Annotated in this window: 111 protein-coding genes and 1 tRNA gene (1 of these 112 running past the window's edge); 67 read left to right on the forward strand and 45 right to left on the reverse strand. The window is 66.3% G+C overall.

From position 1 onward, the window contains the following. Positions 1-359, forward strand: partial view of a hypothetical protein gene (locus tag ACERIM_RS11715; protein WP_373632733.1) — the 3' portion only. 202 nt of this gene lie to the left of the window's left edge; only the last 359 of its 561 coding nucleotides appear in the window; the start codon falls outside the window, past its left edge; its stop codon occupies positions 357-359. Positions 360-399: 40 nt separating this feature from the next. Here the strand turns inward: ACERIM_RS11715 and ACERIM_RS11720 are convergent, their stop codons facing one another. The 3 genes from ACERIM_RS11720 to ACERIM_RS11730 all read right to left on the reverse strand — a co-directional run bounded on the left by ACERIM_RS11720 (position 400) and on the right by ACERIM_RS11730 (position 3,511). Next, positions 400-852, reverse strand: coding sequence for a response regulator (locus ACERIM_RS11720; RefSeq protein ID WP_006650850.1), 453 nt, complete (start codon positions 850-852; stop codon positions 400-402). Between the two features lie 69 nt (positions 853-921). After that, on the reverse strand, positions 922-1,890 hold the full coding sequence (locus ACERIM_RS11725) for a malate dehydrogenase (protein ID WP_373632735.1): 969 nt from the start codon (positions 1,888-1,890) through the stop codon (positions 922-924). 64 nt (positions 1,891-1,954) lie between these two features. After that, complete coding sequence (locus ACERIM_RS11730) at positions 1,955-3,511, reverse strand: DUF790 family protein (RefSeq protein ID WP_373632737.1); 1,557 nt, start codon at positions 3,509-3,511, stop codon at positions 1,955-1,957. A 114-nt stretch (positions 3,512-3,625) separates the two neighbouring features. Between ACERIM_RS11730 and ACERIM_RS11735 the strand changes: the two genes are divergently transcribed. After that, positions 3,626-4,207: a hypothetical protein gene (locus ACERIM_RS11735; RefSeq protein WP_373632738.1), complete on the forward strand. Its 582-nt coding sequence runs from the start codon at positions 3,626-3,628 to the stop codon at positions 4,205-4,207. A 135-nt stretch (positions 4,208-4,342) separates the two neighbouring features. Here ACERIM_RS11735 and ACERIM_RS11740 read toward each other — a convergent pair whose 3' ends face one another. Then, on the reverse strand, positions 4,343-5,809 hold the full coding sequence (locus tag ACERIM_RS11740) for a DEAD/DEAH box helicase family protein (protein WP_373632740.1): 1,467 nt from the start codon (positions 5,807-5,809) through the stop codon (positions 4,343-4,345). Between the two features lie 212 nt (positions 5,810-6,021). Between ACERIM_RS11740 and grpE the strand changes: the two genes are divergently transcribed. From grpE to ACERIM_RS11785, 9 genes are all read left to right on the forward strand, one after another. Beyond that, entirely contained in the window at positions 6,022-7,104 is a 1,083-nt protein-coding gene (gene grpE / locus ACERIM_RS11745) for a nucleotide exchange factor GrpE (protein ID WP_373632741.1), read from the forward strand. Positions 7,105-7,331: 227 nt separating this feature from the next. Continuing rightward, positions 7,332-9,269 (forward strand): molecular chaperone DnaK, encoded by a 1,938-nt coding sequence (gene dnaK / locus ACERIM_RS11750; RefSeq protein WP_373632742.1) that lies wholly within the window; start codon positions 7,332-7,334, stop codon positions 9,267-9,269. A 77-nt stretch (positions 9,270-9,346) separates the two neighbouring features. After that, on the forward strand, positions 9,347-9,595 hold the full coding sequence (locus ACERIM_RS11755) for a hypothetical protein (protein ID WP_172704599.1): 249 nt from the start codon (positions 9,347-9,349) through the stop codon (positions 9,593-9,595). After that, on the forward strand, positions 9,592-10,773 hold the full coding sequence (dnaJ, locus tag ACERIM_RS11760; protein ID WP_373632744.1) for a molecular chaperone DnaJ: 1,182 nt from the start codon (positions 9,592-9,594) through the stop codon (positions 10,771-10,773). The genes ACERIM_RS11755 and dnaJ overlap by 4 nt, the downstream gene beginning before the upstream one ends. Positions 10,774-10,996: 223 nt before the next feature. After that, positions 10,997-11,401, forward strand: a complete 405-nt coding sequence (locus tag ACERIM_RS11765) for a carboxymuconolactone decarboxylase family protein (RefSeq protein ID WP_373632746.1) — start codon at positions 10,997-10,999, stop codon at positions 11,399-11,401. A 130-nt stretch (positions 11,402-11,531) separates the two neighbouring features. Then, positions 11,532-12,122, forward strand: coding sequence for a DJ-1/PfpI family protein (locus ACERIM_RS11770; protein WP_373632747.1), 591 nt, complete (start codon positions 11,532-11,534; stop codon positions 12,120-12,122). A gap of 184 nt (positions 12,123-12,306) precedes the next feature. Beyond that, entirely contained in the window at positions 12,307-13,062 is a 756-nt protein-coding gene (locus ACERIM_RS11775) for a hypothetical protein (protein ID WP_373632749.1), read from the forward strand. A 116-nt stretch (positions 13,063-13,178) separates the two neighbouring features. Beyond that, positions 13,179-14,240, forward strand: coding sequence for an ATP-binding cassette domain-containing protein (locus ACERIM_RS11780; RefSeq protein WP_373632751.1), 1,062 nt, complete (start codon positions 13,179-13,181; stop codon positions 14,238-14,240). Next, a complete protein-coding gene (locus ACERIM_RS11785) occupies positions 14,237-15,127 on the forward strand; it encodes an ABC transporter permease (RefSeq protein ID WP_373632753.1) in 891 nt (296 codons plus the stop codon). The genes ACERIM_RS11780 and ACERIM_RS11785 overlap by 4 nt, the downstream gene beginning before the upstream one ends. Positions 15,128-15,284: 157 nt before the next feature. Here the strand turns inward: ACERIM_RS11785 and ACERIM_RS11790 are convergent, their stop codons facing one another. Together ACERIM_RS11790 and ACERIM_RS11795 are read right to left on the reverse strand one after the other, a co-directional pair. Beyond that, complete coding sequence (locus ACERIM_RS11790; protein WP_373632755.1) at positions 15,285-16,853, reverse strand: FAD-dependent oxidoreductase; 1,569 nt, start codon at positions 16,851-16,853, stop codon at positions 15,285-15,287. A 56-nt stretch (positions 16,854-16,909) separates the two neighbouring features. Further along, complete coding sequence (locus ACERIM_RS11795; protein ID WP_006650833.1) at positions 16,910-18,118, reverse strand: MFS transporter; 1,209 nt, start codon at positions 18,116-18,118, stop codon at positions 16,910-16,912. Positions 18,119-18,309: 191 nt separating this feature from the next. On the opposite strand from ACERIM_RS11795, the gene ACERIM_RS11800 reads away from it, so the two are divergent. Then, the gene (locus ACERIM_RS11800) at positions 18,310-18,591 is read left to right on the forward strand and encodes a ubiquitin-like small modifier protein 1 (RefSeq protein ID WP_373632756.1); all 282 of its coding nucleotides are present in this window, start codon (positions 18,310-18,312) and stop codon (positions 18,589-18,591) included. Positions 18,592-18,619: 28 nt separating this feature from the next. Here the strand turns inward: ACERIM_RS11800 and ACERIM_RS11805 are convergent, their stop codons facing one another. Next, positions 18,620-20,290, reverse strand: a complete 1,671-nt coding sequence (locus ACERIM_RS11805; protein WP_373632758.1) for an aldehyde ferredoxin oxidoreductase family protein — start codon at positions 20,288-20,290, stop codon at positions 18,620-18,622. Positions 20,291-20,400: 110 nt separating this feature from the next. On the opposite strand from ACERIM_RS11805, the gene ACERIM_RS11810 reads away from it, so the two are divergent. The 4 genes from ACERIM_RS11810 to ACERIM_RS11825 all read left to right on the forward strand — a co-directional run bounded on the left by ACERIM_RS11810 (position 20,401) and on the right by ACERIM_RS11825 (position 23,646). Then, a complete protein-coding gene (locus ACERIM_RS11810; protein WP_373632759.1) occupies positions 20,401-21,054 on the forward strand; it encodes an HAD family hydrolase in 654 nt (217 codons plus the stop codon). A 78-nt stretch (positions 21,055-21,132) separates the two neighbouring features. Further along, positions 21,133-22,059: a hypothetical protein gene (locus tag ACERIM_RS11815; protein ID WP_373632760.1), complete on the forward strand. Its 927-nt coding sequence runs from the start codon at positions 21,133-21,135 to the stop codon at positions 22,057-22,059. 104 nt (positions 22,060-22,163) lie between these two features. Continuing rightward, positions 22,164-22,604: a hypothetical protein gene (locus ACERIM_RS11820; RefSeq protein WP_006650828.1), complete on the forward strand. Its 441-nt coding sequence runs from the start codon at positions 22,164-22,166 to the stop codon at positions 22,602-22,604. Between the two features lie 79 nt (positions 22,605-22,683). Further along, a complete protein-coding gene (locus tag ACERIM_RS11825; protein ID WP_373632762.1) occupies positions 22,684-23,646 on the forward strand; it encodes a M48 family metalloprotease in 963 nt (320 codons plus the stop codon). 3 nt (positions 23,647-23,649) lie between these two features. Here ACERIM_RS11825 and ACERIM_RS11830 read toward each other — a convergent pair whose 3' ends face one another. After that, the gene (locus ACERIM_RS11830; protein ID WP_373632763.1) at positions 23,650-24,369 is read right to left on the reverse strand and encodes a DICT sensory domain-containing protein; all 720 of its coding nucleotides are present in this window, start codon (positions 24,367-24,369) and stop codon (positions 23,650-23,652) included. Positions 24,370-24,605: 236 nt separating this feature from the next. Here ACERIM_RS11830 and tnpA point away from each other — a divergent pair, with 236 nt between their 5' ends. The 3 genes from tnpA to ACERIM_RS11845 all read left to right on the forward strand — a co-directional run bounded on the left by tnpA (position 24,606) and on the right by ACERIM_RS11845 (position 26,983). Next, positions 24,606-24,998, forward strand: a complete 393-nt coding sequence (gene tnpA, locus ACERIM_RS11835; protein ID WP_373632765.1) for an IS200/IS605 family transposase — start codon at positions 24,606-24,608, stop codon at positions 24,996-24,998. 1 nt (position 24,999) lies between these two features. After that, a complete protein-coding gene (locus ACERIM_RS11840; RefSeq protein WP_373632766.1) occupies positions 25,000-26,256 on the forward strand; it encodes an RNA-guided endonuclease TnpB family protein in 1,257 nt (418 codons plus the stop codon). A gap of 142 nt (positions 26,257-26,398) precedes the next feature. Beyond that, a complete protein-coding gene (locus ACERIM_RS11845) occupies positions 26,399-26,983 on the forward strand; it encodes a GNAT family N-acetyltransferase (RefSeq protein ID WP_373632767.1) in 585 nt (194 codons plus the stop codon). 20 nt (positions 26,984-27,003) lie between these two features. Here the strand turns inward: ACERIM_RS11845 and ACERIM_RS11850 are convergent, their stop codons facing one another. Further along, complete coding sequence (locus ACERIM_RS11850; RefSeq protein ID WP_006650822.1) at positions 27,004-27,267, reverse strand: hypothetical protein; 264 nt, start codon at positions 27,265-27,267, stop codon at positions 27,004-27,006. A gap of 56 nt (positions 27,268-27,323) precedes the next feature. Here ACERIM_RS11850 and ACERIM_RS11855 point away from each other — a divergent pair, with 56 nt between their 5' ends. The 3 genes from ACERIM_RS11855 (at position 27,324) to mce (ending at position 30,072) form a co-directional block, all read left to right on the forward strand. After that, a complete protein-coding gene (locus tag ACERIM_RS11855) occupies positions 27,324-27,677 on the forward strand; it encodes a hypothetical protein (RefSeq protein WP_373632770.1) in 354 nt (117 codons plus the stop codon). 168 nt (positions 27,678-27,845) lie between these two features. Continuing rightward, a complete protein-coding gene (locus tag ACERIM_RS11860) occupies positions 27,846-29,528 on the forward strand; it encodes a methylmalonyl-CoA mutase (RefSeq protein ID WP_136396921.1) in 1,683 nt (560 codons plus the stop codon). A 160-nt stretch (positions 29,529-29,688) separates the two neighbouring features. Beyond that, positions 29,689-30,072, forward strand: a complete 384-nt coding sequence (gene mce, locus ACERIM_RS11865) for a methylmalonyl-CoA epimerase (RefSeq protein ID WP_006650819.1) — start codon at positions 29,689-29,691, stop codon at positions 30,070-30,072. Positions 30,073-30,145: 73 nt separating this feature from the next. Here mce and ACERIM_RS11870 read toward each other — a convergent pair whose 3' ends face one another. Both ACERIM_RS11870 and ACERIM_RS11875 read right to left on the reverse strand, forming a co-directional pair. After that, positions 30,146-31,081, reverse strand: a complete 936-nt coding sequence (locus ACERIM_RS11870; protein WP_373632772.1) for a hypothetical protein — start codon at positions 31,079-31,081, stop codon at positions 30,146-30,148. A gap of 198 nt (positions 31,082-31,279) precedes the next feature. Then, on the reverse strand, positions 31,280-31,918 hold the full coding sequence (locus ACERIM_RS11875; RefSeq protein WP_373632773.1) for an FAD-binding oxidoreductase: 639 nt from the start codon (positions 31,916-31,918) through the stop codon (positions 31,280-31,282). Between the two features lie 267 nt (positions 31,919-32,185). Here ACERIM_RS11875 and ACERIM_RS11880 point away from each other — a divergent pair, with 267 nt between their 5' ends. Then, positions 32,186-33,940 carry a 2-oxoacid:acceptor oxidoreductase subunit alpha gene (locus ACERIM_RS11880; RefSeq protein WP_006650816.1) on the forward strand — a complete coding sequence of 585 codons (1,755 nt, stop codon included), beginning with the start codon at positions 32,186-32,188 and terminating at the stop codon, positions 33,938-33,940. Then, complete coding sequence (locus tag ACERIM_RS11885) at positions 33,940-34,806, forward strand: 2-oxoacid:ferredoxin oxidoreductase subunit beta (RefSeq protein WP_006650815.1); 867 nt, start codon at positions 33,940-33,942, stop codon at positions 34,804-34,806. The genes ACERIM_RS11880 and ACERIM_RS11885 overlap by 1 nt, the downstream gene beginning before the upstream one ends. A gap of 137 nt (positions 34,807-34,943) precedes the next feature. On the opposite strand, the gene ACERIM_RS11890 is transcribed toward ACERIM_RS11885, so the two are convergent. Continuing rightward, positions 34,944-35,606: a DUF6517 family protein gene (locus tag ACERIM_RS11890; protein ID WP_373632775.1), complete on the reverse strand. Its 663-nt coding sequence runs from the start codon at positions 35,604-35,606 to the stop codon at positions 34,944-34,946. A gap of 145 nt (positions 35,607-35,751) precedes the next feature. On the opposite strand from ACERIM_RS11890, the gene ACERIM_RS11895 reads away from it, so the two are divergent. After that, positions 35,752-36,873: a pyridoxal phosphate-dependent aminotransferase gene (locus tag ACERIM_RS11895; protein WP_373632777.1), complete on the forward strand. Its 1,122-nt coding sequence runs from the start codon at positions 35,752-35,754 to the stop codon at positions 36,871-36,873. Positions 36,874-37,037: 164 nt separating this feature from the next. Then, the gene (locus ACERIM_RS11900; protein WP_373632778.1) at positions 37,038-38,003 is read left to right on the forward strand and encodes an NADPH:quinone reductase; all 966 of its coding nucleotides are present in this window, start codon (positions 37,038-37,040) and stop codon (positions 38,001-38,003) included. 39 nt (positions 38,004-38,042) lie between these two features. Here ACERIM_RS11900 and ACERIM_RS11905 read toward each other — a convergent pair whose 3' ends face one another. The 3 genes from ACERIM_RS11905 to ACERIM_RS11915 all read right to left on the reverse strand — a co-directional run bounded on the left by ACERIM_RS11905 (position 38,043) and on the right by ACERIM_RS11915 (position 41,475). Then, entirely contained in the window at positions 38,043-38,432 is a 390-nt protein-coding gene (locus ACERIM_RS11905) for a hypothetical protein (RefSeq protein ID WP_373632780.1), read from the reverse strand. Positions 38,433-38,559: 127 nt separating this feature from the next. Beyond that, positions 38,560-39,567 carry a TIGR04024 family LLM class F420-dependent oxidoreductase gene (locus ACERIM_RS11910; RefSeq protein WP_373632782.1) on the reverse strand — a complete coding sequence of 336 codons (1,008 nt, stop codon included), beginning with the start codon at positions 39,565-39,567 and terminating at the stop codon, positions 38,560-38,562. A gap of 180 nt (positions 39,568-39,747) precedes the next feature. Next, the gene (locus ACERIM_RS11915) at positions 39,748-41,475 is read right to left on the reverse strand and encodes an alkaline phosphatase (RefSeq protein WP_373632783.1); all 1,728 of its coding nucleotides are present in this window, start codon (positions 41,473-41,475) and stop codon (positions 39,748-39,750) included. A gap of 171 nt (positions 41,476-41,646) precedes the next feature. On the opposite strand from ACERIM_RS11915, the gene ACERIM_RS11920 reads away from it, so the two are divergent. The 3 genes from ACERIM_RS11920 to ACERIM_RS11930 all read left to right on the forward strand — a co-directional run bounded on the left by ACERIM_RS11920 (position 41,647) and on the right by ACERIM_RS11930 (position 45,697). After that, positions 41,647-43,068: an FAD-binding oxidoreductase gene (locus tag ACERIM_RS11920; RefSeq protein ID WP_373632785.1), complete on the forward strand. Its 1,422-nt coding sequence runs from the start codon at positions 41,647-41,649 to the stop codon at positions 43,066-43,068. Positions 43,069-43,195: 127 nt separating this feature from the next. After that, on the forward strand, positions 43,196-44,026 hold the full coding sequence (locus tag ACERIM_RS11925) for a hypothetical protein (protein WP_373632786.1): 831 nt from the start codon (positions 43,196-43,198) through the stop codon (positions 44,024-44,026). A gap of 123 nt (positions 44,027-44,149) precedes the next feature. Then, positions 44,150-45,697 (forward strand): TrkH family potassium uptake protein, encoded by a 1,548-nt coding sequence (locus ACERIM_RS11930; RefSeq protein ID WP_373632787.1) that lies wholly within the window; start codon positions 44,150-44,152, stop codon positions 45,695-45,697. Between the two features lie 14 nt (positions 45,698-45,711). On the opposite strand, the gene ACERIM_RS11935 is transcribed toward ACERIM_RS11930, so the two are convergent. After that, complete coding sequence (locus tag ACERIM_RS11935) at positions 45,712-47,496, reverse strand: histidine kinase N-terminal 7TM domain-containing protein (RefSeq protein ID WP_373632789.1); 1,785 nt, start codon at positions 47,494-47,496, stop codon at positions 45,712-45,714. A 98-nt stretch (positions 47,497-47,594) separates the two neighbouring features. After that, on the reverse strand, positions 47,595-49,283 hold the full coding sequence (locus ACERIM_RS11940; RefSeq protein ID WP_373632791.1) for a thiamine pyrophosphate-binding protein: 1,689 nt from the start codon (positions 49,281-49,283) through the stop codon (positions 47,595-47,597). A gap of 95 nt (positions 49,284-49,378) precedes the next feature. On the opposite strand from ACERIM_RS11940, the gene ACERIM_RS11945 reads away from it, so the two are divergent. Further along, positions 49,379-50,239: a UbiA family prenyltransferase gene (locus ACERIM_RS11945; RefSeq protein ID WP_373632793.1), complete on the forward strand. Its 861-nt coding sequence runs from the start codon at positions 49,379-49,381 to the stop codon at positions 50,237-50,239. 11 nt (positions 50,240-50,250) lie between these two features. Here the strand turns inward: ACERIM_RS11945 and ACERIM_RS11950 are convergent, their stop codons facing one another. From ACERIM_RS11950 to ACERIM_RS11975, 6 genes are all read right to left on the reverse strand, one after another. Further along, entirely contained in the window at positions 50,251-50,454 is a 204-nt protein-coding gene (locus ACERIM_RS11950; RefSeq protein WP_006650800.1) for a hypothetical protein, read from the reverse strand. A 158-nt stretch (positions 50,455-50,612) separates the two neighbouring features. Then, positions 50,613-50,840 carry an amphi-Trp domain-containing protein gene (locus ACERIM_RS11955; RefSeq protein WP_373632864.1) on the reverse strand — a complete coding sequence of 76 codons (228 nt, stop codon included), beginning with the start codon at positions 50,838-50,840 and terminating at the stop codon, positions 50,613-50,615. A 511-nt stretch (positions 50,841-51,351) separates the two neighbouring features. Further along, positions 51,352-51,573 (reverse strand): hypothetical protein, encoded by a 222-nt coding sequence (locus ACERIM_RS11960; protein WP_373632794.1) that lies wholly within the window; start codon positions 51,571-51,573, stop codon positions 51,352-51,354. 66 nt (positions 51,574-51,639) lie between these two features. Further along, positions 51,640-52,524 carry a hypothetical protein gene (locus tag ACERIM_RS11965; RefSeq protein ID WP_373632796.1) on the reverse strand — a complete coding sequence of 295 codons (885 nt, stop codon included), beginning with the start codon at positions 52,522-52,524 and terminating at the stop codon, positions 51,640-51,642. 849 nt (positions 52,525-53,373) lie between these two features. Continuing rightward, a complete protein-coding gene (locus tag ACERIM_RS11970; RefSeq protein WP_373632797.1) occupies positions 53,374-54,555 on the reverse strand; it encodes a redox-regulated ATPase YchF in 1,182 nt (393 codons plus the stop codon). A 202-nt stretch (positions 54,556-54,757) separates the two neighbouring features. Then, complete coding sequence (locus tag ACERIM_RS11975; RefSeq protein ID WP_006650794.1) at positions 54,758-55,486, reverse strand: GNAT family N-acetyltransferase; 729 nt, start codon at positions 55,484-55,486, stop codon at positions 54,758-54,760. A gap of 178 nt (positions 55,487-55,664) precedes the next feature. Between ACERIM_RS11975 and ACERIM_RS11980 the strand changes: the two genes are divergently transcribed. After that, the gene (locus ACERIM_RS11980; protein ID WP_006650793.1) at positions 55,665-56,114 is read left to right on the forward strand and encodes a hypothetical protein; all 450 of its coding nucleotides are present in this window, start codon (positions 55,665-55,667) and stop codon (positions 56,112-56,114) included. Between the two features lie 28 nt (positions 56,115-56,142). Here ACERIM_RS11980 and ACERIM_RS11985 read toward each other — a convergent pair whose 3' ends face one another. From ACERIM_RS11985 to ACERIM_RS11995, 3 genes are all read right to left on the reverse strand, one after another. Next, positions 56,143-56,700, reverse strand: a complete 558-nt coding sequence (locus tag ACERIM_RS11985) for a hypothetical protein (RefSeq protein WP_373632800.1) — start codon at positions 56,698-56,700, stop codon at positions 56,143-56,145. 398 nt (positions 56,701-57,098) lie between these two features. After that, complete coding sequence (locus tag ACERIM_RS11990) at positions 57,099-57,806, reverse strand: helix-turn-helix domain-containing protein (RefSeq protein ID WP_006650791.1); 708 nt, start codon at positions 57,804-57,806, stop codon at positions 57,099-57,101. Positions 57,807-58,174: 368 nt separating this feature from the next. Continuing rightward, complete coding sequence (locus ACERIM_RS11995) at positions 58,175-59,098, reverse strand: A/G-specific adenine glycosylase (RefSeq protein WP_049966751.1); 924 nt, start codon at positions 59,096-59,098, stop codon at positions 58,175-58,177. A 113-nt stretch (positions 59,099-59,211) separates the two neighbouring features. Between ACERIM_RS11995 and ACERIM_RS12000 the strand changes: the two genes are divergently transcribed. After that, positions 59,212-59,535, forward strand: a complete 324-nt coding sequence (locus tag ACERIM_RS12000) for a hypothetical protein (RefSeq protein WP_373632802.1) — start codon at positions 59,212-59,214, stop codon at positions 59,533-59,535. Positions 59,536-59,743: 208 nt separating this feature from the next. Beyond that, on the forward strand, positions 59,744-59,872 hold the full coding sequence (locus tag ACERIM_RS12005; RefSeq protein ID WP_006180650.1) for a hypothetical protein: 129 nt from the start codon (positions 59,744-59,746) through the stop codon (positions 59,870-59,872). Positions 59,873-59,950: 78 nt separating this feature from the next. Here ACERIM_RS12005 and ACERIM_RS12010 read toward each other — a convergent pair whose 3' ends face one another. The 3 genes from ACERIM_RS12010 to ACERIM_RS12020 all read right to left on the reverse strand — a co-directional run bounded on the left by ACERIM_RS12010 (position 59,951) and on the right by ACERIM_RS12020 (position 62,812). Continuing rightward, the gene (locus ACERIM_RS12010) at positions 59,951-60,337 is read right to left on the reverse strand and encodes a MaoC family dehydratase N-terminal domain-containing protein (protein WP_006650787.1); all 387 of its coding nucleotides are present in this window, start codon (positions 60,335-60,337) and stop codon (positions 59,951-59,953) included. 179 nt (positions 60,338-60,516) lie between these two features. Next, a complete protein-coding gene (locus ACERIM_RS12015) occupies positions 60,517-60,807 on the reverse strand; it encodes an amphi-Trp domain-containing protein (protein ID WP_006650786.1) in 291 nt (96 codons plus the stop codon). Positions 60,808-60,904: 97 nt separating this feature from the next. Continuing rightward, complete coding sequence (locus ACERIM_RS12020) at positions 60,905-62,812, reverse strand: DHH family phosphoesterase (protein WP_373632805.1); 1,908 nt, start codon at positions 62,810-62,812, stop codon at positions 60,905-60,907. A 403-nt stretch (positions 62,813-63,215) separates the two neighbouring features. Between ACERIM_RS12020 and ACERIM_RS12025 the strand changes: the two genes are divergently transcribed. The 3 genes from ACERIM_RS12025 (at position 63,216) to ACERIM_RS12035 (ending at position 68,478) form a co-directional block, all read left to right on the forward strand. After that, positions 63,216-67,388 carry a hypothetical protein gene (locus ACERIM_RS12025; RefSeq protein WP_373632807.1) on the forward strand — a complete coding sequence of 1,391 codons (4,173 nt, stop codon included), beginning with the start codon at positions 63,216-63,218 and terminating at the stop codon, positions 67,386-67,388. A 72-nt stretch (positions 67,389-67,460) separates the two neighbouring features. Further along, complete coding sequence (locus ACERIM_RS12030; protein WP_373632809.1) at positions 67,461-67,955, forward strand: Mov34/MPN/PAD-1 family protein; 495 nt, start codon at positions 67,461-67,463, stop codon at positions 67,953-67,955. Positions 67,956-68,049: 94 nt separating this feature from the next. Further along, positions 68,050-68,478 carry an adenylyltransferase/cytidyltransferase family protein gene (locus ACERIM_RS12035; protein ID WP_006650782.1) on the forward strand — a complete coding sequence of 143 codons (429 nt, stop codon included), beginning with the start codon at positions 68,050-68,052 and terminating at the stop codon, positions 68,476-68,478. Between the two features lie 18 nt (positions 68,479-68,496). On the opposite strand, the gene ACERIM_RS12040 is transcribed toward ACERIM_RS12035, so the two are convergent. The 3 genes from ACERIM_RS12040 to ACERIM_RS12050 form a co-directional block, all read right to left on the reverse strand. Then, the gene (locus ACERIM_RS12040; protein ID WP_373632810.1) at positions 68,497-68,652 is read right to left on the reverse strand and encodes a hypothetical protein; all 156 of its coding nucleotides are present in this window, start codon (positions 68,650-68,652) and stop codon (positions 68,497-68,499) included. A 125-nt stretch (positions 68,653-68,777) separates the two neighbouring features. Beyond that, complete coding sequence (gene ilvD, locus ACERIM_RS12045; RefSeq protein WP_373632812.1) at positions 68,778-70,505, reverse strand: dihydroxy-acid dehydratase; 1,728 nt, start codon at positions 70,503-70,505, stop codon at positions 68,778-68,780. A 218-nt stretch (positions 70,506-70,723) separates the two neighbouring features. Beyond that, complete coding sequence (locus tag ACERIM_RS12050) at positions 70,724-70,873, reverse strand: hypothetical protein (protein ID WP_373632813.1); 150 nt, start codon at positions 70,871-70,873, stop codon at positions 70,724-70,726. A gap of 147 nt (positions 70,874-71,020) precedes the next feature. Between ACERIM_RS12050 and ACERIM_RS12055 the strand changes: the two genes are divergently transcribed. From ACERIM_RS12055 to ACERIM_RS12110, 12 genes are all read left to right on the forward strand, one after another. Continuing rightward, positions 71,021-72,007, forward strand: coding sequence for a beta-ribofuranosylaminobenzene 5'-phosphate synthase family protein (locus ACERIM_RS12055; RefSeq protein ID WP_006650779.1), 987 nt, complete (start codon positions 71,021-71,023; stop codon positions 72,005-72,007). Positions 72,008-72,245: 238 nt separating this feature from the next. Then, positions 72,246-73,082, forward strand: coding sequence for an RAD55 family ATPase (locus ACERIM_RS12060; RefSeq protein ID WP_373632815.1), 837 nt, complete (start codon positions 72,246-72,248; stop codon positions 73,080-73,082). 67 nt (positions 73,083-73,149) lie between these two features. Further along, positions 73,150-73,398 carry a hypothetical protein gene (locus tag ACERIM_RS12065; protein WP_006650777.1) on the forward strand — a complete coding sequence of 83 codons (249 nt, stop codon included), beginning with the start codon at positions 73,150-73,152 and terminating at the stop codon, positions 73,396-73,398. Then, positions 73,391-73,891, forward strand: coding sequence for a hypothetical protein (locus ACERIM_RS12070; protein WP_373632817.1), 501 nt, complete (start codon positions 73,391-73,393; stop codon positions 73,889-73,891). Before ACERIM_RS12065 ends, ACERIM_RS12070 begins: the two co-directional genes overlap by 8 nt. 48 nt (positions 73,892-73,939) lie before the next feature. Further along, the gene (locus ACERIM_RS12075; protein WP_006180664.1) at positions 73,940-74,269 is read left to right on the forward strand and encodes a transcription factor S; all 330 of its coding nucleotides are present in this window, start codon (positions 73,940-73,942) and stop codon (positions 74,267-74,269) included. 96 nt (positions 74,270-74,365) lie between these two features. Then, positions 74,366-75,097 (forward strand): GNAT family N-acetyltransferase, encoded by a 732-nt coding sequence (locus ACERIM_RS12080; RefSeq protein WP_006650775.1) that lies wholly within the window; start codon positions 74,366-74,368, stop codon positions 75,095-75,097. Between the two features lie 81 nt (positions 75,098-75,178). Next, entirely contained in the window at positions 75,179-76,486 is a 1,308-nt protein-coding gene (locus ACERIM_RS12085) for a DNA polymerase IV (RefSeq protein WP_373632819.1), read from the forward strand. Positions 76,487-76,630: 144 nt separating this feature from the next. After that, the gene (locus ACERIM_RS12090) at positions 76,631-77,947 is read left to right on the forward strand and encodes a J domain-containing protein (protein WP_373632820.1); all 1,317 of its coding nucleotides are present in this window, start codon (positions 76,631-76,633) and stop codon (positions 77,945-77,947) included. Positions 77,948-78,037: 90 nt separating this feature from the next. Next, positions 78,038-78,559: a multiprotein-bridging factor 1 family protein gene (locus tag ACERIM_RS12095; RefSeq protein ID WP_049905944.1), complete on the forward strand. Its 522-nt coding sequence runs from the start codon at positions 78,038-78,040 to the stop codon at positions 78,557-78,559. 77 nt (positions 78,560-78,636) lie between these two features. After that, complete coding sequence (locus tag ACERIM_RS12100) at positions 78,637-79,506, forward strand: alanyl-tRNA editing protein (protein ID WP_373632822.1); 870 nt, start codon at positions 78,637-78,639, stop codon at positions 79,504-79,506. A gap of 96 nt (positions 79,507-79,602) precedes the next feature. Further along, a complete protein-coding gene (locus ACERIM_RS12105; protein WP_373632823.1) occupies positions 79,603-80,841 on the forward strand; it encodes a mandelate racemase/muconate lactonizing enzyme family protein in 1,239 nt (412 codons plus the stop codon). A gap of 46 nt (positions 80,842-80,887) precedes the next feature. Next, positions 80,888-82,063: a S1C family serine protease gene (locus ACERIM_RS12110; protein ID WP_373632825.1), complete on the forward strand. Its 1,176-nt coding sequence runs from the start codon at positions 80,888-80,890 to the stop codon at positions 82,061-82,063. 89 nt (positions 82,064-82,152) lie between these two features. Here the strand turns inward: ACERIM_RS12110 and ACERIM_RS12115 are convergent, their stop codons facing one another. After that, positions 82,153-82,347, reverse strand: coding sequence for a hypothetical protein (locus ACERIM_RS12115; RefSeq protein ID WP_006650767.1), 195 nt, complete (start codon positions 82,345-82,347; stop codon positions 82,153-82,155). A 156-nt stretch (positions 82,348-82,503) separates the two neighbouring features. Between ACERIM_RS12115 and ACERIM_RS12120 the strand changes: the two genes are divergently transcribed. The 3 genes from ACERIM_RS12120 to ACERIM_RS12130 all read left to right on the forward strand — a co-directional run bounded on the left by ACERIM_RS12120 (position 82,504) and on the right by ACERIM_RS12130 (position 84,340). Then, complete coding sequence (locus ACERIM_RS12120) at positions 82,504-82,683, forward strand: protein translocase SEC61 complex subunit gamma (RefSeq protein WP_006180673.1); 180 nt, start codon at positions 82,504-82,506, stop codon at positions 82,681-82,683. Beyond that, the gene (locus ACERIM_RS12125; protein WP_006180674.1) at positions 82,683-83,120 is read left to right on the forward strand and encodes a transcription elongation factor Spt5; all 438 of its coding nucleotides are present in this window, start codon (positions 82,683-82,685) and stop codon (positions 83,118-83,120) included. The genes ACERIM_RS12120 and ACERIM_RS12125 overlap by 1 nt, the downstream gene beginning before the upstream one ends. Before the next feature lie 419 nt (positions 83,121-83,539). Continuing rightward, positions 83,540-84,340, forward strand: coding sequence for an alpha/beta hydrolase (locus ACERIM_RS12130; RefSeq protein ID WP_006650765.1), 801 nt, complete (start codon positions 83,540-83,542; stop codon positions 84,338-84,340). A gap of 67 nt (positions 84,341-84,407) precedes the next feature. Here the strand turns inward: ACERIM_RS12130 and ACERIM_RS12135 are convergent, their stop codons facing one another. Next, on the reverse strand, positions 84,408-84,695 hold the full coding sequence (locus ACERIM_RS12135) for a hypothetical protein (RefSeq protein WP_006180676.1): 288 nt from the start codon (positions 84,693-84,695) through the stop codon (positions 84,408-84,410). Between the two features lie 137 nt (positions 84,696-84,832). On the opposite strand from ACERIM_RS12135, the gene ACERIM_RS12140 reads away from it, so the two are divergent. Then, a complete protein-coding gene (locus ACERIM_RS12140; protein ID WP_373632827.1) occupies positions 84,833-85,585 on the forward strand; it encodes a PHP domain-containing protein in 753 nt (250 codons plus the stop codon). Between the two features lie 158 nt (positions 85,586-85,743). Further along, positions 85,744-86,967 carry a mandelate racemase/muconate lactonizing enzyme family protein gene (locus tag ACERIM_RS12145; RefSeq protein WP_373632828.1) on the forward strand — a complete coding sequence of 408 codons (1,224 nt, stop codon included), beginning with the start codon at positions 85,744-85,746 and terminating at the stop codon, positions 86,965-86,967. Between the two features lie 267 nt (positions 86,968-87,234). On the opposite strand, the gene ACERIM_RS12150 is transcribed toward ACERIM_RS12145, so the two are convergent. From ACERIM_RS12150 to ACERIM_RS12165, 4 genes are all read right to left on the reverse strand, one after another. Beyond that, positions 87,235-89,169: a PAS domain-containing protein gene (locus tag ACERIM_RS12150; protein WP_373632829.1), complete on the reverse strand. Its 1,935-nt coding sequence runs from the start codon at positions 89,167-89,169 to the stop codon at positions 87,235-87,237. 206 nt (positions 89,170-89,375) lie between these two features. Next, a complete protein-coding gene (locus ACERIM_RS12155; protein WP_373632830.1) occupies positions 89,376-89,840 on the reverse strand; it encodes a Mut7-C RNAse domain-containing protein in 465 nt (154 codons plus the stop codon). 17 nt (positions 89,841-89,857) lie between these two features. Beyond that, a complete protein-coding gene (polX, locus tag ACERIM_RS12160; RefSeq protein ID WP_373632831.1) occupies positions 89,858-91,609 on the reverse strand; it encodes a DNA polymerase/3'-5' exonuclease PolX in 1,752 nt (583 codons plus the stop codon). Then, entirely contained in the window at positions 91,606-92,046 is a 441-nt protein-coding gene (locus ACERIM_RS12165) for a DUF5788 family protein (RefSeq protein ID WP_373632834.1), read from the reverse strand. Before ACERIM_RS12165 ends, polX begins: the two co-directional genes overlap by 4 nt. A 145-nt stretch (positions 92,047-92,191) precedes the next feature. Here ACERIM_RS12165 and ACERIM_RS12170 point away from each other — a divergent pair, with 145 nt between their 5' ends. The 3 genes from ACERIM_RS12170 to ACERIM_RS12180 all read left to right on the forward strand — a co-directional run bounded on the left by ACERIM_RS12170 (position 92,192) and on the right by ACERIM_RS12180 (position 95,221). Continuing rightward, positions 92,192-93,127, forward strand: a complete 936-nt coding sequence (locus ACERIM_RS12170; RefSeq protein WP_373632836.1) for a rhomboid family intramembrane serine protease — start codon at positions 92,192-92,194, stop codon at positions 93,125-93,127. 60 nt (positions 93,128-93,187) lie between these two features. Continuing rightward, positions 93,188-93,979 carry an endonuclease V gene (locus tag ACERIM_RS12175; protein WP_373632837.1) on the forward strand — a complete coding sequence of 264 codons (792 nt, stop codon included), beginning with the start codon at positions 93,188-93,190 and terminating at the stop codon, positions 93,977-93,979. Positions 93,980-94,264: 285 nt separating this feature from the next. Continuing rightward, complete coding sequence (locus ACERIM_RS12180) at positions 94,265-95,221, forward strand: SDR family oxidoreductase (protein ID WP_373632838.1); 957 nt, start codon at positions 94,265-94,267, stop codon at positions 95,219-95,221. A 28-nt stretch (positions 95,222-95,249) separates the two neighbouring features. On the opposite strand, the gene ACERIM_RS12185 is transcribed toward ACERIM_RS12180, so the two are convergent. Beyond that, complete coding sequence (locus ACERIM_RS12185) at positions 95,250-95,780, reverse strand: hypothetical protein (RefSeq protein ID WP_373632840.1); 531 nt, start codon at positions 95,778-95,780, stop codon at positions 95,250-95,252. Positions 95,781-95,889: 109 nt separating this feature from the next. Here ACERIM_RS12185 and ACERIM_RS12190 point away from each other — a divergent pair, with 109 nt between their 5' ends. The 3 genes from ACERIM_RS12190 (at position 95,890) to ACERIM_RS12200 (ending at position 98,382) form a co-directional block, all read left to right on the forward strand. Next, the gene (locus ACERIM_RS12190; RefSeq protein WP_373632841.1) at positions 95,890-96,240 is read left to right on the forward strand and encodes an ArsR family transcriptional regulator; all 351 of its coding nucleotides are present in this window, start codon (positions 95,890-95,892) and stop codon (positions 96,238-96,240) included. Between the two features lie 45 nt (positions 96,241-96,285). Further along, positions 96,286-96,663, forward strand: coding sequence for a DUF192 domain-containing protein (locus ACERIM_RS12195; protein ID WP_006650753.1), 378 nt, complete (start codon positions 96,286-96,288; stop codon positions 96,661-96,663). Between the two features lie 117 nt (positions 96,664-96,780). Continuing rightward, entirely contained in the window at positions 96,781-98,382 is a 1,602-nt protein-coding gene (locus ACERIM_RS12200) for a (R)-citramalate synthase (RefSeq protein ID WP_373632844.1), read from the forward strand. A 99-nt stretch (positions 98,383-98,481) separates the two neighbouring features. On the opposite strand, the gene ACERIM_RS12205 is transcribed toward ACERIM_RS12200, so the two are convergent. The 5 genes from ACERIM_RS12205 to ACERIM_RS12225 form a co-directional block, all read right to left on the reverse strand. Next, positions 98,482-98,682 (reverse strand): hypothetical protein, encoded by a 201-nt coding sequence (locus tag ACERIM_RS12205; protein WP_373632845.1) that lies wholly within the window; start codon positions 98,680-98,682, stop codon positions 98,482-98,484. Between the two features lie 83 nt (positions 98,683-98,765). Beyond that, positions 98,766-100,424: a 4Fe-4S ferredoxin N-terminal domain-containing protein gene (locus tag ACERIM_RS12210; protein ID WP_049905936.1), complete on the reverse strand. Its 1,659-nt coding sequence runs from the start codon at positions 100,422-100,424 to the stop codon at positions 98,766-98,768. A gap of 473 nt (positions 100,425-100,897) precedes the next feature. Beyond that, positions 100,898-100,982 (reverse strand) — tRNA-Ser (locus ACERIM_RS12215). A 99-nt stretch (positions 100,983-101,081) separates the two neighbouring features. After that, complete coding sequence (ppc, locus tag ACERIM_RS12220; RefSeq protein ID WP_373632846.1) at positions 101,082-103,772, reverse strand: phosphoenolpyruvate carboxylase; 2,691 nt, start codon at positions 103,770-103,772, stop codon at positions 101,082-101,084. Positions 103,773-104,156: 384 nt separating this feature from the next. After that, the gene (locus ACERIM_RS12225) at positions 104,157-105,086 is read right to left on the reverse strand and encodes an NAD-dependent epimerase/dehydratase family protein (protein WP_006650747.1); all 930 of its coding nucleotides are present in this window, start codon (positions 105,084-105,086) and stop codon (positions 104,157-104,159) included. A 262-nt stretch (positions 105,087-105,348) separates the two neighbouring features. On the opposite strand from ACERIM_RS12225, the gene ACERIM_RS12230 reads away from it, so the two are divergent. The 4 genes from ACERIM_RS12230 (at position 105,349) to ACERIM_RS12245 (ending at position 108,316) form a co-directional block, all read left to right on the forward strand. Beyond that, positions 105,349-106,671 carry an MFS transporter gene (locus ACERIM_RS12230; RefSeq protein WP_373632848.1) on the forward strand — a complete coding sequence of 441 codons (1,323 nt, stop codon included), beginning with the start codon at positions 105,349-105,351 and terminating at the stop codon, positions 106,669-106,671. A gap of 80 nt (positions 106,672-106,751) precedes the next feature. Further along, complete coding sequence (locus ACERIM_RS12235; protein ID WP_006650744.1) at positions 106,752-107,207, forward strand: MaoC family dehydratase; 456 nt, start codon at positions 106,752-106,754, stop codon at positions 107,205-107,207. Between the two features lie 2 nt (positions 107,208-107,209). Further along, positions 107,210-107,734: a carboxymuconolactone decarboxylase family protein gene (locus ACERIM_RS12240; RefSeq protein ID WP_006650743.1), complete on the forward strand. Its 525-nt coding sequence runs from the start codon at positions 107,210-107,212 to the stop codon at positions 107,732-107,734. An 81-nt stretch (positions 107,735-107,815) separates the two neighbouring features. Then, entirely contained in the window at positions 107,816-108,316 is a 501-nt protein-coding gene (locus ACERIM_RS12245; RefSeq protein WP_006650742.1) for a molybdopterin-dependent oxidoreductase, read from the forward strand. A 24-nt stretch (positions 108,317-108,340) separates the two neighbouring features. Here the strand turns inward: ACERIM_RS12245 and ACERIM_RS12250 are convergent, their stop codons facing one another. After that, positions 108,341-109,597, reverse strand: a complete 1,257-nt coding sequence (locus ACERIM_RS12250; protein ID WP_373632850.1) for a cytochrome D1 domain-containing protein — start codon at positions 109,595-109,597, stop codon at positions 108,341-108,343. Between the two features lie 234 nt (positions 109,598-109,831). Between ACERIM_RS12250 and ACERIM_RS12255 the strand changes: the two genes are divergently transcribed. The 4 genes from ACERIM_RS12255 (at position 109,832) to ACERIM_RS12270 (ending at position 112,400) form a co-directional block, all read left to right on the forward strand. Further along, positions 109,832-110,326 carry a universal stress protein gene (locus ACERIM_RS12255; RefSeq protein WP_006650740.1) on the forward strand — a complete coding sequence of 165 codons (495 nt, stop codon included), beginning with the start codon at positions 109,832-109,834 and terminating at the stop codon, positions 110,324-110,326. A gap of 118 nt (positions 110,327-110,444) precedes the next feature. Beyond that, on the forward strand, positions 110,445-110,846 hold the full coding sequence (locus ACERIM_RS12260) for a universal stress protein (RefSeq protein ID WP_373632852.1): 402 nt from the start codon (positions 110,445-110,447) through the stop codon (positions 110,844-110,846). A gap of 59 nt (positions 110,847-110,905) precedes the next feature. After that, positions 110,906-111,820 carry a universal stress protein gene (locus tag ACERIM_RS12265; RefSeq protein ID WP_373632853.1) on the forward strand — a complete coding sequence of 305 codons (915 nt, stop codon included), beginning with the start codon at positions 110,906-110,908 and terminating at the stop codon, positions 111,818-111,820. Positions 111,821-111,971: 151 nt separating this feature from the next. Further along, complete coding sequence (locus ACERIM_RS12270; RefSeq protein ID WP_373632855.1) at positions 111,972-112,400, forward strand: universal stress protein; 429 nt, start codon at positions 111,972-111,974, stop codon at positions 112,398-112,400. Positions 112,401-112,461: the final 61 nt, after the last annotated feature.

Genomic DNA, 112,461 nt, shown 5'->3' on the forward strand with positions numbered 1-112,461 from the left:
CGCTCGAGATCGAGGCCATCGGCATGACCTGTCTCCGCACCCGCCAAGAACACTGGAAGCCCACGACCGACTTCGTCCAGCGGTTCGGCCGCGCGGCGACCGACTGCGTGATCGACTTAGAGCCCGCGGAGGCCCGCCGGTTCGCCGCGGGGGAGGATCAGGAGATCCCGCGGTGGGACGGCGACTGGGGCTATCTGATCGCCGCCCACGACGTCGGGGTCGGGCCGACGGGCCAACCGGGGGGAGACGGTGAACCCGTCGACCGGGGCGAACGCGAGCCGATCGGCGTCGGCCTCTACGTCCACGGCGAACTCCGCTCGATGGTGCCGAAGGGGCGTCAACGCGACCTCGAGTCGTAGCGTCGATCGGCCCCCGACGCTGCCCGCCGGGTGACTACCGTTACGAGGGGATCGGGGGCAGCGCCGCCTCCTCGATCCAGAACGCCTCGACCGCACGGCCGATGTCGGCGAACTCGTCGGGATCGGTCGGTTTCGTCAGGTAGGCGTTCGCACACAGTTCGTAGCTCCGGACGATGTCCTCGTTCGCTTTTGAGCTCGTCAGGACCAACACCGGCAGCGACGCGAGTTCCGGGTCGTCCTTGATCGTCTCGAGGACCTCGAACCCGCCGGTCCTCGGCAGGTTCAGATCGAGCAACATCAGGTCCACTTCGGGGCCGTCCTCGCTCGCCGCCCGTTCGTGAAGGAACTCGAGGGCGTCGTCGCCGTCGGCCTCCGTGTGTAAGCTGACATCGAACGACGCTGACTCGAACGCCTCCTCGATCAACCGCACGTCGCCGGGGTTGTCTTCGACGAGGAGGAGGGAAATCGATTCCGGGGAAGACTGATGGGACACGTGACTGTCTCGGAATAGTGCGGTCCGGTGGTTAAGGGTGTCCACTACAGACGTTGGTATCGGCCCGGATCACGCCAGCGAGCGCCGAACGGCGGCGGCAGCACGCTCGAGTCCGTCCCGCTCGTTCGGGGCCAGGTCCCACTCGATGATCTCGCCGACGCCGCCGGCGTCGAGCCGGACGGGGACGCTCACGCTGACGCCTTCGAGCCCGTACTCGCCGGAAAGCGGGGTCGAGAGACAGACCGGTTCGTCGGTTCCGCCGTCGGCCAGTCGAGCGACGATCGTGGCGACGCCGCGGCTCGTGACCCACCGCGACGAGTCCTCTGGCCCCCGCCGCTCGATGACGTCGTAGGGAACGTCGCGGACGTACTCGAGGACGGCCTCGCGCTCGGTCGCCGAGAGATCGATCGGCTCGCCGTCGACGGTCGCCCGCGAGAACGCGGGGACCATGTGTTCGCCGTGTTCGCCGAGGACCGGACAGGAGACGGCGGCGGGCGAGGTGTCGAACCGGCGGGCAAGTTCGTCCGCGATGCGGGCCGTCTCCGACAGGAAGTAGCCGAGGAACCGCTCGCGGGGCCAGCCGCTCGCCTCCCACAGGCGGTGGGTGACCCGATCGGTCGGGTTGGCCGCCACGACCGTCGGCGTCGGGTCGGCCTCGCCGAACCACTCGCCGATGTCGGCGGCGATCTCGAGGTTTCGCTCGAGGTTCGACAGTCGACCGCCCCGTTCGAAGCTGTCGGGGTCGCGCGCGGCGCTCGCGGTGACGACGATCGCGTCGGCCGCGTCGATCGGATCGGGACCCGGGGACGCGCTCGGATCGATCGCGGTGACGGTGCCGGGCGGGTCGTCGCCGAACGACGGGCGCCCCGCCGCGGTAGCGACGTGACACTGCGCGTGGCGCAGATCGATCGCATGGCCGGTCGTGACCGCCGTCTGGGGATCCGCGAGCGTGACGGTCGTCTCCGGACGCTGTACCGCCAGCGTGTACGCGACGGTGCTGCCGATCGTCCCACCACCGCCGACGACGAGGACGTTCATGGCCGGGCTATCGGCGCGGGCACTTGTAACTTGGCCGGGACGTTGTCATCCGGCGGGAGCGCCGTCAGCGCTCGACGAGCGTCCCGCCGGCCAACCCTTCCCACTCGACGCGATACCCCAGCCGCGAGAGGACGGCGCTCGCGTCGGCGATCCCGTACTCCTCGAGGACCGCCTCGGCATCTTCGAGGGCCATCCCCGCCTCGATCGCGTCGGCGAGCGACTCGAGGACGGCGGGCCGAACGAGCGTCCGGCCGACGCGCTCGTGGTCGGGCACGGCGACGTCCGCGAGGGCGTCCTCGCTGACGCCGTAGCGCTCGGCCAGCCGCTCGAGCGCGATCGCGTCCTCGTCGGGTCGAAGCTCGTCGGGCAGTCGGGACGCGCTCTCGGCCACCAACTGGCGCTCGTACTCCCGGAGGACGTCGGCGACGTCTTTGACCCGGACCGTTCCCGAGTAGGGGATCGCCCGGTGGTCGCGGGCCGCGATCTCCTCGCCGACGCCCAGCGACTCGTCGACGGCCACGAGCATGTCCACGTCCTCGAGGTCGGCCAGTTGCGAGAGTTTCTTCTCGACGTACTCGGGGGTCCAAAACCCCATGATCTCGAAGTAGAGCCGGAAGTCGCCGTAGGCGTAGTCGAACGCGAAGTCCGGAATCATCACCCGCGTCCCCGTCGCGAGCGGCTCGGGCTCGCGGACGAGGTCCCAGTCGAGATCCAGAGTGGTAAACCGGGCGGCGAAGTCGGCCTCGACGCCGCTGTCGAACGAGACGTCCGCGACCGGTTCGGCGTCGGGCACCCGAACGGGATCATCGTGGGAGAGCGAGAGCGTCCGCTCGGTCCCGCGGTCGTCGATCGTCGCCTCGAGCGACCACCGCTCGGCCGACGCAACGGTCCGCAGCAGCCGGGCAAAGCGGGTACCGTACCGCCGCGTCGCCCGGAAGAGCCGGGTCGGGCCGGTCACGACGACCTCCCGTTCGGCGATCCCGTCCGCGAGGTCCGTCTCCGCAACCCCGCCGCTCGGCGTCGGTTCCTCCTCGAGTCGCCGGATCTCGTACAGCAGCCGCAGCCGCTTGATCGCCGAGATCAGCGCCTTCGGATCGCTCGAGCGGACCCGGACTTCGGTCGCGTCGAACAGCGCCGTCTGAGCCAGCGAGAGGTTGTACTGGGCGAGCAGTCCGTCGGGGCCCCAACGCGGCTCGACCGCGGTCAGGACCTGTCGTTCCTCGAGGTCGGCGTAGAGGGCGGTCTCGAGGTCGTCCGCCGAGACGTCGAGCGACTCGCCCGCCCGGATCAGCGCCATCGCCCGCTCGTCCTCGGTGACGACGCCGATCGCTTCGGCGGCCTCGAAGGCCGCCCGGCGGGCCTTCTCGGGGTCGATCGCCGCGTCGGTCTCGAACGTCACCTCGCGCTCGAGCAGCGCCGAGAGGCCGCGGACGAGCTTGAAATCGTCGGCCTCGTTCTCCAGGGTAGTCAGCGCGTCCTCGAGTTCGCCACGGGGTTCGCCGACGTGGCCCTGATAGGTGCCGAGGACTCTGGCCGCGAGCGGGCGTTGGTCGCGGCCGGCGAACTGCGGGTGGTAGCCGCCGCCGGCCCGCGAGACGCGCAGCAGGTCCTTCGTCAGCATTCGTCCGATGTCGGCACGGCACCGGCAAAAGTGACCCGGACGAAGACCCGACGATAGCCCTCGCCGACGGGGCTCAGGCACTGATATTACGGCGGTTCGGTTCCACCCTCCGGTATGGACGATTCGTCGCTCCGGATCGCGTACGAGACCCACGACGGGGTTCGGGAACTGGTCGACTGCCTGGTACACGCCCTCGAGTCGCTCAGCATCGACTTCGATCGGTGGGACGAACAGTACGTCAAAGGTCCCGGCATGTACGTCGCCGTCGTCATCGGGCCGTCGGTCGCGGACTTCGCGTACCCGATGGGCGACAACACGTGGCCGACGGACCGCTGTCACGACGTTTGTCTCGATCTCGACGCCTTCTACGAGACGGCCCGAGAGGTCGCGAGGACCCGCGACGGGGCCGTCGTCGTCAGCGTCGACGGCGTCGTCCAGGAACAGCTGGTCCGGTTTACCGACCTCGGGCCCGACGAACTCGAGAGCGGGAAGGCGGATCCGGACGATCCCGGCTACGAGGACTGGATGGGGTCGCGCCACATGAGCGCACTGGATACCTCCCGGCGGCCGAACGTGGTGTCGACGTTGACGCTGAGCGAGGAGACCGGCCGCGTGACACGCTTCGAGGACGGCTCGTTCGTGACGACCGAGCGGGGGGACCTCGGTGGAGAGTGGAACGTGGACGATACCCACTGAAGCGACGCGGCAAGACCACACGGGCCGGATCGCGGGACTGTGCCGCCTCGAGCGTGGGCCGACGTGGACTCCAACGGTCGGTCGGAGTCGCTCGACTCGGTCGGTGACGACCCGCTGCGGGGCCCCTTCGGCGCGTCACTCCCGCCGTCGGGCGGCGATCCGTTGCTCGCCAGTATCGGCCGTGATGACCTCGTAGAGGACCGCCCGTCCGCCGTCGGCCTTCGGTCGGAGGATCCGCCCGAGTCGCTGGACGAACTCCCGCTCGCTGCCGCTGCCCGAGAGGACGACCGCGACGTTCGCGTCGGGGACGTCGACGCCCTCGTCGAGGACGTTCGAGGTCGCGATCCGGGTATAGCTCCCATCGCGGAACCGCTCTAGGATCTCGCGACGTTCCGCGGCCCCGGTCCGGTGGGTGATCGTCGGAATCAGGAACCGCTCGCTGACGTCGTACGCGAGGTCGTTGTGGGCGGTAAAAACGATGACCCGATCGTCCCGGTGGTCGTCGAGGATCCCCGACAGCGCCTCCAGTTTCGCCTCGCTGCCGAACATGATCTCCCGTGCGCGCTGGCGCGCGAGCAGCGCCTCGCGGGCCTCTGGGTCCGACCCCGACCGCTTGACCAGTTCCTGGTAGTCCGAGCCGCTTCGCATCTCGATGTTCGATCTCGCGAGGTAGCCGGTGAACGTCTCCTGGTTTCGTTCGTATTCCTCGCGCTCCTCGGGGGTCAGCGATACCTCGAGGCGCTTGAGATCGTAGGCCGCGAGGTGGTCGCCGGCGAGGTCGTCCACGTCGACTTGGTGGACGAGCGGCCCGATGAGGGCTTCGACGACCTCGTGGGCACCGTCGGGGCGCTCGAAGGTCGCGGTCAGACCCACCCGCGCGGGGGCGGCGAGCAAGCGTGCGATCTCGCGGTACCCCTCGCCGCCGAGGTGGTGGGCCTCGTCGAAGACGGCGAACCCGAACCGGTCACCCACCGAATCAGCCTTCAGATACGCCGAATCGTACGTCGAGACGGTGATCGGCTCGAGTCGTTGCTCGCCGCCGCCGAAGCGCCCGATCGGCGTGTCGAACTCCCGCTCGAGTTCCCGTTCCCACTGCTCGAGGAGGTCGATCGTCGGGACGACGATCAACGTCGGGACCGAGAGCCGCTCGATCGCTTTCAGGGCGATGACGGTCTTGCCGCTGCCGGTCGGCAGTTCGAGGACGCCGGCAGGCGCTCGAGCGGGCGACTCCGGCCCGGGCGCGTCGGCCCACCGGTCGGTCTCGAGCCACGCCTCGTGCGCCCGTTCCTGATACGGCCGAAGTTCGTAAGCCGATGTGAGGCCGGCGACGGACTCGAGATCGAGGACGCGGTCCTCGACCGCGGCGTCGGCCCGCCACAGCGCCGCCCGCAGGTCGGCGTAGCGGTAGGCAGGGACGCGCCAGCAGCCGGTTCGGGAATCGGCCTCGAGTTCGGGGACCGACTCCCGGAGCGACGACGGCGAGAGCGGTGCCGTCTCGAGGCCGTCGATCCGAACCGTCCCGTCCTCGTACCGACATTCGATCGCGGTCGGCTCGTCGTTCGGGCTCCGCGTCACGCGTCCCAGTGGGGGGTAGATACACATATACGGTCGGGTACTCGGGACGGCAAATCCGGAGGTGGGGCGGTCCGGGCGACTATAGTAGCCACTGAAACGATTTACACACTGAGCGCGACGCAGTCGTGCGATCAGGTGTGCAATGACTTTCAGTGGCTACTATAGATGGGCACAGCGATGCCGGCGGCTCCGACACGGGTACCTCAACCCTTTTATTACCGCTGTTCGTTGACAGCCATATGAGCGAAGACGAGGGCACGGAGACGTCCGCCCCGGGTGTCCCGTCCGAGGAGGAATCCGACGACGGCGAGACGGCCGCGGCGGACCCCGACGTCTCGACGGATGGGGAATCAGAGCCGGCTCCCGACGTCGAGGAGTCGGACGCGGAACCCGCGGGAACCGACGACGAGAGCGAGGCGACGACCGACGCCGACGGGGACGCTGCCGAGAGCGAGTCGGCCCCCGCGGCGGACGAGACTGACGCACCCGAAACCAGCGAGGACATCCAGCGGCTCCTCGATCGGGTCACCGAGTACGACGACGAACTCGCTCGGCAGGTCAACTCGATCGTCGAGGAGGCCCGCGACCTGAACGGGACCGTCAGCCACCAACGCGAGGAACTCGAGGACCTCGAGCAACGCGTCGAATCACAGGCCGAAACTATCGGTGAACTGCAGGACGAACTCGAGGCCCGCGACGACCGACTCGAGGAATACGAGGAGGAAGTCGAGGACTTGAAAAGCCGGCTCAAGCGCAAGCAGGCGGACTTCCAGAACTACAAGAAACGCGCCAAGAAGCGCCAACAGCAGATCAAAGACCGCGCGACGGAGGACCTCGTCGAGCGGCTCATCACCGTCCGGGACAACCTCAAACGCGCCCTCGAGGAGGACAGCGACGACGTCGAGAGTCTGCAGGAGGGCGTCGAGATGACGCTCAAGGAGTTCGACCGCATCCTCGAGGACGAGAACGTCGCCGAGATCGATCCCGAACCCGGCACCGAGACCGATCCCCAGCGCCACGAGGTCATGATGCAGGTCGACAGCGACCAGCCCGAGGGGACCGTCGCCGACGTCTACACGCCCGGCTACGAGATGGGCGACAAGGTCATCCAGAACGCACAGGTCACGGTCTCGAACGGGGAGTTCGCCGACGACGAGGACTCGAGCGCCGATGCGGACGGCGACGTCGACGGCTCGAGCGCCGACGACGGCGAGTCCGGGACCGACGAGGAGTCGGCCGAATCCGACGACGGGGCGGCCGACGACGGCGAAGAGGACGCAGAGGCGATCGAACTCGGCGGCGAAGTCGCCGACGACGAGTAGCCGTTCTCTCAGAGTATCGCCGCTCTGTCCGTCACGACGACGCAACTGACCGGTTCACAGTCGACCGCCGGTCCGACACGGCGGGCCGATCGACCGATCTCCCCGCCCGTTTTTACTGAGATCCAACTGCCGCGAGCGAGCCGCTACTTCCTCGTATCGGGCTTTTATTCGGGTTTCGAGCCCGGCTAGTAACCTTTAAAACAAAGTGCGCACAATACCCCTCCACGATGGCGAGCAACAAAATTCTCGGAATCGACCTCGGCACGACGAACAGCGCGTTTGCGGTGATGGAAGGCGGCGATCCGGAGATCATCGTCAACTCCGAAGGCGAACGGACCACTCCCTCCGTCGTCGCCTTCTCCGACGACGAGCGACTCGTCGGGAAACCGGCCAAGAACCAGGCCGTCCAGAACCCCGAAAAGACGATCCAGTCGATCAAGCGCCACATCGGCGAGGAAGACTACACCGTCGAGATCGACGACGAGGAGTATACGCCCGAGGAGATCTCGGCGATGATCCTCCAGAAGATCAAACGCGACGCCGAGGACTATCTCGGCGACGAAGTCGAGAAAGCCGTCATCACGGTCCCCGCGTACTTCTCCGACCGACAGCGCCAGGCGACCAAAGACGCCGGCGAGATCGCCGGCTTCGAGGTCGAGCGCATCATCAACGAGCCGACGGCCGCCTCCATGGCCTACGGCCTCGAGGACGACCAGGACCAGACCGTCCTCGTCTACGACCTCGGCGGCGGGACCTTCGACGTCTCCATTCTCGATCTCGGCGGCGGCGTCTACGAGGTCGTCGCGACCAACGGCGACAACGACCTCGGGGGCGACGACTGGGACGAGGCCATCATCGACTGGCTCGCCGAGGAGTTCGAGGCGGAACACGGGATCGACCTCCGCGAGGACCGTCAGGCCCTCCAGCGGCTCAAAGACGCCGCCGAGGAGGCCAAGATCGAACTCTCCTCGCGCAAGGAGACCGAGATCAACCTGCCCTTCATTACGGCGACCGACGACGGCCCGATCCACCTCGAGGAGTCGCTGACCCGCGCGAAGTTCGAGTCGCTGACCAGCGACCTCATCGAACGGACCGTCGAACCGACCGAGCAGGCCCTCGAAGACGCCGGCTACGAGAAAGACGAGATCGACGAGGTGCTGCTCGTCGGCGGCTCGACCCGGATGCCCCAGGTCGGGGAGAAGGTCGAGGAGCTGACCGGCAAGGAGCCCCAGAAGAACGTCAACCCCGACGAGGCTGTCTCGCTGGGCGCGGCGATCCAGGGCGGCGTGCTGGGCGGCGAGGTCGACGACATCGTCCTGCTGGACGTCACCCCGCTCTCGCTGGGGATCGAGGTCAAGGGCGGCCTCTTCGAACGCCTCATCGAGAAGAACACGACGATCCCGACCGAGGAGTCGAAGATCTTCACCACCGCGGCGGACAACCAGACGACGGTTCAGGTCCGGGTCTTCCAGGGCGAGCGCGAACTGGCCGAGGAGAACGAGATGCTCGGCGAGTTCCACCTGACCGGCATCCCGCCGGCCCCCGCCGGAACGCCCCAGATCGAGGTCACGTTCTCCATCGACGAGAACGGCATCGTCAACGTCTCCGCGGAGGACAAGGGCAGCGGCACCACTGAAGAGATCACCATCGAGGGCGGCGCCGGCCTCTCCGACTCGGAGATCGAGAAGATGCAGCGCGAGGCCGAGAAACACGCCGAGGAAGACCAGCAAAAGCGCCAGCGGATCGAGGCCCGGAACAACGCCGAGGCGACGATCCAGCGCGCCGAAACGCTGCTCGAGGAGAACGACGAGCAGGTCGACGACGACCTGCGCGCCGACATCGAGGCCGAGATCGAGAACCTCGAGGCGACGATCGACGACGACGAGGCCGACGCCGAGGATATCGAGGCTGCGACCGAGAGCCTGAGCGAGGAACTCCAAGAGATCGGCAAGCAGGTCTACCAGCAGGAAGCCGGTGCGGGCGCTGCCGGCGGTGCCGCTGGCGGTGCGGCCGGCGGCGCTGCGGGCGCCGGCGGTGCCGGAATGGGCGGCATGGGCGGCGGTCCGAACCCCGGTCCCGACGCGGGCGCTGCCGGCGACGAGGGCGAGGAGTTCGTCGACGCCGACTTCGAGGACGTCGACTTCGAGGACGACGACGAGGAGTAACGCCCGACGGCTCGCCGCTCGGCCCCGCTTCGAGATCTAGCAGTGAGTTTCGCGTGTGAAATGAAGGTAGTACTACGGTGAGCATCCGCGAGCGTAGCGAGCGGTTCCCCGCCGAAGCGGACGAAGTCCGCGGAGGCGGCCTTTTTTCATCGAAGTTTTTGCGCCGAGTGGTTCCGAGCGGTGCGCGGTTCGGAGCGAACGGAGTGAGCGAGAACCGCGACGATGCGAACGGCGAAGCCGTGAGCATAGCGAGGAACCCGAGGCGGAAAAAGTTCGGAACGGTCGTTTCAAGTGGCTCAGACGAGTATCGGTTGCACAACGAATGAGCGAGGACTTCTACGACGTACTCGGCGTGAGCCCCGACGCCTCTACCGAGGAGATCAAGCAGGCGTATCGGACGAAAGCCACCGAGTACCACCCCGACGTCAGCGACGACCCCGACGCCGAGGAGAAGTTCAAGAAGATCCAGAAGGCAAAGCAGGTCCTGACCGACGAGCAAAAGCGCGAGGCCTACGACCAGATGGGCCACGACCGCTACGAGCAGGCCGAGAAACACGGCTTCGACGCCAGCGAATCCGGCGGCGCGGGCGGCATGGGCGGCGGCCCGTTCGGCGGCATGGGCGGTGGCGGCATGGGTGGCATGGGCGGCGGTGGCGGCGGCCTCGGCGACCTCTTCGAGCAGGTCTTCGGCGGCGGTGGCGGCGGCCGCGGTCGTCGGCGGCCCCGCAAGGGCCGCGATCTGCGAACCGAACTCGAGATCGACCTCGAAGAGGCCTACGAGGGCGCGGAAAAGCAGTTCTCGCTCGAGCGGCCCGAGGAGTGTGACGTCTGTGAGGGCGAGGGCCACCCGCCGGAGGCCGACGCCGAGACCTGTTCGGAGTGTCAGGGCCGCGGGCAGGTGACCCAGGTTCAGCAGACGCCGCTCGGCCGGGTCCAGCAGACGACGGCCTGTCCCCGCTGTGAGGGCGAGGGGACGATCTACTCCGAGACCTGCGGCGAGTGTCGCGGCGAGGGCTACGTCCGCACCGAGGCGACGCTGACCGTCGAGGTCCCGGCCGGTATTCAGGAGGGCCAGACGCTGCGGATGGAAGGCGAGGGCGCGCCCAGTCCCGAGGGCGGCCCTCGCGGCGACCTGCTGATCGACGTCTCGATCCGCGACCACGAGGAGTTCGAACGCGAGGGCGACGACCTGCGCTACCGGCTGCCGGTCTCGTTCCCGCAGGCCACCTTCGGCGACACCGTCGAGGTCCCCTCCCTCGAGGGCGGTGCCGAGTTCGAGATCCCGCAGGGAACCCAGAGCGGCGAGACCTTCCGCCTCGAGGGCAAGGGGATGCCCCGACTGCGCGGTCGCGGGCAGGGCGACCTCTACGTCAAAGTGCAGGTCGTCACCCCCGAGAGTTTAAACGAGGACCAGCGCGAGGCCCTCGAGGAGTTCGCCGAGGCCGGCGGCGACGAGATCGAAGTGAAGGAAGGCTTTTTCGAGAAGATCAAGCGGGCGTTCTAGACGGCCGACGACCGGGGTCTATGAACCTGGGCCCGCCGTCGAACGCGAACCGACCGCGACCGGTCTTGTCGTTATCCTGATTCGTGTTAACTCTCCGCACTGTGGTATCGGATACTTGTCTGACAGGTTCATTACCCCGTGAGGCGTAGCGTAACCGGGTTCCACTGGTAGCGGTGAGCGAGGCTGCGTCAGGCTATCGGTGCGACGCCCACAGGTGTTGAGCATGGTATCAACTGAAACGCGAGCGGAGGTCGAAGAGTACCTCGGGCAGGTCCCGAGGTGGATCGACGCGCTGCCGGAGTCGGCCGCGGACCACAGCTGGGAGGTCGTGCGGGATCTCCTGTTGGGAGAGACCGTCCTCGAGCAGCGGGAGAAGGCGCTGGTCGCCCTCGGCGCGGCGTCGGCGATCCAGTGTCCGTACTGCGTTCACTTCCACAGGGAGGAGGCGAAACTCGAGGCGGTGACGGACGACGAACTGAGCGAAGCGATCGCGATCGCGGCCAACGTGCGAAACTTCTCGACGGTACTCCACGGGGCGGAGATCGATCACGAGGAGTTCGTGACCGAGACCGGTGCGATCGTCGACCACGTCAAGGACCAGCGGGCCGCGGCACCGAGCGACGACTGAATGACCGGTTTTCCGGTCTCCATATTTTCCGATCCGATCGACTCGGGCGAACCGTCTCCGATTGGTGAGTGTCACGGTAGCGTCCAACACAATCTATGGCGATTATGGTCGAACGAACACGTGGATACCCATGTCACAACAGATCCTGCTCCTCGCGGGCGACTTCGTCGAGGACTACGAGGTAATGGTCCCGTTTCAGGCGCTCCAGATGATCGGCCACGAGGTCCACGCTGTCTGTCCGGAGAAAGAAAGCGGCGATACCTGTCCGACTGCCGTCCACGACTTCGAGGGCGATCAGACATACACCGAGAAACCGGGCCACCAGTTCGAACTGACCCACGACTTCGACGCGGTCGAGCCGTCCGAGTACGACGCGCTTGTCGTGCCGGGCGGCCGCGCGCCCGAGTACCTCCGGACCTACGACGAGATCCTCGAGATCACGCGGCACTTCTTCGCGGAAGACAAACCCGTCGCGGCGCTGTGTCACGGCCTCCAGATCCTCGCCGCGGCGGACGTCCTCGAGGGTCGGACCTGTACCGGGTATCCGGCGCTCGAGGCCGACGTCCGCGGCGCGGGCGCGGAGTGGACCGGCGAGGTGACCCGCGACGGGAACCTCGTGACGGGACAGGCCTGGCCCGACCACCCCGAGTGGCTCGCCGAGTTCCTCGAGGTCCTCGGGACCGACGTGGATCACGCCGAGCCGGCGGCGGCCGACGACTGATACGGATTATTGTCGCTGTTTACCGGTGTATCCGCAGGACGGTCGCGGGTACACCGGTACTGACTGACAGTAAACCGTATGAGGCGGGCGACGCGGACCGAACCCCGCCGTATAGCGGGAGTCGAAGGCGAGACGGACGACGCGAGTCGGCGTGCTTTTTCCCCCGCGGTCCCCAGTCTCGAGTATGAACGTTGGGACGGTCGACGACCTGCTCACCCGCGAGCTGCGGGACGACCGGATCGCCCTCGTTGACGCGACGGGGCGGGAGTACGACTACCACTGGCTGTGTACGACCGCGTGGAAGGCCGGCAACTTCCTGCGCCACTCGGGGGTTCGCGAGGGCGTCACCGTGGGCGTCGTCGGTGACGGTCCCCTCGCACTGCTGGCCTGCCTCGGGACGACGTTGCTCGAGGGGACCACCCGCTTCGATCCTCCGACGGATCTCGCGGACGAGGATGACTTCCGCACGCTCGTCGCGCCCGTCGACCGTCTCGAGTCCTACGACCTCCCACAGGGCGCCCAGCGGGTCGGGTACGGTGACAAGCCCGACGCCCCGGATGTCCATCACTTCGACGCGGGGCTGTGGAGCGAGAACCCGTCGTTCCCGCCGCTGGCGATCGACCCCGACACCGCGATCCTGACCGACGGCGAGCGGACGGTCACACACGGGCAGGTCCTCGAGGCTGCACACGGCGTTCTCGAGGGGACGGACCTCGGGGCCGACGACCGCGTCGTGGTCCGGGGACCGCTGTCCGACCCCCGGACCGTCGTCGCGGGCGTGATCGCGCCGCTGCTCGCGAAGGCCGTGATCGTGCTGCCGGGCGACGTGAACGACGGTGAGGAACTGGGGGACTACGCCGTCTCGAGCGAGTCCGACGCGCCGGTTCCGGAGCCGGGTCGGATCGATATCGAGTCCGTATCCGTCTCTCGGAGCCACTGAAACGGTTTCGACGCCGATCGCGACGCCAGCGTTCGATCGGGCATGCACCCGTTTCCTGTAGAACGGATGACTATTCGACGTCGGGAGTATATTACGCCGCCTCGAGTAATAAGGGTATGTCGCCATCGGAACCGGAGCAATCGGTCGAACGACCCCACGACGACGCCAGATCTCGGGAAGGGGGAACGACCGCTGTTACTGGGGACGCTGCTGCCATCGCTGTCGATGGGCTCGAACTCGTCTACGCCGACGGGACGGCCGCCGTCCGCGGGATCGATATGGCCGTCCCCGAAGGGGAGTTCTTCGGCTTCCTCGGGCCGAACGGGGCGGGGAAAACGACGACGATCAAAGTGTTCGCGACGCTGTTGTCCCCGACCGGCGGAGCGGTTCGAGTCAACGGTTTCGACGTGCGTTCGGAATCCCGTGAGATCCGGGAGTCGATCGGGTACATGGCCCAAGAGACGAGTATCGATCCGGAACTCACCGCCGAGGAGAACATCCGGTTCGCCTGTGAGGCGTACGGAGTGCCGCGGGGGGAACGGTCCGAACGAGTCTCCGAATTACTCGATCTCGTCGACCTCGCCGGCGTCGCGGACAAGCGGGCCGAGGAGTTCTCGGGCGGCATGAAGAAGCGACTGGACGCCGCGACCGCGCTGGTCCACCGCCCGCCGCTGGTCTTTCTGGACGAACCGACGACGGGGCTGGATCCGAAGGCTCGCAACCGTCTGTGGGACTACTTCCGGCGCATCAACGACCTCGGAACGACCATCTTCCTGACCACACAGTACCTCGAAGAGGCGGACCAACTCTGTGACCGTCTGGCGGTCATTCTCGACGGGGAGATCGTGGCGGACGGGAGCCCTGCGGCCCTGAAACGCGAGGTCGGCGGCGAGGTCCTCGACGTGGAACTGGAGGGCGATTCGACGGGTCGGCAACGGGCCGCGACGATCGCACGCGAGTTCGATGCGTTCGCCGACGCGTCCGTCGCCGAAACGGACGACGGCATCAGCGTCACCGCGGAGACGGTGCGACAGCACGGGACCGATCTGCTCGTCGCGCTCCGGGACGCGGAGTTGACGGTGACCGGATTCAATATCCGTGCCCCGACGCTCGACGACGTGTTCCTGGCGATCACGGGTGAGGAACTCGAGACCGACGACACGGAGGCCGTACCATGAGTACGCCGAGGGCCGACGAGGACACGCCGGCATCCTCGGCGCGGCCGGACGCACGCGCCGGGAACACGTTCGTCGGAGACGTCTGGGTGAATTTCAAGCGGTGGAACCGCAAGGCCGTCCGGAACCCGTTCGTCCTGGTCGTCTCGCTCGTCCAGCCGATCATCTTCCTCGTGTTGTTCACGGAAGTGTTCGGGAACGTCGCCGGCAGCGCTGTCAATCGAGGGATTCCGGGGATCAGTTACGAGACGTATCTGGTCCCGGCGATCGCGATTCAGGTCGCCCTCGCGGCGGCCATCACCTCGGGCGTGGGACTGGTCAACGACATCGAGAACGGGATGTTCGAGAAGGTTCTCGTCACGCCGATGAACCGCACGGCCGTCTTCGTCGGCAAGACCGCCGCGGAAGTGTTTCGAATCGCCGTGCAGATCGCGATCATTCTCGGGCTCGGCATTCTCCTCGGCGCGGAGATCGTCACCGGCGTCGTCGGTGCCCTCGGTATCATCGCCGTCGGCGTTCTCTTCTCGCTCTGGTTCGTCGCGTTCTCGAACGCTCTGGCGATTCTCACGCGAGATCAGGAATCGACGATCATCGGCGCGAACCTGTTGCAGTTCCCGCTGTTGTTCCTCTCGAGTGCGTTCCTTCCGCTCACGGCACTCCCCGACTGGATTCGGACGTTCGCCCGTTTCAACCCCGTTACGTACGGCGTCGATGCCGCCCGTTCGCTCATGATCGACCGGGACGTGATGACGGTCATCGACGTCTCGTGGTTCGGCGGGACGCTCGACGGCGTCGTTCCCGGCGTGGCCGTGCTGCTCGGCCTCGATCTCGTGTTGGGTGGGATCGCAGTCTATCTCCTGTCCCGCGCCTCGAGTTCCGACGTGAAATAACGCCCTCGTATACCGTTCCAGGGGCGTCTTCGACGAGCGTTTGGGAGATAGTGACCGCCTCGATCGGGCGTGCCGTCGCCCGTCGTCCGGTGTTGTACCCGCGCAGGATGCAATGCGACTCGCCGGACGGCAGTGGAAACTGGTGGGCCCGCGACCGTCACAGCCGCCGGTACAGCAACCCCTCCAGGGCCGGTCCCGAGAGGACCTCGCCCTCGTGGGAGAACCGCGAGCCGTGGCAGGGGCAGTCCCAGGTCCGCTCGGCGTCGTTCCACCGGACGAGACAGCCCATGTGCGGACAGGTCGCCGAGACGGCGTGGGTCGTCCCCTCGTCGTCGCGGTAGAGTCCCACGGGCTGGCTCGCGCGCCGGACGACACGGGCGTCGCCCCGCGGCAGGTTATCAGCGGCGTCGGCCCCGAGCGCGGCCAGCAGGGACTCGATCCGGTCGCCGACGAAGCTCCCACCGACCGTCGCGTTCTCCTCGAGGAAGCGCTTGGCCGATGCCTTCGGGGTGAACCGCTGGGGATCGAAGACGTCGGCCCACGGGCTCGAGCCCTCGACGATCAAGTCGGCGAGGATCGTTCCCGCGGCGGTGCCAGTCGTCATCCCCCAGCCGTCGAACCCGGTCCCGACGTAGACGCCCTCCGAGAGCGGATCGATCCGGCCGATGAAGGGGACGGAGTCGACCGGGGAGTAGTCCATCGTCGACCAGCGGTACTCGACCGACTCGACATCGAAGCAATCGCGGGCGAAGGCCTCGCAGCGACGATACCGCTCGGAGGTCGGCACGCTGCTGACGCTCGGCTTGTGACTCTGGCCGCCCACGAGCAGGAGATTGCCGTCCTCGTCGCCCGCCCGCTCGTTGTCGGCCGCGACCGAGTACGTCCGCATCGTCGCCGCCGGCGAGGCCGTGTTGTAGTACATCCCTTCCGGCGGCGTCCCGTCGATCCGGACGGCCAGCAGGTACGCGCGGTGGGGGTGCATCCGCGCGAAGTAGCCGGCCCGATCGAGAACCGGGAAGTGGGTCGCGACGACCACGTCGTCGGCGACGACGGTCCCGTGGTCGGTCTCGACGCGACACGGCGACCCGGGGTCGACCTCGAGCGCGCGGGTCTCCTCGAAGACGTGGCCGCCGTCGTCGTGGATCGCCTTGGCGATTGCGAGCAGGTACTTCCGGGGATGGAAGGCAGCCTGCTCGTCGAAGCGGACCGCACCGGGTACCTCGAACGGCAGCGGGGTCTCCTCGACGTACGACGCCGGCAGGCCGAGTCGCTTTGCGGCCTCGACCTCGTCCCGGACCTGCTCGACGTCGTCGGGCGAGGCGGCGTACGTGTAGGCCGGCGTCCGGCGGAAGTCACAGTCGATGTCCAACGCCGCGACGCGCCGTTCGACGGTTTCGATCGCAGCCTCGTTCACTGCGGCGTACTGGCGCGCTTTCTCCCTCCCGAACTGTGAGACGAGCCGATCGTAGCACAGTCCGTGCTGGGAGGTGAGTTTCGCCGTCGTGTGTCCGGTCGTCCCCTCGACGATCCGGTCGGCCTCGAGGACGGCGACCGAGCGGCCGGCGTCTTGCAGTTCGATCGCGGCGCTCAGACCGGTGATTCCGCCGCCGATGACGGCCGCGTCGACGGTGAGACCGTCCTCGAGCGTGCCGTACTCGGTCGTGGGGGTCGTGGCGAGCCACAGCGACTCGGGACGCCGGGACTCGGCTGGGATGGAATTCGACATCGATTCGGGTCCGGCTATCCACACCCAGACAAAAGGACCGGGGGGTGGATGCGGGGTCAGGACGACGTGTCGCGGAGTCGGCTCGACCCCAGTCCGACGGCGGCGATACCGGCGATCGCTGCGGCAGCGGCGAAGACGCCGTCGACGCCCGCGAAGGGAACGAGCGTCCCGAACAGGACCGGTGAGAGGAACTGTCCGGTGTAGCCGACGGAGGCGATGTAGGAACTGAACTGTCCCTGTCGGTCCGGCGGGACGAGGGCTTCGACCCAAGCGAACGTCGACGGGAAGACCAGGCCGATCCCGAGGCCGAACAGGACCACCGGCAGGGCCGCGCCCACGGCGGTCTCGACGACCGTCGCGGTCGCGAGCCCGCCGGCCCAGAGGACAAAGGCCGCGAGGACGAGCGTCGACCGATCGGCGTAGCCCAGCAGTCGGTCGTAGGCGATCGCCGAGACGCCGCCCGCAGCGCCGTTGGCGGCCAGATAGAGGCTGATCCGGAGCGACGAGGTTACGCCGATACCGGAGAGCAACTGGGGGTAGTAGACGACGATCACGTACAGCAGGGCGTTCGCCCCGAAGTACAGCAGGTAGACTAGCGGAAGCGCTGGCCGGTCACGAAAGACCGCGAGGACGCCGCCGCCCCCGCGTTCCGCCCCGTCGGCCCGGCCGCTCTCGTTCGCCGCGGTATCGGTCCCGTCGCTCGAGGCCGTCATCTCGGGGACCGTCGCCGCGGCCAGCAGGCCGAGGGGTACGGCGACGAGATAAATGCCGAACGGGGCGTTCCACGCGAGGCTCCCGGCCACGCCGCCGACGAGGGGCCAGACCGCCGCGCCGGCGCTGTTCGCGCTGCTGCGATAGCCCAGCGCGCGCTCCATCGCCTGCCCCTCGTAGAGATCGTAGATGAGGACGGTCACCGACGTATACACCGCGGCGGTCCCGAGCCCGAGGACGACGCGGGAAGCCAGCAGCGGGAGGAACGCGTCGACGAACAGTCCCGCGCCGCCGCCGAGGCCGTAGACGAACAGGCCGCCAACGAGGGGCCGACGCGGTCCGATCCGGTCGACGAGCGCTCCCACGAGCGGGCTCGCGAGGACGATCACGCCGCCGTGGGTGGTGATGATCAGGCCGGCCGCGGATCCCGACACCCCGAGTTCGTCGCGTATCTGGGGGACGATCGGGCCGAGGATCGCCCCGGCCATGACCGTCAGCGTCGCCGCGGCCACCACGACCCAGAGCGTCCGCCGGCGCTGTGTCGACGTTACCACTGGTCGGCTCTCCGAAGTGAACATCCAACAGGATTGTGATCGCGGTCGACGCTGCCGACGGGATGGCGTCGGCCGAGCGTGACTGGCTTCGGCCACGCGCAGTCCCGACCGACCCCGTAGCGTCACGACCGCGTGTTCGTCGCGGCACTCGCCCCGTCGATTTCAAGGCCTCTCCCGTCGAACGGTTGGTCGTGCAACTCGAGTGCGTCTTCTTCGGCCCCTTTCGCGACGCGGTCGGCGAGAAGACCGTTCGCTACGAGACGGAGGCCGAGACCGTCGGCGACCTCTTGACCGACCTCGAGACCGCGTTTCCGGGCCTCGAGGGGGAACTCGTCGCCGACGACGGGGCGGGGTTGGCCGGGGACACGGTCGTCACGAAGGACCAACGCAACGTCGTCCATCTCGAGGGGCTCGAGACCGAACTCGATCCCGACGCGGTGATCCGGCTGGTGCCGTCGGTGTACGGCGGTTGACGGGGACCGAGAGACGTCGTCGAACGCCTCAGTCGGCCGACGGCGCGGGCGGCGACTCGATCGCGCGGGTCGGGATCGTCCCGTCGTCGTTCCAGCCCCGCGCTGCGTAGTACTCGCCGATCGCTTCGTCGAGATCGGGGATCTCGTAGGGGAGGTCGTCGTCCGCCCGGTCGAATCCCCGCCGGTTGTTGAAGTGACGTTCGAGTTCCACCGCCCGGGATCCGACCTCGAGCAGCGTCTCGTACTCGGCGTCGAACAGCGTCTCGAGCCGGTCGGGGGTGGCGTAGTCGCGCCCGAAGACGCAGACGATGCCGGTGTCGAGGAAGGCGGCGAGGTCTTCCCGTTCGACGAGGCGTTCGGCCTTGCCGAGCGTCCCCTGCGGGTCGAGTTCGCCGCTGTACTCCAGTGAGAGCATGCTGGCGTAGAGGTGGTCGGCACCGCGGTTCGCGACGGCGTAAGAGAGTCCCTGGCCGTGAAGGACGCGGCCGTCGTGGGCGGCGAACTCCATGCCCTTCACGGTGTAGTTTTCGACCCCCAGCTCGTCGTGGGCGCGATCGACCCCCTCCGCCAGGAGGTCGCCGATCCCCTCGCGGCGGGCGATCTTTTCGGTGATCTCGTGGGCGAGGTCCGCATCGCCGAACGCGTCCTCGCTCTCGAGGTAGGCCGCGACCGTGACGCCCGCGGAGATGGTGTCCATCCCCAGCGTGTCACAGAGTTCGTTCGACTGCATGACGTCGACGACGTCGTCGACCCCCTGCATCGAGCCGAAGGCGTAGATCGTCTCGAACTCCGGCCCTTCGGTCTCGAGGCCGGTCTCCTCGTCGCGGGTCGGGAGCTTGCAGGCGTAGGCACAGGCCGAGCAGGCTCCCTTTTTGTACTTCTTTTCCTCGACGGCGTCGCCGCCGATGGCGGCGGCCCCTTCGAACTCGTAGTCCCGGAAGTACCGCGTCGGCAGCGAGAAGTTGTCGTTGATGAACTCGGTGCCGCCCGCGGTGCCCTGACTGCGCATCCGGTCGTCTGCCGTCGCGGCCTCGCGGTGGATCTCCGACTCCGGCGGGTCCGGGATCTCGACCGGTGGCTCGGCGTCGCCCTCGAAGGTGACGCACTTGACGTTTTTCGCGCCCAGCACCGCGCCGAGGCCGCCGCGGCCGAAGGCCCGCGAGTCGAAGGTCATTACCGAGGCGAATCGCACCAGATTCTCCCCTGCCGGCCCGATCGCGATGCAGTGTTCCGGACCCAGATCGTGCTGCTCGGTCATGTACTCGGACGTTTCGGGTACCGTGGCCCCCTCGAGGTCGGGCACCGGCTCGAACTCGACACCAGAATCAGTGACGTGGACCGCGAGCAACTCGTCGCTCTGGCCGACGATCTCGAGGGTACTGATCCCGGTTCCAACGAAGTTCCGCGAGAGATAGCCGCCGGCGTTGGCCGAGACGAGGCCGTCGGTCAGCGGCGAGAGCCCGGTCATGTTCATCCGCCCGGTAAAGGACATCCGCGACTGCTGGAGCGGACCGGTCGAGACGTAGACCCGGTTTTCCGGGCCGAACGGGTCGGCGTCGAAGGGAATCCGTTCGTGGGCAAGCGCCGTCGCGGCCGCCCGCCCGCCGATCGCGTCCGCGAGCAACTCGTCGATATCCGTCCTGCGTGCGGTCCGCTCGTCCACGTCGACGGTGAGCAGCGGGCCTTCTGCGTGGATCATGATACCTCATAGCAGGGGAACCCCCTTAGCTTTGGGTCGTCGTGACACGACGGCGTGCCCGGTTCCGATCGGACAGGTTTAGGACCCTCGAGCGGACACCGTCGAGACGAATGCAGTACGATACGGTCCTGTTCGACTTCGACGGCGTCGTGGTCGAGACGCCCTCGAGCCAGCGACTGGCCGACGCCCTCGAACGAGTCTACGAGCGGCTTGGGCGGTCGGGCCCGGCGGCGGAGACGGTCCGCGAGTTGATGGCCGGCGACTTCGATGCGGTCGCGACGCGGTGTCGGGACCTCGGCATCGAGGCCGACGCGTTCTGTGAGCGAGCGGCCCGCGAACTGGTCCGGACCCAGTGTGAGTCCGTCGAACAAGGCCTGCGCTCGGCCTACGACGACGTCGCCGCCGTCCGATCGCTCGAGGTCCCGCTCGGGATCGTCAGCGACAACCATCCGACCGTCGTCTCGACGCTGCTCGACCGGTTCGGGTTCCGATCGCCGTTCGAGACGGTTCGGGGCTGTCCGCTGACGCCGGCCGGACTGGCCCGGCGCAAGCCCGATCCGACGAACATCGAGGCCGCGCTCGCCGATCTCGAGGCCGAGTCGGCGCTGTACGTCGGCGATAGGGCCGTCGACGTGCGGGCGGCCGACAACGCCGGGATCGATTCGGCGCTGCTCTCGCGGTCCGGCACGGACTCGACGGACGTGGCCGTCGATCCGACCTATCGTCTCTCGTCGCTCGCGGCCGTGCCCTCGATCGTCGACTGAGTCCCGGCGATCGCCCGTCGTGACGCCGGTGGCAGATTCGTGGCCGCGCTTTTTCAGCCCCGTCCGCGTAGCCAGCGTATGGAACCCGACGACACCTGGACGAGCCTCCGGCGACACTGCGAGGCCCTCGAGCCGGGTGCGGAGCTGCTGACGCCGGTCTCCGAGCGGCCCTTCGGGATCGAGCGCACCGACGACGACCGGCTCGTCGTTCGGTTCGGCGACAGCGGCGAGACACGGCCGCTCTGGCGCGAGCAGTTCGTCGTCTTCCTCGAGCAACTCGACGAGGGGGCGGTCCCGATCGAGGGGCTTCAGCCGGGCGTCGAGCCCTACGCCAGCGTCCTGACGCTGGCCCCGGCGTACACGGCCGACAACGACGCGGTTCGGTACGATTCCCACGCCACCGGCGGCGAGAGTCCGTTTCTCGTCTCGGCGGCGGCCGCGCGGGACCCGCCCGAACGCGTCCACGACGACGCCCGCTTGCTCGCCGCCGTCCTCGAGCGGATCGACGCCGACGAGCCCGCCGCCCTCGACACCGAGGCGCTGACCGACCTCTACGTGCTGGCCTCCGATACCCAGCACGGGGCCGATCGCCTGCGGCGCTCGGCACGGGACCCGCTGCTCGAGCGACTCGGACCGGACCAGCGGCTGCACGGCCGCTACGGCACCGTCCGTCGGACGACGCGGGAGCGCCAGCGCCCGAAAGACGAAGCGTCGATCTTCGAGGCCCTCGACGATCACGGCATCCCCCGCGAGTGGGTCACCGGCATCGATCGGGACAAACTCGACGTCGTACTGGCCGTGACCGACCTCGAGGAAGACGACGTCTACGACGTCGACGAGGACGTCTACGTCCAGAAGGTCGGCGTCGACGAGGACGAGAAGTACACCCGTCTGCAGGGGCTGGCAGATCGGATCGACGACCTCGCGGACGCCGAGGGCGAGGAGTTGCGCGCGGAACTCGACGCGATCGAGGATCGGCTCGAGGAGGCGCTGTCGGCGGGGTAGTGTCGGCGGTGACGGCGTCCCGGCGCTCGCCGGGGCGATCGGGAGTTCCGGACGACCGCGGTCCGTCCGGAACCGTTATTTTATATCGGAAACTCGTTCGGTGCATGCAACTCTCGAGGCGAACGGTCCTCGCGTTCGGCGGCGCCCTCAGTGCGGGAGCGCTATCGGGCTGTACCGGGTTCTTCTCGGAGCCGTCGCCACTCTCACTGACGCTTCTCAACTTCGATTCGACGCGACACGAGGTTACCGTCGAGGCGACGAGACGGGACGCGGAGACGTATCAGGAGGCGGTCGCGCTCCGAGAACAGTACGAACTCCCGCCGCCGACCGGGGACGACGTCTCGTCCGAACTGTCGGTCGACGACGTCCTCGAGAGCGACGGGTACGTCGTGACCGTCGCGCTGGACCGATCACCGGTGAGGGCGACGTATCAGTTCTATCCGGCGCTCGCCGACGACCCCGAACGGGACGACCGACTCTTCATCGAGGTTCGGCCCGTCCCCGACGGAGCGGGACAGTACTTCGAGTTTCAGCAGAACCACTGACCGTCGGCGAGCGACAACGATCGGGTTGGGCCGTCCGATACCCGTTTCAATCGGCCGTCCCTACACGCGACCGACAACGATGTCCGTCGCTCGAGCGGGAAACGGGACCCGGCTCCTGATGGCACTTGTCGGCCTCGCCGTCCTGGTGTGGTACCTCGTGTTGGCCGCGGTCAGCTACTGGGTGCTGTCGGTCCTTCGGGTGACCGCACCGGGTCCACTCGGCACGCTCGCGTTGATCGTCACTGTCGCCGTCGTCGGCGGCGTACTGAGCTACCGCTTTGGCACGTCGCAACTGCTCTCGAGCCTCGAGGCGGTCGAACTCCCCCGGTCACACGCGCCCGTCCTCTTCCGCCGGCTCGATCGCCTCGAGTCGCGGATGGACGTCGACTCGCCGACGGTCCTGCTTGCACGATTGCCGATGCCCAACGCATTCGCGCTGGGCACGGCGCGCAACGGGACGATCGTCCTCGATCGGTCGCTGTTCCGACTGCTCTCGCCCGACGAACTCGAGGCGCTGGTGGCCCACGAACTCGCCCACCTCGAGCGCTACGACGCGTTCGTCCAGACGCTGGCCTACAGCGGCTTCCGGACGCTCGCCGGGCTCGGCTTTCTCGTGTTGGCCCCGGTCCTGTTGCCGATCGCGGGGATCGCTCGGGCGGTCGCGTGGCTCCGTGGGCGGCCGGGATCGTGGCAGCGAACGGCGTTCGGTCGGCTGCTGGTGGTACTCGAGTCGGGCGCGGTGTTCGCGTTCCTCGCCGTGACGCTGCTGGTCCGGGCCCACTCGCGTCGCCGGGAGTACGCCGCCGACGATCGGGCCGCCGCGGTGACCGGCAAGCCGGTCTCGCTGGCTCGCGCACTCCGCCGAATCCAGCGGGCCGCGGAGCCCCCGCGCGGGCTGCTCGCACCGCTGTACGTCACTCCCGACGACGAGGACGCACTGAGTCGGCTGCTGTCGACCCATCCCTCGACGGACGACCGGATCGAACGGCTGCTCGAGCGCGCTCGAGACCCCGACGAGACCGTCAGCGCGACGGCGAGGTAACGCTCACAGGTGGTCCATACGGGCGATCACGTCGTCGACGATAGGGGGTCGTTCCGTCCAGAAGCCGTAGAACCGATTCGGGCCGCGCTCCTGGGCGAGCAAGACGAGCTTCTCCTCGTCGTCGCCGGCACCGTCATAGGCGACCCACCAGTGGCGGCGGGCCTCCGCGTCGGTGCTGGCGTGGGTCGTCAGGTCGACGTCCGGTCGCGGTCGACGGTCGGGCTCGCCGTAGACGTGAACGTCGACGTCCGACGTCGCCAGATCGCGGTACACCTCCGGCTGGTGGTCGATCTTCGACAGTTGCTGGAACCCCGCGTGGAGTTCGCCCTCGCCCCCGTTCCAGGCCCGGAACTCGACGGTCCGGGAGGCCATGATCATCCGCTGCTTGTCGTAGGACTCGAAGTAGTTGTCCCGGAGTCCCGTGACCACGGCCGGCGGGTCGGCCCGCAACCCGACCGCCATCGACTCCTCCCAGGCCCGGGCGTACCGACGGACCGCCGCGAGCGGACTCGATTCGATCCGGCGATCGTCCGCGAGCAGGTCGACTACGTCCGCTGGGCGATCCGGCGCATCGACGAACTCGAGGTCGACGTCGTGGGGTTCGAAAAACGCCTCGAGCGCGTCGTCGTTGCTTCGGTCGGACACGTTGCAGAACCGGACGGTCTTGCGGTCGGTCTCGATGCGCTCGATACAGTCGGAGAGGGAAACGGTGGAGACGTTCACTACGCATGAGTAGTCAGCTCGGCTATTCGTCGACCGGGCTACGTTGTTAGGGGTACCGCCCCCGTAATCCTGTGGACTCGTCGGTCGGCTATCTTGATTCAGCGAGAGAATCCCGCCGTTCACGGCGGGCGTGAATCGCGTAAGCCCGGTGCGACAGTCCACGCGGTTCTGCCCGTCCGAATACCCAACGGCACAAGAGTTATTGGAATTGGGTATCTTATATTTGGTGAGGCCAAATGGAGTCTCACCTGCAATCCGGGTCGCACACGGTCTACGCGCTCCAATATCACTTTGTGACCGTCACGCAGTACCGCGCCGACATCCTCACCGAGGAGCGACTGGAGCGCGTGGCTGAAGTTGCACACGAGATTGCAGAGGACTTCGAGGCCGACATCAAGAACGTGGACGGCGGTACTGACCACGTTCATATCCTGTTCACGACCAAACCAACCACAGACCTCACGAAGTTCATCAACTCGCTCAAGGGCGTCACATCCCGCCGGATTCGGCAGGAGTACCCCGAGGTGAAACAGACGCTTGAAGATGCGTTCTGGCAACCGGGATATTTCCTCGCCACGACCGGCCAAGTGAGCATCGACGCGCTGATGGACTACGTGGAAAACCAGTAGTATGACCGCGACAACCACGAAAACGCTGGAGGCCACGCTCGCCCAGCCGACAGCCCACAAAGAGCGCAAACTGTGCGACCTGCTCGACACCTACCGGGCAGGACTCCACGAGGCATTCGAGGCCGGGTGCGAGACGATGACCGCCACTAGCGATGTAGTGACGCCCTACAACCTGCCGTATCAGGCGAAGGCGGCCCTGTGTAACTACGTTCCGCAACTGCACGGAACCTACGATGCACAGGAGTTGGACGACGATCACCCAGTTCGACTCACCAACCAAGCAGCCGAGTTCGACCACTCACTGGAACGGGACTACGAGTTCACGTGGTGGGTGCCACAGCCCGGTCGCGGGACGAATTTCTGGATACCACTCCGTATCAACCCCGTTCAAGAAGAACTGTGGCACGACCTCGTGGACGGTGAAGCGTCGGCAGGCCAACTCCGCCTGCAACGTCACCGCACGTCGTGGACGCTTCACGTCACCGTCGAGTTCCCGGTCGAAGAACCGAACTACGAACCGACAGACGACGATGTAACACCAGTCGGCTTCGACATTGGCGAAGCACACCTGCTCGCGGGCTGTGCCTGCGAGCAGGGCACTCCGACCGACCCACTACTTATCAACGGTGGCCGCGCTCGGCACCTCCGCAAAGAGATGCACACGACGCTCAAGCGCCTCCAAGAGCGTGACGCCGCCGAGTGGCGGATTGACGAACGGTTCGACCACTACCAGAACGCACTCACAGACATCATCGAAAAAGCGTCTCGGCAGGCAATCGAGTACGCCTGCCGATTCGAGAAGCCTGTGGTCGTTCTAGAAGACCTCTCGTACATCCGCGAAGACCTCGACTACGGCGAATGGATGAACCGACGCCTCCACGCATGGGCGTTCGCTCGCTTGCAGGAGCGCATCGAGGACAAAGTACGAGAGGCTGGCATCCCGGTCGAATACATCCGCCCGGAGTACACGAGCCAGACGTGCCACGAGTGCGGCCACATCGGGTATCGGGACGGCGATGAGTTCCGGTGTCAGAACGACGAGTGTTGGGTGTCGGAGTACCACGCAGACATCAACGCGGCGGTCAACATCGCTGACCGCCACAACCCGTGGGGTGAGAGCCTGCCGCTGAAACCGGCGGGCGATGACATCTCACGGGATGGGAGCGCCTGTGACAGCGCCGCGACCCTCACCGAGCAGAGCCAACCACGGCAGATGACGCTCGGCGAGGTCGGGTCGGAACCCACTGCCGGTAGTTAGCCGGTATTCCTATGCAGGGAAGCCGCGCCGTTTACGGCGCGGAGGATGTCACCGTCCGTCCGGCCCGTTCACCCCCGAGTTCCACCGGGGCGATCCTACCAACCCACAAACGCTTTTGGCCGCACGTCGCCTACGTCGAGGCATGTACGTGCGGGACGCGAAAAACAGGGAAGAGGTCTGGCTGCTCGACCACATCGAGTCGATGGGGCTCGACGAAACGGCGTTCCGCTCGCGCGACTACGTCGTCGCGATCGACGAGGCATCCGGCGAGAAGGCCGGCTTCGGCCGCATCCGCGTTCACAAGCCCGACGACGGCGACGATATCTGTGAACTGACCAGCATCGGCGTCCTCGAGGGCTGGCGCGGGCAGGGCGTCGGTGCCCACGTCGTCGAGCGACTCGTGGAGTACGCCGGCGACGAGGGGTTCGACACCGTCTACGCCCTGACCGGCGAGGGTGCCTACCTCGCCCAGTTCGGCTTCCAGCGGGTCGACGAGTCGGCGCTGCCGTCGGTCCTCCGGGAGCGACTCGAGGCCAAGCGCGAGGGATCGGATCCGGACGCGAAGCCGCTGGCGATCGACGGTGCCGAGTTCCGGGTCCCCGATCGGCTTCGCGAGGCGTTCAAACATGCCCCCGAGGGCCGGGCCGAGGCCGACGACGACGAGTCGCCCGAGGACTTCGGCATCGATCCCGAGTCGGCGACGTACAAGTACGACACGGGGCGCTGAGTCGGATGGCGACGCTTCCGTCAGCGACTCGAGCCCGGTCGGCCGGCGCGCTCGTGAAACCCGTGGCGGAACGCGACCCAGCAAATTCCACAGAGAAAGACGATCGGCGGCGCAACGGCGAAGGCCCACAGCGGGTCCAGCCCCCACACCAGCAAGAGCAGGAGGTTCCCGAGCCCGATCGCCAGAAACGGCGCGACGTAGCGGGCCGCGCGGCGACGGTCGTCACCGCCGCGGGCCGGCGTCGACGCCTCAGCGGACTCCTCGAGCGACGCGTCGCCGGACATACGCGTGCCGTCGACGCCGCGAAAGATAAGTGGCCGTGGCGACACGAGTGACTCTCATGGAGACGAACCGATCCGACGAGACGGGCGACCGGACCGACGCGGGAGAGACGGCGGATCACGGTGACCCGGCCGATGACGACGACGGCGTCCGCGTCTGGCTCGTCGAGCGAACCTACGGCGACGACGAACTCAACATCGTCATCCTCGTGTACGCGACCGAAGACGGCCGGCGGTATCACCGGCGCGAGCGGGCGCTGACGAGCTTCGGCGGCCCCGCTCGCGAGACGAAGGCGAGTCTGGTCGTGCCGCCGAACTCGCTTGGTACCGTCGACGACGCGGCGACCCAGGAGCGCTACGCCGAGGAGGCTGCGCGGATGGCCGCCCGACACGACCCCGAGGACAGCGTGTGATACGGTCTCCTGTCCGTCAGTACCGGTGGGACCGCGGGATGGTCGCGGTCCCATCGGGACGTCGGGACAGGAAACCCTCTGAGCCGTCGGCGACGCGACCGCGTCGCCGGCCGCAGATCTCGCCGTGTTCATCAACCTTCAAGCCCCGGCCGGTCCTCGGTAATCATAATGTTCGATCCCGACGAACTCGAGGAGATCCGTGCCAGCAAGGAGGAGTGGCACGAGGCGGAAGTCGAACCCGTCATCGAGCGCTTCGGCGAGCGCAAGGAAACGTTTACGACCGACACGGGGGGGCAAGAGGTCGATCGGCTCTACACGCCCGACGACGTGGGCGATCTCGACTACGAGGACGATCTCGGCAATCCGGGCGAGCCGCCGTACACGCGCGGCGTCTACTCGACCGGCTACCGCGGCCGGCTCTGGACGATGCGCCAGTACGCCGGGTTCTCGACGCCGGAAGACACCAACGAGCGCTATCACTACCTGCTCGACGAGGGTCAGACGGGGCTGTCGATGGCCTTCGACCTGCCAACCCAGATGGGCTATGACTCCGACGCCGACATGGCCGCCGGCGAGGTCGGCAAGGCCGGGGTCGCGATCGACTCGCTCGAGGACATGGAGACCGTCTTCGACGGCATCCCGCTGGACGAGGTCTCGACCTCGATGACGATCAACGCGCCCGCGTCGGTGCTGTTGGCGATGTACATCGCGGTCGGCGACCAGCAGGGGGTCGATCGCTCGGAGCTGCGGGGGACGATCCAGAACGACCTCCTCAAAGAATACATCGCACGCAACACCTACATCTATCCGCCCGAGCCCTCGATGCGGATCATCACGGACATCTTCGAGTTCTGTGCCGAGGAGACGCCGAAGTTCAACACCATCTCGATCTCGGGGTATCACATCCGCGAGGCGGGTTCGACGGCCGCGCAGGAACTTGCCTTTACGCTCGGTAACGGCATCGAGTACGTCGAGACGGCGATCGAGGCCGGCCTCGACGTCGACGAGTTCGCTCCGCAGCTTTCCTTCTTCTTCAACGGCCACAACAACATCTTCGAGGAGGTCGCGAAGTTCCGCGCGGCCCGTCGGATGTGGCACGACATCATCGACGAGCGATTCGACCCCGACGACCCCAAGTCCAAACAGCTCAAGTTCCACACCCAGACGGCCGGCTCGATGCTGACCGCCCAGCAGATCGAGAACAACGTCGTCCGCGTCGCCTATCAGGCGCTGGCGGCCGTCCTCGGCGGCACCCAGAGCCTGCACACGAACGGGAAAGACGAGGCGCTTGCGCTGCCGACCGAGGAGTCCGTCCGAACCGCGTTGCGGACCCAGCAGATCCTCGCTCACGAGTCGGGCGCGGCCGACACCATCGACCCCCTGGCGGGGAGTTACTACGTCGAGTCGCTGACCGACGAGGTCGAGGAAGAGGCATACGAGATCTTAGACGAGGTCGACGAACGCGGCGGCATGCTCGAGGCCGTCGAGCAGCAGTGGGTCCAGCGCCAGATTCAGGACACCGCCTTCGATCGCCAGAAGGAGATCGAGGAGAAAGAGCGCGTCATCGTCGGCGTCAACGAGTTCGAGAGCGAGGACGGGGAGCCCGAGATGGACGTCCAGGAGATCACCGAGGAGGACCAACAGCGCCAGATCGACAGCCTCGAGCAGACCCGCGAACGCCGGGACGACGAGGCCGTCGACGCGGCGCTCGAGGCGCTGCGGGACGCGGCCCAAAGCGACCGGAACGTGATGCCCTACATCATCGACGCCGTCAAGGCCTACGCGACGGTCGGCGAGATCTGTAACGTCATGCGCGACGAGTTCGGCGAGTACCAGCCCGGCGCGGTCTGACGGCGCTCGAATCGTCGACTGCGACCGAACGAACCTTCGTCCCGATATCCCGTTTTCCGTGGTCGATGTCCGACTGGGGGCCAGTCTCCCGGTCCATGCGGGCTCGAAACGCCACGAAAAATCACAACAGTAACACGGCCATCGACCGGAGTACAGGCCGATGCACTTCGATCACGCCGGCATCGCAACCGACGACGCACAGGGACTCGCAACGTTGTACGGCGATCTCTTCGGTCTCGAGGTCGCCCACGAGGAGGTGTTCGACGGCATGCGCGTCGTCTTCCTCGACTGTGGCGACGGCTATGTCGAACTGCTCGAGCCGATCGAGGAGGGGACGATCGCGCGCTATCTCGAGGACAACGGGGCGGGAATCCACCACCTCGCGCTCGCGACAGACGACATCGAGGGGGCTCTCGAGACGGTCCGGGACCACGACGTGACGCTGATCGACGAGGAACCCCGTCCGGGCGCGTGGGGCCATTCGGTGGCGTTTCTCCACCCCAAGGACACCGGCGGGATCCTGATCGAACTCGTCGAACACTGAGACGGACTCGTCTCCGGCGCGACCGTCGCGCGCGGTTGCACCGGACGAACAGCCCGTCTGCCCGACCGCCGGGCTACCCGGCGGCGAACTCGTTCGTGGTGATCACCCGCCGTTCGTCGACGGTCGCGTGGACGACCGCGACCCGGCCGGGATACCGACCCTCGAGATCGATTCCGGCCTCGTAGTCGGCGGTCCCGAGGCAGTCGACGCAGGTCTCGGCCTCCTGTTCGCCGACGGCGACGGTGACCACGAGCAGGTCGCGACCGTCGTCGTAGGTTACGTCGGATAGCTCGAGGGTGTGACACGGCGTCGGGATGCGGATCGACCCCTCGACCAGCACACGCTCGTTTTCGAACTCGACGGTCGCGTCGTCGCCATCGGTCCGGCCCGCACACTCCCGGCCATCGACCGCGAGCGATGCGTCCGCTACGTCGGGCACCGGGCAGGGGATCGACGACGACGTCGACTCCGTCTCCGTGCCGGATTCGGAGAGCGTGACGGTCGTCCGAGAGCGAACGCAATCGAACGGCCGGCGACTGATCCCGTCGGTGACCGTCGACTCGCCCGTGCCGCCGTCGCGGCTCGACGTGACCGTGATCGTATACGATCGTGGCTCGACGAACACGAGCGTCCGTTCCTCGCCGGCCCCGAGATCGAGATTGCGCTCGAGCAGCGGCTCGTCCCGTTCGTCCTCCCCGTCGCCGTCGGTCGAGTCACTGCCGTCAGCGTCGTCGGCCGAAACGACCACGGCGACCGTCCGTTCGGTCTCGCCGTCGTTGCGGAGGGTGAACTCGTGTGGCGGATGGACCTCGAGGAACGGTACCTCGTCGGGGTCCCCGACCACGATCGCGTCGGGCCCGGCGGACTCGCTGCCTCGACGATCGGTATCGTCGCTCGAGCCGTCGACGTCGGGCCGCTCCGACTGGAGCCGCTCGAACCGCGAGTCGGCACAGCCGGCCAGGCCACACGCCGCTCCGGTCGTGAGCGCGAGGAGGTCACGACGTCGCATACGCGCTCCCACACCGATCGGGCATAAACACCTTTGTCACGGCTTCGTACCTGTGCTACCGACGGACTTTCAGTTCCGAAGAGAGGCAACTGTTGTGGCCGGACTGACCCCACTCGAGGGGATCGGCGTCACGCTATCAACGGCGTCGCGGGAGTGACGGCGTCGCCACCTCGAGTCGGTGGCCGGTGAACCGGCCGATTACCCGAAGTTCTCGATCAGCGCGTCGTCGGGATCGCCGCCCGCGCCCTCGATCGCGTCCGCGACAGCGGTGACGAAGTCGTCGAAGCCGAATGCGTAGATCTGACCGTCCTCGTGGTGTGTCGCGATCGCATCGGCCAGTTCCTCGGCCGCGCCGTCATCGATAAAGACCACGGTCGCACCCGCGTCGGACAGCGCCTCGAGCCGGTTGGTGTGGGCGGGTTCGTCGGCCTGATAGATCACGGTGGCGTCGTGACCGGCCTCGTGAGCGGCCTCGGCGACCGCGACTCCCGCACCGACCCCCGGACCCCCGGCGGCGGCGACGACGTCACCGTCGTCGTCGTAGGTGATCCGGCCGAACGGGCCTTCGACGTGGACGGTCTCGCCGCCCTCGAGGCCCGCGAGCCACGGCGAGAGGTCGCCCTCGGGGTCGATCCCGACGGTGAGTTCGAACGTCTCGCCGACCGTCGGCGAGGAGAGCGTGTAGTGGCGAGCGATCTCCTCGTCCTCAGGGGCGGCCCGCAAGAGGACGAACTGCCCGGGGAGGGCGTCGAACCCCGCGGGCGTCTCGAGTTCGAGCGCGACGGTGTCGGGACCGACCTCGCCGACCGATGCGACCGTGACTGGCGTCCCATCCATGTCGAACCCGTTCGTCGGCGGATTGAAAAGGCGTTCCGTTCGCCGCGACCCTCGCGAGCGGCCGTTTCGATGGGGGGACGATACCGTGTGATTACCACACACATTCACTCGCTTCCGTGTTTCTTTCTCTCGTAAACTCTCGCCCCACAATTCCTAACGATTAATAACCAACTGTCCTTCCATCCCGAACATATCCACCACTGATGCGGTGGTCCGCTTGGGGTTTCAGAAGCCTTTTCATTTATGGGGGGCAAGGGGCCTCATAACATGGCTGAGGATCTCAACTGGGCGATCGGAGGCGAGGCCGGTGACGGTATCGACTCCACCGGAAAAATCTTCGCTCAGGCACTGTCCCGGGCCGGAAGACACGTATTCACCTCCAAAGACTTCGCGTCGCGAATCCGTGGCGGCTACACAGCCTACAAGATTCGGACGTCCGTCGAGCAGGTCCAAAGCGTCGTGGACCGCCTCGACATTCTCGTCGCCCTGACACAGCGGACCATCGACGAGAACTTGGACGAACTCCACGAGGGCAGCGCCATCATCTACGACGGCGAGCGCTCGTGGGACGCGGAGATCCCCGACGAGATGACCGCGGTCGACGTCCCGCTGAAATCGCTGGCCGAGGAGGCCGGCGGCGCGATCATGCGCAACATCGTCGCGCTGGGCGCGGCGTGTAAGATCACCGGCTTCGACGTCGAGTATCTGGACGAGGCCCTCGAGAAGCGCTTCGGCGGCAAGGGCTCGAAGATCGTCGAGAACAACAAGGAAGCCGCTCGCGCGGGCCAGGAGTACGTCGAGGAGAACTACGACCTGAGCCACCTCGGCTACAACGTCGAGACCACCGACAACGACTACGTCCTGCTCAACGGCAACGAAGCCATCGGCATGGGCGCGCTCGCGGCCGGCTGCCGGTTCTACGCCGGTTATCCGATCACGCCCGCGACCTCGATCATGGAGTACCTGACCGGGCGTATCGAGGACTACGGCGGCCACGTCGTGCAGGCCGAAGACGAGCTGTCGGCGATCAACATGGCACTCGGCGGCGCACGGGCGGGCGCTCGAGCGATGACCGCCACGTCGGGAGCCGGGATCGACCTCATGACCGAGACGTTCGGTCTCGTCGCGACCAGCGAAACGCCGCTGGTCATCGCCGACGTCCAGCGATCCGGTCCCTCGACCGGGATGCCGACGAAACAGGAGCAGGGCGACCTCAACATGGCGCTGTACGGCGGCCACGGCGAGGTTCCGCGGTTCGTCGTCGCACCCACGTCGATCACCGAGTGTTTCTGGAAGACCGTCGAGGCGTTCAACCTCGCCGAGAAGTATCAGACGCCGGTCTTCCTGGTCTCCGATCTGGCGATGTCGGTCACCGAGCAGACGTTCCCGCCGGAGGCCTTCGACATGAGCGAGGTCGAGATCGACCGCGGCAAGCTCGTCGACGAGGACGAGGTCGACGAGTGGCTCGACGCGCAGGGCCACTTCCGCGCCCACGCCGTCACCGAGGACGGCGTCAGCCCGCGGGCCATCCCCGGGACGACCGACGCCGCCCACATGTCCACCGGCCTCGAACACGACGAACTCGGCCGCCGGACCGAGGAAGAGGACGAGCGCGTCCAGCAGGTCGACAAGCGCAACCGCAAGGTCGAGACCGCGAGGGAGAACGAGGACTGGGACTACCGCGAGTTCGGCGATCCGGACGCGGACAACCTCGTCATCTCGTGGGGATCGAACGAGGGCGCGCTCGTCGAGGCGCTCGAGTACCTCGAGGAGGACGGGATCGACGTCCACGTGATCTCAGTGCCCTATATCTTCCCGCGACCCGACCTGACCGAGGAGATCGAGGCCGCCGACGAGACGATCGTCGTCGAGTGTAACGCGAACGGACAGTTCGCGGACGTGATCGAACACGACGTGTTGACCCGCGTCAAGCGGATCAACAAGTACACCGGCGTGCGATTCAAGGCCGACGAACTCGCAGACGATATCACCGAGAAACTCACCGAGGAGGTACCCGCATAATGAGCTCCGACGTTCGATTCACCGACTTCAAATCCGACAAGCAGCCAACGTGGTGTCCCGGCTGCGGCGACTTCGGGACGATGAACGGCATGATGAAAGCGCTGGCCAACACCGGCAACGACCCCGACAACACGTTCGTCGTCGCCGGGATCGGCTGTTCCGGCAAGATCGGGACCTACATGCACAGCTACGCCCTTCACGGGGTCCACGGCCGTGCGCTCCCGGTCGGCACCGGCGTCAAGATGGCCCGACCCGACGTCGAGGTCATGGTCGCCGGCGGCGACGGGGACGGCTACTCGATCGGTGCCGGTCACTTCGTCCACGCCGTCCGCCGGAACGTCGACATGACCTACGTGGTCATGGACAACCGCATCTACGGCCTGACCAAGGGCCAGGCGTCGCCAACCTCGCGGTCGGACTTCGAGACCTCGACGACCCCCGAAGGGCCCAAGCAGCCCCCGGTCAACCCGCTGGCGCTGGCGCTGGCCTCCGGTGCGAGCTTCATCGCTCAGTCCTTTAGCTCGGACGCGATGCGCCACGCCGAGATCGTCGAGAAGGCCATCGAACACGACGGCTTCGGCTTCGTCAACGTCTTCAGCCCCTGTGTCACGTTCAACGACGTCGACACCTACGACTACTTCCGCGACAGCCTCGTCGACCTGCAGGAAGACGAGGACCACGACCCCCACGACTACGAGGCCGCCAAGGAGGTCATCCTCGACAGCGAGAAGGAGTATCAGGGCGTCATGTACCAGGACGAGAACTCGGTCCCGTACCACGAGAAACACGGCGTCACCGAGGACATGTCCGAGATCCCCGACGGCGCGCCCGAGGACGCGATGGATCTCGTCCGCGAGTTCTACTAAGACCGCCGTCGATTCCGGCTGATTCGCGCTTTTTCCGTCGTCGGTTCCGGTACTGCCTTCGCCGTTCGGTTACCGACCGCTCGAGAGGCGAGGTTCCAATCGCAAACTAACCGCCGGAGCGACCCGGTCGCCGGTCGTTAGGCCGGGTGTTCGACGGACTCGAGCAGGACCTCGGCGTTGGCCGATTCCTCGGTGAGCAGTTTCGGATAGGTGCCAAGGAGGACGAGCAGATCGCCCTCGTGATCGAAGGAGGTGAGTTTGATCTCGACGTCGATCGGCTCGCCGCCGAGTTCGGACTCGCCGAGGAACCGGTCGACCTCGCGGCCGTCCCCGAGGATATCGAGGCCGAACGTCTCCTGGTGCTGGATGTTACTGATATCGCCCTGGCCGCCCTCGAACTCGCCGAGGAACCGGTCGAGTAACTCCTCGTTGGACAGATCGTCGATCGGGTTGAGCGATCGGCCTGCGACCTCCATCCCCGGGATGGAGACGGCGGCGACGGCGGCCCCATCGCGCTCTTCACCCTGATACTCCACGGCCTTCGAGTAGATCGCCGTCGCGATCGAGGCCTCGACCTGGCGCTCGACGCCGCCGGGAAGTTCGACCGAGCGGTCGATCGTTTGCTGACCGACGTCGTCTTCCGCGTAGCCCGTCTCCTCGAGCGCGTCGTCGGTCGGTCGAACGGCGTCGGAACTGAACTCGAGCGGTTCGTTCCCGAGAACGACGTCGATACAGCCGGCGGTGAGCGCGATCGTCCCGGTCGCGCCGGCGGCGAGCAGCGATCGTCGAGAGAGAGTCATACAGGTGGGTTCGTTACGAGCGGCATATTCCTTGTGGCTTCTTCAGTTTCGCAGACAAGACTGTCAGGCCTCGTTGAACGGCGATAGCGGATGATAGCCGACTCACACATCAAGAGTTATCGGGGTCGATACCCCCCGTATAGCTATGACTGATTTCGCAGACCGAGTCGAGCAGGTGTCGATCAGCGGTATCCGGGAGGTCTTCGAGGCCGCGGGCGAGGACGCGATCAACCTCGGCCTCGGCCAGCCGGACTTCCCGACCCCGGCCCACGCCCGCCGCGGGGCCATCGAGGCCATCGAGTCGGGACAGGCGGACGCCTACACCTCGAACAAGGGGACGCCCCAGCTCCGGGAGGCCATTTCCGCGAAGTACGATCGGGACTACGGCCTCGCGGTCGATCCCGCCGACATCATCGCGACCTCCGGCGGGAGCGAGGCCCTGCATCTCGCGATCGAGGCCCACGTGGACCCCGGCGAGGAGGTCATCTTCCCCGATCCGGGCTTCGTCTCCTACGATGCGCTGACTCATATCGCCGACGGGACGCCGAAGCCGGTCGGGCTGCGGGAGGATCTCACCCTCGATCCCGCGACCGTCGAGGACGCCATCACCGAAGAGACCGCGGCGTTCATCGTCAACAGCCCCGCGAACCCGACCGGGGCCGTCCAGAGCGAGGCCGACATGCGCGAGTTCGCCCGTATCGCCGACGAACACGACGTCCTCTGTATTTCGGACGAAGTCTACGAACACATCGTCTTCGAGGGCGAGCATCGTTCGCCGCTCGAGTTCGCCGAGACGGACAACGTCGTCGTCGTCAGCGCCTGCTCGAAGACCTACTCGATGACCGGCTGGCGGCTCGGCTGGGTCGTCGGCTCCAATCGCCGCATCGAGCGCATGCTGCGGGTCCACCAGTACGGGCAGGCCTGTGCCTCCGCGCCCGCCCAGTACGCCGCCGAGGCCGCTCTGACCGGCCCCCAGGACCAGGTCACGGAGATGGTCGAGACCTTCGAGCAGCGCCGGGACCTCGTCCTCGACGGGCTCACCGACGCGGGCCTCGAGGTGCCCACTCCAGAGGGTGCCTTCTACGCGATGCCGAAGGTCCCCGAGGGCTGGTGCGACGAAGTACTCGAGCGCGGCGTCGTCGTCGTCCCCGGTGACGCCTTCGGCGCGAACGGCGAGGGCTACGCGCGACTGTCCTACGCGACGGGGACGGAGGAACTGAAGGAGGCACTCGAGATCATCGACGACGCAACCCAGGCCGTTCGATAGTCCGTCGCAGTCCTCCGAACGGCGGTCGCCGGTGAACGGGTTGTCCTCGATGTCCAGTGTTCGTGGAACGACTCGCTCGACTGTCCCGCCGCTCGAGTCGGCCCGCCGTCTCCCCTGCCGTCACGTGTAGCGTTTTAGGGTCACGGTCCGTGTTCCCGAACGAGATGAGAGCTGTACGCCTCCAAGAACACGGCGACGCGGACGTACTGCAGGTCGAGGAGATCGAGCGGCCCGAACCGGCCGCCGACGAGTTGCTCGTCGAGGTCGCCGCGGCGGGGATCAACCCCGTCGATACCTACTTCCGGGACGGCTCGTACGAACCGGTCGACGTGCCGTTTACGCCCGGCGTCGACGTGGCTGGGACCGTCGCGGTGACCGGCGAGGCCGTCGAGGGCTTCGCGGAAGGGGATCGTGTCTACGGCACCGGCATCGGTAACGGCGGCTCGCAGGGTTCCTACGCCGAGTACGCGACGATCCCGACGGATCGCGTGGTCCGCCTCCCGGATAACGCGGACCTCACCGAAGCGGGCGGGGCCGGCGTCGCCGCCGTCACTGCCTGGCGCGCGCTGATCGACCACGCCGACCTCGAGCCCGCGGAGTACTGTCTGGTCCACGGCGGCTCCGGCGGCGTCGGCCACGCGGCCGTCCAGATCGCGGCCGCGGTAAGCGCGCGGGTGATCACGACCGCGTCCGAGGAGTACCACGACGCGCTGGCCGACTACGGGGCCGAGACGGTGCTTGACTACGGCCGGGACGATCTGGCCGACGCCGTCCGCGAGGCGGCCGAAGGCGGGGTCGACGCCGTCCTCGACCACCGCCTCGACGACTACCTGCAGTTCGACGCCGACGTCGCGGCCACGGGCGCTCGCGTCGTCGGCATCGGTGAGAACAGCCCCGATCCGGGCTTTACGAACGACGGCGCGGCCCGGTCGAAAGACGTCTCCTACCAGTTCATGAGTATGTTCAACACGCCGGACCTGCGTGTTCCGCTGCGCGGGGCTGCCCATCTCATGGACGCCGGCGATCTCTCGATCGACGTGGCTCGGCGCTACGACCTCGAGGAGGCCGCCGAGGCCCAGCGTGCGGTCATGGAAGATAGCTTCCTCGGCAAACTCGTGATCGAGCCGTAACGGACCGCAGTTCTCGGTGAAAACAGCGCAGTCGGCCGGTCAGGCGGACACCTGAACCGCGTCCGCCCGCTCGAGCAGGGTTCGTCCGTGGTCGGTAAGCGTGATCGTCTCGGTCTCGGTGTCGTAGTCCACGACCTCGGCGGTCGTCAGCTTCGGGACGTGGGTGTGATGCAGCGAGATTCGGACGGCGCGGCGCTCCCGCGAGGAAACGTCGCCGTGGTCCGAGATCGCGTTCGGCTCCACGCCGGCCTCCTGAGCGGTGATCTCGACCGCCAGTTCCGTGAGCGTGGCGTCGCCACCCGTCTCCGCGAGATACTGCAGCGCCGCGCGGCGTCGCCCGTCGGCAAGCAGATCCATCGCCGTATCGACGGCGTCGGCATCTTCACCGAACGCGGTGAGGCGCTCGGGCGACCGCAGTAGTGGGATCATATCCCCGGTAGGGTCCGGGACGTATATATGCAACTTGTGAGTCCGATCGAAACACCACACTGCGTGTCACGTCGTAGGAGGGCCCGCTCGAGACGGCTGCGATCGCGATGGAGGACCGATCCGGCGATTAGACGAGGTCGGCGACCGCTTCCATCGTCGTCCGCTTGTCGTCCTCGCTCATCCCGTCGACGAACCCGATACGGACGGCGTCGACGCCCTCGATGGCGGCGTACTCCGCGAGCCACTCGCGGACCTCGTCGGGGGTGCCCGCGAACGCGAGTTCGTCGAGGACCTCGTCGGGCAGGGCAGCGGCCATCGCGTCGGTGTCGCGGTCGTCCCAGGCGGCTCGGACCGCCTCGACGACGTCGGGGTACCCTTGCTCGGCGACCGAGTTACCGTAGTAGGGACCGTACGCGCCGAGCATGAACGCGATCGTGCCACGGGCTTTTTCGCGGGCGGCCTCGCGGTCCTCGCTGGCGATCCCGCGGACGATCGGCGCGACCCGCAGGTCCGAGAGGGCCTTGCCGCCGAGTTCCGCGCCGCGCTCTAAGTCCTCGAGGCGGTCGCGCAGGCCGTCTTTCGTGAACATCTGGGGGGCCCAGCCGTCGCCGAAGCGGCCGGCCATCTCGGTGGCCTTGGGACCGAGGGTGCCGACGTCGATCGGCGGCGGGTTCTCGCTCGGGCCGCGCTCGTAGCCCAGCCCGGCGATCTCGAAGATGTCGCCCTCGTAGGCGGGGTTGCCCTCCTCGTAGACGTTGCGCATGATCTCGATCACTTCCCGGGTGCGCCGGAGCGGCCGGTCGAACTCCTGGCCGTGCCAGCGCTCGGTGATCGCGGGCGAACTCGGGCCGATCCCGAACCGGAAGCGGCCGTCGGCGGCCGCCTGCATCGTCAGCGCGGTCTGGGCGAGCATCGACGGCGTCCGGCCGTACGGCGAGATGACGTCGTTGGAGATGCCCAGTTCCTCGGTCCGGTCGGCCGCCAGCGTCAGCGGCGGCACGATGTTCCAGCCGGTCGTCTCGCCGACCGTGATCCGGTCGAAACCCAGTTCCTCGGCCTGGACGGCACGCTCGGCGACGCCCTGCGGGCGGTCGTAGTCCCCGAGCCGGACCAGCAAGTCGAGTTCGGCGTTCATCGGGCTCCCCTCCGCGTCGGCCGTCGAGTCGTGGTTCGGTCTGCCATCACCGCACACCGCGTCACGGACTCACATAAATCTGTAGCGTTTCCGTCCAGTCACGTGCGCGACCGATCACCGGCGATGGGAGGGTCGTCACATCTCCGGCGAACCGCTCGCGGCGATCCACCCACTGTGTGCCTACAGTTCCGTGAGGGACGGGTCGCCGTCCGGAGTGCGATATCGGGCGAGGGTCGACCGCTCGGCATCCCGCGGGTCCGCATCTTTGTCGACGCCGTACACGGTGTACGTACAGTGATCGCGGGTGAACTCGACGACGGCGTAGCCGTGCTGATGCCAGTCGACGTACTCGAGGTGGTCGTTTTGATCCTTGGTCAACTCCGCGAGCGCGTCGTCGTCCCAGTCACTCGGGAAATCGACGACGTCGGCGGCGTTGACGCTCGTAACGGCGGGAGTCATCAGCTCGACACCGATTCGGTCGTACGTCTCGAACGGCTCGATTTCGCCGTAGCCGGCTTTCACGTGGCCGGCAAGCGACGCGTGGAGGTCGCCGGTCAGGACGACGAAGTTGCGTGGATCGACGTCCGCGACGTGTTGCATGAGTTCCCAGCGTTCGTGCTGGAAGCCGTCCCACGAGTCGTGGAGCAGTTCGATCTGCGACCAGTTGTCGCCGATGGTCAGGGGCATCGTCAGCACCTCGTTGGCCCAGACCGACCAGACGGCATCGGACTCGCTGACCCACTCCGTGAAATACTGTTTCTGTTCGTGGCCGAGCATCGTCCGCCCCTGTGCTTCCTCATCCGTACAGGTGATCCGTGCGTCGCCACAGGGTGGCCCGTCGCGATAGAGGCGTTCGTCGGTGACGGTCAGATCGACGAGGTCGCCGAACTGGAGATCCCGCCACAATCGGAGCTGGTCCTGCAGTGCCGACTCGTTCGGATCGAACTCGACGCGGGCGGGAACGTACTCGACCCACGCCTGAATGCCGTCGGCCGTGATCTCCATCGCCCGCTCGGGCTGCTCGCCGCCGTCCGTATCCGGCAACACCGGCGCGTTCGCTTCCTCGTCCCAGTATCGATTGTTCCCGATCTCGTGGTCGTCCCAGCCGTGAATAACGGTGTGTTGCTCGAGGCCCTCCTGGAGGAATTCGTTCCCCTTGTAGGTTCGATACAGCGTCCGGAAGTCGGCCAAGGACTCCGCCAGACCGGCGCCGCTGGGGAGGTCGATGTCGCGCCCGTCCTTGATATCCGTCGTCGGCGAGGTGTAGGCACCGTCGGCGGACTCGTAAATGAAGTCGCCGAGGTGGACGACGAAGTCGACGTCTTCGGCCGCGAGATGGCGGTAGGCTCCGTAGTACCCGTTCTGGTAGTCCTGACACGTAAGGACCGCGAACGACAGCGAATCGGGGCTCGCGCCGGCCGCCGGCAGCGTCCGACAGCGACCGGTCCGTGTCGCGACGCCGTCGTAGACGAACCGGTAGTAGTAGCGCCGATCCGACTCGAGAACGCCGTCGAGATCGACTTTGACCGTGTAATCGTGTGTACTCGAGAGTCGATCGGCGGGGACCGTTCCCTCGTAGACCGGCTCCTCGAAACTGTCGTCGGTCGCGACCTGGACACCGATCGGCTCCTCGGAGACGACCGCACTGGGGGCGATCCGCGTCCAGAGAATAGCGCCGCTCGAGGTCGGCCCGCCGCTGGCCACCGACTGCGGAAACGTCGCGTCGGGATCGGCTGTCTCGTCGACGGCGAAGACGCTCGGATCCGTCGCCGACGCCGCGGCGACGGGCTGGACGATATCACGCTGGGCGAGAACCGCTGCGAGGCCGCCAGCGACCGAGGTGGTGCCGATGCTCTCGAGAAAGCCGCGCCGATTCGTCCGGTTCCGTGTGCCATTTTGCTCTGGCATACGATTGTGCTGGCAGAATCCAGTAAAAGGCGATTATAATTTATATATGTTAGATACTGTTATTATATCGTCGGATACGAGGGATATATACCCGAGTCACGAGGTCGTCTCGAGCGATCCGCGTACGACCCAGTGGGAAACGTTGATACTGTCAGTGTCTAACATGCATGCATGGCACACGATTGTTCGTTCCTCGAGGACCTCGACCTCGGGGACGACCAGCTGTCGTTCGCGGACGGCCGACGCGAATCACACGCGACGGACTGGGGGACCGAGGAGTCGGGCGGGGTCATGCCCGACGCGGTCGTCTGGCCCGAGCGGACCGCGGACGTCTCGGCAGTGCTGTCGGCGGCGACCGACCGCGGCGTGCCCGTCACACCCTACGCGGCCGGGACGGGCCTCGAGGGCGCGGCCGTCCCGGCCCACGGCGGTATTAGCCTCGATCTAACCCGGATGGACGCGGTGGTCGACTACCGGCCCGACGACTTCCAGATCGACATCGGGCCGGGAATCATCGGCTCCAACGTCGACGAACACGTCGCCGGCGACGGCCTCTTCTTCCCGCCGCTGCCTTCCTCGGGCGAGATCTCGACGATCGGCGGGATGATCGCGACCGACGCCAGCGGCATGGGGACGGTCCGCTATGGCGAGATCGCCGACTGGGTCCTCGGGCTCGAGGCCGTGTTGGCCGACGGCACCGTCGTCCGGACGGGTTCACGGGCGATCAAGACCTCGAGCGGCTACAACCTGACCGACTTGCTGGTCGGCAGCGAGGGAACGCTGGCGGTGGTCACCGAGGCCACCCTCGAGTTGGCCGGCCGGCCCGAACAGATCCGGGGTGGACGAGCGATCTTCGAGACGCTGGACGACGCCGCCGAGGCGGTCTTTGACGCGGTCCGGACCGAGGTCGACGTCGCCAAGATCGAACTCGTCGACGGGCTGAGCGCCCGGATGGCCAACGACTACCTCGACACCGGCCTCCCCGACGCGCCGATGGTCTTCCTCGAATTTCACGCCAACCACGGGATCGAGGCGGAGATCGACCTCTGCCGAACGATCTTCGAGGACCACAATGTCGCCCGCTTCGAGATGAGCGACGACGACGACGAGATGGCCGCCCTCTGGGAGGCCCGGCGGGAACTGGCCTTCGCCGTCAGGAGCTACGATCCGGACCTCGAGCCGCTCCACCCGGGTGACGTGACGGTGCCGATCAGCGCCTACCCCGAGGTGGTTCACGAGACGAAGCGACTCGCCGACGAGTACGACCTGCTGGTCCCCTGTTTCGGCCACGCGGGCGACGGCAACCTCCACTACAGCGTCCTCGCCGATCCGAGCGATCCCGCCCAACTCGAGCGCGGTGAGGAACTCTACCGAGCGATCGTCGAACTCGCCATCGACCTCGGCGGGACGGCCACGGGCGAACACGGCATCGGCGAGGGCAAGCAGGCGTACCTCGAGCCGGAACACGGCGCGGGCGCGGTCGAGGCCATGCGATCTGTCAAGCAAGCGTTTGACCCAACGGATACGCTCAACCCGGGCAAAGTCTTCCCCGAGACGGCCGACGGCGAGCGGGTTCGGGAACCGGACCGCTGACAGCGGTCGGGACCGGCGTCAGTGGCAGGCCCATCCCTCGGCCGGAAGGACGATATGATCTCACTCGCATCGTTCCCTAGAGCGTTCCATGCCAACCCGCCGTCGTGTTCTCGCGTGTGCCTGTACCGTGGCCGGAACAGCCGCTGTATCGGGAGTCGGCGCGGCTACCGGCAGCGACGGTGATCTGACCCTCGAGATCGTTCGTCACGCCTCCGCCGAGCCCGCCGAGGACGCGCTCGACGCGGTCCGCGAGGGTGTCGACCTGTTCGCGGAGACCTGGTCCGGAGCGACGCCGGGCACCGCCGAGGTAACCCTCGAGACGGATGCGGTCGCCGACTTCGAGATCGCGCCCGCACACGGCGAGACGTTAGACGCCATGGAGACCGACGACGCCCTGCGAGGCGGTCGAACGGCGGCAACGGTGACGCTGGTCGTCGTCGCCGACGGCGCGACGACTGCCGGGGCGATGCGGGGGTACGCGGGCCGTGGCGACGGTCGCTCCCGCGAACCCGGTGCGTACGGCTACGTCAATGCCGAACTCGCTGCGTGTTTCGGCGCGGGAATCGGGACCCCTCGAGACCTGCTGCGGAACTTCGCAGCCCACGAGTGTGGCCACGCGGTCGTCGGCTGGACCGACTTTCCGCACTACCCCGTCGAGGCGACGGAAGCCGAACCCTCGCCGTCGCGACGGGCCCACAGCTGCGGCGCACAAGACCATCCCGACGCGCGGGGCTGGTTCGTTCGCCACGGCATCACCCCGATGGCGACGGGCTACTCGGCAGTGGAGAGCCGGAACACGCCGCGCGATCACCCGTTCGCGACCGAACGGGGGCCGATCGACGAGTACGCCGAGCCGGTTACCGAGTCGCCGTTCTACCTCACCATGGACTACGTTCCCGTCTTCTCCGAAACCGCTCGCGCCGCGATGGCCCACCACTACGAGCGGGTCTTCGGCTGAGTCTCGGCGACCCGCCCGACCGTGCCGTCGTGGAGTGCAGCCCAGTCTTTATTGCGCTGCTACAATTCTTCCGTAGTAGTTACTGTTCGCCGGCCGACGGTGGGTTCGGTCACGCTCCCAGCTATGATTGGCAGGATTCACGTCGATGTCCGCTCGAGTTGCAGCCTCCTGGGTACCGTGTTGAAGTCCCTCTCGCTGACGCTTTTGGTGCCGACGGCGGTCGCGCTGTTCTACCGGGAGAGCCCGCTCCCGTTTCTGGTCGCGCTGGTCGTCGCGGTCGCCGTCGGGATGGGCCTCGAGCGCCTCGAGCCCGAGCCGGACCTCGAACACCGTGAGGCGTTCCTGCTGGTGGCGCTGACGTGGCTGGTCCTCCCGTTGGTCGGGACGATCCCGTATCTCGTCGCCGGAACGGGGACGATCGCGCAGCCGATCAACGCCCTCTTCGAGTCGATGTCCGGGTTCACGACGACCGGGGCGACGGTGATGGGCGATATCTCCGTCGAAACGCACTCGCATTCGATCATGCTCTGGCGACAGCTCACCCAGTGGCTCGGCGGGATGGGGATCATTGTCCTCATGGTCGCGATCCTCTCGGAACTCTCCGTCGGTGGCACGCAACTCATCCGGGAGGAAGCGCCCGGCATTCAGGTCGAGAAGCTGACCCCGCGGATCAGACAGACGGCGCGGGCGCTCTGGCTGATTTACGTCTGGTTTACGCTCGCGGCCGTGGTCGTCTACTACGGGCTCCACCTCGCGGGACTGGCCCCGAACATGACCTTCTACAACGCCGTCTCGCATGCACTCACGACGCTGCCGACCGGCGGCTTCTCGCCGGAAGGACGCAGCGTCGAAGCCTTCGAACCGATCGTCCAGTGGGCGGTCATGCCGTTCATGATCGTTGCCGGGACGAACTTCGCGCTCTATTGGCACGTCTGGCGCGGCAAGCCCGATCGGCTGACCGGGAACGCCGAGTTCCGGTCCTATCTCCTGTCGATGGGCGTTGTCGGTATCCTCCTCTCGGCCCCGCTCTTTCTCGGGGTCGGCCTCGCGACGGTCCCCGACGGCGTCGCCGCGATCCCGGGCAGCCTCGAGCGATCGCTGCGCCACGGGCTCTTTCAGACGCTGGCGATCGTGACGACGACCGGCTACGCCAGCATGGACTTCAACACCTGGAGCGAGTCGACGCAGGTCATCCTGCTGTTCGCGATGTTTCTGGGCGGTTCGGCGGGGTCGGCGGCCGGCTCGATCAAGATCATCCGCTGGTACGTCGTCGGGAAGTCCATCGAACGCGAACTGTTCACGACCGTCCACCCGCAGGCGGTTCGGCCGGTCCGAATGGGCGACACGGGCGACGTCATCGACGAGGAGGCGATCCACGGTATCTTCGTCTTCATCGTCCTCTTTCTGACGCTGTTTGCGGTCTCGACGGTCCTGCTCTTTCTCGACGCCTACCGAACGCCCGGCCTCGAGCTGACGGCACTTGAGGCGATCAGCGCGACGATCGCGACGCTCGGCAACGTCGGGCCGGGCGTCGGCGTCGTCGGCCCGATGAACAGCTACGAGCCGTTTTCCGGAGCCGCGAAGCTGTACATGACCTTCCTGATGTGGATCGGCCGGCTCGAGATCCTCTCCGTGCTGGTGATCCTGACGCCGGCCTATTGGCGTTCCTGACTATGCGGGAGTCGTTACTCGGCCGCTCCGACCCCGGATGACGTCCCGTCGGACCGGTCGTCAGTCGCCGTTTCGTGTCGCTCGACGCCGGTGATCTCGAACCGTGCGCCCCCGTCCCCGTCAGTCGCGATCACCGACCACCCGTGTCCCTCGCAGATGTCCGCCACGATCGAGAGCCCGAGTCCCGTCCCGCGCTCGCTCGTCGTATAGCCGGAGTCGAAAATCTCCTCGGGATCGCCCTCGAAGCCCGTCCCCGAGTCGGCGACGAAGAACCCACCCTCGAGCGTCCCGACGGTGACGGTCAGGTCGCGGCCGTCGGTTTCGGCCCCCGATCGCCCCCCGTGGTCGATCGCGTTTCGGAACAGGTTCTCGAGTAACTGCCGGAGCTGGGTTCGATCCGCGACGATCGTTCGCTCGTCGACGACCGACAGCGTCGCCCCCGCGGTATCGACCGTCGACCACGCCTCGTGTGCGACGGCCGCGAGTGCGACCGGCTCGGGATCCAGCCCGCGTTGACCCTGCCGAGCGAGCGTCAGCACGTCGTCGATCAGCTGTTCCATCCGCTCGTGGGATTCGGCGACGGTCCGCACGTACGCCGGGTCGTACTCCTCCTCGAGCAGTTCGAGATACCCCTTCGAGACCGTCAACGGGTTCCGCAAGTCGTGGCTGACCACGCTCGCGAACTCGTCGAGTCTTCGGTTCTTGCGTTCGAGTTCGCGTTCGCGATGGACCCGCTCGGTCACGTCGTGGACGACGATCGTCCAGCCGGCCGAGTACCCGCGCCCGTCGTCGATCGACGAAATCGAGAGATCGTAATAGGTCCGTCCGCCGTCGAGCGAGAACTGCATCGTGTCGGCGTTTCCCGCCGTTGTCGCGGCGTCCACCCGGTCTCGGTCGCGGGGCCCGTCGATCACCGCGTCAACATCGATCGGAATTACGTCGTCGATCGATTCCCCGACGAGAGCGTCTCGCTCGTCCGCGAATATCTCCCGCGCGACCGGATTGCTGTCGACGATACGGCGATCGGCGTCGGCGACCAGCACGCCGTCCTCGAGGTTCGTCACGACCTCGCTGCGGGCGATGGGGGCGATCTCGAGGAGCCGGTATCGATAGAGGCCGAAGGTAATCGCGAGGCCGGTGACGGTAAAGCCGATCGGCGTCGTGCCGACGATCTCGAGCGACGCCGCCGAGAGGACGGCCGCCCCCCAGGGAACCGTGATCGCGACGAAGACGGCGACTCCCTGCCACCGGTAGAGTCGCTCGGTCCGCGCGATCAGCCGGAAGACGAGGACCGACGTGATCGCCAGACAGAGCGTCGCGTACCCCAGGTGAACGAACAGCCCGAGCCCCGGTTCCGAGGTCGCGACCGTCGCGGACGATGCCCACCAACTCCCGATCGAGATCGGTTCCTCGACCGGCGGCCCCCACAGCACGAACGTGCGGTCGTTGATCGCCAACGCGCCGATCATGGCGAGTGGCTCGATCGACAACAGCCCCAGTCGAGACCGGGTGAGCCAGCGGTCCTCGCCCGTATACTGGAGCGCGAAGACGACGAATAGTGTCGGAATAACGGCAGCACATATCCACTGGAGGTCGGCCCACCACAGTTTCGTGGCTATCGTCGCCGATTCGATCTCGAGGACGTGTGCGCCGAGCCAGACGGCGACGGTCGCCATGAGCGCGGCGAGCGCGCTCGAGCCGGCTTCGGGTCGGGTCCGCCACGCCGCGGCCGCGGTTCCGACGGCGACGACGAGCGAGAGCAACAACACGGCACTGTACGGAGAGACGGCCCAACCCATCGGTGAATAGGTAGCAATTAGTAACGAGACGCAAGTGTCTACCGGCCGGCCATCCGAGAGCCGGCGCTCCGCCCTCGAGGCGGTCGCGGATCGACGTCTCAGTCCTGTACCAGTACGTCCAGTACGTCCGGCCCCTCGCGGTTCAACGCCGCCTCGAGCGCGCCCTCGATTCCGTCGGGCGTCTCGACGAGTTCGGCTCGCGCGCCGTGGCTCTCGGCGTTTTTGACGAGGTCGACGTTCGGCTCGAAGTCCATGCCGACGAAGTCGTAGTCGTCTTCCTCGCCGCCCATGATCGCCAGCGTGTTGTCCTTGAGGATGCGGTAGTTGCGGTTGTCCGAGATGACGACGGTCAGGTCGAGATCGTAGCGGGCAGCGCTGTAGATCGAGTGGGGGTAGTACTGGTAGGAGCCGTCGCCGATGAACCCGACCACGTCCCGGGGATCGTCGTGCTGTTCCTCGGCGACCGCGGCACCGACCGCGGCGGGCAGCCCGTAGCCGAGCCCGCCGCCCTTGTTCGAGATGTACTGCTCGGGGCCGAGGTCCCACCGGGTCAGCATGGCGTACTTCGAGGTGACGCCCTCGTCGACGATCGCGGCGTCGCCTGCAACCCGCTCCATCGCATCGACCAGCTGGGCCTTCGAGGCACGCGGATCGTCCCCGTCGGCCTCGCCGTAGCCGGCCATCTGGGACTCGACCATCTCCTTGACCTCGGCGACTCCCTCGAGGCGGTCGGCGACGACGTCCTCGGAGAGCTTCGTTTGGACGCGCTCGGCGATGCCCTGCATGACGAGCCCCGGATCGCCGATCACGGCCGCGTCGGCGGGCTGGTTCTTCCCGACCTGCCAGCTGTCGTCGGAGAGGTGGATGCAGGTCGTGTCGGGATCGACCAGCGCCTCCTCGTGGCGGGTCAGCGTCGTGTTGGTCGAACAGCCCGCGAAGAGTATCGTATCGGTATCCATCAGCATCGCGGCCAGCTCCTCGTTGGTCGGCAGGTAGGAGACCCACTGCTCGTGGTCGGTCGGGAAGTCCACCTCGCAGGCGAGGATCTCCCCGTGGACGCGGGCCCCCGTCGCCTCCGCGAGGTCGACCGCCGCGGCGACGGCGTCGGCCCCCGACCGGGCGACGTGGTCGCCGACGACGATCACCGGATCGTCGGCCTCGGCTAACAGTTCCGCCGCGCGCTCGAGTTGGCCGGGGTCGCCGCCGCCGGCGTTGGGAATCGGGCCCAGCCGTTCCGGCTCGGCGTCGGTTTCGGCCAGCATCACGTCCAGCGGGAGGCCGAGAAAGACCGGGCCGGTCGGCGGGGTCATCGCGACGCGGAACGCGCGCCGCAGCATCGTCGGCAGCGCCTCGACGTCCAGCACTTCGTCCGACCACTTGCAGAACTCGCGTGCCATGTCGGCCAACCGGCCCGAGAGGATCGGCTCCTCGTGGCGGAAGTCGGTACTGTGGTTGCCCGCGGTCACGACCAGCGGCGCGCCGGTGATCTTGGCCGCGTAGAGGTTGCCGAGCCCGTGGGCAAGCCCCGGCGCGATGTGGAGGTTCGCGACGCCGACCGGCGTGATCGAGTCGTCGTGGTGGGCGTGATACCGGCGGCGCTGTGCGTAGCCGCCGGCCATCCCCACCGCGATGTCCTCGTGGAGGCCGAGCCGATACTCGAGGTCGCTGTCGCCGATCGCGTCCATGATCGGGAGTTCGGTCGTCCCCGGATTGCCGAAGACGTAGTCGACGCCGTAGGTCTCGAGAGCGTCAGTGAAGAGATCCGCACCAGTATACTCGTCCGTCATGCTCGCTCGTGGTACGGCACACCACATCAAATTGTGTGTTTCGGAACCGCGGTGCCCGCCCGAGGTATTATCCGTCAGTTCGTTGTCGTCCGGGTATGGCTCTCGCGAGAGACGGGACGGGTTCGGGCGCGGTCGCTCGAGCGTACTGGTCGCAGGTCCATCCCGTCTTCATGACGCCGCCGATCGCCGCGTCGCTGTTCGGCGCGATCCTCGCGGGGAGCGTCGACCCGGTTCTCGCAGCGGTCCACGTCGTCGCGATGTTCGCGGCGGTCTACACGGCCCACGTCAAAGACGGCTACGTCGACTTCCACGTCCGCGGGGAGGACGACGACCACCCGCTGACCGAACGGGGCTGTCGGATCGGCCTCGCGGCGTCGACGGCGGTGTTCGCGGGCTGTTGTCTCCTGCTCGCGGCGCTGGTCGACGTCCTCGTGCTGGCGGTCGTGGTTCCGACGTGGCTGATCGCCTACCACCACGCACCCCAACTCGACACGAACCCCGTGACGGCGACGACCGGCTATCCACTCGGCATCGCCCTCTCGATCCTCGGCGGGTTCTACGTCCAGGCCGGGACGATCACCGCCGTCTCGCTCGGCTTCGCCGTCGTCTTCCTGATCCTGTTGTCGGGCGTCAAGGTGATCGACGACGCACAGGACTACGCGTACGACCGCTCGATCCGGAAGCGAACGGTCGCGGTCGCCGTCGGTCCCGACCGCGCCTATGCCGTCGCCTACGGACTGATGACCACGGCGCTGATCGCCGTCACCGCGTTCGCCGTCCTGCGGATCTTCCCGCTGACCGCGCTGCTGGCGGTCCTGGCCTTCGCTGCGGTCGCCGCTGTCGCGCGCCGGGCCGATCCGGAACTCGCGACCATGCTGCTCGTTCGGGGCTCGTACGTCTTCTTGGCGGTCCTCGTCGCCGCCGTCCGGTTCGATCCGCTTGGCCGACTGGTCTGAGACCGAGCGCCCTACAGCGACTCCCGGAAGCCACAGCGAGGACAGTACATGCAGCCGTCCCTGACCAGCGTATAGCTCTCGTCACAGCGACTGCACTGACAGCCCAGCGAGCGGCCGACCTCGCGGGCCAGCCCAGCGACCGTGGTCCGAAGCAGGCGCTGCTGGCGTTCGGCCGCCTCGAGTCGCTCCTCGAGGGTGGCCAACCGTGCCGCCATCGCTCGGTCGCGTCGGGACTCGGAAACGCCCGTGTGCCGTGGGGTCATGTGGGGAGTATGTCGCCGTCGGAGAAAAGCACGCCCCTACCCGACAACGATCGCGATAGTCCGTGCCGTCGTCGATATCGCGCGGCCGAAAAACCGGGTCCGTCGGCGCGCTACTCCGCGTCGGCCGCTTCGGTACCCTCCGTGGTCTTCGGCGGCTTCCAGTCGAGTTTGACGGTGACCGTCTCGCGCTGGCCCCGCAGGATCGAGGACCGCTCGTGGACGCCGACCTCGTAGGCGATCGACTCCGGGGGCGTGAGATCGACCGTTTTGTTCCCCGTTCGGACCATCGCCTGGCCGCTCCCCTCGATCTCGTCGGCGGCAAGGGCCTTGTCCACTATATAATTATTAAACACACATAGAGTTATAAAATGTCTACCTAGTGCTTGGCTTACCAGTGTTACGACACAGCAAAGCTAGTTCTGTGAAAGACAGAACGACTTCCATGTTAGCATTACACAGAATTGTAAATTGTTGTTATCTCTTCAATAAAGTCATGCGTCAATTTCACCAAGACAGGGATTTTCGACCGAAACAAGTCGACTACGGCTACAATGAGATTCAACTTGATGCTCGTGTCGTTGCTGCCGGGTGAGCAAACCGAGATCCCTTATTGATTATCCACCGTGCTATGCGCCGTCTCTAGCAATCGTACCGAAACCCGTAATCACAGATGGATATAATATTAGAGAGTTGATGTTTCGGAACGGTGGAGAAATACAATGACTAGATTATGCGATACCATCTGAAATAATAATCTATGAATATGAATTTCCACAGAAATAGCCAATAACTATTACTTCTGGACTTGGTGGCGCTATTAGTAATGGCCTGCGGCCATATTCACCTACACTAATTATCTTTAGAATTCAATCCCAGGAATAGTGCATGTGCGGCAAGAAAACAGCCAACACAGAAAAGAAATGCTGCGAAGACAGCATCTACGTTTCCACCACCTACAATAATTGTATTTGGAGATGCTTGTTTAATTAATGTTGATAATGTAGATTGGATCACTACCGCCATCAGTAGTATTCCAATAGTAAACAGGAGCGACTCTTTCAGGTACTTCATAATATGTAGTACATATTTGGAGTGGATGTAAATATATATTAGTGATTTATAATTTGCACACTTTAATTAGATTTCTTGATCTCGATCAGTACTATTTGGCAATTCCCACTTATCGACACCAGACGGAACCGATACTGAAATACCGGTGCCTGGAATAGTAATACTCAGATTATCCAAAACCGGGAGTTTACCAACATTCATAGAACTCCACGTGTGGGTGTAGAGACCAGAAACTATGCCTTTGGATGAAGTATTCTGTTTACGGATTACCATCTGGATAACACCTTGGCCAACCGGATAGAAGTCAAGATTAGGATCACGCACATCATCCGTAAATTCAGCAATCAACGAATTTCCGGGAGCATCCTCATGTGGATTTCCTGGTTCACTCTTTATAGAAAGTTTCCCATCTACTTCTGAACCCCCATCATGGTCCTCAACGTTACCAGTTCCTCTCGCACTATCGTCAACATACCCAAAAATATCGTCCTCGAATGCGAGGACGGGAACATCAACCGGAGCTGGACCAGAAGCACCGTTACTGTACCCTTCAACCGTCCAACCTAATCCAATAGCGTATTCATTCTTGCTCTTATCCCATTCATTAGTGTAGAATGTCACACTACTAGAGCCTTTATCATAGAAGTCCTGCGTAGATACGCCTTCTGTATTAGCTGAAATTGACTCGGTTACTTTTGTATAATTCACATTATTTTCATCAAGTAGCTTTAGGGCTTTGTCAACTTTACAATCATCAATCAGCTGATTGAATTCGTGAGAGACGCCTGCCTCTTTAACTGAACTACCGTTATCAGCAGTGACTGAACTGGGTGCTAAAGTCAGCATTCCTAGCCCAGCAGTCGTTTTCAAGACATTACGTCGGCCGTATTTTTTGAAGCTGTTCCTTTTAGCTTCATCGCCTAATACGTCATTACAGTCCTTATCTTGCATGTTGGAACACTACATTAGAATAACATTTGTGCTTGTACTTGAACCCTCTGTTATTATTGATATTAATTTATAAATATTAAATTATTAATTTCTTCAGCCAGCGCTCAGCGCTAACCTGACTGACGTTCCATGTTTCGTGGAATCATTCGATTAGCATCGTGTAGGTCTGAAAGAGTTTTTCAACGACGTTGCGGTCAGTGTAGTTGAGATCGCCGCCGAGATTAGTTCGAGCAAAGGCAGTCAGGTAGCCCATACCATCAACGAGAAACACCGCGTCTGCGATGCGGTGTTTCTTTTCAACTCCTCTAAGAACCGTTCAGCGGATCGCAGCCCTTATGTTTCGAAAGTCGTGTTCCATGCACGACTTTCGAATCAACATCAATCGCAGTGTAGAGCCACGTTTTCTCTTCGTTCCCGAGTTGAATCTGTTTCTCATCGACTGCAACACGGTCTGATTCTTCTGTGAAGTCTTGCTCGTGATAATCAGCGTAGGTTTGGTACCAGTGCTGAATCGTGGTTCGGCGTCGAACGCTGCCGAACCACTTACAGGAATCTCGATGCTCTGCTAACGAGGCCGCTCAAGCATGAACAGTGTACGCCAGACTGATCAGACAGGCTAGTGTGCGCGTCCGAACACTATCCAAAAATTCCACAGCAGAAGAACCCGTTACATCGACGTGGAGTTCTTCGAACAGCATGCTCCCACTTTCCTTGCAGAACCTCGCTCAGTTCACCCTCAATCTACCAGTGTCAAATTCCAGTATATATATCGAATTATGAAGACAAAATAAAATAATATTGGTGGAAGTGATCCTCATCGGTATTTGAATCAGTTCTCAGTTTGCGGGTTTAAGAATTTGTACTCACGATCTTGATCACGTCGCCCTCCTCAAGTTCGTACTCCTCGCTGATCTCGCGGTTCGATTTCGCGTTCACGGCATGGAGGTAGCCGTCGCCGATGTCGGAGTGGACGCTGTAGGCGAGGTCGACCGGGGTCGAGCCCTCGGGCAGGAGGAAGGCGTCGGGGAGGACGTTGCCGCTGCCGTCGGACCACTTCGAGGCGTCCTCGACCGGGTAGGCGGTGAGGTGATCGAGCAGGTCGTAGACGGCGTGATCGAGCGCCGCCTGCACGCCGGTGCCGCCCCACTCGGTCATGGTGTCTGCCAGTCCCTCGAGGGCCTCGCGCTGGGCGTCGTTGACGTCGTCGCCGACCTCGAGCGTCTCGTCGCCGGGATCGTAGTCGACCAGCCCGTTCTCGGCGGCCCGGCGCAAGGCGAGTTCGCCCTCCGCCGTGGTCGGGATCACGGGCTTGTCCAGGTCCAGCAGGCGCTCGACGTTCTCCTCGGGTGCGACGTCGATCTTGTTGGCCGCGACGACGATCGGTTTCGTTCGCTCGCGGACCAGTCGTGCGAGTTCCTCGCGGTGGTCGTCGTCCCACTGGATCGGGTCGTCGGGATAGTCCAGTTCCCGCAGGACCGTCGCGATCTGCTTGGGAGAGGCACCGAAGCCCGAGAGCATGTCCGCCAGCGCGTCGTCGATGTCGAAGTCCGGGGAGCGCGATTTGCGCTCGACGGACTCCCAGTTGCGGTCGACGATGCCGGCCAGCCAGAGATCCATCTCCTCCTCGATGAAGTCGATGTCCTCGAGCGGGTCGTGGTCGCCGATATCGACCGGTTCGCCCTTCTCGTTGGTGCCGCCGGAGGCGTCGACGACGTTGACGATTACGTCCGCGTTCGTCAGTTCGTCGAGGAACTGATTGCCCAGTCCCTTCCCCTCGTGAGCGCCGGGGACCAGCCCCGCGACGTCCAGCAGTTCGATCGGCACGTAGCGCTTGCCGTCCTCGCAGTTCTCGGCGTTACAACGGTCCTCGCGCTCGAGGCAGGGACACTCGGTCCGGACGTAGCTCACCCCGCGGTTGGCGTCGATCGTCGTGAACGGATAGTTGGCGACGTCGACCTCCGCCATCGTCGCCGCGGTGTAGAACGTGGACTTGCCGGCGTTCGGTTTCCCGGCAAGCGCGATCGAAAGCATGCCTCCCGATAGCGCCGTCCGGAGGAATTGTCTTTCGATTCGACCGACCTCGGCGGTCGCTCGCGTCGGTCGGGCCGGCGGAAGCGGCGGATACGTCGCGTACGGCGGTCGATTCCCCTCGTCCCCCGTACTCGAACCGCGTGGGGGCACGTCGTGCGTTCTACCCCGTTCCGGGGGCGGTCAGATAAATCGGGCTGTCAACTCAGAGTTCGACAGCCATCATCACCTCGTCGACGTAGTGGCCGTTGAGTTTGTAGTGGTCCTCGCGGACGGCTTCCGTCTCCCAGCCGTGACCCTCGAGGAAGGCGATCGCCCCCTCGTTGGTCGAGGGAACGCTCTGGTAGAGCTTCTCGTAGCCGTTCGAACCGGCCCACTCGAGCCCTCGGGAGAGGAGATGCGAGCCAATGCCGTGGCCACGGTACTCCTCCAAGACGCCGACGGTGAGTTCGGCGGTGTGGCTCAACTTGTCGATTTCGGGCGCATAGAGGTGGACCCAGCCGACGACGTCGTCCTCGACGGTGGCGACGAAGAACATCCGCGACTCGAGTTCGTTGTGGCGGAGCAGGGCCTCCTCGTGATCGATCTCGTCGGCGACGCTCTCGGCCTCGATGTAGGTTCGTTCCTCGGCAACTTGCCGGATCGCGCCGACGATCCCCGTCAGGTCCTCCTGGCGGGCGGGTCGGATGTGGAACTCGAGGTCCGCCGAGACGTACTCCTCCTCGGCACCGGCGTCGATCGTCACCCGGAGTTTGCCGTCGCCTTTCTCGAGTCGCCCGTCGCGTTTGAGGATCGCGACGTGGTGTCGGAACCCGCTCGGATCGATCCCCAACCGTTCCCGTGTGTCGTCGGGATCGACCGCACCGTGTCGCTCGACGTACTCGTAGATCCGTTTGCGGTCCTCGTGACCGAACTCGAGTGTCTCAGTGGCCATGGCACTCGCTACCACGAACCAATACTTAATCCTTGCCTGGCGGATACGACCGGTCCCCGGCGTGACCTTAAGCCGGCAACTGGTACAGCCGGCCCCCCTTGCACCGGGAGTCCATCGGTCCGATCGCGTGAGACGATCGCCGCCCGGTTCCCGGCGGCAGACGTGTCGCGCGTTCCCCATGATCGGATCGGACGTGGTGGTTGCTGGATCGGCCCTCGCGATCGCGGTAGCGGTCGGACTGGTCGCCCACGAATGGTCACACGCCGCGGTTCTGCGGCTCGCACGCGTCGAGTACGCCGTCTCCTACTTTCCCGGTCGTGCCGACGGCCTCGTCGCACTGGTCACGACACGGCCGTGGGCCGCCGTCCACCCCCGACCGACCGGTACCGAACCGCCCTGGGCACTCCGCCTCGCGGCGCTCGCGCCCGCCTTGCTCGCCGTGCCCGTCTTCGGACTGGGACTGTCCGGCCACCTGACCACGGAGACGCCGGTCGTCGCCGCGGCGGCGATCGGGTGGCTCGCCTGTGCCCTGCCCAGTCCGCAGGACTTCTCGGTCGCCTTTCACGCCGGCCGACTCCTCGAGCGGTCCCGAGAGCGGACCGGAACGGCCCACTCCCGCGCCGACTGACGGTCGTCGCCGGGTCGTTCCCGTCGCTCTACGAGTCGGTCCACGCGTGTACGGACGTTACGGCTGCGAACGAACCCAAAACGAGTCCCGCGGCGACGAGCCCGTCGATCGGAGCGAGCCCGGCCGCCACCGCGCCGAGGAACACAGTACCGAGCCCGACGGTCGCCCCGTACCGACGGGGCCACGGGTCGCTCGAGTCCGTTTCGGTCGGTCCCTCGAGATACGGCTCGAGCTGACCGGTCCGCAGCGTCGAGTCGACCCGGCCGCGATCCTTGTCGTACTCGATGATCCCGTGATTGTCGAGTTTCGGCAGGTGGGATTGGTACAGCGAGATGTAGACGCGCTGGCGTTCATCGGATCGGAGTTCCTCGACGGTCGTCTCCTGTTCCCAGGCGGCGACCTGTTCGGCGAGCTCGCGTAGTCGGACCGGTCCCTCGGCGTCCCGCAGGTATCGCAGGACGTCCCGCCGGCGCTTCGTCTGGAGGAGGTGATGGACGTCGTCCAGTGACAGTTCGGCGGGGATCGCCCCTCCGTCCGCGTCTCGGGCGGCATCACCGGGGTCGTCGGTCCGGCCGCGATCGATCACGTTCGTGTGATTGTATACCAGGCGGACGGATAAACATACTGACCTCGACGGTGTGTCTCGGTGATTGACGGCAAAAGCGAACGCTCGGGTCGTGAACGACCCGGAGCGGCCGACAGCAACGCGGTCATACAGCCACGAATGACCGCGAATCGTGATTGAGTACGGGTGATCCACCGGCGCTCACAGCGACGGTCGGTCGTCGGGCGGTCGGCGTCTCGCCGACATAACCCTCATTGGGCCATCGGGCAATAAATCTATCTATTGGAACAAGAACGTCATTGTCTGCCGATAGAAAGAGGACGTATTGGGTATTACTTGGCGAGATATGTTCCACCCAGGAACCTACGAGCGCAGAGGTGCGGGAAAACTGCTAGCGTGTCGACCGAGGCCCGGCGGACTCAGGGGTCGATCGCCATCGGTGCGGTCCGCTCGGAGAGTTCGGCACTGACCAGAGCCGCGTGGCTTCGGCGGAGTCGTTCGGACAACGCCTGATGGGAGACGTCGAGTTCGGCCGCCAACTCCTTGAGCGTCACCCCCCTCGGCACGTCGAAATACCCCAGTTCGTGGGCCTTGCAGATCGTCTCGTACTGGGTTTCGGTCAGGGGTGTCTGTGCGCTCGCGAGGTCGTCGACGCCGCTGATCCGGGTGACGGTCGCCCGGTATTCGTATTGCTCGAGCAGGTCGTGACACGCCGACACCGACTCCCGATCGTGAAAGAGCAGTTTCACCAGCCACCGACCGTTCCGTCCCCGAGCGGTCAGGATCGCGCCGTCGTTGTCGGTCACGATCTCGGTAAACAGTTTCGCCGCGTCCCCGAACTCGGTCCTGAACAGCCAGCGATCGCCCGGGCCGACGTCCGTCCCGGCGCCGTCGGACGCGCCGGTCGGCGACTCCCCGCCGTCGCCGAGACTGGCGATTACGTCGACCGACGGATCGGCCTCGAGCGCCCGGGCGACGGCGTCCCGATCCGGACCGCCGGCCCAGATCAGCGGCGGCGAGTCACCGATCATCCCCCCGACCTGAAACTCGAACGTCGATACCCGATCGAAGGTCCGGTCAAAGCCGAGTCGCGCTGCCGGAATCTCGAGTTCGACGACTGTGGTCATCACCGAACCCCACCACGAAGACGTATAGACGGATTTCGCTACCGGTAGCCTTTCCCGCCACCCAAATCGGATGACTGTCATGTCGAATCCAATTTCAGCCGGGACGATATGCGGGGTGTGACCGTTCTATGAGAGACTACCGCCCATTAGTGTACTAATTTTAACACTATCGTCGGGGTGCGACTCTCTACGAAGAGACGAAACGACATCGGTGCGTTCTCAATTCCTGTAATTTCCGGTCAAGTACAAGTCCCTCCGTGTCTTCCTTCTAGGTGGCCAAGAACCGATATTTGGCTGACAGGGAATACGAAACCACGGCGCTCCGTCGCCGCCGTTCTCGCTGATTTCTCCACACGATCGGCACGTAACTACCGTCGCAGCCGAGCGACGGGTCCGTCCGCACCGTCGCGGTCGAACTCGACCAGCCCGTCGGCCTCGAGGTCCTCGAGCAGGCCGGTCAGCCACTCACGGCCGTACTCGCCGTCGGGGACGTAGTCGACGCGGATGCGGTGGCCGAGCGTATCGATCTCGAGTTCGCCGTGTTCGCGGAGGGTGCCGATCACGCGACCGCGGAACTGCCGGCGGCTCCCCTCGAAACTCGGCTGGGTCGGGACGTCGGGGGCGGTGAAGTCGCCGCTGGCGTAGGCCGAACACCATTCGCGCCACGGACAACCGGCTTCGTCACACGAGGGCGTCTGTTCGCAGGCGACCCCGCCCAGTTCCATGATCGCGTTGTTCCAGACTCGCGACTCGCCGTCGGGCATGAGATCGTTCGCCGCGTCCTCGAAGACCGCGTCGTCGTCGGGCACGTCGAACGCGCGGTAGAGAACTCGCTTGACGTTGGTGTCGACGACCGCGTCCCCGTTGTTGAACGCGAAGCTCGCGACCGCGTTGGCCGTGTACGGACCGACGCCCATCAGTTCCTGTAGCTCCGCGGGGGTCTCCGGAAAGTCGCCGTCGTACTCCTCCTCGACCTGCCGAGCCGCCTCGTGGAGGTACTTGGCCCGGTTGTTGTAGCCCAGACTGTGGTCCGTCCAGAAGCCAACCACGTCCGCCCGGTCGGCCGCCGCGAGGGCGGCGGTCGTCGGCCAGCGCTCGAGGAACCCCTCCCAGGCCTCGACGACCCGACCGAGCTGGGTCTGCTGGCTCATCACTTCGCTGACGAGGATTTCATAGGGGTCGTCGGTCCGCCGCCACGGGAACTCCCGATGGTCGTCCTCGTACCACGCGATCAGCGCCTCGCGAACGGCCTCGCGGTCGTCGGGTAGCTGCGCCCCGTCCCCTGCTGTCATCGGCTGGGGTTACGCCGTCGGCTGTAAGTCAGTGTCGCAATGGGGCGGCCCCCGGCGACGTAGTCCGACTCGAACTGGAAAGGCCTATCCGGCCCGCTCGAGTCCGCACGGGTATGAGCCTCGACGATCTCAACGACGACGTAACGACCACCTACACCGACATCGGCGACGAGCTTGCGCTCTCGCTGGACCGCGAGACGCGCAACGAACTCGCCTTGCTCGAGACGGCCCTCGAGCCCGAGGAGACGGACGAACTCGTCCGGCGGGCGATCCACATGCTCTTTCAGTCGACCGTCGACACCGGGAAACTCGACTTCCAGCTGCGGACGGCCTACGACGTGACCTACGACGAGTACCTCTCGGGGATGACCTTCGAGGAGATGACTGGTGCGGACCAGTATCCCTCGATGGACGACGAACGCCGCTATCAGTTCTGACGACTCACGGCCGTCCCGCTCAGTGTCGATCCGATTTCCGTCGTCCTCTAGTAGCCACCGACAGTCACTGCGCACCTGATCACACGACAGCGTTGCGATCAGTGTGTCAATCGTTTCAGCGGCTACTATCGGCGGATTTCTAGAATTACTGCATTATCCTATCGCCATGATAGCCGAGTTTATATCCGTCCAGGTCTTCGCCTCGAGTATGGCAGTAACCCAACGTTCACTCGAAATTGACTATCAGTGTCCCGATTGTTCGGGACCGCTCGCGGCTCGGTACGAGTCACTGGTCTGTGACGACTGTGGCTACACGCCGCGTCACGGTGCCGACTGATCGGTCCAGTACAGTGTCGTCGTCGAATCGATACCCGAACGCCCGGTCACCACTCGATGCGCTCGTTTCTCGCTTGCGTTACTCGTCTTTCCAAATGAGGCCTTCAGTCTCCGCGGTCAGGACGGTCTCACCGGCCGCGTTCTCACAGACGACGTCCGAGACGAATTCGTACCGGTCATCTCGTTCTCTAACGGTGTCGAACGTCGAACGACACGTGATCGGTTCGCCGGTGTAGACCGGCTGGTGGAAGTTAAACTCCATCGTACTGGCCAACACTTCGTTATCGCTCCCGAGTTTCGTTGGCAGCGTCGCGGTCAACAACCCCTGGACCATCACTCGTCCATCGTCGTCCGGCTCGGTGTGGCGCGGTTGGTCGTCACCGGTGAGGTCCGCGAACCGCTGTACGTCGTCGACCGTGAACGTTCGCTCGAACGTCCTCGTCTCGCCCTCGGTTGGGTGCGTCATCGGAACTGATCTCCGCGTTGAAACTACAACAAAATAGCGGTGCCGGGACGACGCGTCGGCTGCGACCGTTTCGCCACGGTCCTCGATCGCTCGAGTCACGCGCGGAATCCGGATCGTATCGGCCGTTCGTGTCCGCTCCGATCTCGGCAACTCTCTCGGGAACTCCGTCTGCTAATCGCTCACTCGATTTCCAACTGGCCGCCGCTCCCGCCGTCCCCCTCGTTGCCGTCCTCGTTCCATTCGAGTTCGAACTCGACACTCAACTCACCGGGCCCGCTCGTTGGCCCCTCGCGTTCGGCTTTGACCTCGAACGTCGGTCGGGCCGGCGGCTCCATCGTCACGGACTCGGAACCGGACTTGAGCGTGATTGCATCCCCTCGTTCGAGCTTGTCAGCAACACGCCGGAGATACGACGCGATGTCCGCTCGGCTCTGGTCGCTCTCCGATTTGAACAGGACTTCTTCGGGCATACAGCATCGCTACACTTCCCGTCCCGATAAATGTATTCGCCGTACGTACCGCAAGTTCTACTGGACTGAAGAGTGGCTCCTGCGACCGTCGGAGCCGTCAGTCGTCGATCGGGGCCGCGCTCGAGAGCGCCTCGTCGATGTCGGCCTCGGCCATCTTCTCGACCAAGGCGTCGATCACTTCCTCGCGCTTGCCGCTGACGAACTTGATCGAGCCGACGACGAGGTGGCCGCCGCCGGAGACGCCGCCGCCCGCAATCTCGGCTTCCAGTTCCGATACCATGGTCGGGATGTCCAGCCGGACGCCGTCACTGCGAAGCACGGCGAAGTCGGGCCCGTAGCCGACCGTGATCACCGGATCGCCGGTCTCCTCGATCTTGCGGTCGTGGATCTCGCCGGTGGTCTTGCCCGGCGCGGGGTAGGTAAAGCGGTGGGCGTAGTTCTCGACGTCGATCCGATAGAGGTGCGCGCCGTTCTCGAGGGTCTCGTGTTCGAGGTGGGGCATGGCGGCCTCGAGTTGCTCGTCGACCTCCTCGCGGCCGCGGTCGGCGAAGAACTCGACGAGTTCGCGGTGGCGATCCTCGTCGTCGCTGTCGACCTGCAGCAGGTCCTGAATCAGCTGGTCGCCGGAGTTATACCGCAGCCAGAAGGCGGCGTAGTCGAGCGCCTCGCTGAGGTCTTGCAGTCGGTTCTCGTCGTAGCCTTCTTCGGCGGCCAGTTCGAGGTAGTCGTCCATCGCGTCGGCCTTCGAGCGGTCCGAGAGGCCGGCGACGGCGGGGACGTGGCGGAGTTCCTCGCCGAGTTCGGGATAGATCATCCGCGCGAGTTCGACACAGAGCATCCCGGTGGTGATCCGGTAGTCCTCGTCGTGGAGATAGGGATTGACGTGGGCGTCGAGCAGGTCGCCGACCGCGTCGGGATCGGGGTGGTGGTGGTCGACGGCGACGATCGGGATGTCGTAGTGGGCCAGCGTCTCGTAGGCCGGGACGTCCTCGGCCGTCGAGCCGTTGTCAAGCATCAACAGGAGGGGAAGCTGCTGGCCGTGTTTCTCGCGGTCCTCCAGGGCGAAGTTCAGGTCCCGCGTGGCGTCTTCCATCTCGTAGAACGGCGCTTTCGCCGGCAGCCGCTTGATGAGATGACGCGGCGCGTCCGCGTCCTCGTGGACATCGGCGATAAAGCGCTGCAGCGCGATCTGGACGGGGACGGCGGCGCACATCCCGTCGCCGTCGGCGTGGTGACGGACCCGGATCGGGCGCCCCTCGAGGACGGTCCGGCGCAGCAGTCGCGCGACTTCCTCGAGGTCCTCGCGGAGCTTTTCGAAGGCCGGCCAGTCGATCAGCGGCTCGACGTCGTGGGGTTCGGCCCGTTCCTCGAGGGCCGCCTCGAGGCGGTCGCGCGCCTCCTCGGCGTCCTCGCCCTCGAGCGTCGAGAGCCCCTCGACCTCGATCTGGACCGAGCCCTCGCGGTGTTCCGGCGTGCCGGTGACGCGGACGACGTCGCCGACCTCGATCGAGGGATAGGCGCGGACGCCGGCCTCCTCGAAGGCGGCACAGGGGACGACGCCGTTCTCGTCGGCGACGTGGAAGATCGTCGGGCCGCCGGTCTGTTTGACCTGGGTCACCTCGCCCTCGAGGTGGACCTGGTCGCCGATCGATCCCTCGAGGCCGTCGGTGCCGGTCAGCGAGTAGTCGCGGCTGACCGACTCGGTCTCGTAGTCGTCGCCGACATCGACCGGCTCGAAGGCCATGTCGCCGTTCTCGCGGACGCTCTCGAGTTCGACGACGAGTTCGTCGCCGACGGCGTAGGTGCCCTCGAGGACGGATTCGTGGACGAGTCCGGAGACGGAATCGGAGAGATCGACGAAGACGCCGTAGTCGACGATGCCGTTGATTTCGGCGAGATAGGAGCGGCCGGTCTCAACGTCGTCAGCGGTACAATCGGGAGCGAGATCGTAAACGACGGAACCCCCGTCGTCTGCGCCGGGTTCCCCGGCGGAGTCACGCGTCATCTTGAGTCGGATTTTGGAGGTGGTCGCGTATAACCCTTGTCAAGAAGCGATGGCGACTCGCGGCGCGGATCGCACCAAGAGCCGTTCGGTGCGAGTACGTCCGCGCCGAGTGGTTCCGGGCCCGTCGCTGCTCTGCTCGGCGACGAGGCGCTGCCAGCTCGTCGCCGTCGAACCCGCCTGCGGAGCGACTGCGCGAGACGTCGAGTGGCCGGGAGCGCACGGTTGCCCCTCGGTCGATGCTCTGTCGGTGCTTCTCGGTCGCGATCGGACCACCCGTACCGTCGGGGCGAGACGACGATATCACGGCAGGTATTTTATATGAGGATGTTTAAAATGAACAAGGTATCCCGTCGGAACCGACAGGTCGCGTTTGATCGTCGGTAGCGTCGGTTAGAGTATTCGCATGGAAACCGATATACAGGAGATTAGGCCGGTTGAACTGTCTGATTCGATCGAGTCAGGTGAGGTAACCCTCGTTCTCGGCGCACCATGCGTCGGCAAGTCCCACCACGTAGCGGCCGTCGGACACACCGTCACGCGACTGCCGGCGGCCGCGGCTGTCGACGATGACGAACTGGTGATCGTCGATGACTTCGCGACCGCGATCTGCGATCTGACCGACGAAGCCTGGTCGACGTACGGTGACGAACGCGGCGAGAAATCGTTGCTCACTCGAGCGGGCGGCGCGGCGTTCGTGACCCGACCCCGAAGTTTCGACTGGCTATGCCGGTCCGAGTCGGACGTGTCCGCGGCGTTCGTCGAGGCGGTGGACACCGTTTTGATGGTCAGAACGCCGCCTGCTGCGGGTACCAACGCGATCGAAACGATTCGAGACGCCGTCGCGTCGAGGCGAACGTCCCCACTGGGTGACGAGAGACGGGCCCAGCTCGGATCGCGGATCGCGTATCCAACGTATCGGTTCGAGAGCGACCCACTCCGTGCCCGGTTGGGCTGGTACGACGCAACGGTCACTCCCGCGGCGTTTCTGTCGCTGACTTCCGCCGGATCGACGCCGGTACTCGTCGGTGCGGACGTGCGGCGAATGCTTCAGGACCGAGATGTTTCGATCGAGCCACTCGGCAACGCACTCGTCGACATCGGCCGCCCCCTGGTACCGAGTGGCGACAAACCCGGTCGACGGTTCAACGATCGGGCCCCGCCCGTCACCGCAGCGGCGTCGCTTATCGCTGCCGCACTGGCCGATGACGCGAACTGGTTTGGGCCGCTCGTCCGGTGCCGACCGCTCCCAGCGGCCGCTGAGGCCCTCGAGACCGCGTTCGACCTCCCGCCGGGTACCGTCGGCTTCCTCCGAACGTTCGCGGCCGAACCCGCGAGGGGCGCGATTCGCGATCGACTCGCGGCTCGAGCCGACGACGAGGCCGCAATCGCCGATTTCCTCGAAGACCGGGTCGGGGCGTTCCGTACTATCGACGCGGTGTTCTCGTCGCTCGAGGCGGTCTCGACATCGCCTGAGACGTACGGTTCGTCGCCGTTGGTCGGTGCCTGGCAGTCGGAGGGGCTCGACGAACTGCGGGCAGCGGCGACGGCGCACGAACTTCCCGACCGGACCGACGGCTCGGACGGGAGCGCCGATCGACCGGGAACGGACCCGGAGTCAGACGTCGACTCCACAGCCCTGCTTGAGGCGCTCGACGGCGGGATCGTGGTCCTCACCGGGACGAAGGCGAGCGGGAAGCGACGACTCGCCTCCCGCGTCGCCGCGGAACTGAGCGACTGGGGGGCGACGATCATGCTCCCCGATCTCCGACGGCCCGATCGGGTTCGCCGCGGGATCGATGCCACGCCCGATGCCGTCGTGGTTGCGACGTACGCGGCAGAACCGGCCCAAATCGTCGGCGACGACGGCGTTCGAGCGATCGTCGACTGGGTCGACGAGGGCGTGTGTACGGGCGCGATACTCATCTGCGATACCAGTAATCGCGACCGGTTCGATGCGAGCTGCGAGCGAGCCGGCTGTGACGAGCGGGAGGCGTGGCTAGACCGCACCGACGTTTCACTCGACGAGCCAGCCGTCCCCGCCGATCGAGACCCAGCGACGATCGCCGAAGACCTACTCGACGCGATGGACTGGAACGAGACCCAAACGCCGTCCCGCGACCCCATCGATGTCGAGCCAGTTGCCGACCAGAGTACGCTCGCGGCCGTTGCTGGCGTCCCGGACAACGCTTTGGACGAGGCGTTCCTCGGTCGGATCGTCGCCGAAACGGTCCACGGGTTCGCGACGACCCACCGGCCGAACGCGGGGTCGCCGTGGCTCGACCTCGTCGACGAACTCGTTCGCGATGTCGGACGGAATCGGTGCGCCGATTCCGACGAGGCGATACGGTTTCGCGGCGGGGTCTACGGGACCGCGATGGCCGCCATCGCGACCGCGAATCCGACGACCGACGAGTGGATCGGTGCGATCGCACAGCACGCCGTCGCCGCCACGAACGAGACCGCGACTCCGGTGGGACGGGAATCGGTCGGCGGCGACCAGGAACCGTTCGCGACCGCGTTTGCGACGGCACTGGGGAACCTCGCACTCCCCGGGGACGAGACGAGGGTGAACATCGGTGCCGTCGCGTGCGTCGACGAGGCCCTCCACGAGGTCGTTCCGACCGACGGGTCGGACTATTGGCTTCACGTCGTGTACGGACGAACGGTGGGGGAAATCGCCCGCGAGAGCGACGACCCCGCCACGGCCGAAGCTGCCCTCGCCACCATCGAGTCGCACGTCCGACAGCACGCAAACGACATCGACGACCGGGAGACGGCACGTGTACTCGCTGGCAGCTTCGCGTCCATGCTCGGCGCTATCGCGGGCCTCGAGCGGTCTCCCGAGGAACTGCTGGCGTGGACGAACGAGTTGGAGGCACGAGTCAGGGAATCGGCCACGCTGATCGTCGATCCGGCCGTCCAAACGACGATGCTACAACAGGTCTACGTCGGCTCGATCGGACGATGGGCGTTCGAACACGACTGTCCAGCGGATCGGGTCGGCCCCTGGTTCGAGGCGGTCGGTCGGAGTCTGCGCCGAACCGCCGCGCTCGCGGACATCGATGACTCCGACGCGTTCGTCTCCGAGGCGTACGGACAGGCCGTTCACGCCATCGTCGCGGACGGCGACCTCGAGCGGGCCGAACTGTCGTTTGCGGGCTACGACCGGCTTGTCGACGCTGTCGCCGAGTCGGACCGCTCGGACGACGAGTGGGAGAGCCGAGCGGCCCTCCACGCCGACGCCCTCGCGGCGTTCGCCGCCGTTGAGCAGGACAACCACGAGGGTGTCAGGAGCTACCCCTACGGCCACCAGACGATTCCCTCCGAGGACGCTCTCGGATTCACGGACTGGCTCGAGTTGTACGACGACACCGTGACGCGAGGGGTGGCCGCAGACGCGCCCGGAGCGACGCTCGACTCGTATCTGGCAGCGGTTTACAGCGGTGCGCTGTCGGCGCACGTGCGGGGGTTCGACGCCGATTCGTCGACCGGTGTCACGCCTCGCAGCGAGCATACCTGGTGGACGGGGATTACTGACCGACTGACCGTCGCGGCGACGGAGGTAGTCGAAGAGCCGTACTCGTTCCTGACCGAGGTCTACGGCGACGCGGCAGTGGCCTGGGCGAACGAGGGCGACGCCAGCCGCAGTCGCGAGTGGATCGCGTCCCTCGTCGAGTCGTACCGGAGCCGTCGCGACGCGATCGACGAACCAGACCGGACGGCGTGGTTCGAGGCGTTCGCAGCCACGGACGCGGCGATTCTCGCGGCCGTACTCACGCGAACCGATACCGGCGAACGGACGCACGATCGGCTGGTCGAGACGGTGCTGTCACAGATCGAGACGGCGGCGACGGCGGCGGACAATCCGTGCCGGCCGCGGGACTACGCGGTCTCGGTATTCGGCACCGCGCTGGCGCGTGCGGCCGACGCCGAGCGCGACGCGGTCCGGTTCGGGGTCAGCGAAGTAGTGGCGACCGTGATGACGGAGTCGGCGCTCGAGTGGCTCGATGTCGACCGAACGACTCTCCTCGAGCGGATCTACGGCGACGCGTTCGCGGCGGTCGGTGGAGTACACGCCGACGGGACGAACGTGGACGAGTGGCTGGCGGCCGTCGGCGAGCGGACGGAGGTGATGGCGACGAACGCGGCATCCGACGATCCCTCGAGCGTGCTCGTCGCCGTCTCCGCTCGCGCAGTCGCTGCCTCGATCCGCGACGGAGCCGACGCGTGGTGTCGCCGCGTCGACTCGACGCTTCACGGGTGGGCGACGGGGTCGCTCGTCGACGACCCGGAGACGTTTCTGGTAACGGTCTACGCGGCGGCGATCGTCGAAGTCGCAACGGACCACGACACGGAGTTCGCGATGGAGACCTGTCTCGACGCCGTCGACGACTCGATCGCGAGGGCGACCGAGGCGGGACTCGTCCGCTCCGACGAGACACTCGAGCGTACCGTCTCGCGGGCCGCGACCGCACTGTCGACGGGCGACGGCCCGGCGAACGCGACCTCGAGAGAGTCTCTCGGTCGTGCCCTTCGAGCGGCCGACGACCGGTCGGCAACCGACGGGAAGGAGTAGGCGGCGTCGGTCGGGTCGATTCCGAACCAGCGCATCGGAACGTTTAGCAACCGCAAGGCCCCAGCGTAGATCATGGGGCTGTTCGACGCGCTGTTTCGCTCGAGCGAGATCCTCGGCATCGCGGAGGAAACGCTCGAGTTCGCCCTCGAGTCCTCCGAGGAGACCCACCCGAACGAGTACATGGGGTTTCTCCGGGGGACCGAGGCCGATCGGCTGGGACTGGACCGTGACGGGCTCGTCATCACGGACATCCTCGTGGTGCCCGGCACCGAGTCCAACAGCGTCAGCGCGACGGTCAAGACGAACCAGATTCCCAACGACGTGAAGGCGTTGGGAAGCATCCACTCCCATCCGAACGGCGTCATCAGCCCGAGTAACGCCGATCTGGACACCTTCGGTCGGGGCAGCGTTCACGTCATCATCGGCGCGCCCTACCGCCGGACCGATTGGAAGGCGTTCGATTCGAAGGGCCAACCGACCCAGCTGAACGTGATCGACGTCGACCTGCCCGAGACCGAGGACTTCTTCGATTTCACGCAGGCGGATATCGACGAGGAACTGCGATGACGAGACTCGCCATGCTCGAGACGATGCCACGTACCGGACCGACGACGGGATCGCCACGGAAACCACGTACCGCCGGATCGACCGCGGGGGAGACATGAGCCGGACCGTCATCGCGCAGGGGACCTTCGACATCATCCATCCCGGCCACGTCCACTACCTGGCGGAAGCCGCCGCGATGGGCGACGAACTCTACGTGATCGTCGCCCGCAAGACGAACGTCGATCACAAGGAGAAGCCGATCTGTCCGGCGACCCAGCGCCGGGACGTGGTCGGCGCGCTCGAGGCCGTCGACGAGGCCCTGCTCGGCCACGAGGAGGACATCTTCGTTCCGATCGAGGAAATCGATCCCGACGTGATCGCGCTGGGCCACGATCAGCACCACGACGACGAGGCCATCGCAGCCGAACTCGAGCGGCGGGGGATCGACTGCGAGGTGCGCCGTGCGAGCGCCCGAGAGACCGACGACGAGCAACTGCTCTCGACCCGGCTGATTATCGATCGGGTCCTCGAGCGCCGCGGCTGAGCGGCGACGCCGACGGCATCAGTTCTGGCGGATCACGGGCGGCGGGAGTCGCAGCGAATCGACCGTATGTCCCGTCTCGACGAAGTGGTCGATCGCCGCTTCGGACACCTCTTTTTCGGTGTAGCCGTGGGCGGTGCTGACCTGCCAGTCGCACTCGAGACAGTATTTGCGCATGCGGGAGTCTAGCTGGTACTCGGTCTCAAGGGCGGGAAAGAGCGGTGCAGGAAATCGAAGGGACCGCCCCGCGGTCGGGACGAACACGGCCCGGACGGTGAGACGCCGCGAGCCGGTTGCGGCCGCTACTCGTCTTTGACGCCGGGGTTGGTCACGGCACCGTTGGCCGCGGAGCCAAAGGCCTGCCCGTACTTCGCCAGCACGCCGCTGGTGTACTGGCGGTCGGGCTGTTCCCGGTCCGCGAGTCGCTGCGCGATCTCTTCGTCGGAGAGGTCGACGGAGAGTTCGAGGTCGTCGATGTCGATGGTGATCGTGTCGCCGTCCTCGAGGGCGGCGATGGGACCGCCGGCCGCCGCCTCGGGGGCGACGTGGCCGATAGAGAACCCGCGGGTCGCACCGGAGAAGCGGCCGTCGGTAAAGAGCGCGACGTCCTCGGCGTGGCCCTGGCCGGCGACGGCTGAGGTGACGCCGAGCATCTCGCGCATGCCGGGACCGCCGCGGGGACCTTCGTTGCGGATCCCGATGACATCGCCGGATTCGACGTTGCCCTCCTGGACGTACGCCATCGCCTCCTCCTCGCGCTCGAAGATCCGGACCGGTCCCTCGTGGTGGAGGTGGTCCTCGCCGGTGATCTTGATGACCGCGCCCTCGGGCGCGAGGTTGCCGGTGAGGATGCGGATGGCGCCGCGCTCGTGGATCGGGTTGTCGACGGTATGCAGGAAGTCGGCGTCGAGATCCGAAATCGCGGGCGGATCGACCCGCTCGATGGCCTCGGCCATCGTCTCACCGGTGACCGTCAGCGCGTCGCCGTGGAGCAGGTCGGCCTCGAGCAGCTCACGCAGGACGACCGGCACGCCGCCGACCTCGTGGAGGTCGTTCATCACGCGCTTGCCGCCGGGCTGGAGGTTGGCGATCTTCGGCGTGCGGGCGCTGATCTCGTTGAACGTCTCGATGTCTAAGTCGACGCCGGCCTCGGCGGCCATCGCCAGCAGGTGGAGGACGGCGTTGGTCGAGCCGCCGACGGCGACCTGCAGGGCGATGGCGTTCTCGAAGGACGCCTCGCTGAGGAAGTCGGAGGGTTTCCGCCCTGCTTCGACGGCCTCGACGGCGATCTCGCCGGCCTCGCGGGCGACCTCGTAGCGCGACTCGGCTTCGGCGGGCGGGCTGGCGCTGCCAAGCGGGGCGAAGCCGATCGCCTCGGAGATCGAGGCCATCGTGTTCGCGGTGAACATGCCGCCACACGAGCCCGCGCCGGGGCAGGCGTTGCGCTCCATCTCGTCGAGTTCGTCCGGGCTCATCTCGCCGTCGGCGACGGCACCGACGCCCTCGAAGAGGTTCTGGACGGTGATCTCCCGGCCCTCGTGTTCGCCGGGCATGATCGAGCCGCCGTAGAGAAAGACCGAGGGCAGGTCGGTCCGGATCGCGGCCATCATCATTCCGGGCATGTTCTTGTCACAGCCGCCGATCGTGACCAGCCCGTCCATGCGCTCGCCGAACGACACCAGTTCGACGGAGTCGGCGATCACTTCCCGGGAGATCAGCGAGGCCTTCATCCCCTCGGTCCCCATCGAGATGGCGTCCGAGATCGTGATCGTTCCGAACTCGATCGGCATCCCGCCGGTCTCGTCGACGCCCTCGAGGGCCGCGTCGGCGACGTCGTCCAGATGGACGTTACACGGCGTGATGTCGGCCGCGGGGTTTGGAACGCCGATCATCGGCGAGCCGAAGTCCTCGTCGTCGAACCCCATCGCACGGAACATCGCGCGGTGTGGGGCCTTGTCCGCGCCCTCGGTCACCTCGCGACTACGTAACTCCTCGTCCTTGCCGTAGTCGAATTCGGTATCGCTGCTCATGGTCTCACGTCGCATCGAAACGGTATAAGTTACCCTTTCTCGGCCAATGGTTCGGAAACTCGGAAAAAGCCGAATACGTTCGTCCGCGAGGCCAACGGCTGCGAGCAGCGACGGACCGGAACCGACGCAGGGACTCACGCGCTCAAAAGGATAGGAGCCGCTGAAACGATTGACACACTGATCGCAGCGCTGTCGTGTGATCAGGTGTACAATGATTTTCAGCGGCAACTATAGTCCCGCGTAGCCGACCCGTTCCTGCCGACGGGACAGGTCGGATCGTAGACGACCGTTCCCTCGCGGCGCAGCCGCAGGGAGAGGTCGGCCTCGTCACAGGCTGGCACGATTACCGAGGCGTCGGGACGCGCCATCGTGGAAGCGCGTCCGCGGAATCGGTATCGGTTGTGTCCCGCTGCCCTCGAGTCCACGGTCCCGTCGAGTGGTCCGTCAGAGCCATCGTCAGGCGTTGCCACCGTCGAAACCCCCTTGCCGGGGGGCTCCGTAGCGAGGCCACGATCATGCCGAGCGCGACCGTCAGCACCGGGGCGCGACTCCACGTCGGCTTCCAGAACCTGTCGCTTGCCCGCGGGCGGCTCTACGGGGGCATCGGCGTCGGGCTCGCGGAGCCGCGGGCGACCGTCACCGCCGAGCCCGCCACCGAGGTCGCGACCGACGACCCGCTGGTCGGAGAGTACGCCCGCCGTGCCGTCGACGTGCTGGACCTTCCCGGCGTCGCGGTGGCACTCGAGGAGCGGCTGCCGCGCCACGTCGGCCTCGGGAGCGGCACCCAACTCGCGCTGGCAGTGCTGACGGCGACGGCACGGGCCCACGGACTCGAGCCGCGGGTCCGCGAGAACGCGCCCGCGATGGGGCGGGGCGGCCGCAGCGGCGTCGGCGTCGCGACCTTCGAGAGTGGCGGGTTCGTCGTCGATGCCGGCCACCCGACGAACCGCTTTACCACGGAGCCGCCGGCGGAGGGTGACTGGACGGTGCCGCCGGTCGTCGCCCGCCACGACCTGCCCGATGACTGGCGCTTTCTGGTCGTCGTCCCCGACGCCGAGCCCGGCCGCAGCGGCGACGACGAGGACGAGAGCATGCGCGCGGTCGTCGAGCGGGCCGACCCCGCGATCGCCGACGAAATCGCCGGCGTCGTCACCCGGAAACTGCTGCCCGCCGCGGCCGGCGGCAGCCTCGAGCCCTTCGGCGAGGCCGTCGCCGAGATCGGCCGCAAGAACGGTGCCTGGTACGCCGACGCACAGGGCGGGGTCTTCCGGCCGCCCGCGGGCGAACTCGTCGACGCGCTCGAGGACTGCCCGGTCCTCTCGGGCGTCGGCCAGTCCTCGTGGGGCCCGGTCGTCTACGGCGTGACCGATACCCCCCACGCCGAGGAGGCTGCGGCCGCGGCTCGGGACGCGCTCGCGGAGCGCGGGCTCGAGGGTCGCGTGATCCTCGCCGAAGCGGCCGAGAGTGGGGCTCGAGTCGAGACGGATGTCGGTCGCCGATAGAGAGATTGTCACCGCGAGCGAACGAAACCGGGGCGCGTAGCGCCGCGGTAAGACGAGCGGCCGACGGCCGCGAGTCAATGAGCGAGCGGGCCGACGACCGACCTGAAGCGAGTGAAACGAGCGGCAGGGAGGGAGGAGGCTTTTGATCGACCTTTTGCCGAGCGACCGAGCGACGCGAGGGAGCGGAGAGCAAACGGTCGGCCGCAACCGGTAAACGGACGCGAGCAAACGACCCCGTATGAAACGGATGCCGCTGGGCGTCTCGCGGCTCGATCGGATGATCGGTGGCGGCGCGCCAACCGGCAGCGTCGTCTTACTGGCCGGCGAGTCCGGTGCCGGCGCGCGGGAGTTCTGCTACACCAGCGCCGTGCTGAACGGGCTCGTCGAGGCCGACCCCGATCTCTTCGACCTCTACTACGGCGACCTCGCATCCGACGTGACCCTCCCCGAGGACGTCCACTACGTCTCGTTTACCGACGAACCGAGCGCCGTCGTCGACGAGATGCAGTTCGTCATGGACGAGGCCCTCGTCGACGCGGGGATGGACGACGTCCGGTTCGTCGAACTCGCCGAGGAGTACTTCCAGCTGACGCCGGTGCCGACCGACTGGTACGCCGACGGGATGGCCGACATCACCGAACTCGGCAGCCACAACGAACGTACTGACGTCCTCGAGGCGCTGGGCGAGTACCTGACCGACCACGCCACCGACAACCTCGTCGTGATCGACTCGGTCACCGACCTCGTGGCGGCGGCCGATGATCGGCTGAACTGGTCGGACCTGACCGTCCTGCTGAAGGGACTCAAACGCGCCTCACATCGCTGGGGCGGCGTCATCCTCCTGCTGGTCAACGCCGAACTGCTGGGGCCGACGGAACTCGGCCGGCTCAAGGAGGCTACCGATGGCACGCTGCTGTTCGAGTGGGAAAGCGGCGGCTCCGAACGCGCCCGCACCCTCGTCGTCGAGCAGTTCCGGGGCGTCCTCTCCCGGCTCGAGGACGAGGACATCGTCCGCTTCGAGACGGAGATCCACGACGGCGGCTTCGACATCAGCAACGTCCGCAAGATCAGGTGACCGGCGGCGCGGCTCCCCCTCGAGTTCGGACCAACGCTTATACGCTCGATATCCCAAGTACGGACAGATGTCCAGCCGAAACCACGATGAGCGCGCCGTCTCCTTTGCCGTTCCCGACGAGGCCGACGACTGGCTGGCCGACGAAGCCACCCGGCGCGGCGAGAGTCGTGACGAGATCTGTCGGCGGCTGGTGACCGCTTCGGCCGCGGTCGCGACCGACGACGACCCGACGCCGACGGCCGAATCGACCGACTCGGCAGTGGCGACGCACAACGACGGCACCGGCCCCGAGACCGGCGGTGAGTCCGATGACTGACGACACCGGAGACGACGAGAACGAGTTCGAGACGGATGCCGGAGCCGAATCCACGGACGGAGACGCCGGAATCGAGATCACTCACGACGCGGACGCGACTCCGCTCGAGTCCGACGATTCCGAATCGGACGACCATGCCGGTCCGCTCGATGGCCTCGCCTCGACCGTCGAGGAACCGGCCGACAGCGGCTCCGAGACGACCGAGTTCGACGACCTATTCGATCGGCAGGACACCGCCGATATCGACGCCGACCGACTCTGGGAGCAACTCGAGGGCGACAATCTGCCGGCACCGACGGACGCGGACGACAGCGAGGTCCGCGAGGTCGACAAGCGAGCCTACTGCCAGGGGTGTGAATACCTCACCGAGCCGCCCGACGTTGCCTGCACCCACGCGGACGCCGAGATCCTGGCGGTGCCGACGATCGAGACGGTCCGGGTCGCGGACTGTCCGTTCGTCCTCGCGGACGAGGCGGGCGACCGGGAGCGGTGACCCGCCGATCTCGAGTGTTTTTGCCGCTCGGGCACGTACCGGCCGGGTATGCAATTCTGCGACGACTGCGGCTCGATGATGAAGGCTCGCGGTGACCGCATGGTCTGTACGAACGACGACTGCGGGGCCTCGAGCGAACGCGACCGCGAGCAGGAAGATGCCTTCGTCACGACGGAGTCCCAGACCGACGACGACGTGATCGAATCCGACGAGAACGCCAACTTCGAGGGGAAACCGAAGGCAAACGACGTGATCTGTGACGAGTGCGGTGCCGAGGAGGCGTGGTACACGCTCAAACAGACCGCGTCGGCCGACGAGCCGCCGACGCGCTTTTTCAAGTGTACCGAGTGCGGGAATCGGTGGCGGGAGTACAACTAACTACTCTGTCGGGTCCGTTCGACGGTTCCGTCCGGATTATTGTGTCAATTGATACCGATGGGCAAGGAATAAGCGCCGGTCCCCCGTAGCGGGCGTATGGATGCGCTCGAGCGGCCGACGTTCGCTTCCGAGGCCAGCCGGCGTCTCTACGAGTACGTCGAGCGCCACGGGACCGTCGAACGGCACAAACTGCGCGAGATCGTCTCCCTCCCGGTCGAGGAGTTCCAGACCCGCCTCGAGGAGCTAAAGCAGGACGGCTATCTCGCGGAGGACGGCGGGACCCTCCGACTCGCGCTCGAGTTCGGGGCCGTCGAGAAACACGAGTTGGACGAGTTTACCGTCACCGTCCGCCCCGCAAGACAGGACGACTTCGACGGACTGATCGAGACGATCAGGGACGTCACGGCCGAGGACACCTACGTCGTCGCCGAGACGGTCGCCGAACAACTGCTCTACGACGACACCGTCACCAGACACAACGCGATCGAGACCCGCCAGTTCTTCGTCGCGACCGTCGACGGCGCGGTCGTCGGCTGGACGCACCTCGATCTCCACCGGGTCGAACCGGTCCGGGAGGTCGCCCAGCAGACCGTCGGCGTCCGCGAGGCCTACCGGGGCCACGGGATCGGGAGTACGCTCCTGCAACGCGGGATCGAGTGGGCCGAGGCCAACGGCTACCGGAAGCTCTACAACAGCGTTCCCGTTGTCAACGACACCGCACTCGAGTTCCTGACCGTCCACGGCTGGGACACCGAGGCGATCCGCAAGGACCACTACACGATCGACGGCGAGTACGTCGATGAGGTGATGATGGCCTACGAGCTGTAGCGGCAGCGATCCGGGCGGACCGTGTCCGCCGCCGGCGGGCGCAACGTTCACGTCCGTCCGGACGAATCGATCGGTAGACGAATGTCCGACGGGCCCCGGCTACCGGGCGTCGAGCGCGAGGCCGACGAGGACCGGATCGTCTGTCACGTCGACGCCGACTGTTTCTACGCCTCCTGCGAGCGGCTGCGCGAGCCCGAACTCCGGGGCGAGCCGGTCGTCGTCGGCATGGGGTACGAACCCGGCGAGACCGTCGGTGCCGTCGCCACCGCCAGCTACGAGGCCCGCGAGTTCGGCGTCGAGAGCGCCCAAGCGATTTCGACGGCCCTCGAGCGGCTACCCAGACGCGCGGCGTACGAGGCCGGCGACCTCGACGGGGAGACGGACCGCGAGGAGACCGGCCACTACCGCTCCGTCGACATGGATTACTACGAGTCGGTCGCGGCCGACGTCCGGGAGATCCTCCACGACTGCGCGGACGTGGTCCGGGAGGTCAGCATCGACGAGGCCTACCTCGACGTGACCGAGCGGACGGCGTGGGAGGTCGCCGACGGCTTCGCCCGGCATATCAAGGACCGCATCCGCCGGGAAGTCGGCGTGGCCGTCAGCGTCGGCGTCGCGCCGACGATGAGTACGGCCAAGATCGCCAGCGACTTCGACAAACCCGACGGCCTCACCGTCGTCCGACCCGACGAGATCCGCGAGTTTCTCGCCCCGCTCGCGGTCGACCTGCTGCACGGCGTCGGCCCGGTAACGGCCCGCGAGCTTCGGGAGATGGGCCTCGAGACGGCCGGCGACGTGGCGGCGGCCGACCCGGAGCCACTGGTCGAGCGGTTCGGCGAGCGCGGCCGAGAACTGTACGATCGCGCGCGCGGCGACGACGACCGCCGCGTCGAGCCCAAGGGCGATCCCAAGAGTTTCTCGCGGGAGTCGGCCTTCGCCGAGGCCGTCGCGGAACCCGAGCCGAAGTACGACCAGATCGAGACGCTCGCGGCCGCCGTCGCCGACCGCGCCCGCCGGGAGGGTGCGCTGTACCGAACCATCGGCGTCAAGGCGGTCACGCCGCCGTACGACGTGAACACGCGCGAGCGATCCCTCCCCGGCCCCGTCGACGACCCCGAACTGGTCGACCGCGTCGCGCGCGATCTCTTCACCGAGTTCGAGGCCGAACCCGTCCGCAAGGTCGGCGTCCGCGTCGCCAACCTCGAGTTCGCGGCCGCCGATCAGGCCAGCCTCGAGAGTTGGGAAGGGGGCGGGAACGATGCCGACGGGGGGTCGAATCTCGAGCCGACCGACGACGAAGCCGCCGACGCGACCGACGACGAGCCGGAACCGGGGGCGCTCGGCGGCGATCGCTCGAGCGGACAGTCGTCGCTCGCGGACTTCTCGTGACTGCCCGTCCGCGTCCGATCCGACCGGCGGCGGCCACAACGCACTCGGCGCTCGAGACCGAGCCTCCGCTCGGATCGGCAATAACATTGAAACTATAACCCCTCCCCCACAACTCGGGGACAGACTACACTTCCCTACGCTCATATGACAGAGGACTTCTACGATCTGCTCGAGATCTCGCCCGACGCCGATCAGGACGAGATCAAGGACGCCTACCGCGAGCAGGTCCGTGTCTATCATCCTGACGTGAACGACGACGACCGCGCACAGGCGCAGTTCACCGCAGTCAAGACCGCCTACGACATCCTCGGCGATCCCGTCGAACGACAGGCCTACGACCGACTGGGCCACGAGGACTACGTCGCCAAACGGACCAGCGGCCTCCCCTCCCCCGACGTCTGGCAGAGCGACGACGGCGACGACGAGGGAACGGAGGTGAGCTACTCGGAGTCGGAGACGGCCTCCGCGTCGGCGTCGGCCGCCGGCGCGTCGGCGGCCGGCTCCGCGAGCAGTAGCGCTGGGACCTCGAGTCGCGGTTCGACGTCGACCTCGAGCGCCGGTTCGAGCGCAACCGGCTCGGCCGCCGGAACCGGTGGCGCGACCTCGAGTACGGACACGTCAGCAGCCGGCGCGACGGCCGACGCCTCGAGTGCGACCGCCACCGGAACCGCGACGGGGACCGGCGGCGGGACGGGCTCGGGAACGAGCAGTCGGACCGGCGGGTCGGACGGCACGGCCGACGATACCGATCGGTCGCGGGCGGCGGACAGCGACGACGGGTCGACGGCCAATCCGATCGCCGGCTGGTGGCGGCGACAGAACTTCTCGCTGCCGCTGCTCTGGCTGTCGGTGATCGTCTACGCCGCCGGCCTCGTCCAGTACGGACTCGCGAACGAGGGCGCGCTTCGCTCGCTCCGGGCCGAACTGGCCGGGATCGGTGCCGACCCGCAAGGGCTCTGGACCGCGCTCTCGGCCGACCGTGGGGGCGTCGAGACGACCGTCGCGTTCATGCGCGGTCTCGAGGTCGTGACCCCGCCCCTCGAGCGGCCGCTGTGGTACGGCGCGCTGGCGGGCGTCGTCGCCCTCGCCGCCCTCGGACTGCTCGTCTCGCGGGTCGTCCGCCGGGAGGAGACCTGGGGGCCGGTGACGATCGACGAGACGATCGTCGTCGCGCTGTCGGTGGCGGTGCCGACGACGCTGATCGGCGGCCCGCTGCTTGCCGGTGCGGTCCTCATGCCGCTGCTGTTCGGCGTCGTCGTCCGACACACGCGACGCGGCCCGGGGTGGACGCCGTCGTATCTCTATGTCCTCCCGGTGCTTGCCCCACTTGCGGCCGTCGGCGCGGCGGCAGCGGGCGTCGCCAGCCTCCCGCTCGACATCGCGGCGGTCGTCGTCCTACCGTTGCTCGGCGGGCTGGGGCTGCCGTTGCGAGCGACGATCAGGAAACGGTTCGGGCGCTGATTGACCGACGGAATCCCCCACGGCCCGTGTCCGTCGCGACGGCGTGTACGCTACCGAACCGTTGAAATGCGGCAGATGCCAAACGTCCGCATGGCCAAATACTCGACCGGTTCGTCCGGCGGTGGCGGCGGGACGAACTGCGAACTCTGTGGTACCGAGAGCGACTCGCTGACGCTCGCGTCGGTCGCCGGCGCGGAACTCGAGGTCTGTCCTGACTGCGCGCCACACGACGATTCGAAGGCCCACGGCGGGGGAGACCGAAAGCGAAGCGAGCAGGACGCGGGCTCGACCGACGAACCGAACCGCAAGCGGAAGGCGGCTCAGAACGTCGCGAAGGCCAATCCGGTCTGGGACGGCGACTCCGAACACTGGGAGAGCGAGGGTACCAACTACGACGACGACCCCCTTCCCTACCTCGTCTCGGACTACGGCGAGGCCCTCGTCGAGGCCCGACGGGAGGCCGGCCTCCAGCGCGAGGAACTCGCCGAGGAACTCGGCGCACCCGAGAAGGACATCCTCGCGGTCGAACAGGGTCGAGCGACCCAGGCCGGCGTCGGCGGCGGCCTGATCGACGCCCTCGAGGAGCGACTGGACGTGACGCTCGCGGAGTAAGCGACCGGTAGGTTTTCTCGGGTCGGGCGACGGTCTCGGCGGGCAGACTTTTAGTGACCGAGAACCGACTGGAACCGATGACCGGGCAACGGGCGGCGGCGGAGCCGTACGCGACGCGGTTCGAGACCGAGGTGACGTCGATCGACGGGCGACGGGTCTGGCTCGAGCGCAGTCACTTCTTCGGAGCGAGCGCCGGCCAACCGGCCGATAGGGGGACAGTCGCCGCCACCGCGGTCACCGACGTCGAACTGGTCGACGGCGAGCAGGTCCACGTGCTGGCCGACGACCCCTCGTTTTCGGTCGGCCACCGCGTTCTCTGTTCGGTCGACTGGTCCTTCCGGATGTACTGCATGCGGGCCCACACCGCCAGTCACGTCCTGCTCGGGGTCGCCGACCGACTGCTTCCCGACAGCTCTTATGCCGGCCTCGAGATCGGCCCCGAGACAGTCCGGGTCGACCTCGAGACGGCGGCGACGGTCGACGACGAGCGGTTGCTGGAACTCGACGAGGCGGTCAACCGCGTGGTCTGGGAGTCCCGGCCGGTATCGTGGGACGACGAGCCGGTGTCGGCGGTCCGCGAGCGTGACGCCGTCGTCTTCGACGACCACGCCGACGACGCCGCCGTGGAAGAGGGCCGCGTCCGAACCGTTTCGATCGAGGACGAGAAGGACCGCCAGCGAACGGGTCGATTCACCGCGACGACCGGCTCCCCGGAGCCGTGGGACGCGCGGGCCTGCGGCGGGACCCACGTCCGCAACACCCGCGAGATCGGTCCCGTCACCCTGCTGGGTACCTCGAGTCCCGACGCGGACGTGACCCGGATCGAACTCGCCGTCGGACCGGCGGCGATCGAACGGCGGACGGCCGAGAAGCGGGCCGCATTCGCCGCGATGGGGGCGACCGACGCCGCCCTCGAGGACGTACCCGACGACCTCGAGGGACGGTGACCGGCTCGGTTTCGTCTCCGGACTCCCTGCGACGGTCGAGACGACCCGCCCACCGCAGGTGACAGTTATTACTACCGTGCGAGTGAACGTCCGACTATGGGAGTCGATTACTCGAGGCTGCACGACCCGAACGCCGAGTACACGATGCGGGACCTCTCGGCGGAGACGATGGGAGTCACGCGCGAGCGCGGCGGCGGGCGCGATATCGAGATCACTGACGTCCAGACGACGATGGTCGACGGCAACTTCCCGTGGACCCTCGTGCGGATCTACACGGACGCGGGGATCGTCGGCACCGGCGAGGCCTACTGGGGGGCCGGCGCGCCGGAACTGATCGAGCGGATGACGCCGTTCCTGCAGGGCGAGAACCCGCTGGACATCGACCGACTGACCGAACACCTCGTCCAGAAGATGTCCGGCGAGGGCTCGATCGGCGGCGTCACCGTCACCGCGATTTCGGGCATCGAGGTCGCCCTGCACGATCTGGCCGGCAAGATCCTCGAGGTGCCGGCCTACCAGCTGCTGGGCGGCAAGTACCGCGACGAGGTCCGGGTCTACTGTGACTGCCACACCGAGGAAGAGGCGGATCCGATCGCCTGCGCCGACGAGGCCGAGCGCGTCGTCGAGGAGTTGGGCTACGACGCCCTGAAGTTCGACCTCGACGTGCCAAGCGGCCACGAGAAGGACCGCGCGAACCGCCACCTCCGGGCTCCCGAAATCGAACACAAAGCCTCGATCGTCGAGGCAGTCACCGAGCGCGTCGGCTCGCGCGCCGACGTGGCCTTCGACTGCCACTGGAGTTTCTCCGGCGGCAGCGCCAAGCGGCTCGCGAAGCGCTTGGAGGAGTACGACGTCTGGTGGCTCGAGGACCCCGTGCCGCCGGAGAACCACGACGTGCAACGCGAAATCACGCAGTCGACGACGACGCCGATCACCGTCGGCGAGAACGTCTACCGGAAACACGGCCAGCGCCGCCTGCTCGAGGAGCAGTCCGTCGACATCATCGCGCCCGATATGCCGAAGGTCGGCGGGATGCGCGAAACCCGCAAGATCGCGGATCTGGCGGACATGTACTACGTCCCGGTCGCGATGCACAACGTCGCCTCGCCGGTCGCGACGGTCGCCAGCGCCCACGTCGGCGCGGCCATCTCGAACGCCCTGGCCGTCGAGTACCACTCCTACGAACTCGGCTGGTGGGAGGACTTGGTCGAGGAGACGGTCATCGAGGACGGCTCCATCGAGATCCCCGAGGAGCCCGGCCTGGGCGTCACGCTCGACATGGACGCCGTCGCGGAACACGCGGTCGAGGGAGAGGATCTCTTCGACGAGGCCTGACCCTGCTGTTCGGGCCCGATCGGCTGCCCCTGCCGGCTCCCGTTTTATGTCGATCGTCGGGGTGGCTATCCGCGTGCCATCGAACGAACGGACGCGACGACGGTTCTTGCGGACGGCTGGAACGATCAGCACCATCGCGGCGCTGGGCCTCGGCGGGGCGGGAACCGGCGCTGCACAGGACGACGGCGACTCGAGCGCGTCGGGCGAGGGCCCCGACGTCGACAGCGAGTACGCGGCGGTGTACGAGGAGTCGATCGACTCCGTCGTACTGGTGTCCGTCGCCGGGACCGGCGGTCCGGGCGGCGGACGAGGCGGTCTCGGCACCGGGTTCGTCCTCGAGAACGGATACGTCCTGACGAACAACCACGTCGTCGAGGCCGCCGCCGAGGGCGGGATCGAACTCCAGTTCAACAACGGCGAGTGGCGGACGGCCGCCGTCGTCGGTACCGACGTCTACAGCGACCTCGCCGTCCTCGCGGTCGAGGACATGCCGGATGTCGCCGACGGGCTCTCGCTGGCCGACTTCCGGCCGGTGATCGGGCAGGAAGTCCTCGCCATCGGCAACCCGCTGGGGCTCGACGCCTCCGTCTCACAGGGGATCGTCAGCGGGCTCGATCGGGCGCTTCCCAGCCCGACCGGGTTCTCGATCCCGGCCGCGATCCAGACCGACGCGCCGATCAACCCCGGCAACAGCGGCGGGCCGCTGGTGAGCCTCGACAACGAGGTGCTGGGCGTCGTCTTCGCCGGGGCCGGCCAGACGATCGGCTTCGCGATCTCCGCACAACTGGCGACCCGCGTCGTCCCCGCGCTCATCGAGGACGGCGACTACGAACATCCCTACATGGGCGTGGGAGTCCGACCGGTCGGCCCGAGCGTCGCCGAGGAAATCGGCCTCGAGGAGGCGACCGGCGTGCTGGTCGCCGAGGTCGTCCCGAACTCCCCCGCGGACGGCGTCCTCGAGCCGGCGGCAACGGGACGGCCCGGGACCGGCGACGTGATCGTCGCCATCGAGGGGACGCCGATCCCCACGCAGGACCAACTCTCCTCGTATCTCGCGCTCGAGGCGTCGCCGGACGAGACGGTCGAGGTCGAGATCGTCCGCGACGGCGAGCGGGGGACTGTCGAACTGACGCTTGGCTCCCGGCCGGAGCCGGAACGGCAGCGGCCCCCGATTCCGGGCGGTCCGGGCCCGGGCGAGCGACCGCCGGGCCCCCGGCCCTGATCGCCGTTGATCTTCGTCACAAAAATCGGCCCGTCCCGGTTACTGCCGTTTCCGACCCGCTTTCGTCGCGGTCTGCGAGTCGTTCGGCGTTACTCCTCCTCGGCTTCGCCTTCCGCTTCCTCGAGGGTCTCCGCGTTCTCCCGGGGCGCGTTCTGCGTCCCGAGAGTACCGTCGCCGTCGTCGACTTCGTCGGGGTCGCGGTCGATCCGCTCGAGTTCGTCTTCGATTTCGGCTTCCCGTTCGGCCTCGTACTCGTCGGTTCTGTCGGTATCGTCTTCGGCCATGCGGCGGCGCTTGGGGGGCGAGCGGTTTGGACGCCGGGCCGTCGAGTGCAACGTCGATAGCTGCCTCGAGTCGGCCCGCTGAGCGGGGGCGATCGTGGCAACCCTTCGGCTGACACGAAAGACAGATAAAAGACCCCGCGCTGTGAATAGACAGATATGGACGTTCCCTACGACCTCACCTCGTACGTTCGGGTGTTGAAAATGGCGACGACACCCACGACCGAGGAGTTCCTCCAAGTGTCGAAGATCGCCGGTGCGGGGATCTTCCTGGTTGGCCTCGTCGGCTTCATCATCGGCGCGATTATGCTGTTCATCTCGGGCGGTGGTGGCATCTAATGGGGATCTACGCTGTCAAAACGACGGCGAGTCAGGAACGAACCGTCGCCGACATGATCATCAACCGCGAGGAGCCGGAGATCCACGCGGCGCTGGCCCCCGACTCGCTGACCTCCTACGTGATGGTCGAAGCCGAGGGCAACGCCGTCCTCAACCGCGTCCTCGAGGACATTCCCCACGCCCGCAGTATCGTCCCCGGCGAGTCAGACATTTCGGAAGTCGAACACTTCCTCTCGCCGAAGCCGGACGTCGAGGGGATCGCCGAGGGCGACATCGTCGAACTCATCGCCGGTCCGTTCAAGGGCGAGAAGGCACAGGTACAGCGAATCGACGAAGGCAAAGACCAGGTGACCGTCGAACTGTACGAGGCGACGGTTCCGATTCCGGTGACGGTTCGGGGCGACCAGATTCGCGTGCTGGACAGTGACGAGCGCTAACGCGCTCGTCAGGCAGTCAGCGCGGCGAAGCCGCGCTGAATATAGCGACGAACGGTAGTTCGTCGACGATGCGAGCGGATGCGACGCACCCGTAAACGGACAGTAACGAGCGGTCGCGGATGGGGTCGCTCGGCGCGAACGAAGTGAGCCTCGCGGACGTTTCTACGCCAGTTTGCGAGACACAGTAACGACGGAGGTGATTGTCCGCGGGCACCCGGCATCGTAATCCGAGCGGGCGAGTCACATCCGTCGTCAACCTACCCACGACATTTACCAGCGGTCGCGAAACCGATCGACGGCTAGTCGGGACGAGCCAGCCATCTGCCCTGTAATAAAAACGTTCAGTTCCGAAGATAAAGCGGTAACGACGGACACGAGAATGGGATTGTCGTTCGCTACCACAACGCGAACGATAACTGATGACTCACGAAGAACACGCGGATTCGACTGCGGGGAACAGTGATACGACGCTCTCGCGGCGGCGAATGCTGCGGACGACGGCGGCGACGGTCGTCGCCGGGACCGGGTTGAGCGTCGCGTCGGGGTCGGTCGCGGCCGACACCGACGAGATCATGGAGGTCGACTTCCGGTATGGGACGCCGAGCATCGACGACGCGCCACAAAACGAGGACGAGGTCGTCTTCAACGTCCACGGCTATACGGGATCCTCGGAGAGCGTCAGCGAGGCCGCGACCTTCCAGCAGACCGCCAGGGACCTCGGCTATACCGAGACCGTGACCGCCGTGACGTGGGACGACAGCGGCCTCCCGAGTTCCGCCGAAGCGAGCGCTCGAGACACCGGCGACGCCTTCGCTGCCTGGCTCGGGGACTACACGAACGCGAACCCGGACACGACGATCCGCATCCTCGGCCACTCGATGGGCGGGATCGTCCAGATGGAGACGCTCGCGGCCATCGGCGGCGACTTCACCGTCGAAACGGCTGACAGCATCGGCTCTTACGAGGTGGACGACGCCCCCTGTGAGAGCGGGGACTTTGACGACGCTATCGAGTCCTCGGCTGGCGAGGTCCACAACTACTACTCGACCAACGACAGCATCGCCCGACTCGGGAGCGGACCGGCCGACTGCGGCGGCTGGTTCTCCGACGGGGAGACGGCGAGTAACTATGCCGACGTCGACGTGAGCGACGCCGTCCCCGACCATACCTCCTACAAGGAGAGTACCGGCTGCGTCTCGGCGATTATCGACAACTACTGACGGTGCTGTAAGGCGGCTCGAGCGGACGACGAGAGTGAGGACGCCACGGCAGGGACGACGATTGTCGTTACCGCTTCAGTTCGTTCGCGATCGTTTTCATGTCCGCGACCGATTCGATCTCCTCGAGCAGTTCCTCGCGTTCCCGGACCGCCTCGGAGCTGGCACCGTAGGCGCGGACGTACTCGGCGCGGCTGTGTTCGGTGAAGGCGTGTCGGATCGCGAGGTAGCCGTCGGGGACGACGGTGCCACAGACCTTACACTCGCGGCGCTGGTGTTCCGTCGCCTGATGGACGACGGCCGACTCGACGTCTTCGAAGACCGATCCACAGCCGTCGATTCCGCATTCCCAGGCCATTCGATACCGGAACTCGCACGGCCGCCCTAATCATCCTTTCGCAGCCGAGCCCATCGGTCGGAAGACAGGTGGCCGATCGGCCGCCGAATCAGAATTCATAACTCGGCTGTCCCGAAAGTGGGGGGCGTGATCGAGGAGTGACGTACCGAGTCGACCCCCACGTGAAGGTGCTGACCGATCGCGTTGTCGAGCGGGCAAAACGGGCCGGTCTCGACGCGATCGTCTACGCACCGCATTTCACCCGGCTTCCGGAGACCCGCGAGCGGGCGGCGGCCTATTCCGACGACGACCTGCTGGTGATCCCCGCCCGCGAGGTGTTCACCGGAACGTGGCGGAACCGCAAACACGTCCTCGCGCTGGGCCTCGAGGAGCCGGTTCCCGATTTCATCCCGCTCGAGACGGCGATGGCCGAGTTCGAGCGCCAGGGAGCGACGGTACTCGTCCCGCATCCGGAGTTTGCGAACGTGAGCCTCTCCGAGGCGGATCTGCGCCGGTACGCCGACGTGATCAACGCCATCGAGATCTTCAACCCGCGACACTTCCCGTGGGATAACCGACGTGCCCGCGACCTCGCCGACTCCCTCTCGCTGCCGCCCTTCACGTCGTCGTACGCACACCTCCCGCGGTCCGTCGGGGTCGCCCACACCGCCCTCGAGGCCGCGATCGAGACGGAAACCGACCTCCTCGAGGCGTTCGACGACGGGGTCGCTCGCCGCGTGATCTACGACGACGGGCCGTATCGCTGGTCGACGACCGCTTCGGAACTCGGCCATCTCGTCTACGAGAACACCTGGGAGAAGGTCGACCGGCTCTTCCTCTCGGGAACCGAGCCGACCCATCCACAACACATCGCCTACGACGGGCGGTTCGACGACGCCGCCGTCTATTAGTACCGCCGGGACCGCGTGCCGTCCGCCATCGATGCTCGAGCCGGTGGTTTGACGTTCGAACGTGTGCCAGTATTTCCCACAATGATCTCGAGTCCCCGTCTCGCCGCGTCGTCGTTCGACCGCGAACCCAGTACCACCGTCGTCGTCGGTGATCGGCGGTGAGGGATTTTTCGAACCACGCCACGGATCGCCCGGCGGGTCACGACGTCGCGATCACCGGAATCGAATCGGCGGTCGTCGACGGAAACTTCGAGTGGAACCTCGTGAAAGTCCACACGGACGCGGGCGTGACGGGGATCGGCGAGGCCTACCGCGGGGGCGGCGTCCCGGAACTGATCGAGTACGCGAACCGGTTTCTGGTCGGCGAGAACCCATTGGACGTCGAGCGGCTGTTCCGACGTATCGTACAGGAGACGTCGGGCCACGGCGGGACGACGGGGAAAGTCGTCACCGCCGCCTCGGGCATCGAGATCGCGCTCTGGGACGCCGCCGGGAAGATCCTGGACCTGCCAGTCTACCAGTTGCTCGGCTCGCGTTACCGCGATCGGGTCCGGCTCTACTGCGACTGTCACGCCGGCGAGGCCTACGCGGTCGACGACGGTGGGTTCACCGAGTACGCCGACGCGGACGCCTACACCCCCGAGGCCTACGCCGCCGAAGCCGAGCGCGTCGTCGACATGGGCTTCGACGCGATCAAGTTCGACCTCGATATGGACCGGGACACAGAGCCCGATCCCTACAATGGCCGGCTCACCAACGCCGCGATCGACCACAAAGTCTCGGTCGTCGAGGCCGTCCGCGACGCCGTCGGAAGCGAGATCGACCTCGCCTTCGACTGCCACTGGGACTACACCGTCGAGAGCGCAACTCGGCTCGCCCGCACACTCGAGCCCTACGATCTCATGTGGCTCGAGGACCTCGTCCCGCCGGAGGAGACCGACGCCCAGAGAGAGATCGCCCGCCGGACCGAGACACCGCTCGCGACGGGCGAGAACCGATTCCGCATCCACGAACTGAGCGACCTGCTCGACGACTACGCGGTCGACGTGATCACGCCCGACCCGACCACTTGCGGCGGCCTCGCCGAGTCGAAACGGATCGCCCAGCGCGCCGAGGAGCGCTACATTCCGTTCTCGCCGCACAACGTCTGTAGCCCCGTCGGCACGATGGCCTGCGCCCACCTCTGTGCCGCCGTCCCCAACGCTGACGTGCTGGAATATCACGCCCTCGAGGTGGACTGGTGGGACGATCTGCTCGCACGCGAGGGGCCGCTTATCGAGGACGGCTACATCGACGTGCCGACCGAGCCGGGGCTGGGGATCGAACTGGACGAGGGCGTTCTCGAGGCGCATCTACTGTCCGGGACCGACGGCTTCGACTGAGCGACACGCAGCCACCGTTCATTTCGGTAGATCGATCTGGGATTCTATTGGGAGCAAAATACGAAACCCGTGTCCGTTGGAGTCGGTAACGGAGCGACGACCAATTTGTTCGGGGGATAGCCGAAACTACGTGCTGAACACCGAGGACGAGTTCAGTACGATGGCGCTGTTGTTTCACGCTTCAGCTGTCGAATATCTACTCACCATACGCGCCTACTGAGCGATTATATGCCGGTAACCAGGCATAGTCGCTTACCAGAAAACGTGTTAGACAGACGGTAGCGTAAGCGAGAACGTCGATCCCGTGCCGGGCTCTGACTCGACCCAGATCTCGCCGCCGTGGCGCTCGACGATCCGCCGACAGAGCGCCAGTCCGAGACCGGACCCTTCAGACTCTTCGCGGCTGTGGAGGCGTTGAAACACCTCGAAGACGCGATCGGTCTTCTCTGAATCAATGCCGATACCCTCGTCGCGAACCGATATTTGCCACATTGATCCGGCCCGCTCCGCCGAGACGGCAACCCGGGGTGGTTCGTCGCCGCTGTATTCGATCGCATTCGATAATAAGTTCTGGAACACCCGGCGGAGTTGTTCTCTGTCCCCGTTGACCTGCGGGAGTGAGCTACCCTCGATATGTGCGTTGGAGTTCTGGATCTGCAGTTGTAGGTCGGTGCGCACGTCGTCGAACACGTCGTCCAATTCGACGGGTTCGAACGGATTCCCTCGCGTTTCGATGCGGGCGTACTCGAGCAGTCCGTCGATCATCTCTCGCATCCGGTCGGCACCGTCGACCGCGTAGTCGATGAACTCGCCGGCATCCTCGTCGAGGTCGTCGCTATAGCGCTGTTCGAGCAACTGGAGGTAGCTCGTGACCATCCGCAGCGGCTCTTGGAGGTCGTGGCTGGCAGTGTACGCGAACTGTTCCAGCCGTTCGTTCGATTCCTCCAGCTTTCGGCGATACTCCTCGCGCTCTGTGACATCCCTGATGACACCGACGCGCCGGTCTCGCGCGCCTTCATCCGTAATGACGAACCGGTTCTCTACCGTTCGGTTTTCGTTCGGGCCAGCGTTGATCGTCTCTTCGAACGACGGGGGCTCATCCCCGGTCGTACGCCCCCACTGTTCGGCTTCGATGGACGCGAACTCGTCTCCGAACACCGTCGAGGCGTGTTGACCCAGTAACTCTGTTTGAGAAAACGAGGTCAACTCGGCAAACGAATCGTTGACGAGTTCGAACCGTCGTTCCTCGTCGAGGACGTAGATTCCATCGTGAGCCGTTTCGACGACCGTCTCGTACTGTTCGAGTTTCCGTTTCCGCTCGAACCGGCCGGTGATGTTTTGGATGGTGAACACGGCACTCTCGATCTCTCCGCGGTCGTCGTAGACTGGCGCACCGTTGATGGAGAGCCAGACTCGTTCTCCATCCGGACGAGACGTTCCACTGATCTGGTCAAACACGGGTTCACCGGACTCCATAATTTTCGGGAAGGGCTTCTCGCCATCCGGAAGTGGGGTGCCGTCAACGTCGACTTCGGTCCACTCGGGATCGTCAAAGCTGAGGTCGTTGATCTGGGCTTTGCTCCGACCGTAGATCTCCTCGGCGCGGTCATTGGCGAACTGCATTTCGCCGTCACTGTCGACGATCGTGATGCCGATCGGACTCGTCTCGACGATCGTTTCGTAGCGGACCAATTCTCGTTCACGTCGCTTCTGTTCGGTGATGTCGCGGGAGAAGACCGACAGACCCGCTTCTGAGGGATAGATGACGTTCTGGAACCACCCGTCCCACGGAGGGTAGTAGTCTTCGAAAACTACGGACTCTCGTGTTTCAAGAGCCTCATACAGTGCGCTCTCGAACGTCTCAGTGAGGTTCTCGTTACGAATATCCGAACAAACTGCGGTCTCGTCCAGTTCCAGAAAGTCTGCTGCGCGGTCGTTCAGATAGCGAAAGCGGAACTCTTCGTCGAGGACAAAGAAGCTGTCCGATATTCGATCGAAGACTTCGCCGAGTTCGCTTTCTGCCGCATCTCTTTCTCGCCCCTTCGTGAACGCTTGCCCGTTCATCGATGGCTGCCACCACACGCGCCCGTTTCCCCCGACTTTCTTGGTTTCGAGTCGGTCGTGATCGACGAGTCGTTCTAAACGCTCGTAGGTACTCCGGCGGCCGAGGTCAAGTTGTTCGGCTACTTCGGTTGTCGTCATAGGTGCCCCTCCCGCTTCGAAGAGGGAAAGAGTCTCTCGAAGTATACTCGTCAATTGTGAGCCGGTCACTACTCCGGTTACTCGCGATACCGATGAATAAACTCTCCGCCGTTGGGGGCAGTATTATGAGACGAGGAGAATTATAGGCGCGCTTTACGCAAGATACACGTTGTGTAACTCGACTCCGTTCCAGACGGAGAACCGTACTACTCCGCCTCGTCGGCGTCGCGTACTCCCGAGAGCGTCTCCGCGACCCGGTCCCAGTGGCTCCCCCGCCAGAAGTGCTGCCCGCAGTCCCGACAGACCCAGATCTCGACTGCCGTCGGATCAGGCGCGTACTCCGGCGTCGACGCGCTTGGATCGACCGACTCGAGCGGGCCGTTACACCGCCCGCAGAACGCGGGCTCGTCGGCGAGGGTGAGATCGACGCCCGCCGCGTCGAGTTCGGCGAGTTGGGCCTCGACGTCGGGGCTCTCGAGGAGGATCGACTCGTCGGCGCGAGCCGCGAGGGCGACGCCTCGCGTGACGACGGTTCGGTCCTCGTCGCTGGCGACGGCGATGAGGTTGTCGTCGGCCTCGAGGCCGCGGTCGCCGGCGTAGGCGGTGTCGTGGTCGCACATCCGCAGATAGGCACGGAGCCCGCCGCACATGAGATCGAGGAGGAGTCGCATGGTGTAGCGGGGACGTGTCAGTGGAGGAACTCCCGTAACGCGGCGAGCCCCCAGGTGTTGATCACGTCCGCGGGCTCGGCCCAGCCCCGGCGTGCGGTGTGGACGCCCCAGCGCATGTACTCGAGCGTCGCGGGCCGGTGGGAGTCGGTGTTGACCGCGATCACCGCGCCCTCGTCGATGGCCGCCTGGACGGCGCTGCCCCAGAGGTCGAGCCGCCGGGGATTGCTGTTGACCTCGAGGGCCGTGTCGTGGTCGGCGGCGGCCGCCCCGAGCGCGGTCGCGTCGAACTCGAGGCCGGAGCGCTCGTTGAGCAGGCGGCCGCTGGGGTGGCCCAGCACGTCGATCGCCGGGTTCTCGACGGCGCGAACGAGCCGTTCGGTCGCGGTCTCGGCGTCCTGGCTCAGGGCGCTGTGGGTCGAGGCGACGATCACGTCCAGCGCGTCGATCACGTCCTCGGAGAGGTCGATTTCACCCGCGGCGTCGACGTTGGCCTCGATCCCCGCGAGGACCTCGATGTCAGCGTCGTCGCCGACTGCACGGATCTCCGCGACCTGCTCGAGGATCTCGTCGTCGGCGAGGCCCATGCCGCCGACGACGCCCGGGCCCTCGGCGTGATCGGCGATCCCGAAGTAGTCGTAGCCCCGGTCCGCGGCAGCCTCGACCATCGCCTCGATGGAGGTGTTGCCGTCGGACCACTCGGTGTGGGTATGCAGGTCGCCACGGATATCGTCGCGCTCGAGCAGGGTCGGTAGTTCGCCGGCCGCCGCGGCGTCGATCTCGCCGCGATCGGTCCGAAGCTCGGGCGGGATCCAGTCCAACCCGAGCGCCTCGTACATCCCCGCCTCGGTCTCGCCCGCGACGCGGTCGCCGATGCGCTGGTCCGCCTCGTGGTCTTCGACCCCGCTGACGTCGAAGGCCCCGTACTCGTTTAATTTCATCCCGTGGTCGATCGCGTAGTTGCGCAGGGCGACGTTGTGGTCCTTGCTCCCCGTGAAGTACTGCAGCGCCGAGCCGAACTCCGCGGGGACGACGACCCGCAGGTCGACGCGGCTCTCGCCGACGCGGACGCTCGCCTTCTCGGGGCCGGACTCGATCTCGTCGTCGACCGACTCCCACGAAACGAACTGCTCGACGACCGCCTCGCCGTCTTCGGTCGCCGCGAGGACGTCCACGTCGCCGATCGTCTCGCGCCACCGGCGGATCGAGCCCGCCACCTCGCAGCGCTCGACCGCCTCGAGACCCTCGAGGTACGCGAGGACGTCGTCGGCCAGCGGCCGGGCCTCACCCAGGAGTTGGCGTTGGCCGACCGTTCGGGCGAACTCGAGGTTCTCGAGGATGTTCGCCTCGGTTTTGGGGCCGAAGCCCTTGACGTCCTGTATCTCGCCCGCTTCGGCGACGTCCTCGAGGTCGTCCAGCGTCTCGACCCCGAGTTCCCGATACAGCTTTCCCGCGGTCTTGGGGCCGACGCCCTCGATGCGGGTGATGTCGGCGATGTCGATCGGCAGCTCGGCCCGCAGTTCCTCGAGTTCCTCGATCTCGCCAGTCTCGACGTACTCGACGATCTTCGACGAGATGGCGTCGCCAACGCCGTCGATGTTTTCGAGGACTTCGCGATCGCCGGCCGCGACCCGGTCGGCGATCGGCGACGGATGGGCCCGGACGTTCTCGGCCGCGCGCCGGTAGGCGCGGGGCTTGTACTCGACGTCGTCGGCCTCGAGCAGGTCGGCGAACTCCTCGAACCGGGCCGCGATTTCGGCGTTGGTCGTCATCGGCCCCTCCGGGAGGCTCCGTCGTCCTCCCGTCCCAGCGCCTTCTTCAGGAAGGACATCCAGCGCTTGCGGTCCTGGGCCTGCTTGGCCTGTTGCTCGCGCTCGAGATCCGTCGGGCCGAGGCTCTCGAGGGCGTTCAACGCCCGGTCGATGCCGATGATGCTCTGGGCGAGTGCCTCGCCCTCCTCGCGGGTGATCGTGCCCTCCTCGATCCGCTCGAGTCGCTCGAGCCGCTCGCGTCGCAGGTTCCGCTTGGCCTGCTCGACGCGCTCGCGTTCGCCGGACGGCACCGTCTCGCGGCGCTTGATCTCGAAGACGAAGGTCCGGAGATCGATCTCCTCGTCCTGGACCGTGATCGTCTCCGGGATGTCCGCGCCGACGGTCGCGCCCTCGCGCTCGACGCGCTCGAGCAGTTGCTTGCGCTCGTACTCTTGCACGCCCGGATATGGGAGCCCGCCGGGCAAAAATGTACAGTCCGCCGGGAAGCGATGTGACCGCCGGGGCCGCCGCCGTACCTGACAGCTCTTCGAAACTAGTGACAAACCCCAAATCCCTTAGCGACGCCGCACATACCCCCGGTCAATGGCGAAGTGCGACGCGTGTGGGAACGACGAAAACATGCCGTACAACTGTCGTCACTGCGGCGGCACCTACTGTGGCGACCATCGGCTGCCCGAGAACCACGACTGCTCGGGACTCGAGAACTGGAACGACCCGCAGGGTGTCTTCGACAGCGGGTTCGACGACAACGTCAGTTCCGGCGGGGGGACGTCGCGGGCCTCCGGGATCATGGACAAACTCCCGATCGATACCGGCCCGGGCGGCCCGCTGGCGTACTTCCGCGGGAACATGACCTACACGTTCCTCGCGCTGATCTGGCTCACGTTCCTCGCGCAACTGATCGTCGGGCAGTTCGGTAGTCGATCGCTCTACGAGTCGCTGTTCCTGTTGACCTCGTGGAACGTCGAGTACGTCTGGACGTGGGTCACGTCCGTCTTCTCCCACAGCCCGGGTAACTTCATGCACATCGTCGGGAACAGCATCGTGATATTCTTCTTCGGCCCGCTGGTCGAGCGCTACATCGGGTCGCGGAACTTCGCGGCCCTGTTCATCGTCAGCGGCGTCCTCGCCGGTCTCGGCCAGATCGCGATCTCGCTCGCCCAGGGGAGTCCGTCCGCCGTCCTCGGGGCCAGCGGTGCCGCCCTCGCGATCATGGGCGTCCTGACCGTTCTGAACCCCGGCCTGAAGGTCTATCTCTACTTCATTCTCCCCGTCCCGATCTGGCTGCTGACCGCCGGCTACGCCTTCATCAGCATCTTCTTCCTCACCGGCGCGACCGGGGGCGGAGGTATCGCCCACGGGGCCCACCTCATCGGCCTCGTGATCGGCCTCGCCTACGGCCAGTACGTCAAACAGAACCGGAACGTCAGCGCGCCCAGTCGTCTCGAGTTCGGCGGCGGCGGTGGCGGTCCCGGGGGCCCCGGTGGTCCGGGCGGTCCCGGCCGCGGTCGGTTCTGATGCACCTACTCGCCGCAGGACCCCGCAACTGATTTTTACCCGGCGTCTACCCCCGACCGAATGCACCAGCCCCGTCCCGACCTCGCTCCCGACGGCTCGCTCTCGCGCGCGGAGATGGAGTCGCTCCAGCGCGAGATCGCTTCCGTCGCGAGCTTCGAGGACGATCTCTCGTTCGATCCCGCAACGCTGTCGAACCCGCTCGAGGCCGCGGCGAGCGGCGACGAGCAACCGGCCGTCGTCGGCGTCGACCAGTCCTTCCTGACGAACGACGAGGGCGAGCAGGACCGCGCCTTGAGCGCCGTCGTCGCCACCCGCGGCGGCGAGGTGATCGAGCGCGTCCACGCGGTGACCGACCTCGAGATCCCCTACATCCCCGGCCTGCTCTCCTTCCGCGAGGGGCGGCCGATCCTCGCGGCGCTCGAGGAGTTGTCCGTCGAGCCCGATCTGCTGCTGTTCGACGGCAGCGGCCGCATCCACTTCCGACAGGCCGGCATCGCGACCCACATCGGCGTGGTCCGGGACGTGCCCAGTATCGGCGTCGCCAAGAGCCTGCTCTGTGGGACTCCCCGGGCGGACACCGCTGACCTCCCCGAGGGGACGACGATCGGTATCGAAGCGAACTCGAGGGTCGACGCGCCCGACGGCACTCTACTGGGCTATGCGGTCCAGACGCGCCAGTACGAGTCGCCAAACCGGTACATCAATCCGCTCTACGTCAGCCCCGGTCACCGCGTGGGTCCCGAGACGGCAGCCGAAGTTGCGCTCGCGCTGACTACCTCGTACAAACTCCCCGAACCGGTCCGACTCGCGGACAAGTACGCCGACGAAGCCAAGGGAGAGGTCGACGCGTAGCCGATTCGACTGTCCACCGGCTACAGCCTGCTGATCAGCCACCTGCAGCGGGTGGGACTGAAAGGGGCCGGACCGATCGACGAAGCACGACGACGGAAGCACCGCAGCGACCGTCGGGAGCGAGGAGCGCACCGAGGCGCGCGAGGCGATCGATCCGGGAGCTTTCTGGTCGTTTGCCGTCTCGAGACGATCGGTAGAGCCGATCGAACGTGAATCCGATCCGAACAGTACGATCAGCGCGACAAACCATCGATACTTAGGTATCGTCGCACGAACCCGTCGCGTATGGCTACCGATGCGGACGTCGAGAGGACAGCCGACGATGGCTCCGACGGGACCGTCGTCGAGGACGACCCCGGCCGCGAGACCGCCGCGGACGACGCGGGCCCTGCAGGCGACGAGGACCGCTACACGCGCAAGCAGTCGGTACTCATCACCGGCTGCTCGTCCGGCATCGGTCGCGCGACCGCCCGCGCCTTCCTCGACGACGACTGGCAGGTCTTCGCGACGGCGCGCAACGTCGACGACATCGCCGACCTCGCGGACGAGGGTTGTGAGACCCTCGAGCTGGACGTCACCGATCCCGAGCAGGTCGCCCGGACCGTCGAGGAGGTCGTCGATGTCGCCGGCTCGATCGACTGCGTGGTCAACAACGCCGGCTACGCCCAGATGGGGCCGCTCGAGGACGTCTCGACGAGCGATCTCCACCGGCAGTTCGACGTCAACGTCTATGGGCCCCACCGGCTGACCCGCGCCGCTCTCCCGCACATGCGAGCGCAGGGCGAGGGCCGGATCGTCAACGTCTCGAGCGTCTCCGGTCGGATCTCCATGCCCGGTTCGGGCGCGTACTCCGGCTCGAAGTTCGCCCTCGAGGGGATGAGCGACGCGTTACGGGCCGAAGTCGACGAGTTCGACATCGACGTGGTGCTGATCGAGCCCGGTCCGGTCGAGACGGCGTTCACGACCCGCGTCGACGAGGAACTCCCGGAGAACGAACGGACGGCCGACTACGAGTCGCTGTACGAACTCTACGACGACGCCCAACTGATCGGCGGCGGCAGCGGCGGCCCCTTCGCCTCCGAGGCCGAGGACGTCGCCGAGGCGATCCTCGAGTCGGCGACCAGCCCCGATCCGCCGGCCCGATACCCGGTCGGTCCCCTCGCGCAGTACGGGCTGTACGCCCGGTTCCTCCCGGCCTCGATTCGCGACAGGCTCTACGGACTGGTCCGGAAACTGGTCTGAGTCGCGGTTTCACGGTCGTACCCGCCGTTTATTCCTCCGAGTCGTCGTACCGCTCGGCCGCCGACTCGAACCCCAGTTCCGACTGTTCGCGCCCACGGCGCTGCTCGAGGGCCGCGATCGCGTCGGGCTCGGGCGCGGCGTCGTCGGTGATCCGCGCCCACGAGTCGTGGACCTTCGAGTGGCACCAGCGACAGAGGTAAACCGTGATCTCGTGGGAGAGGGTCTCGCCGTCGCGGTCGTATGAGAGGTGATGTTCCTCGAGCAGCGGCCGCTCGTCGTCGTGGGCCATGCGTTTTTCCTCGAGTCCGCAGCGGACGCACTCCCGATCGCGGTTGCGCGACCGGAAGTGGGGGCAGTCGGCCCACGTCCAGTCGGACTCGGGGTCGACGACGGGACACTCGTAGTCGTCGTCAGCACGCTCGCGGGCGAACTCGGGGTCGTGTTCGTAGTGATCGAAGGCGTACCGACACGTCCCCTCGCCGGTCAGGTAGTCACAGACGCCCGCAAACTCGTAGGGATCGTCGACGCCGACCGAGGTCCCCTGCGGCGTTTTCTCCATCGTCGCCGGCACTAGGGTTCCGGGGATGTTGAATCGACCGCCCGCGTCCGGGGGAAGTCAGCCGTCGCCGTCGATGGGGTTTTGCCCCCGGCCCGCGTTACCGCCGGTCGTGCTTCCGACCGACGATCCCGACACCCTCCTCTCGACCGCCGACGTCCTCGCGGCCGTCGACGCGATCGGCGACCGCAACCAGTTTGCGGTCGCGTACGCGGTGTACGCACACCCGGACGACGGCGTGACGGTTCCCGAGATCGCGACCGAAACGGATCGTGGGGTGGCGGCTATCGAACCCGCCATCGACGCGCTCGTCGACGGCGGCGTCCTCGCCGAGCGAATGCCCTGCCTCGTCGATCCGTCGGTCGACGGCCCCGAGTACGAACTGACCGAATTCGGCCGGCTCCTGCTCGAGGAGGGCGTGCTGGCGACGTTCGACGCCGCAGCGACGGTCGCGGATCTCTAGGCGCGGCCCGAGACCTTTTTCTCGTCGCCGTTCGGACTCGAGGTCGTGCGACTCGTCCACGAGCCGGCTTCCGACGCCGACGACGAGATATTCGAGGAGCGGACGGAAACGCTGGCGATGACAGTCGAGGTCGCGGACACGCTCGTGAGCCAGGCCCGCGGGCTCATGTTCCGCCGATCCGTGCCGGACGACTACGCGCTCGCCTTTCGGTTCGACGACGCGGCGGTCCGGGATCTCCATATGCTGTTCGTGTTCTTCCCCATCGACGCCCTCTGGGTCGAGGACGGGGTCGTCCAGCGCGTCGAGCGGCTCCGGCCGTGGCGGAGTTTCGCCCGCGCCCGAGCCGATCTCATCGTCGAACTCCCCGCCGGCAGCGCCGCGACCGTCGACCCCGGCGACCGGGTGCGACTCGAGGACGCCTGACGGATCGGTATCCGGAACCGGCGGTTTTAAGACACCGTGATACGTTGTGACGGGATACAATGGCACGCCATACGCCATCTGACGAGGATAGAGGAAGTCGGGGCGACCCGGCTGGGCGTGAAATTCTCCGACGAGTATAATCACCGTTCCGACGACAACACCCGCAGTTCCCGCAATTCACCACTCTTGCCTGTAACTCACTCACCCGAACAGACGATCGCATCGGACCGTACAGTACGCCTGCTGGACACGACGCTTCGCGACGGCGAGCAAGCGCCGGGCGTCTCGCTCTCGCCGGACGAGAAAGTCGAGATCGCCCGCTCGCTCGAGCGCGCGGGCGTCTCCGTCATCGAAGCCGGCAGCGCCTGTACCGGTGCGGGTGAGCGACAGGCCATCTCGCGGGTGACCGACCTCGATCTCGACGCCCGCGTCACCAGCTTCTGTCGCGGCATGAAAGGCGACATCGACCTCGCGCTCGAGTGTGACGTCGACGGGGTTCACATCGTCGTCCCCGCCAGCGACCGTCACGTCGAGGGCAAGGTCGGCACCTCCCACGCGGACAACCTCGAGAATACCGCCGAACTGGTCGCCTACGCCAAAGATCACGACCTCTGGGTCGAGGTCATCGGCGAGGACGGCTCGCGGGCCGATATCGACTACCTCGAGGAGCTCGCCGAGACCTCTTTCGAGGCCGGCGCGGACCGGTTCTGTTTCGCCGACACCGTCGGCCACACCGGCCCCGAACACACCCACGAGGCCGTCTCCCGACTCGCCGACCTCGGTCCGGTGAGCGCCCACACTCACGACGACCTCGGGCTGGGCGTCACGAACGCGCTCGCGGCCGTCTCCGCAGGGGCCGACCTGGTCCACTGCACGGTCGACGGCCTCGGCGAACGCGCCGGCAACGTCGCCTTAGAGGAGGTCGCGATCGCGCTCGATCACGTCTACGACGTCGAAACGCTCGATCTCGAAGAGGTGTACGACCTCGCCCAGACCGTCGCCCGGGCGACGGGCGTCCAGCTCCCGCCGAACAAGGCCGTCATCGGCGAGAACGCCTTCACCCACGAGAGCGGCATCCACACCGACGGCACGCTCAAAGACGACAAGATGTACGAGCCCTACGCCCCCGAGACGGTCGGGCGCGAACGCCGGCTCGCACTGGGCAAACACACCGGCCGCGCGGGCGTCAGGGCCGCGCTCGAGGAACACGACGTCGCGGCCGACGACGACGAGGTCGCCGAGATCGCCACTCGTGTGACGGAACTGGGCGATCGTGGCCGCCGGGTCACCGACGCCGACCTGCTGGCGATCGCCGAGGACGTCACCGGGGACGATCGCGAGCGCGTCGTCGAACTTCTCGATCTCTCCGCGACCAGCGGCGGGGCGGTCCCGACCGCGAGCGTCCGCCTTGATGTCGACGGCGAGGAGCGCGTCGCCAGCGGCACCGGTTCCGGCCCCGTCGACGCCGCCGTCTCCGCCGTCCGCGAGGCGCTGGGCTCGATGGCCGACGCCGAACTCGAGTCCTACCACGTCGACGCCGTCACCGGCGGCACCGACGCCGTCGTCACCGTCGAGGTCACGATGGTCCGCAATGACCGCTCGGTGACGGTCGCCCGCAGCGAGGCCGACATCACTCGCGCGAGCGTGAAAGCGATGGTCGACGCGCTCGATCGGCTGCTCGCGACCGACCAGCAGCCGCTCGCACCGGCCGACGACTGACGACAGCCGCCGCTGATCAGCGCTCCGGTCGCTGACGCGGCCACGCCGTTTTCCCCGATTCGATCCGACAGTAACAGCAGCGTCGACGCCCGCCGTCCCCTACTCCTGCCGGAACGGATCGCTCACGACGTTCCACGGGTCAAGCGCGTAGATGGCGGCCAGAAACAGAGCGACAGCGACGACGAACAGGCGAGCGACCGCGCTCGCAGACGTGGGGACACCGATCTCGAGGGTCGTCGCCATCACGATCGCGACCCCGATCCAGAGGGAGCCGACGATCGTTCGTTTTCGACGGTCCATAGTCGCCCGTTCGGCTCGAGTCGCTTGAATGCGTGTGGTTTCGAACGGCCCCTGACTGCCGTCTCGATCGGGGTGAGGGGAGGTCAAGACGAGTCGATCGGCCCGAGGCCGACGGTCTCCTCCTCGAGGGCGTTCTGGCGCGTATCGAGCATTCCGACGTCCTCGTACGAAACCGGCCCCCTGACCTGATGAGCTTCGGGCCCGGGTTGGTGACCGAGGTAGTCGACGTTCGGGTTCGTTCCGATATCCGCGAGCAACTCGAACTCGTTTTGGGGCGCGTTGACGTAATCCTCGAACAATTCCTGGGCGACCTCCGCCGTGTCGGCGACCTGGACGTCCTGACTCGGACCCTCGAACTGGTCCGGCATCAGCCCGAGTTCTCGGCGCACCTCGTCGCTTTCGAGGTCGAGGCCGGTTTCTTCGATCGCGCTGACGACTTCGAGGATGCCCGCTTCCTTGTCCGGGAGCGAATCGCCCGGCGGCGCTTCCTCCTCGTACTCCTCTTGGGTAATTTGGACCCCCGTCGCGAGCGCGATTCGCCTCCTCGTGAATTCGTCGACGGCATCGATGACCGCGTCCAGGTCGCCGCTGACGCCCTCGAGCGACGACGAAACCGAATCCGCGGACGGAAGCGCCGCATCCAGGTTGATGATCGTTCGCGATCGAGCCGGGTTCTCCCTGTACCGTTCGGGATCGCTCGCGGGGTTGTTCTTGTCGCCGAACTGGATAACGTTCGGCGGGCAGGCGACCTCGCAGGCGCTCGTGCCGATGTTGCCCTCGCCGAAGTTACCGTCCTGACGGGCGGGATCGAAGACGCACTTCGACATGACGCCGCGAGGGGCACGACTGCTGACGCGCCGGTCACGATAGTCATAGACCATGTCCGCACTGAGTTCGTCCTCGTCGGTTTCCGGTTCCCCCCACTGGAAGTAGTTAACGCCGTACGGGCAGGCGACCTGACAGTACCGGCAGCCGATGCAGACGTCGTAGTCGGTCAGCACCAGCCCGCCTCTGTCGCGGGTATGCCGGGCCGTCGTCGGACAGACCTTCTCGCAGGGCGCATCGGTGCAGTGCTGACACGGGCGGACGAGGTAGTTGAAGTCGTGAACGACCGGGTTGTCTCCACAGTCCTCGGGATCGACGTCGACGGTATCGGGGTCCGGGGACTCGACCGCGCCGTCCTCGAAAGCGAGGACGTACATCCAGTTTGCCCCCTGGTCCCAGTTGTGTTCCTGATTGCAGGCCGTTACGCAGGCGAGACAGCCGTCACAGTTCTCGAGGTCGATCGTCATTCCCCACTGGGTTCCCTCGTCTGCGTCCTGGACTTCTCCCGCTTCCTCGACGGCAGGTTCCGGCTCCTGCTGATCGACCGCGCCCCAGCCGAGACTCGCGAACCCCAGCCCGGCCCCGGTCTTTTTGAGCATCTCACGACGGGATCCGTCGCCGTTGGCGAATTCCAACAGCGTCGACCCGATCCCATCCTCGTTGCCGTCCACATCGTCCGGACTGGCAATCGGCCGTTCGTCCTCGCCGAACTCCGCCATCACGTCGTCGTGATACCGCTCATGGAACTCCTCTTCCGAGAGTTCGCCCTTCGTGACCCGCATGGCGTCTCTCCCCATCTCCATCCCGAGTTCGGTGTCGTACTCGGTCTCGTCGAGCATCTCCTCGAGGTCGTCCTGCCACGACTCGCCGAGGGGGTGAAACGCCTCGTCGTCCGAGGTGTCGTCGTCGAAACTCATCGTCCCCACCGGTCCGGTGTCGCTCGAGGTCCGTTCATTGTGACTCGTGTTCCCACACCTATCACAAGTCTTCGCAAAGAGGCCCAGCCTGCAAATGACGGGATCGGCTGTCCCCCGAATCAGCACCTGCCGTGAACTGTCGCCGGAGAGGGCGGGTCGAGAATCGAAGTATCCGATCAGCGCAACCCGGCGGTGTCGGTTCGGACGGTCCCGCACGTTCGGGTTGCGGTCTCCGGAAACTGTCCTCTCCGACAGGGATCACGATGGCGGATGGCTGGCTCTACTTATCGTCTTGTGCTATACCGAAAAGCGTTGAGAAGGCGAGTCGAATCACGCCGAGACGTCCCGGATCGTTCGCTCCGCTCACGTCCCGGACTGCGCCTCGTCTGGTTCAAATCGTCCGTAATCGTTTTGCAGCACCGAACATCGGTTCGCACCGCTACGCGGCGCTCATCGGTTTGTTGCTGTAAAAGCGCCGAGAGGGAGATTTGAACTCCCGAGTCCGTGAGGACAGCAGATTTCGAATCTGCCGCCTTGGCCGGGCTAGGCTATCTCGGCTCACTCCTCTCTACTCGAGAGACGTTTTTACCCGTTTCGATTTTTTCGCTCCGTGCGAACGGTTCGCCCGAGGGCGATGGCACCTCGAGCCGAGCGGCGTTACCCCGTGTTCTTCATCCCGGCCGCGATCCCCTTGACCGTCAGTCGCAGCGTTCGCTCCTCGATGTCGGTCCGGTGGGTCCGGTCGAGCAGGTAGACCTGAAGCATGTTCAGCGGGTCGACGTAGGGGTTTCGTCGCTCGAGGTTCTCGCCGAGCCAGTCGCGGGTGTGTAACTGTTCGCGCTGGCCGATCTCGGTGATCAACTCGCTTGCCCGCGCGTACTCGTCGGTCACCCGGGGGAAAAAGCGCTCCCGGAGGTCGTCGTCGGCCATTTCGGCGTAGCGCTCGGCGATCTCGAGTTCGGTACGGGACAGCGAGAGCGCGGCGTTGTCCAGCGTCGTCCGGAAGAACGGCCACTCCTCGTACATCTCTTGGAGCGTCTCCATCGAGCCGCCGTCGTCTACGTAGGCGTCGATCCCCGTCGCGAGCGCGTACCAGCCCGGGAGGATACACCGCGACTGGGTCCAGGAGAACACCCACGGGATCGCCCGCAGGTCCTCGACCGTGCGCTCGCCGCTGCGGGAGGCCGGCCGCGAGCCCAGATCCAGATCCTCGATGACGGTGATCGGCGTCGCCTGCTCGAAGTAGCGGACGAACCCGTCGCTCTCTAAGAGGTCGCGGTACTCCCGGCGGGCGGCGTCGGCCATCGTTTCCATCGCGTCGACCCACTCCTCGGGGACCTCTTCCTCGGGCTGGTCCAGCGCCTGCTTGCGCGCCCGCAGTTGGGCGTTGAGCATCTGTTCGATGTTGCGCTCGGCGATGCGGGGGTTGGCGTACTTCTCGGCGATGGCTTCGCCCTGCTCGGTGAACTTGACCTGGCCCGTGACCGTGGAGTTGGGCAGGGCCAGCAGCGCCTCGTTCATCGGGCCGCCGCCCCGCGAGATCGAGCCGCCGCGGCCGTGAAACAGCCGCATCGTCACGTCGTGATCGTCGCAAATCTCGCCGAGCCGACGCTGGTTCTTGTACAGCGACCAGTTGGCCGCGAGGAAGCCGTTCTCCTTGTTCGAGTCGGAGTACCCCAGCATGATCTCTTGGGTCCGCCCGCGGGCCTCCAGCGCCTGCGCGTAGGCCTCGTTCTCGAACAGCGTCCCCATGATCCGGCGGGCCCCCGAGAGGGCGTATTCCGTCTCGAGTAGCGGCACGATATCGATCCCCGAGTGTTCGGGCAGAGAGACGACGCCGGCCTGATCCGCGAGGAAGAGTACCTCGAGGACGTGGCTCGGCTCTTCGGTCATCGAGATGCAGTAGGTGTCGATCGCGTTGCTCCCGTACTCCGTTTGCCACGCCGCGAGGCGATCGAACAGGTCGAGGACGCGGGCGGCGTCGTCCGAGAGAGTCTCCGTCCGCTCGAGGTCGATCACGGGTTCGTCCTGTAGGACGGCGTCGGTCAGGAACTCGACCCGCTCGTCCTCCGAGAGGCCGTGGTAGTCGATCCCCTCGGCCTCGAGGGCCTCGGCGATGGCGTCGGTGTGTTTTTGCTGGTGATCCCGCAGGTCCAGACTCGCCAGCGAGAAGCCGAAGGTTGCGACCCGCCGCCGAATCGGATCGACGTGGGCGTCGACGACGCTTTCGGCCCCGTTGTCCCGGAGGCTCTCGGCGATGACCGCGAGGTCGTCACGCAGGCCCGCGACCGTCTCGTAGCCGCCGGGGCGAACGTCGCCGACCCGGCGGAGCCGCTCGCGCATCAACTTGAGCTTCTGTCGGTACGGCTCGTCGGGGTAGCGCTCCTCGGCCGTCCGAGCGGTCCCCGGCAGCCGCTCGCGATCTTCCTCGAGCGAGGCCTGAAACGCCGAGCCGGCGTCGATCCGGCTGCCGTCCTGGCTCAACACGCCGGAGAGGCGCTTGAGCTGATCGCGGTACTGCTCTAAGACGACCGAGCGCTGCCGTTCGAGGGTGTTGGCGGTGACCTCGGGGGTCACGTAGGGGTTGCCGTCGCGGTCGCTGCCGGCCCACGACCGGAACTCGAAGAGCTTTGGGATCTCGAGACTGCCGGGGACTTCCTCGTCGATCGCGTCGGCGAGTTCGTCGTAGACCTCGCCGACCACGTCGAACAGCGTGTTCTCGAGGTACCACTGGACGTTGCGCGCCTCGTCTTCGGGTTCGGGCTGGCGATTGCGGACCTGCGGCGTTTGCCAGAGGCTCGTGACCTCCGCGTCGACGTCCCGCCAGACCTGCCCCTCTTCCTTATCGGTCAGCAGCCGCTCGTCGACGGTCTCGAGCGACGTCGAAATCTCCCGCAGTTTGGACTTGACCGTCTTCCGGCGGGCCTCGGTCGGGTGGGCGGTAAACGTCGGCTCGATCAGGACGTCGTCGAGTACCTGCCGGACAGTCTCGACGTCGGCCTCGCCCAACTCGGCGGCCGCGGTCTCGAGGCTGTCCTCGAGGGTCCCCTCCTGAGACGCGGTCCGAATGGTCCGGACCCGCTCGCGCTCCTCGGCGAGGTTGATCAACTCGAAGTAGGTGGTAAACGCCCGGGCGACGATCCGTTGCTGGTGGGGCGACAGTCCCTCGAGTTCCGCGATCAGCGGCTCCCGGGACTCGAGGTCGCCCGACCGGTACTCGATCGCGGTCCGGCGACAGGACTCGACGGTCTCGAACGCGCGTCGGGAAGTCTGGTCCTCGAGGACGTCGCCGAGCAACGCCCCGAGTTCGCGAACGTCCTGCCGGACGTTCCTGTTGTGAAGTCGCATATCGTGTGGATGTGCGTGCCATAGTAAAAACCCCTAGCAGGAGTGCTACCCGACTCATACATCGTTTTCCGTGATAGTTACTGGCGGTGATGTTGGGTCGACGAGCGACTCCTGCTGATCCGTTCGCTTGCCGGCCCGATCGCTATCGATACCACAACCAGTCCTGGAGATATTTACTACAAATATAAATTATCTCTCTAGATGGTTGGTTTCGGATGTACTATACGAACGACTGCGGCATTCAATTTCGAATAGCGGGTAGTCCTCGCCCCCAATTGGTTCACCAACTCACTAGTCGCACGAAACGTATCCGTGCCGGATGCGACGACCGAGGGGGCGGCGGGTTCTCGATCGGACTCCGGGAGATCACAGCCCCGCGATTCGTCACTCGTCAGTGTACTGCGCACAGACCCGCCGGATCCCCTCCTCGAAGTCGATCTGTGGGTCCCAGCCGATCGCCTCGCGGATCTTCGAGGCGTCGGCACAGGTGTCATGCACGTAGACATCCTCGGGGATGGGATTCTCGACGTACTCGGGCTCGACGTCGGTCCCGAGTTCGTCGTTGATCATCTCGACGACCGTGTCGAAGTCGTAGGCTTCGCCGGTCCCGAGGTTGTAGATCCCGTCGAGTTCGGCCGCTGCGGCCCCCTCGAGCCCGCGGACGATGTCGGAGACGTGGGTGAAGTCCCGGGTCTGGGTCCCGTCGCCGTACAGGACCGGCGACTCGCCGTTTGCGATGTCGTCGGCGAACTGCGCGATCACGTTGGCGTACTCGCCCTTGTGTTCCTCCGCGCCGCCGTAGCCCTGATACACCGAGAAAAAGCGCATGCCGGCCATCGACATGTCGTAGTGGTTCGCAAAGTACTCGCCGTAGCGCTCCCGCGCGAGCTTCGAGGCCTCGTAGCCGGTGTCGACGCCCACGTCCATGTCCTCGGGCGAGGGCTCGGTCCGGCTCCCGTAAATCGACGAGGTCGAGGCGTAGACCACCGTGTCACAGCCGTCCTGTCGCGCCTGCTCGACCACGTTGACGAAGCCCTCGACGTTCACGCGAGCGCCCGTGGTCGGGTCCTCCTCGTGCATCGCATAGGACGACAGCGCCGCGAGGTGGAAGACGACGTCGACGTCGGTTGGCAGGTCGTCCTCGAGGACGCTCGCGTCGACGAAGTCGACGTCCTCGTCGAGGTTCTCCGGCGTGCCCAGATACTGGTCGTCGACGACGGTCACGTCGTTGTTCGTGGCGAGGTGGTTCGCCAGGTTCGAGCCGATGAATCCCGCCCCGCCGGTGACGAGAACGGTCCGATCGTCCAGAGTCATATCGAAAATCCCAGTTCGGTGATCCATAGGTGTTTTGAAAGCCCGAGCGGTTGCGAGGCGACGCGACTGACTCGAACGGGCGGCGGCTGCCGACCGACCGGTCGGCCGCGGTCGATCGCGGCCCGCGACCTCCCCCTCGGAACGGACGGCGACATCGTCAGCGGGGCGACCGGCTGGGGATCGACGCTCGAGTCGCCTCGAGTGACGCCGCCGACCTACCGCTGAACGTAGCTTTAATGTATATGATACCATACCCCAAACAGTGAGACTGCTCTCGAACCCGTATCGACGGCGCTGGATCGGCTGGGGACTGCTCGTGGCGTCGTTCTTCCTCGTCAGCCTCCACCGGTCGTCGACCGCGGTCCTCTCGGGGGAGTTGATGCGTGCGTTCGACACGACGGCGACGAGCCTCGGCCTGCTGCATTCCTCGTTTTTCTACCTGTACGCGGCGTTTCAGGTGCCCGCGGGGCTGTTGACGGACCGATACGGTGCGCGGGCGATCGCCGCAACGGGGACCGCCGTGATGAGCGCCGGCGCGGTCGCGTTCGGGCTGGCGTCGACCTATCCGGTCGCGTTCGGCGGCCGCGTGCTGGTCGGGCTGGGGGCCAGCGTCCTCTTCGTCGCGGCGCTGCGGTTCTGTGCGAACTGGTTCCGACCCGACGAGTTCGGGACGATGACCGGCGCGACGTTCAGCGTCGGCATTCTGGGCGGCCTCGCGGCGACGACGCCGCTCGCGATCGCCATTTCGCGGCTCGGCTGGCGGGGGTCGATGGTCGGCCTCGGCGTGGCCGGCCTCGCGGCCGCGGTCGGCATCCTCCTCGTCTCCCACGACTCGCCGGCCGACGCCGGCCTCGAGCCGATCGACGACGTGCCGGACCGACCGGACGTGACCGACGCCGCGACGCTCAAGCGGTACGTCTCGGACGCGGTTCGCGAACCGGAAACGTGGCTGTTGGGGATCATGCTCTTTTTCATGACCGGCATCGGGATCACGATCTTCGGTCTGTGGGGGATCCCCTATCTCGTCCAGACCCACGGGATCTCCGTGACGGAGGCGTCGGTCTACCTCCTCGTGGGCAACGTCGGTGGCATGATCGGGCCGACGGCCTTCGGCTGGCTCTCGGACCGGTGGGGGCAGCGAACCGGCCTCATCGTCTTCTCGACGGTCGTGTTCGGGCTGACCTGGGCGGTCTTCGCCGCCTTCGGGACCGTCCCCCTGTTGCTCGTCGGCGCGATCTTCCTCTTCTCGCGGGTCCTTCGCGGCGGCGTGCCGCTCGCCTTTACCGTCATCAAAGAGCGCCACCCGGAGGGAGCGAGCGGGACCGTGATCGGCATCGTCAACACGATGGGCTGGATCGGCGCGGCCGTCTTCCCGGTCGTCCTCGGGGCCGCCCTCGACGCCTACTGGACCGGCGACACCGTCAACGGCACCCGCGTCTACACCGAGTTGGGCTACCGAGTCGCGTTCGCCATTGCGGCCGCCGCGGGATTGCTCGCCGCAGCCTGTGCGATCCTGCTTCACCTCCGAACGCGGGCCGAACGGCCCCTCGAGACCGGGACCGACCTCGAGCAGCCGACCGACTGACGTTCGAGTTCCGGACGACCACACACCGTCGCCTGCCTCAGCCCACAGCTACTTGCCGATACGTACCACACCACACGGTCATGCGCTACTACGAGGACATCGAGGTCGGGGAGACCCGCGAGTTCGGCGAGTACCACGTGACCAAAGAGGAGGTACTCGAGTTCGCCGAGCAGTACGACCCGCAGCCGTTTCACACGGACGAAGAGGCCGCCGAAGAGTCCGCGTTCGGCGAACTGGTCGCCTCGGGCTGGCACACCGCCGCGATGTGCATGCGGATGCTCGTCGACGGCCCGATCCAGGACCGCGCCAGCATGGGCGCTCGCGGCGTCGACGAACTCCGGTGGAAGCAACCGGTCAAACCCGGGGACACCCTCTCGGTCCGGACCGAAATCGTCGATAAACGCGTCTCCGAGAGCGATCCGACCCGCGGTTACGTCGACAGCAAACTCGAGGGGATCAACCAGGACGACGACGTGGTCATCTCCTGGATCGGGCTGGGCATGATCGCCCGCCGGCCGGGCGACGCGGAGGAGTAAGGATGGCCCGGGTGCCGCTGCTCGAGGCCGACGACCTCCCCGAGGAGTACCGCTATCTGATCACCGAGAACGACGTGGGCGACGCCCACATCTTTCGGTCGATGGCCAACGCGCCGGAGCTGCTCCAGTGGTACATGCGCTACTCGACGCGGCTCTGGGACGTCCTGCCGGCCCGCGAGCGCGAGGTGGTCATCCTGGCGGCCGCGCGCGCCCTCGAACACGAGTACGAGTGGCACCAACACGTCCGGCTGGGCCGCGAGGCCGGCGTGACGGACGCAGAGATCACCGCCATCAGCGAGGGCGACCTCGCGGCGCTTTCGGACCGCGACGCGGCGCTGGTCACCTACGCCCGTAGCGTCGCCCTCGGCGATCCCCGCGACGGGGACCACGACCGACTCGGCGAGTACTACGGCGTCGAGACCGTCGTCGGCGTCGCCATGCTCGCGGCCCACTACGTCGCGACGGCCCGGGTACTCGACGCGTTCGACGTCGCGACCGAGGAGGCGTTCGTCGGCTGGCGGCCCTGATCCCCCGCGGCGACCGCGGGTCGATTTCGGCCCGAACCCGTTCGGATCGTCTCTTATCCGATTCGCCGCCGTTCCGTCGGTATGGTCGATCTCAGGCAGTTCGACGTGCCCGAGAGCGTCGAGCCCGACGAGTGGCGGCTGTCGGTGACCGGCGCGGTCCGGCACCCGATCGACTTCGCGCTCGAGGACCTCACCGACCTTCCGCTCGAGACCGATACGGACGACTTCGCCTGCGCCGAGGGGTGGGTTGCCGAGGGGCTATCGTGGCGCGGGGTTCGGGTCGCCCGACTGCTCGAGCGGGTCGAGCCGGCCGACGCGAGCGCGTACGCGCTCGTCGACGGGATGGACGAGGGCTACGCCTGCGCGTTCCCCCTCGAGCGGCTCTCCGAAGCGGTGCTGGCCGTGGCACTCGACGGCGACGCGCTCCCGGTCGAACACGGCGGCCCGGCACGGCTCGTCCCCACCGGCGAGGCGGCCGACTGCTGGGAGAGTATCAAGTGGGTACGCGAGATCGAGGTCCGCGAGACGGAACCGACCGCGGACGACACCGCGAAGGACGTGGCGCTGTCGCGGCTCGAGTGAGCTGGCGGTGCGACGAGGCCGGGGTCAGGGCTCCGTGGCCCGGTCGCCGAGGAAGGTCCCGGTCGGGGTCTCGAGCCCGTCGATTTCGGCGGTCAACGCTCCCGTCGAACTGTCGAAGACCAACAATTTCCCCGCGTCCCAGCAGCTGACGTAGACGTGGCTCCCGTCGCGGGTGAACTCGGGATGGAGCGACCGGCCGGGGGCCCACTCGGTCGTGTCGATGACCGTCGACACGACCAGGTCGTCGGGGTCGATGGCGTAGATGACCCCCTCGTTGTCCCGGTCCGTGTCGTCGAAGATCACGTCGCCCCAGACGTAGTCGCTGTCAGGGTGGGAGTTGCAGAACATGCCGTGGCCCGGGACCTCGATATCGGCGACCGGCTCGCGGCTCTCGAGGTCCCACGCCGTGATCGCGTCGCTCATCACGGTTCCCGTGAAGCCGAGCCCGCGGGACTCGTCGATCGCGCCGGGGGTCGGATGCGGCGGCCCGGCCGTCGGCACCCGGTCGACGACCGCCCGCTCCCGGACGTCGAGGACGTACAGACACTCGTCGCCCTGCGAGGCGAGGTAGCAGTACCGCTCGTCGGAGCCGTAGACGGCGTCGTGGAGGGTCCGGCCGACGGCGACCTCGTCGACGATCGGGAACGAGGGATCGTCGTAGTCGACGAACCAGGCCCTGCCGGCGTCTTTCAGGACGACCAGAAAGCAGCGCTCGCCCGGCACGTCCCGGACGGTACAGATCCGCGAGGCGATCGACTGACCGTCCGGATCAACCGCGTGGGCCGGGAGCCGATGCAGCGGCTCGAGCGTCTCGGCATCGAGGACGACCGCGTGGTTGGGGTTGTAGTACCCCGCGAGGAGGTAGTTCGAGTCCGCGGAGATCGCGATGGCCCGCCCGGAGGTGCCGGCCCGGACGCGGCGGACGAGGTCGCCGCTGGCGAGATCGAGCTTGCTCACCCACCCTTGCCGGGACTGGACGTACGCGGACGCTTCGGGGTCGTTTTCGGCGAGAGACCGGTGAAAGACGATCGAATGGGGCGCTCTCCCCACGTTCTCGATGCGACCGAGCCGCTCGTGACGCGTGGTATCGATCACTGCTACCGACCCTGGCTGGCGTTCCGCAACGAGCAGCAGGTCCCGCAGGTCCGGACAGTCGTATTGTGGCGTTGCCGGTGGATCAGTCTCCTCACGGTGAACCTCGAGGGAATCGGCGATCCCTTCGAGCCCCAATTCGCGAAACGACGGCGGTCTGACGGTGCTGGCGGCGAGTTGCTCGCTCATCGAGTCTCTCGGTACTCCTTTCGACCTGACTCGAAAATACACGTCCGCGAAGACGTTCGGGACGGACGACGGACAGTGAGCCGAGCCGGGTCGGGGTGGATCGTGGTGTCCGCTCGAGGGCGGCCACGGCCCAGCCGCGGACGGAAAAGCACGCGAAACACGAGTGCGCGGCGGGCTTTCGGACGGGCGGCGATTACCCTCGGAGTTATTGGCCGCGGCGTCGAGACGGACCGTATGACCTTTGTCGTCCCGTTTGACGGATCGGAACTAGCGGAAGCCGCGCTCGTCAGAGCCGTCGAATACGACGCCGCCCTCGAGGAGGGGGTCGCGGCCGTGGCTGTCGTCCCGGAGCGAAAAGGATACGCACGGGAGAAAGGCTGGATCGACGAGGACGAACCGTACGACGTCGATGCGGTCGTCGACCGCCTTCGCGAACGAGTGCGGACGCTCGCACCGTCGGCGGCGTTCGAGTGCGAACGGATCCGCGAGTTTCCGCCCGAGGCCCAACTGGCCGGCCACATCGAGCGACTGATACGGAACCACGATCCGAGCGTCGTGTTCCTTGGCAGCGACAACGTCGGCCGCGTCGTCACGCCGTTGACGAGCGTCGGCGTTCACGTCGCCGCCGATGAAGCGTACGACGTCTTCATCGTTCGCCAGCCGACGCCGCCGGCGCTCGAGGCTCTCGACCCCCATCCCGAGTTCTACCGGGAATCCGACGCGACGTAGCGACCGACGAGCGATCGCCGGCCGACTCGAGGCAGGAGGCGAACCCGTCGCCTCCGCCGTCGTCCGAACGTCGTCACCGAGCCCAGCGATTAATGATCACGTCGACCAAGGAGACGGTATGTACGACCGAATTCTCGTTCCGACCGACGGGCGCGAGGAGACCGAACGGGCGATCGACGAAGCGATCGCGCTCGCCGCTGAATACGACGCGACGCTCCACACGCTGTACGTGGTCAACTCCGCTGCGATCGCTCCCGGCATCGAGTTTAGCGATCTCGAGGAGGTCGGCAGACAGGCGGTCGAACACGTCCGCGATCGGGCGACGGCCGCCGGTGTCGATCGGGTCACGGGTGACGTGACACATGGCCTTCGCCATCGCGCGATCCTCGACTACGCCGCCGACCATGATATCGACCTGATCGTTATCGGTCGCCATCGGGAACTCGACCACCTCGTTCGCGGGAGCGTCTCGAAACGCGTCTCCGAGGCGGCGACGGTCCCGGTGTTACTCGTCGAGTGACCGTCAGCCGGGTCCCCGTACCCACACCATTAATCACCGAGGAACCGAAGTCTTTCGCCATGTCACCGACAACCGACGCGATCGATTCGATCCTCCTGCCGACGGACGGCAGCGACGGTGCGCTGGCGGGGGCGAAACGGGGCGTCGATCTCGCCGCGATGGCCGACGCGACCGTTCACGTCCTCTCGGTCGTCGACACCTCTGCGATTGAGGGCGTCGCGTCCGTTCTCGAGTCGGATCTGGACGAACAACGGGCCGCGCTCGAGGCCGACGCCGAGTCGGCCGTCGAATCCGTCTCGTCGATGGTCCGCGACCGGCGGCCGGATCTCGAGGTCACGACGGCGACCGAGCAGGGGACACCCTTTCGGGTCATCGATCGCTACGTCGACGAACACGATATCGACGTCGTCGCGATGGGAACGAAGGGACGAACGGGAGTCAGACGAGTCGTTCTCGGAAGCGTGACCGAAAACGTTCTCCGGACCGTCGGGGCCCCGATACTCGTCGTGCCGCCGGCAGCGAGTGACGAGCCGCTTACCGAGGACACCGTCCGGAACGTCCTCCTGCCGACGGACGGGAGCGACGGTGCGGCGGTCGCCGTCGACTGGGGACTGGCGCTCGCGGCGGCCTTCGACGCGATGACCCACGCGGTCTACTCGGTCGACACGAGGCGGTTCTCGCCACGGCGAGCGCCCAGTGAGGTCCTGTCCGAACTCGAGCGCCCCGGGGAGGATGCCCTCGAGTCGGTCCGCGAACGAGCGCGCGAACGCGGCTGCACCCTCACGGGAACCGTCGCGACGGGGCCGCCGGCGAGAGTCATCCTGGATTACGCCGACGGCAACGATATCGATCTCATCGCGATGGGGACACACGGCCGCTCGGGCCTCGAGCGCCACTTCCTCGGGAGCGTGACCGAAAACGTCGTCCGGAACGCCGAGTTGCCGGTGTTTTGTGTTCCGATGAACGCCACCTGAGAGCGATAACCGGGACGCCGGATGTCCCCCGCCGACCCCGTCAACCGGAGACAGTCGGCGAGTCCGGCCGACGGGTCGCTGTCGCCGGCCGATCGGCCGGCGGTTCGAACACGGTGCCGGTATTATACCGACGGTCGTCGTAGCGGCCGGTATGAGTGACCGACTCCTCGTTCCCTACGACGGGTCAGCGCCGGCGAAAGACGCACTCGAGTACGCGCTCGAGAAGTTCCCGGATACGGACGTCACCGCCCTGTACGTCGTTCCGGTTCCGGACGGGTACTGGACGGCGTTTCAGGACCCCGAGGATCGGGTTCCGGCCGTCGAACGCGGCCGCGATGATGGGCGCGATATCCTCGACGAAGCAGTCGACATCGCCGCGGACCACGGCCACGATATCGATACCGAAATCGCGACGGGGAAACCCGACCAGGAGATCGTCGAGCTGGCGACGGTGGACGACTACGAGACGGTCGTTATCGGAAGCCACGGCCGCGAGCGAATGTCGCGTATCATGCTCGGCAGCGTCGCGGAAAAGGTGGTCCGCCGATCACCGGTGCCAGTCATCGTCGTTCGCGACTGAATCGGTCGACAGCTCTCCTCGGGACCGACGCCCGTCGGTCGAACGAGGACGGCCGGCCACC

Source organism: Natrinema sp. H-ect1, from assembly GCF_041821105.1.
Taxonomy (GTDB): Archaea; Halobacteriota; Halobacteria; order Halobacteriales; family Natrialbaceae; genus Natrinema; species Natrinema thermotolerans.

Bases quoted from the DNA above. Each gene is read 5' to 3' on its own strand.
- ACERIM_RS11725 (WP_373632735.1), bottom strand. From the start codon at position 1,890: ATGAACGTCCTCGTCGTCGGCGGTGGTGGGACGATCGGCAGCACCGTC.
- ACERIM_RS11730 (WP_373632737.1), bottom strand. From the start codon at position 3,511: ATGCTGACGAAGGACCTGCTGCGCGTCTCGCGGGCCGGCGGCGGCTAC.
- ACERIM_RS11735 (WP_373632738.1), top strand. From the start codon at position 3,626: ATGGACGATTCGTCGCTCCGGATCGCGTACGAGACCCACGACGGGGTT.
- ACERIM_RS11740 (WP_373632740.1), bottom strand. From the start codon at position 5,809: ATGTGTATCTACCCCCCACTGGGACGCGTGACGCGGAGCCCGAACGAC.
- grpE (WP_373632741.1), top strand. From the start codon at position 6,022: ATGAGCGAAGACGAGGGCACGGAGACGTCCGCCCCGGGTGTCCCGTCC.
- dnaK (WP_373632742.1), top strand. From the start codon at position 7,332: ATGGCGAGCAACAAAATTCTCGGAATCGACCTCGGCACGACGAACAGC.
- dnaJ (WP_373632744.1), top strand. From the start codon at position 9,592: ATGAGCGAGGACTTCTACGACGTACTCGGCGTGAGCCCCGACGCCTCT.
- ACERIM_RS11765 (WP_373632746.1), top strand. From the start codon at position 10,997: ATGGTATCAACTGAAACGCGAGCGGAGGTCGAAGAGTACCTCGGGCAG.
- ACERIM_RS11770 (WP_373632747.1), top strand. From the start codon at position 11,532: ATGTCACAACAGATCCTGCTCCTCGCGGGCGACTTCGTCGAGGACTAC.
- ACERIM_RS11775 (WP_373632749.1), top strand. From the start codon at position 12,307: ATGAACGTTGGGACGGTCGACGACCTGCTCACCCGCGAGCTGCGGGAC.
- ACERIM_RS11780 (WP_373632751.1), top strand. From the start codon at position 13,179: ATGTCGCCATCGGAACCGGAGCAATCGGTCGAACGACCCCACGACGAC.
- ACERIM_RS11785 (WP_373632753.1), top strand. From the start codon at position 14,237: ATGAGTACGCCGAGGGCCGACGAGGACACGCCGGCATCCTCGGCGCGG.
- ACERIM_RS11790 (WP_373632755.1), bottom strand. From the start codon at position 16,853: ATGTCGAATTCCATCCCAGCCGAGTCCCGGCGTCCCGAGTCGCTGTGG.
- ACERIM_RS11805 (WP_373632758.1), bottom strand. From the start codon at position 20,290: ATGATCCACGCAGAAGGCCCGCTGCTCACCGTCGACGTGGACGAGCGG.
- ACERIM_RS11810 (WP_373632759.1), top strand. From the start codon at position 20,401: ATGCAGTACGATACGGTCCTGTTCGACTTCGACGGCGTCGTGGTCGAG.
- ACERIM_RS11815 (WP_373632760.1), top strand. From the start codon at position 21,133: ATGGAACCCGACGACACCTGGACGAGCCTCCGGCGACACTGCGAGGCC.
- ACERIM_RS11820 (WP_006650828.1), top strand. From the start codon at position 22,164: ATGCAACTCTCGAGGCGAACGGTCCTCGCGTTCGGCGGCGCCCTCAGT.
- ACERIM_RS11825 (WP_373632762.1), top strand. From the start codon at position 22,684: ATGTCCGTCGCTCGAGCGGGAAACGGGACCCGGCTCCTGATGGCACTT.
- tnpA (WP_373632765.1), top strand. From the start codon at position 24,606: ATGGAGTCTCACCTGCAATCCGGGTCGCACACGGTCTACGCGCTCCAA.
- ACERIM_RS11840 (WP_373632766.1), top strand. From the start codon at position 25,000: ATGACCGCGACAACCACGAAAACGCTGGAGGCCACGCTCGCCCAGCCG.
- ACERIM_RS11845 (WP_373632767.1), top strand. From the start codon at position 26,399: ATGTACGTGCGGGACGCGAAAAACAGGGAAGAGGTCTGGCTGCTCGAC.
- ACERIM_RS11850 (WP_006650822.1), bottom strand. From the start codon at position 27,267: ATGTCCGGCGACGCGTCGCTCGAGGAGTCCGCTGAGGCGTCGACGCCG.
- ACERIM_RS11855 (WP_373632770.1), top strand. From the start codon at position 27,324: ATGGAGACGAACCGATCCGACGAGACGGGCGACCGGACCGACGCGGGA.
- ACERIM_RS11860 (WP_136396921.1), top strand. From the start codon at position 27,846: ATGTTCGATCCCGACGAACTCGAGGAGATCCGTGCCAGCAAGGAGGAG.
- mce (WP_006650819.1), top strand. From the start codon at position 29,689: ATGCACTTCGATCACGCCGGCATCGCAACCGACGACGCACAGGGACTC.
- ACERIM_RS11870 (WP_373632772.1), bottom strand. From the start codon at position 31,081: ATGCGACGTCGTGACCTCCTCGCGCTCACGACCGGAGCGGCGTGTGGC.
- ACERIM_RS11875 (WP_373632773.1), bottom strand. From the start codon at position 31,918: ATGGATGGGACGCCAGTCACGGTCGCATCGGTCGGCGAGGTCGGTCCC.
- ACERIM_RS11880 (WP_006650816.1), top strand. From the start codon at position 32,186: ATGGCTGAGGATCTCAACTGGGCGATCGGAGGCGAGGCCGGTGACGGT.
- ACERIM_RS11885 (WP_006650815.1), top strand. From the start codon at position 33,940: ATGAGCTCCGACGTTCGATTCACCGACTTCAAATCCGACAAGCAGCCA.
- ACERIM_RS11890 (WP_373632775.1), bottom strand. From the start codon at position 35,606: ATGACTCTCTCTCGACGATCGCTGCTCGCCGCCGGCGCGACCGGGACG.
- ACERIM_RS11895 (WP_373632777.1), top strand. From the start codon at position 35,752: ATGACTGATTTCGCAGACCGAGTCGAGCAGGTGTCGATCAGCGGTATC.
- ACERIM_RS11900 (WP_373632778.1), top strand. From the start codon at position 37,038: ATGAGAGCTGTACGCCTCCAAGAACACGGCGACGCGGACGTACTGCAG.
- ACERIM_RS11905 (WP_373632780.1), bottom strand. From the start codon at position 38,432: ATGATCCCACTACTGCGGTCGCCCGAGCGCCTCACCGCGTTCGGTGAA.
- ACERIM_RS11910 (WP_373632782.1), bottom strand. From the start codon at position 39,567: ATGAACGCCGAACTCGACTTGCTGGTCCGGCTCGGGGACTACGACCGC.
- ACERIM_RS11915 (WP_373632783.1), bottom strand. From the start codon at position 41,475: ATGCCAGAGCAAAATGGCACACGGAACCGGACGAATCGGCGCGGCTTT.
- ACERIM_RS11920 (WP_373632785.1), top strand. From the start codon at position 41,647: ATGGCACACGATTGTTCGTTCCTCGAGGACCTCGACCTCGGGGACGAC.
- ACERIM_RS11930 (WP_373632787.1), top strand. From the start codon at position 44,150: ATGATTGGCAGGATTCACGTCGATGTCCGCTCGAGTTGCAGCCTCCTG.
- ACERIM_RS11935 (WP_373632789.1), bottom strand. From the start codon at position 47,496: ATGGGTTGGGCCGTCTCTCCGTACAGTGCCGTGTTGTTGCTCTCGCTC.
- ACERIM_RS11940 (WP_373632791.1), bottom strand. From the start codon at position 49,283: ATGACGGACGAGTATACTGGTGCGGATCTCTTCACTGACGCTCTCGAG.
- ACERIM_RS11945 (WP_373632793.1), top strand. From the start codon at position 49,379: ATGGCTCTCGCGAGAGACGGGACGGGTTCGGGCGCGGTCGCTCGAGCG.
- ACERIM_RS11950 (WP_006650800.1), bottom strand. From the start codon at position 50,454: ATGGCGGCACGGTTGGCCACCCTCGAGGAGCGACTCGAGGCGGCCGAA.
- ACERIM_RS11960 (WP_373632794.1), bottom strand. From the start codon at position 51,573: ATGAAGTACCTGAAAGAGTCGCTCCTGTTTACTATTGGAATACTACTG.
- ACERIM_RS11965 (WP_373632796.1), bottom strand. From the start codon at position 52,524: ATGCAAGATAAGGACTGTAATGACGTATTAGGCGATGAAGCTAAAAGG.
- ACERIM_RS11970 (WP_373632797.1), bottom strand. From the start codon at position 54,555: ATGCTTTCGATCGCGCTTGCCGGGAAACCGAACGCCGGCAAGTCCACG.
- ACERIM_RS11975 (WP_006650794.1), bottom strand. From the start codon at position 55,486: ATGGCCACTGAGACACTCGAGTTCGGTCACGAGGACCGCAAACGGATC.
- ACERIM_RS11980 (WP_006650793.1), top strand. From the start codon at position 55,665: ATGATCGGATCGGACGTGGTGGTTGCTGGATCGGCCCTCGCGATCGCG.
- ACERIM_RS11990 (WP_006650791.1), bottom strand. From the start codon at position 57,806: ATGACCACAGTCGTCGAACTCGAGATTCCGGCAGCGCGACTCGGCTTT.
- ACERIM_RS11995 (WP_049966751.1), bottom strand. From the start codon at position 59,098: ATGACAGCAGGGGACGGGGCGCAGCTACCCGACGACCGCGAGGCCGTT.
- ACERIM_RS12000 (WP_373632802.1), top strand. From the start codon at position 59,212: ATGAGCCTCGACGATCTCAACGACGACGTAACGACCACCTACACCGAC.
- ACERIM_RS12005 (WP_006180650.1), top strand. From the start codon at position 59,744: ATGGCAGTAACCCAACGTTCACTCGAAATTGACTATCAGTGTCCCGAT.
- ACERIM_RS12010 (WP_006650787.1), bottom strand. From the start codon at position 60,337: ATGACGCACCCAACCGAGGGCGAGACGAGGACGTTCGAGCGAACGTTC.
- ACERIM_RS12015 (WP_006650786.1), bottom strand. From the start codon at position 60,807: ATGCCCGAAGAAGTCCTGTTCAAATCGGAGAGCGACCAGAGCCGAGCG.
- ACERIM_RS12020 (WP_373632805.1), bottom strand. From the start codon at position 62,812: ATGACGCGTGACTCCGCCGGGGAACCCGGCGCAGACGACGGGGGTTCC.
- ACERIM_RS12025 (WP_373632807.1), top strand. From the start codon at position 63,216: ATGGAAACCGATATACAGGAGATTAGGCCGGTTGAACTGTCTGATTCG.
- ACERIM_RS12030 (WP_373632809.1), top strand. From the start codon at position 67,461: ATGGGGCTGTTCGACGCGCTGTTTCGCTCGAGCGAGATCCTCGGCATC.
- ACERIM_RS12035 (WP_006650782.1), top strand. From the start codon at position 68,050: ATGAGCCGGACCGTCATCGCGCAGGGGACCTTCGACATCATCCATCCC.
- ACERIM_RS12040 (WP_373632810.1), bottom strand. From the start codon at position 68,652: ATGCGCAAATACTGTCTCGAGTGCGACTGGCAGGTCAGCACCGCCCAC.
- ilvD (WP_373632812.1), bottom strand. From the start codon at position 70,505: ATGAGCAGCGATACCGAATTCGACTACGGCAAGGACGAGGAGTTACGT.
- ACERIM_RS12050 (WP_373632813.1), bottom strand. From the start codon at position 70,873: ATGGCGCGTCCCGACGCCTCGGTAATCGTGCCAGCCTGTGACGAGGCC.
- ACERIM_RS12055 (WP_006650779.1), top strand. From the start codon at position 71,021: ATGCCGAGCGCGACCGTCAGCACCGGGGCGCGACTCCACGTCGGCTTC.
- ACERIM_RS12060 (WP_373632815.1), top strand. From the start codon at position 72,246: ATGAAACGGATGCCGCTGGGCGTCTCGCGGCTCGATCGGATGATCGGT.
- ACERIM_RS12065 (WP_006650777.1), top strand. From the start codon at position 73,150: ATGTCCAGCCGAAACCACGATGAGCGCGCCGTCTCCTTTGCCGTTCCC.
- ACERIM_RS12070 (WP_373632817.1), top strand. From the start codon at position 73,391: ATGACTGACGACACCGGAGACGACGAGAACGAGTTCGAGACGGATGCC.
- ACERIM_RS12075 (WP_006180664.1), top strand. From the start codon at position 73,940: ATGCAATTCTGCGACGACTGCGGCTCGATGATGAAGGCTCGCGGTGAC.
- ACERIM_RS12080 (WP_006650775.1), top strand. From the start codon at position 74,366: ATGGATGCGCTCGAGCGGCCGACGTTCGCTTCCGAGGCCAGCCGGCGT.
- ACERIM_RS12085 (WP_373632819.1), top strand. From the start codon at position 75,179: ATGTCCGACGGGCCCCGGCTACCGGGCGTCGAGCGCGAGGCCGACGAG.
- ACERIM_RS12090 (WP_373632820.1), top strand. From the start codon at position 76,631: ATGACAGAGGACTTCTACGATCTGCTCGAGATCTCGCCCGACGCCGAT.
- ACERIM_RS12095 (WP_049905944.1), top strand. From the start codon at position 78,038: ATGGCCAAATACTCGACCGGTTCGTCCGGCGGTGGCGGCGGGACGAAC.
- ACERIM_RS12100 (WP_373632822.1), top strand. From the start codon at position 78,637: ATGACCGGGCAACGGGCGGCGGCGGAGCCGTACGCGACGCGGTTCGAG.
- ACERIM_RS12105 (WP_373632823.1), top strand. From the start codon at position 79,603: ATGGGAGTCGATTACTCGAGGCTGCACGACCCGAACGCCGAGTACACG.
- ACERIM_RS12110 (WP_373632825.1), top strand. From the start codon at position 80,888: ATGTCGATCGTCGGGGTGGCTATCCGCGTGCCATCGAACGAACGGACG.
- ACERIM_RS12115 (WP_006650767.1), bottom strand. From the start codon at position 82,347: ATGGCCGAAGACGATACCGACAGAACCGACGAGTACGAGGCCGAACGG.
- ACERIM_RS12120 (WP_006180673.1), top strand. From the start codon at position 82,504: ATGGACGTTCCCTACGACCTCACCTCGTACGTTCGGGTGTTGAAAATG.
- ACERIM_RS12125 (WP_006180674.1), top strand. From the start codon at position 82,683: ATGGGGATCTACGCTGTCAAAACGACGGCGAGTCAGGAACGAACCGTC.
- ACERIM_RS12130 (WP_006650765.1), top strand. From the start codon at position 83,540: ATGACTCACGAAGAACACGCGGATTCGACTGCGGGGAACAGTGATACG.
- ACERIM_RS12135 (WP_006180676.1), bottom strand. From the start codon at position 84,695: ATGGCCTGGGAATGCGGAATCGACGGCTGTGGATCGGTCTTCGAAGAC.
- ACERIM_RS12150 (WP_373632829.1), bottom strand. From the start codon at position 89,169: ATGACGACAACCGAAGTAGCCGAACAACTTGACCTCGGCCGCCGGAGT.
- ACERIM_RS12155 (WP_373632830.1), bottom strand. From the start codon at position 89,840: ATGCGACTCCTCCTCGATCTCATGTGCGGCGGGCTCCGTGCCTATCTG.
- polX (WP_373632831.1), bottom strand. From the start codon at position 91,609: ATGACGACCAACGCCGAAATCGCGGCCCGGTTCGAGGAGTTCGCCGAC.
- ACERIM_RS12170 (WP_373632836.1), top strand. From the start codon at position 92,192: ATGGCGAAGTGCGACGCGTGTGGGAACGACGAAAACATGCCGTACAAC.
- ACERIM_RS12175 (WP_373632837.1), top strand. From the start codon at position 93,188: ATGCACCAGCCCCGTCCCGACCTCGCTCCCGACGGCTCGCTCTCGCGC.
- ACERIM_RS12180 (WP_373632838.1), top strand. From the start codon at position 94,265: ATGGCTACCGATGCGGACGTCGAGAGGACAGCCGACGATGGCTCCGAC.
- ACERIM_RS12185 (WP_373632840.1), bottom strand. From the start codon at position 95,780: ATGGAGAAAACGCCGCAGGGGACCTCGGTCGGCGTCGACGATCCCTAC.
- ACERIM_RS12205 (WP_373632845.1), bottom strand. From the start codon at position 98,682: ATGGACCGTCGAAAACGAACGATCGTCGGCTCCCTCTGGATCGGGGTC.
- ACERIM_RS12210 (WP_049905936.1), bottom strand. From the start codon at position 100,424: ATGAGTTTCGACGACGACACCTCGGACGACGAGGCGTTTCACCCCCTC.
- ppc (WP_373632846.1), bottom strand. From the start codon at position 103,772: ATGCGACTTCACAACAGGAACGTCCGGCAGGACGTTCGCGAACTCGGG.
- ACERIM_RS12225 (WP_006650747.1), bottom strand. From the start codon at position 105,086: ATGACTCTGGACGATCGGACCGTTCTCGTCACCGGCGGGGCGGGATTC.
- ACERIM_RS12235 (WP_006650744.1), top strand. From the start codon at position 106,752: ATGCGCTACTACGAGGACATCGAGGTCGGGGAGACCCGCGAGTTCGGC.
- ACERIM_RS12240 (WP_006650743.1), top strand. From the start codon at position 107,210: ATGGCCCGGGTGCCGCTGCTCGAGGCCGACGACCTCCCCGAGGAGTAC.
- ACERIM_RS12245 (WP_006650742.1), top strand. From the start codon at position 107,816: ATGGTCGATCTCAGGCAGTTCGACGTGCCCGAGAGCGTCGAGCCCGAC.
- ACERIM_RS12250 (WP_373632850.1), bottom strand. From the start codon at position 109,597: ATGAGCGAGCAACTCGCCGCCAGCACCGTCAGACCGCCGTCGTTTCGC.
- ACERIM_RS12255 (WP_006650740.1), top strand. From the start codon at position 109,832: ATGACCTTTGTCGTCCCGTTTGACGGATCGGAACTAGCGGAAGCCGCG.
- ACERIM_RS12260 (WP_373632852.1), top strand. From the start codon at position 110,445: ATGTACGACCGAATTCTCGTTCCGACCGACGGGCGCGAGGAGACCGAA.
- ACERIM_RS12265 (WP_373632853.1), top strand. From the start codon at position 110,906: ATGTCACCGACAACCGACGCGATCGATTCGATCCTCCTGCCGACGGAC.
- ACERIM_RS12270 (WP_373632855.1), top strand. From the start codon at position 111,972: ATGAGTGACCGACTCCTCGTTCCCTACGACGGGTCAGCGCCGGCGAAA.